Annotated in this window: 102 protein-coding genes, 16 tRNA genes and 1 riboswitch (1 of these 119 only partly in view); of the genes, 82 read left to right on the top strand and 36 right to left on the bottom strand. The window is 43.6% G+C overall.

The window, feature by feature from the left end:
* Nucleotides 1-415: the start of a ribonuclease E gene (rne, locus tag SPUTW3181_RS12805; RefSeq protein ID WP_011789733.1), read on the bottom strand. Its footprint begins 2,972 nt before the window's first position; the window shows 415 of its 3,387 coding nt (coding positions 1-415); its start codon is at nucleotides 413-415; its stop codon lies off the left edge, out of view.
* A 538-nt stretch (nucleotides 416-953) separates the two neighbouring features.
* On the opposite strand from rne, the gene rluC reads away from it, so the two are divergent.
* Both rluC and SPUTW3181_RS12795 read left to right on the top strand, forming a co-directional pair.
* On the top strand, nucleotides 954-1,916 hold the full coding sequence (gene rluC / locus SPUTW3181_RS12800; protein WP_041408405.1) for a 23S rRNA pseudouridine(955/2504/2580) synthase RluC: 963 nt from the start codon (nucleotides 954-956) through the stop codon (nucleotides 1,914-1,916).
* A gap of 22 nt (nucleotides 1,917-1,938) precedes the next feature.
* The gene (locus SPUTW3181_RS12795; RefSeq protein ID WP_011789731.1) at nucleotides 1,939-2,655 is read left to right on the top strand and encodes an HAD-IA family hydrolase; all 717 of its coding nucleotides are present in this window, start codon (nucleotides 1,939-1,941) and stop codon (nucleotides 2,653-2,655) included.
* Nucleotides 2,656-2,818: 163 nt separating this feature from the next.
* On the opposite strand, the gene SPUTW3181_RS12790 is transcribed toward SPUTW3181_RS12795, so the two are convergent.
* Nucleotides 2,819-3,403 carry a Maf family protein gene (locus SPUTW3181_RS12790; RefSeq protein ID WP_041408403.1) on the bottom strand — a complete coding sequence of 195 codons (585 nt, stop codon included), beginning with the start codon at nucleotides 3,401-3,403 and terminating at the stop codon, nucleotides 2,819-2,821.
* 262 nt (nucleotides 3,404-3,665) lie between these two features.
* On the opposite strand from SPUTW3181_RS12790, the gene yceD reads away from it, so the two are divergent.
* From yceD to SPUTW3181_RS12735, 11 genes are all read left to right on the top strand, one after another.
* The gene (yceD, locus tag SPUTW3181_RS12785; RefSeq protein ID WP_011789729.1) at nucleotides 3,666-4,190 is read left to right on the top strand and encodes a 23S rRNA accumulation protein YceD; all 525 of its coding nucleotides are present in this window, start codon (nucleotides 3,666-3,668) and stop codon (nucleotides 4,188-4,190) included.
* Nucleotides 4,191-4,207: 17 nt separating this feature from the next.
* Nucleotides 4,208-4,378, top strand: coding sequence for a 50S ribosomal protein L32 (rpmF, locus tag SPUTW3181_RS12780; RefSeq protein WP_006081226.1), 171 nt, complete (start codon nucleotides 4,208-4,210; stop codon nucleotides 4,376-4,378).
* A gap of 15 nt (nucleotides 4,379-4,393) precedes the next feature.
* Nucleotides 4,394-5,422, top strand: a complete 1,029-nt coding sequence (plsX, locus tag SPUTW3181_RS12775) for a phosphate acyltransferase PlsX (protein WP_011789728.1) — start codon at nucleotides 4,394-4,396, stop codon at nucleotides 5,420-5,422.
* Nucleotides 5,423-5,431: 9 nt separating this feature from the next.
* Nucleotides 5,432-6,391 (top strand): beta-ketoacyl-ACP synthase III, encoded by a 960-nt coding sequence (locus SPUTW3181_RS12770; RefSeq protein ID WP_011789727.1) that lies wholly within the window; start codon nucleotides 5,432-5,434, stop codon nucleotides 6,389-6,391.
* A gap of 87 nt (nucleotides 6,392-6,478) precedes the next feature.
* Complete coding sequence (fabD, locus tag SPUTW3181_RS12765; RefSeq protein ID WP_011789726.1) at nucleotides 6,479-7,405, top strand: ACP S-malonyltransferase; 927 nt, start codon at nucleotides 6,479-6,481, stop codon at nucleotides 7,403-7,405.
* Nucleotides 7,406-7,414: 9 nt separating this feature from the next.
* The gene (gene fabG, locus SPUTW3181_RS12760) at nucleotides 7,415-8,161 is read left to right on the top strand and encodes a 3-oxoacyl-ACP reductase FabG (RefSeq protein ID WP_011789725.1); all 747 of its coding nucleotides are present in this window, start codon (nucleotides 7,415-7,417) and stop codon (nucleotides 8,159-8,161) included.
* Between the two features lie 164 nt (nucleotides 8,162-8,325).
* Nucleotides 8,326-8,559: an acyl carrier protein gene (gene acpP / locus SPUTW3181_RS12755; protein WP_006081231.1), complete on the top strand. Its 234-nt coding sequence runs from the start codon at nucleotides 8,326-8,328 to the stop codon at nucleotides 8,557-8,559.
* Between the two features lie 225 nt (nucleotides 8,560-8,784).
* The gene (gene fabF / locus SPUTW3181_RS12750) at nucleotides 8,785-10,023 is read left to right on the top strand and encodes a beta-ketoacyl-ACP synthase II (protein WP_011789724.1); all 1,239 of its coding nucleotides are present in this window, start codon (nucleotides 8,785-8,787) and stop codon (nucleotides 10,021-10,023) included.
* A 163-nt stretch (nucleotides 10,024-10,186) separates the two neighbouring features.
* Nucleotides 10,187-10,555: a hypothetical protein gene (locus tag SPUTW3181_RS12745; protein WP_011789723.1), complete on the top strand. Its 369-nt coding sequence runs from the start codon at nucleotides 10,187-10,189 to the stop codon at nucleotides 10,553-10,555.
* Nucleotides 10,556-10,673: 118 nt separating this feature from the next.
* Nucleotides 10,674-11,153, top strand: a complete 480-nt coding sequence (locus SPUTW3181_RS12740; protein WP_011789722.1) for an acyl-CoA thioesterase — start codon at nucleotides 10,674-10,676, stop codon at nucleotides 11,151-11,153.
* A 307-nt stretch (nucleotides 11,154-11,460) separates the two neighbouring features.
* Nucleotides 11,461-12,336: an NAD(P)-dependent oxidoreductase gene (locus tag SPUTW3181_RS12735; protein WP_011789721.1), complete on the top strand. Its 876-nt coding sequence runs from the start codon at nucleotides 11,461-11,463 to the stop codon at nucleotides 12,334-12,336.
* 118 nt (nucleotides 12,337-12,454) lie between these two features.
* On the opposite strand, the gene SPUTW3181_RS12730 is transcribed toward SPUTW3181_RS12735, so the two are convergent.
* Nucleotides 12,455-13,303 (bottom strand): D-hexose-6-phosphate mutarotase, encoded by an 849-nt coding sequence (locus SPUTW3181_RS12730; protein WP_011789720.1) that lies wholly within the window; start codon nucleotides 13,301-13,303, stop codon nucleotides 12,455-12,457.
* Nucleotides 13,304-13,550: 247 nt separating this feature from the next.
* Here SPUTW3181_RS12730 and SPUTW3181_RS12725 point away from each other — a divergent pair, with 247 nt between their 5' ends.
* From SPUTW3181_RS12725 to SPUTW3181_RS12715, 3 genes are all read left to right on the top strand, one after another.
* Nucleotides 13,551-15,341, top strand: coding sequence for an acyl-CoA dehydrogenase C-terminal domain-containing protein (locus SPUTW3181_RS12725; RefSeq protein WP_011789719.1), 1,791 nt, complete (start codon nucleotides 13,551-13,553; stop codon nucleotides 15,339-15,341).
* A 309-nt stretch (nucleotides 15,342-15,650) separates the two neighbouring features.
* Complete coding sequence (locus tag SPUTW3181_RS12720) at nucleotides 15,651-17,864, top strand: TonB-dependent siderophore receptor (protein WP_011789718.1); 2,214 nt, start codon at nucleotides 15,651-15,653, stop codon at nucleotides 17,862-17,864.
* A 242-nt stretch (nucleotides 17,865-18,106) separates the two neighbouring features.
* A complete protein-coding gene (locus tag SPUTW3181_RS12715; RefSeq protein WP_011789717.1) occupies nucleotides 18,107-19,276 on the top strand; it encodes a patatin family protein in 1,170 nt (389 codons plus the stop codon).
* A gap of 192 nt (nucleotides 19,277-19,468) precedes the next feature.
* Here SPUTW3181_RS12715 and asnB read toward each other — a convergent pair whose 3' ends face one another.
* Both asnB and SPUTW3181_RS12705 read right to left on the bottom strand, forming a co-directional pair.
* Nucleotides 19,469-21,133, bottom strand: a complete 1,665-nt coding sequence (gene asnB / locus SPUTW3181_RS12710) for an asparagine synthase B (RefSeq protein WP_011789716.1) — start codon at nucleotides 21,131-21,133, stop codon at nucleotides 19,469-19,471.
* Nucleotides 21,134-21,715: 582 nt separating this feature from the next.
* On the bottom strand, nucleotides 21,716-23,389 hold the full coding sequence (locus SPUTW3181_RS12705) for a M28 family metallopeptidase (protein ID WP_011789715.1): 1,674 nt from the start codon (nucleotides 23,387-23,389) through the stop codon (nucleotides 21,716-21,718).
* Nucleotides 23,390-23,442: 53 nt separating this feature from the next.
* Here SPUTW3181_RS12705 and SPUTW3181_RS21865 point away from each other — a divergent pair, with 53 nt between their 5' ends.
* Complete coding sequence (locus tag SPUTW3181_RS21865) at nucleotides 23,443-23,592, top strand: hypothetical protein (RefSeq protein WP_157037392.1); 150 nt, start codon at nucleotides 23,443-23,445, stop codon at nucleotides 23,590-23,592.
* On the opposite strand, the gene SPUTW3181_RS12700 is transcribed toward SPUTW3181_RS21865, so the two are convergent.
* The 3 genes from SPUTW3181_RS12700 to purM form a co-directional block, all read right to left on the bottom strand.
* Nucleotides 23,589-24,335 (bottom strand): HAD-IIA family hydrolase, encoded by a 747-nt coding sequence (locus tag SPUTW3181_RS12700; protein WP_011789714.1) that lies wholly within the window; start codon nucleotides 24,333-24,335, stop codon nucleotides 23,589-23,591. The genes SPUTW3181_RS21865 and SPUTW3181_RS12700 overlap by 4 nt on opposite strands.
* A gap of 156 nt (nucleotides 24,336-24,491) precedes the next feature.
* Nucleotides 24,492-25,136, bottom strand: coding sequence for a phosphoribosylglycinamide formyltransferase (gene purN, locus SPUTW3181_RS12695; RefSeq protein ID WP_011789713.1), 645 nt, complete (start codon nucleotides 25,134-25,136; stop codon nucleotides 24,492-24,494).
* A complete protein-coding gene (gene purM / locus SPUTW3181_RS12690) occupies nucleotides 25,136-26,173 on the bottom strand; it encodes a phosphoribosylformylglycinamidine cyclo-ligase (protein WP_011789712.1) in 1,038 nt (345 codons plus the stop codon). Before purM ends, purN begins: the two co-directional genes overlap by 1 nt.
* A gap of 332 nt (nucleotides 26,174-26,505) precedes the next feature.
* Here purM and upp point away from each other — a divergent pair, with 332 nt between their 5' ends.
* Nucleotides 26,506-27,132, top strand: coding sequence for a uracil phosphoribosyltransferase (upp, locus tag SPUTW3181_RS12685; RefSeq protein WP_011789711.1), 627 nt, complete (start codon nucleotides 26,506-26,508; stop codon nucleotides 27,130-27,132).
* A gap of 125 nt (nucleotides 27,133-27,257) precedes the next feature.
* Here upp and SPUTW3181_RS12680 read toward each other — a convergent pair whose 3' ends face one another.
* Nucleotides 27,258-28,577, bottom strand: a complete 1,320-nt coding sequence (locus tag SPUTW3181_RS12680; protein ID WP_011789710.1) for a Na+/H+ antiporter family protein — start codon at nucleotides 28,575-28,577, stop codon at nucleotides 27,258-27,260.
* Nucleotides 28,578-28,963: 386 nt separating this feature from the next.
* Between SPUTW3181_RS12680 and SPUTW3181_RS12675 the strand changes: the two genes are divergently transcribed.
* Nucleotides 28,964-29,569, top strand: coding sequence for a peroxiredoxin C (locus SPUTW3181_RS12675; protein WP_011789709.1), 606 nt, complete (start codon nucleotides 28,964-28,966; stop codon nucleotides 29,567-29,569).
* Between the two features lie 82 nt (nucleotides 29,570-29,651).
* On the opposite strand, the gene rnt is transcribed toward SPUTW3181_RS12675, so the two are convergent.
* Nucleotides 29,652-30,323 carry a ribonuclease T gene (gene rnt / locus SPUTW3181_RS12670; protein WP_011789708.1) on the bottom strand — a complete coding sequence of 224 codons (672 nt, stop codon included), beginning with the start codon at nucleotides 30,321-30,323 and terminating at the stop codon, nucleotides 29,652-29,654.
* A gap of 142 nt (nucleotides 30,324-30,465) precedes the next feature.
* On the opposite strand from rnt, the gene motY reads away from it, so the two are divergent.
* The 15 genes from motY to SPUTW3181_RS12595 all read left to right on the top strand — a co-directional run bounded on the left by motY (nucleotide 30,466) and on the right by SPUTW3181_RS12595 (nucleotide 40,314).
* Complete coding sequence (gene motY / locus SPUTW3181_RS12665) at nucleotides 30,466-31,335, top strand: flagellar protein MotY (RefSeq protein WP_011789707.1); 870 nt, start codon at nucleotides 30,466-30,468, stop codon at nucleotides 31,333-31,335.
* Nucleotides 31,336-31,891: 556 nt separating this feature from the next.
* The gene (locus SPUTW3181_RS12660; protein ID WP_011789706.1) at nucleotides 31,892-34,081 is read left to right on the top strand and encodes a prolyl oligopeptidase family serine peptidase; all 2,190 of its coding nucleotides are present in this window, start codon (nucleotides 31,892-31,894) and stop codon (nucleotides 34,079-34,081) included.
* A gap of 169 nt (nucleotides 34,082-34,250) precedes the next feature.
* Nucleotides 34,251-34,652: a tol-pal system-associated acyl-CoA thioesterase gene (gene ybgC, locus SPUTW3181_RS12655; protein ID WP_011789705.1), complete on the top strand. Its 402-nt coding sequence runs from the start codon at nucleotides 34,251-34,253 to the stop codon at nucleotides 34,650-34,652.
* On the top strand, nucleotides 34,642-35,328 hold the full coding sequence (gene tolQ, locus SPUTW3181_RS12650; RefSeq protein ID WP_011789704.1) for a protein TolQ: 687 nt from the start codon (nucleotides 34,642-34,644) through the stop codon (nucleotides 35,326-35,328). Before ybgC ends, tolQ begins: the two co-directional genes overlap by 11 nt.
* Nucleotides 35,328-35,762 carry a protein TolR gene (gene tolR, locus SPUTW3181_RS12645; protein ID WP_011789703.1) on the top strand — a complete coding sequence of 145 codons (435 nt, stop codon included), beginning with the start codon at nucleotides 35,328-35,330 and terminating at the stop codon, nucleotides 35,760-35,762. The genes tolQ and tolR overlap by 1 nt, the downstream gene beginning before the upstream one ends.
* Nucleotides 35,763-36,752 (top strand): cell envelope integrity protein TolA, encoded by a 990-nt coding sequence (tolA, locus tag SPUTW3181_RS12640; RefSeq protein ID WP_011789702.1) that lies wholly within the window; start codon nucleotides 35,763-35,765, stop codon nucleotides 36,750-36,752. It begins immediately after the preceding gene.
* Nucleotides 36,753-36,761: 9 nt separating this feature from the next.
* The gene (gene tolB, locus SPUTW3181_RS12635; protein ID WP_011789701.1) at nucleotides 36,762-38,090 is read left to right on the top strand and encodes a Tol-Pal system beta propeller repeat protein TolB; all 1,329 of its coding nucleotides are present in this window, start codon (nucleotides 36,762-36,764) and stop codon (nucleotides 38,088-38,090) included.
* A gap of 46 nt (nucleotides 38,091-38,136) precedes the next feature.
* Complete coding sequence (gene pal / locus SPUTW3181_RS12630; RefSeq protein WP_011789700.1) at nucleotides 38,137-38,673, top strand: peptidoglycan-associated lipoprotein Pal; 537 nt, start codon at nucleotides 38,137-38,139, stop codon at nucleotides 38,671-38,673.
* 24 nt (nucleotides 38,674-38,697) lie between these two features.
* A complete protein-coding gene (gene ybgF, locus SPUTW3181_RS12625) occupies nucleotides 38,698-39,447 on the top strand; it encodes a tol-pal system protein YbgF (protein WP_011789699.1) in 750 nt (249 codons plus the stop codon).
* 142 nt (nucleotides 39,448-39,589) lie between these two features.
* Nucleotides 39,590-39,665 (top strand) — tRNA-Lys (locus SPUTW3181_RS12620).
* Between the two features lie 59 nt (nucleotides 39,666-39,724).
* Nucleotides 39,725-39,800, top strand: a tRNA-Lys gene (locus tag SPUTW3181_RS12615).
* A 38-nt stretch (nucleotides 39,801-39,838) separates the two neighbouring features.
* Nucleotides 39,839-39,914: transfer RNA gene (locus SPUTW3181_RS12610), tRNA-Lys, on the top strand.
* Nucleotides 39,915-39,972: 58 nt separating this feature from the next.
* Nucleotides 39,973-40,048 (top strand) — tRNA-Lys (locus SPUTW3181_RS12605).
* A 56-nt stretch (nucleotides 40,049-40,104) separates the two neighbouring features.
* Nucleotides 40,105-40,180 (top strand) — tRNA-Lys (locus tag SPUTW3181_RS12600).
* Nucleotides 40,181-40,238: 58 nt separating this feature from the next.
* Nucleotides 40,239-40,314, top strand: a tRNA-Lys gene (locus SPUTW3181_RS12595).
* A gap of 46 nt (nucleotides 40,315-40,360) precedes the next feature.
* Here SPUTW3181_RS12595 and SPUTW3181_RS12590 read toward each other — a convergent pair.
* Together SPUTW3181_RS12590 and SPUTW3181_RS12585 are read right to left on the bottom strand one after the other, a co-directional pair.
* The gene (locus tag SPUTW3181_RS12590) at nucleotides 40,361-41,116 is read right to left on the bottom strand and encodes a DUF2057 domain-containing protein (RefSeq protein ID WP_011789698.1); all 756 of its coding nucleotides are present in this window, start codon (nucleotides 41,114-41,116) and stop codon (nucleotides 40,361-40,363) included.
* A 203-nt stretch (nucleotides 41,117-41,319) separates the two neighbouring features.
* Nucleotides 41,320-43,386 carry a bifunctional 2',3'-cyclic-nucleotide 2'-phosphodiesterase/3'-nucleotidase gene (locus SPUTW3181_RS12585; protein WP_011789697.1) on the bottom strand — a complete coding sequence of 689 codons (2,067 nt, stop codon included), beginning with the start codon at nucleotides 43,384-43,386 and terminating at the stop codon, nucleotides 41,320-41,322.
* A gap of 707 nt (nucleotides 43,387-44,093) precedes the next feature.
* On the opposite strand from SPUTW3181_RS12585, the gene SPUTW3181_RS12580 reads away from it, so the two are divergent.
* From SPUTW3181_RS12580 to SPUTW3181_RS12555, 6 genes are all read left to right on the top strand, one after another.
* Nucleotides 44,094-46,238 carry a M3 family metallopeptidase gene (locus SPUTW3181_RS12580; protein ID WP_011789696.1) on the top strand — a complete coding sequence of 715 codons (2,145 nt, stop codon included), beginning with the start codon at nucleotides 44,094-44,096 and terminating at the stop codon, nucleotides 46,236-46,238.
* 218 nt (nucleotides 46,239-46,456) lie between these two features.
* Complete coding sequence (locus tag SPUTW3181_RS12575) at nucleotides 46,457-47,080, top strand: 2OG-Fe(II) oxygenase (protein WP_011789695.1); 624 nt, start codon at nucleotides 46,457-46,459, stop codon at nucleotides 47,078-47,080.
* Between the two features lie 353 nt (nucleotides 47,081-47,433).
* Nucleotides 47,434-48,036: a GNAT family N-acetyltransferase gene (locus SPUTW3181_RS12570; protein ID WP_011789694.1), complete on the top strand. Its 603-nt coding sequence runs from the start codon at nucleotides 47,434-47,436 to the stop codon at nucleotides 48,034-48,036.
* Between the two features lie 32 nt (nucleotides 48,037-48,068).
* Nucleotides 48,069-48,533, top strand: coding sequence for a GNAT family N-acetyltransferase (locus SPUTW3181_RS12565; RefSeq protein ID WP_011789693.1), 465 nt, complete (start codon nucleotides 48,069-48,071; stop codon nucleotides 48,531-48,533).
* A 37-nt stretch (nucleotides 48,534-48,570) separates the two neighbouring features.
* A complete protein-coding gene (locus SPUTW3181_RS12560; RefSeq protein WP_011789692.1) occupies nucleotides 48,571-48,966 on the top strand; it encodes a hypothetical protein in 396 nt (131 codons plus the stop codon).
* Between the two features lie 158 nt (nucleotides 48,967-49,124).
* Nucleotides 49,125-49,520 (top strand): hypothetical protein, encoded by a 396-nt coding sequence (locus SPUTW3181_RS12555; RefSeq protein ID WP_041408201.1) that lies wholly within the window; start codon nucleotides 49,125-49,127, stop codon nucleotides 49,518-49,520.
* 12 nt (nucleotides 49,521-49,532) lie between these two features.
* Here SPUTW3181_RS12555 and SPUTW3181_RS12550 read toward each other — a convergent pair whose 3' ends face one another.
* The gene (locus SPUTW3181_RS12550) at nucleotides 49,533-50,339 is read right to left on the bottom strand and encodes a substrate-binding periplasmic protein (RefSeq protein WP_011789690.1); all 807 of its coding nucleotides are present in this window, start codon (nucleotides 50,337-50,339) and stop codon (nucleotides 49,533-49,535) included.
* 136 nt (nucleotides 50,340-50,475) lie between these two features.
* Here SPUTW3181_RS12550 and SPUTW3181_RS12545 point away from each other — a divergent pair, with 136 nt between their 5' ends.
* The 4 genes from SPUTW3181_RS12545 (at nucleotide 50,476) to SPUTW3181_RS12530 (ending at nucleotide 56,348) form a co-directional block, all read left to right on the top strand.
* A complete protein-coding gene (locus tag SPUTW3181_RS12545) occupies nucleotides 50,476-51,567 on the top strand; it encodes a DUF2157 domain-containing protein (RefSeq protein ID WP_011789689.1) in 1,092 nt (363 codons plus the stop codon).
* On the top strand, nucleotides 51,554-52,717 hold the full coding sequence (locus SPUTW3181_RS12540) for a DUF4401 domain-containing protein (protein WP_011789688.1): 1,164 nt from the start codon (nucleotides 51,554-51,556) through the stop codon (nucleotides 52,715-52,717). Before SPUTW3181_RS12545 ends, SPUTW3181_RS12540 begins: the two co-directional genes overlap by 14 nt.
* Complete coding sequence (locus tag SPUTW3181_RS12535) at nucleotides 52,717-53,220, top strand: GDYXXLXY domain-containing protein (RefSeq protein WP_011789687.1); 504 nt, start codon at nucleotides 52,717-52,719, stop codon at nucleotides 53,218-53,220. The genes SPUTW3181_RS12540 and SPUTW3181_RS12535 overlap by 1 nt, the downstream gene beginning before the upstream one ends.
* A 293-nt stretch (nucleotides 53,221-53,513) precedes the next feature.
* On the top strand, nucleotides 53,514-56,348 hold the full coding sequence (locus SPUTW3181_RS12530) for an ExeM/NucH family extracellular endonuclease (RefSeq protein WP_011789686.1): 2,835 nt from the start codon (nucleotides 53,514-53,516) through the stop codon (nucleotides 56,346-56,348).
* A 255-nt stretch (nucleotides 56,349-56,603) separates the two neighbouring features.
* Here the strand turns inward: SPUTW3181_RS12530 and SPUTW3181_RS21995 are convergent, their stop codons facing one another.
* Complete coding sequence (locus tag SPUTW3181_RS21995) at nucleotides 56,604-56,759, bottom strand: hypothetical protein (protein ID WP_198133638.1); 156 nt, start codon at nucleotides 56,757-56,759, stop codon at nucleotides 56,604-56,606.
* 464 nt (nucleotides 56,760-57,223) lie between these two features.
* Here SPUTW3181_RS21995 and SPUTW3181_RS12525 point away from each other — a divergent pair, with 464 nt between their 5' ends.
* Both SPUTW3181_RS12525 and SPUTW3181_RS12520 read left to right on the top strand, forming a co-directional pair.
* Nucleotides 57,224-58,984, top strand: a complete 1,761-nt coding sequence (locus SPUTW3181_RS12525; RefSeq protein ID WP_011789685.1) for a retron Ec67 family RNA-directed DNA polymerase/endonuclease — start codon at nucleotides 57,224-57,226, stop codon at nucleotides 58,982-58,984.
* A gap of 1,005 nt (nucleotides 58,985-59,989) precedes the next feature.
* Nucleotides 59,990-60,382 (top strand): DUF6678 family protein, encoded by a 393-nt coding sequence (locus SPUTW3181_RS12520; protein WP_011789684.1) that lies wholly within the window; start codon nucleotides 59,990-59,992, stop codon nucleotides 60,380-60,382.
* A gap of 209 nt (nucleotides 60,383-60,591) precedes the next feature.
* Here the strand turns inward: SPUTW3181_RS12520 and atcC are convergent, their stop codons facing one another.
* The 8 genes from atcC to SPUTW3181_RS12480 form a co-directional block, all read right to left on the bottom strand.
* Nucleotides 60,592-61,488, bottom strand: a complete 897-nt coding sequence (gene atcC, locus SPUTW3181_RS12515; protein WP_011789683.1) for a cold adaptation protein AtcC — start codon at nucleotides 61,486-61,488, stop codon at nucleotides 60,592-60,594.
* Nucleotides 61,489-61,499: 11 nt separating this feature from the next.
* Nucleotides 61,500-62,258 carry a cold adaptation protein AtcB gene (gene atcB / locus SPUTW3181_RS12510; RefSeq protein WP_006086363.1) on the bottom strand — a complete coding sequence of 253 codons (759 nt, stop codon included), beginning with the start codon at nucleotides 62,256-62,258 and terminating at the stop codon, nucleotides 61,500-61,502.
* On the bottom strand, nucleotides 62,258-62,788 hold the full coding sequence (gene atcA / locus SPUTW3181_RS12505) for a cold adaptation protein AtcA (protein WP_011789682.1): 531 nt from the start codon (nucleotides 62,786-62,788) through the stop codon (nucleotides 62,258-62,260). The genes atcB and atcA overlap by 1 nt, the downstream gene beginning before the upstream one ends.
* Before the next feature lie 22 nt (nucleotides 62,789-62,810).
* Entirely contained in the window at nucleotides 62,811-63,095 is a 285-nt protein-coding gene (locus tag SPUTW3181_RS12500) for a J domain-containing protein (protein WP_006081330.1), read from the bottom strand.
* Nucleotides 63,096-63,517: 422 nt separating this feature from the next.
* Nucleotides 63,518-63,594 (bottom strand) — tRNA-Met (locus SPUTW3181_RS12495).
* 141 nt (nucleotides 63,595-63,735) lie between these two features.
* Nucleotides 63,736-63,812 (bottom strand) — tRNA-Met (locus SPUTW3181_RS12490).
* A 239-nt stretch (nucleotides 63,813-64,051) separates the two neighbouring features.
* A tRNA-Met gene (locus tag SPUTW3181_RS12485) sits at nucleotides 64,052-64,128 on the bottom strand.
* A gap of 41 nt (nucleotides 64,129-64,169) precedes the next feature.
* Nucleotides 64,170-64,246 (bottom strand) — tRNA-Met (locus SPUTW3181_RS12480).
* A gap of 257 nt (nucleotides 64,247-64,503) precedes the next feature.
* Here SPUTW3181_RS12480 and rlmKL point away from each other — a divergent pair.
* The 5 genes from rlmKL to rmf all read left to right on the top strand — a co-directional run bounded on the left by rlmKL (nucleotide 64,504) and on the right by rmf (nucleotide 71,037).
* The gene (gene rlmKL, locus SPUTW3181_RS12475; protein WP_011789681.1) at nucleotides 64,504-66,633 is read left to right on the top strand and encodes a bifunctional 23S rRNA (guanine(2069)-N(7))-methyltransferase RlmK/23S rRNA (guanine(2445)-N(2))-methyltransferase RlmL; all 2,130 of its coding nucleotides are present in this window, start codon (nucleotides 64,504-64,506) and stop codon (nucleotides 66,631-66,633) included.
* Nucleotides 66,626-66,886, top strand: coding sequence for a glutaredoxin family protein (locus SPUTW3181_RS12470; protein ID WP_011789680.1), 261 nt, complete (start codon nucleotides 66,626-66,628; stop codon nucleotides 66,884-66,886). Before rlmKL ends, SPUTW3181_RS12470 begins: the two co-directional genes overlap by 8 nt.
* A gap of 1 nt (nucleotide 66,887) precedes the next feature.
* Nucleotides 66,888-68,813 (top strand): ABC transporter ATP-binding protein, encoded by a 1,926-nt coding sequence (locus tag SPUTW3181_RS12465; protein ID WP_011789679.1) that lies wholly within the window; start codon nucleotides 66,888-66,890, stop codon nucleotides 68,811-68,813.
* A gap of 28 nt (nucleotides 68,814-68,841) precedes the next feature.
* The gene (locus tag SPUTW3181_RS12460) at nucleotides 68,842-70,674 is read left to right on the top strand and encodes a DUF3466 family protein (protein ID WP_011789678.1); all 1,833 of its coding nucleotides are present in this window, start codon (nucleotides 68,842-68,844) and stop codon (nucleotides 70,672-70,674) included.
* A 186-nt stretch (nucleotides 70,675-70,860) separates the two neighbouring features.
* Nucleotides 70,861-71,037 carry a ribosome modulation factor gene (gene rmf / locus SPUTW3181_RS12455; protein ID WP_006082074.1) on the top strand — a complete coding sequence of 59 codons (177 nt, stop codon included), beginning with the start codon at nucleotides 70,861-70,863 and terminating at the stop codon, nucleotides 71,035-71,037.
* A gap of 107 nt (nucleotides 71,038-71,144) precedes the next feature.
* On the opposite strand, the gene fabA is transcribed toward rmf, so the two are convergent.
* Together fabA and SPUTW3181_RS12445 are read right to left on the bottom strand one after the other, a co-directional pair.
* Nucleotides 71,145-71,660 (bottom strand): bifunctional 3-hydroxydecanoyl-ACP dehydratase/trans-2-decenoyl-ACP isomerase, encoded by a 516-nt coding sequence (gene fabA / locus SPUTW3181_RS12450; protein ID WP_011789677.1) that lies wholly within the window; start codon nucleotides 71,658-71,660, stop codon nucleotides 71,145-71,147.
* Nucleotides 71,661-71,734: 74 nt separating this feature from the next.
* Nucleotides 71,735-73,468, bottom strand: coding sequence for an AAA family ATPase (locus SPUTW3181_RS12445; RefSeq protein WP_011789676.1), 1,734 nt, complete (start codon nucleotides 73,466-73,468; stop codon nucleotides 71,735-71,737).
* Nucleotides 73,469-73,689: 221 nt separating this feature from the next.
* On the opposite strand from SPUTW3181_RS12445, the gene SPUTW3181_RS12440 reads away from it, so the two are divergent.
* The 9 genes from SPUTW3181_RS12440 (at nucleotide 73,690) to SPUTW3181_RS12400 (ending at nucleotide 78,530) form a co-directional block, all read left to right on the top strand.
* Nucleotides 73,690-73,780: transfer RNA gene (locus tag SPUTW3181_RS12440), tRNA-Ser, on the top strand.
* 344 nt (nucleotides 73,781-74,124) lie between these two features.
* A tRNA-Ser gene (locus SPUTW3181_RS12435) sits at nucleotides 74,125-74,215 on the top strand.
* A gap of 425 nt (nucleotides 74,216-74,640) precedes the next feature.
* Nucleotides 74,641-75,285 carry a UvrY/SirA/GacA family response regulator transcription factor gene (uvrY, locus tag SPUTW3181_RS12430; RefSeq protein ID WP_014610364.1) on the top strand — a complete coding sequence of 215 codons (645 nt, stop codon included), beginning with the start codon at nucleotides 74,641-74,643 and terminating at the stop codon, nucleotides 75,283-75,285.
* Between the two features lie 66 nt (nucleotides 75,286-75,351).
* Entirely contained in the window at nucleotides 75,352-77,181 is a 1,830-nt protein-coding gene (gene uvrC, locus SPUTW3181_RS12425) for an excinuclease ABC subunit UvrC (RefSeq protein ID WP_011789674.1), read from the top strand.
* A gap of 47 nt (nucleotides 77,182-77,228) precedes the next feature.
* Nucleotides 77,229-77,777: a CDP-diacylglycerol--glycerol-3-phosphate 3-phosphatidyltransferase gene (gene pgsA / locus SPUTW3181_RS12420; protein WP_011789673.1), complete on the top strand. Its 549-nt coding sequence runs from the start codon at nucleotides 77,229-77,231 to the stop codon at nucleotides 77,775-77,777.
* Nucleotides 77,778-77,988: 211 nt separating this feature from the next.
* Nucleotides 77,989-78,064: transfer RNA gene (locus tag SPUTW3181_RS12415), tRNA-Gly, on the top strand.
* Between the two features lie 53 nt (nucleotides 78,065-78,117).
* Nucleotides 78,118-78,191 (top strand) — tRNA-Cys (locus SPUTW3181_RS12410).
* A 50-nt stretch (nucleotides 78,192-78,241) separates the two neighbouring features.
* Nucleotides 78,242-78,328, top strand: a tRNA-Leu gene (locus SPUTW3181_RS12405).
* Between the two features lie 115 nt (nucleotides 78,329-78,443).
* Nucleotides 78,444-78,530: transfer RNA gene (locus SPUTW3181_RS12400), tRNA-Leu, on the top strand.
* A gap of 550 nt (nucleotides 78,531-79,080) precedes the next feature.
* Here the strand turns inward: SPUTW3181_RS12400 and SPUTW3181_RS12395 are convergent.
* The 4 genes from SPUTW3181_RS12395 to SPUTW3181_RS12380 all read right to left on the bottom strand — a co-directional run bounded on the left by SPUTW3181_RS12395 (nucleotide 79,081) and on the right by SPUTW3181_RS12380 (nucleotide 82,540).
* The gene (locus SPUTW3181_RS12395) at nucleotides 79,081-80,007 is read right to left on the bottom strand and encodes an ABC transporter ATP-binding protein (protein WP_011789672.1); all 927 of its coding nucleotides are present in this window, start codon (nucleotides 80,005-80,007) and stop codon (nucleotides 79,081-79,083) included.
* A complete protein-coding gene (locus SPUTW3181_RS12390) occupies nucleotides 80,004-80,834 on the bottom strand; it encodes an ABC transporter permease subunit (RefSeq protein WP_011789671.1) in 831 nt (276 codons plus the stop codon). Before SPUTW3181_RS12390 ends, SPUTW3181_RS12395 begins: the two co-directional genes overlap by 4 nt.
* A gap of 72 nt (nucleotides 80,835-80,906) precedes the next feature.
* On the bottom strand, nucleotides 80,907-81,572 hold the full coding sequence (locus tag SPUTW3181_RS12385; protein ID WP_011789670.1) for a YceH family protein: 666 nt from the start codon (nucleotides 81,570-81,572) through the stop codon (nucleotides 80,907-80,909).
* Between the two features lie 125 nt (nucleotides 81,573-81,697).
* Entirely contained in the window at nucleotides 81,698-82,540 is an 843-nt protein-coding gene (locus SPUTW3181_RS12380; RefSeq protein ID WP_011789669.1) for a S1 RNA-binding domain-containing protein, read from the bottom strand.
* Between the two features lie 547 nt (nucleotides 82,541-83,087).
* Between SPUTW3181_RS12380 and SPUTW3181_RS12375 the strand changes: the two genes are divergently transcribed.
* The 7 genes from SPUTW3181_RS12375 to SPUTW3181_RS12345 all read left to right on the top strand — a co-directional run bounded on the left by SPUTW3181_RS12375 (nucleotide 83,088) and on the right by SPUTW3181_RS12345 (nucleotide 89,361).
* Nucleotides 83,088-83,240: a hypothetical protein gene (locus SPUTW3181_RS12375; protein WP_014610370.1), complete on the top strand. Its 153-nt coding sequence runs from the start codon at nucleotides 83,088-83,090 to the stop codon at nucleotides 83,238-83,240.
* A 470-nt stretch (nucleotides 83,241-83,710) separates the two neighbouring features.
* A complete protein-coding gene (speA, locus tag SPUTW3181_RS12370) occupies nucleotides 83,711-85,624 on the top strand; it encodes a biosynthetic arginine decarboxylase (RefSeq protein ID WP_011789668.1) in 1,914 nt (637 codons plus the stop codon).
* Nucleotides 85,625-85,783: 159 nt separating this feature from the next.
* Entirely contained in the window at nucleotides 85,784-86,725 is a 942-nt protein-coding gene (locus SPUTW3181_RS12365; protein WP_041408402.1) for an adenosylmethionine decarboxylase, read from the top strand.
* A 188-nt stretch (nucleotides 86,726-86,913) separates the two neighbouring features.
* Nucleotides 86,914-87,552 (top strand): pyridoxamine 5'-phosphate oxidase, encoded by a 639-nt coding sequence (gene pdxH, locus SPUTW3181_RS12360; protein WP_011789666.1) that lies wholly within the window; start codon nucleotides 86,914-86,916, stop codon nucleotides 87,550-87,552.
* A gap of 129 nt (nucleotides 87,553-87,681) precedes the next feature.
* Nucleotides 87,682-88,134, top strand: a complete 453-nt coding sequence (locus SPUTW3181_RS12355) for a YaiI/YqxD family protein (RefSeq protein WP_014610373.1) — start codon at nucleotides 87,682-87,684, stop codon at nucleotides 88,132-88,134.
* Nucleotides 88,135-88,254: 120 nt separating this feature from the next.
* Nucleotides 88,255-88,830, top strand: coding sequence for a YceI family protein (locus tag SPUTW3181_RS12350; RefSeq protein WP_011789664.1), 576 nt, complete (start codon nucleotides 88,255-88,257; stop codon nucleotides 88,828-88,830).
* Between the two features lie 177 nt (nucleotides 88,831-89,007).
* Nucleotides 89,008-89,361, top strand: a complete 354-nt coding sequence (locus SPUTW3181_RS12345) for a DUF3802 family protein (protein WP_011789663.1) — start codon at nucleotides 89,008-89,010, stop codon at nucleotides 89,359-89,361.
* Nucleotides 89,362-89,457: 96 nt separating this feature from the next.
* On the opposite strand, the gene SPUTW3181_RS12340 is transcribed toward SPUTW3181_RS12345, so the two are convergent.
* Entirely contained in the window at nucleotides 89,458-91,236 is a 1,779-nt protein-coding gene (locus SPUTW3181_RS12340; protein ID WP_011789662.1) for a M61 family metallopeptidase, read from the bottom strand.
* A gap of 144 nt (nucleotides 91,237-91,380) precedes the next feature.
* Here SPUTW3181_RS12340 and hinT point away from each other — a divergent pair, with 144 nt between their 5' ends.
* The 3 genes from hinT (at nucleotide 91,381) to SPUTW3181_RS12320 (ending at nucleotide 93,270) form a co-directional block, all read left to right on the top strand.
* Nucleotides 91,381-91,737 (top strand): purine nucleoside phosphoramidase, encoded by a 357-nt coding sequence (hinT, locus tag SPUTW3181_RS12335; protein WP_011789661.1) that lies wholly within the window; start codon nucleotides 91,381-91,383, stop codon nucleotides 91,735-91,737.
* Nucleotides 91,734-92,741 carry a PaaI family thioesterase gene (locus SPUTW3181_RS22340; protein ID WP_011789660.1) on the top strand — a complete coding sequence of 336 codons (1,008 nt, stop codon included), beginning with the start codon at nucleotides 91,734-91,736 and terminating at the stop codon, nucleotides 92,739-92,741. Before hinT ends, SPUTW3181_RS22340 begins: the two co-directional genes overlap by 4 nt.
* A gap of 133 nt (nucleotides 92,742-92,874) precedes the next feature.
* The gene (locus SPUTW3181_RS12320; protein ID WP_011789659.1) at nucleotides 92,875-93,270 is read left to right on the top strand and encodes a YcfL family protein; all 396 of its coding nucleotides are present in this window, start codon (nucleotides 92,875-92,877) and stop codon (nucleotides 93,268-93,270) included.
* Nucleotides 93,271-93,307: 37 nt separating this feature from the next.
* On the opposite strand, the gene SPUTW3181_RS22150 is transcribed toward SPUTW3181_RS12320, so the two are convergent.
* Nucleotides 93,308-93,535 carry a hypothetical protein gene (locus SPUTW3181_RS22150; protein WP_011789658.1) on the bottom strand — a complete coding sequence of 76 codons (228 nt, stop codon included), beginning with the start codon at nucleotides 93,533-93,535 and terminating at the stop codon, nucleotides 93,308-93,310.
* A gap of 289 nt (nucleotides 93,536-93,824) precedes the next feature.
* Here SPUTW3181_RS22150 and deoD point away from each other — a divergent pair, with 289 nt between their 5' ends.
* Both deoD and tsgA read left to right on the top strand, forming a co-directional pair.
* The gene (gene deoD, locus SPUTW3181_RS12315; protein WP_011789657.1) at nucleotides 93,825-94,529 is read left to right on the top strand and encodes a purine-nucleoside phosphorylase; all 705 of its coding nucleotides are present in this window, start codon (nucleotides 93,825-93,827) and stop codon (nucleotides 94,527-94,529) included.
* 50 nt (nucleotides 94,530-94,579) lie between these two features.
* Nucleotides 94,580-95,734, top strand: a complete 1,155-nt coding sequence (gene tsgA / locus SPUTW3181_RS12310) for an MFS transporter TsgA (RefSeq protein WP_011789656.1) — start codon at nucleotides 94,580-94,582, stop codon at nucleotides 95,732-95,734.
* Between the two features lie 76 nt (nucleotides 95,735-95,810).
* Here the strand turns inward: tsgA and SPUTW3181_RS12305 are convergent, their stop codons facing one another.
* Nucleotides 95,811-96,491, bottom strand: coding sequence for a Crp/Fnr family transcriptional regulator (locus SPUTW3181_RS12305; protein WP_011789655.1), 681 nt, complete (start codon nucleotides 96,489-96,491; stop codon nucleotides 95,811-95,813).
* 222 nt (nucleotides 96,492-96,713) lie between these two features.
* Nucleotides 96,714-96,841: riboswitch (TPP riboswitch) on the top strand.
* A gap of 54 nt (nucleotides 96,842-96,895) precedes the next feature.
* On the opposite strand from SPUTW3181_RS12305, the gene SPUTW3181_RS12300 reads away from it, so the two are divergent.
* The 7 genes from SPUTW3181_RS12300 to SPUTW3181_RS12270 all read left to right on the top strand — a co-directional run bounded on the left by SPUTW3181_RS12300 (nucleotide 96,896) and on the right by SPUTW3181_RS12270 (nucleotide 103,672).
* Nucleotides 96,896-99,085: a TonB-dependent receptor gene (locus tag SPUTW3181_RS12300; RefSeq protein ID WP_011789654.1), complete on the top strand. Its 2,190-nt coding sequence runs from the start codon at nucleotides 96,896-96,898 to the stop codon at nucleotides 99,083-99,085.
* A gap of 102 nt (nucleotides 99,086-99,187) precedes the next feature.
* Nucleotides 99,188-99,448 carry a hypothetical protein gene (locus SPUTW3181_RS12295; protein ID WP_011789653.1) on the top strand — a complete coding sequence of 87 codons (261 nt, stop codon included), beginning with the start codon at nucleotides 99,188-99,190 and terminating at the stop codon, nucleotides 99,446-99,448.
* Between the two features lie 74 nt (nucleotides 99,449-99,522).
* A complete protein-coding gene (pnuC, locus tag SPUTW3181_RS12290) occupies nucleotides 99,523-100,179 on the top strand; it encodes a nicotinamide riboside transporter PnuC (protein ID WP_041408200.1) in 657 nt (218 codons plus the stop codon).
* Between the two features lie 30 nt (nucleotides 100,180-100,209).
* Nucleotides 100,210-101,313 carry a phosphotransferase gene (locus SPUTW3181_RS12285; RefSeq protein WP_011789651.1) on the top strand — a complete coding sequence of 368 codons (1,104 nt, stop codon included), beginning with the start codon at nucleotides 100,210-100,212 and terminating at the stop codon, nucleotides 101,311-101,313.
* A gap of 198 nt (nucleotides 101,314-101,511) precedes the next feature.
* Entirely contained in the window at nucleotides 101,512-102,393 is an 882-nt protein-coding gene (locus tag SPUTW3181_RS12280; RefSeq protein WP_011789650.1) for a DUF6279 family lipoprotein, read from the top strand.
* 196 nt (nucleotides 102,394-102,589) lie between these two features.
* The gene (locus tag SPUTW3181_RS12275; protein ID WP_011789649.1) at nucleotides 102,590-103,138 is read left to right on the top strand and encodes an NAD(P)H nitroreductase; all 549 of its coding nucleotides are present in this window, start codon (nucleotides 102,590-102,592) and stop codon (nucleotides 103,136-103,138) included.
* Nucleotides 103,139-103,159: 21 nt separating this feature from the next.
* Entirely contained in the window at nucleotides 103,160-103,672 is a 513-nt protein-coding gene (locus tag SPUTW3181_RS12270) for a GNAT family N-acetyltransferase (protein ID WP_011789648.1), read from the top strand.
* Between the two features lie 275 nt (nucleotides 103,673-103,947).
* Here SPUTW3181_RS12270 and ggt read toward each other — a convergent pair whose 3' ends face one another.
* Nucleotides 103,948-105,687, bottom strand: coding sequence for a gamma-glutamyltransferase (gene ggt, locus SPUTW3181_RS12265; RefSeq protein ID WP_011789647.1), 1,740 nt, complete (start codon nucleotides 105,685-105,687; stop codon nucleotides 103,948-103,950).
* 108 nt (nucleotides 105,688-105,795) lie between these two features.
* Between ggt and SPUTW3181_RS12260 the strand changes: the two genes are divergently transcribed.
* The gene (locus SPUTW3181_RS12260; RefSeq protein ID WP_011789646.1) at nucleotides 105,796-107,091 is read left to right on the top strand and encodes a GNAT family N-acetyltransferase; all 1,296 of its coding nucleotides are present in this window, start codon (nucleotides 105,796-105,798) and stop codon (nucleotides 107,089-107,091) included.
* A 74-nt stretch (nucleotides 107,092-107,165) separates the two neighbouring features.
* On the opposite strand, the gene SPUTW3181_RS12255 is transcribed toward SPUTW3181_RS12260, so the two are convergent.
* The 3 genes from SPUTW3181_RS12255 to SPUTW3181_RS12245 form a co-directional block, all read right to left on the bottom strand.
* Nucleotides 107,166-107,789 (bottom strand): LysE family translocator, encoded by a 624-nt coding sequence (locus SPUTW3181_RS12255; protein WP_011789645.1) that lies wholly within the window; start codon nucleotides 107,787-107,789, stop codon nucleotides 107,166-107,168.
* Between the two features lie 161 nt (nucleotides 107,790-107,950).
* Nucleotides 107,951-108,991 (bottom strand): 4-hydroxyphenylpyruvate dioxygenase, encoded by a 1,041-nt coding sequence (gene hppD, locus SPUTW3181_RS12250; RefSeq protein WP_011789644.1) that lies wholly within the window; start codon nucleotides 108,989-108,991, stop codon nucleotides 107,951-107,953.
* A gap of 76 nt (nucleotides 108,992-109,067) precedes the next feature.
* Entirely contained in the window at nucleotides 109,068-110,228 is a 1,161-nt protein-coding gene (locus SPUTW3181_RS12245; RefSeq protein WP_011789643.1) for a homogentisate 1,2-dioxygenase, read from the bottom strand.
* Nucleotides 110,229-110,420: 192 nt separating this feature from the next.
* Here SPUTW3181_RS12245 and SPUTW3181_RS12240 point away from each other — a divergent pair, with 192 nt between their 5' ends.
* Both SPUTW3181_RS12240 and SPUTW3181_RS12235 read left to right on the top strand, forming a co-directional pair.
* On the top strand, nucleotides 110,421-111,335 hold the full coding sequence (locus SPUTW3181_RS12240) for a LysR family transcriptional regulator (protein WP_011789642.1): 915 nt from the start codon (nucleotides 110,421-110,423) through the stop codon (nucleotides 111,333-111,335).
* A gap of 200 nt (nucleotides 111,336-111,535) precedes the next feature.
* A complete protein-coding gene (locus SPUTW3181_RS12235; protein ID WP_011789641.1) occupies nucleotides 111,536-112,330 on the top strand; it encodes a TIGR00266 family protein in 795 nt (264 codons plus the stop codon).
* 94 nt (nucleotides 112,331-112,424) lie between these two features.
* Here the strand turns inward: SPUTW3181_RS12235 and SPUTW3181_RS12230 are convergent, their stop codons facing one another.
* Complete coding sequence (locus SPUTW3181_RS12230) at nucleotides 112,425-115,280, bottom strand: TonB-dependent receptor plug domain-containing protein (RefSeq protein WP_011789640.1); 2,856 nt, start codon at nucleotides 115,278-115,280, stop codon at nucleotides 112,425-112,427.
* Between the last annotated feature and the right edge of the window lie 63 nt (nucleotides 115,281-115,343).

Here is a 115,343-nt window from a genome sequence, read left to right as displayed (position 1 = left end):
TGATGAATGTAGTTAAGGCTGCACCTTTATTACCACGTTCTTCTTTGTCAATTTGGACAATTACTTCTTGCCCTTCACTGACGACTTCTTTGATGTTGGGGCGGCCTTGGAAGGAATAACCCTTAGGGAAATACTCTCTGGCGATTTCTTTTAGTGGCAAAAAGCCGTGACGATCGGCGCCATAGTCGACGAAAGCGGCTTCTAAAGAGGGTTCTACGCGGGTAATTTTACCTTTGTAAATGTTTGATTTTTTTTGCTCATGACCAGGGCTTTCAATGTCTAGATCATACAGTTGTTGCCCATCAACAAGGGCAACACGCAACTCTTCTGATTGAGTTGCATTGATTAACATACGTTTCATGATGACGTCATTCTTCTTTAAATAGAGGTCATCAAACATCACGTTTCGCTGCATTACGGGCCTAGCAGTGGTCAACTGAGCCTCACGGCTAGTGGCTAGGCAAGGTGCGCATTACTGTTAGACGCAGTCGCTGCGTGTCGCATCCTATTTATGGCTTATTTTTTAATGATTACAAAAACAAGGAATTCGTTGTAAAACATCAACCAACCCCATAAATTCTTTAGTTTCGTTCCGGTAATGCCCAAGTCGAATCGGTTTGTCTGACGACAAGTTAAAATATTCTTCGAAATCTGGGAGGAAAGCATCTGAAAAAACCTATACAAACAAGGTGACTTTCTCGATTTAATCGTAAAAACGTATTTGTGGTATTTTTACTCAATATACGATTTGCAAATCAATGAGTTGCTATCGAGAAAATGTTTTTTTATTCGAGACACTTTCCGCTTGGGAAAGGGATCTTGTGAACACTTTATTCACTGCTTATCCCTAATCGCTGGTGAAATATAGCAATAATCAAAAAATTCAGCAATGGAAAGGCACAATTCTTATCAGTTGTTGTACAATGGCGACCGTTTTAGTCAGATGGCGCATTATGAATACAGTATCCACCCCACAGCAACAGGTTCAATTGATCACGATTGATGAAGATCATTTCGAACAGCGAATCGACAACTTTTTAATGACGGCTCTTAAGGGCGTACCTAAGAGCATGATCTACCGCATCGTCCGCAAGGGTGAGGTGCGGGTCAATAAGAAACGTATCAAACCTGAGTATAAGTTGCAGATGGGTGACATAGTGCGTATCCCGCCCGTCAGAGTGGCGGAGTCGGATAATCGTACCGCGCCTTCTGCCAACTTAAGCAAAGTCTCGCAACTTGAAGATCGTATTCTGCATGAAGATAATCATTTAATTGTGCTGAATAAACCTGCAGGTATTGCCGTGCATGGTGGTAGTGGTGTTGATTACGGTGTGATTGAAGCGCTGCGGTCGTTAAGACCACAGCAAAAGTTTTTAGAGCTAGTGCATCGTCTCGATAAAGATACTTCGGGTGTGTTGTTGGTGGCTAAAAAGCGTAGCGCGCTTAAACATTTGCATGATCAACTTAGATATAAAAAGATGCAGAAAGACTATTTGGCCTTAGTTAAAGGTGAATGGTCTGCTCAAGATAAAGTCGTTAAACAGCCTTTACTGAAGATTACGCTTAAGTCCGGTGAGCGCATAGTGCGTGTTAATGCGGAAGGTAAGCCTTCTGAAACGCGCTTTAAAATTATGCAGCGGTACCAAGGTTGTACTTTAGTGAAGGCGAGTCCTGTCACTGGACGTACTCATCAAATTCGGGTGCATTGCCAATTTGCCGGACATCCTATCGCCTGTGATGATAAATACAGTGAGCAAGGGTTTGATGACAGCATGCGTTCATTAGGTTTAACCCGACTCTTTTTACATGCCGCTGAATTGATGTTCATTCATCCAGAAAATGATGATGTGATGCGGATTTCAGCGCCTTTAGATGAAAATTTGTCGCAGTTACTCGATAAGTTAAAACGTGCGTAATCGACGGGGATAGGTTTCAAGGATGAAGATAAAGCAATACGATTTAGTGATTTTCGATTGGGATGGCACTCTGATGGATTCCATCGGTAAAATTATCACGTGTATTGAAAACATGGCTAAGGCATTACAGTTACCTATCCCAACTGAAAGTGACATTCGCGATATTATTGGTCTTTCTATGACAGAAGCGCTGCGAGTCCTGTTTCCTCGGGGGGACAATCTCAGCACTTCTTTAGCATCTTCTTTGTGTCCGCACGCTAAAAATGAGTTAAGCCAAGGCGAAGATGATGAATATCAGCAAATGCGCGCCGAGTTTAAAGCACAATATTTGCATTTAGATACCACGCCAACGCCACTCTTTGCACAAGCGCCCATTTTAATCGATGACCTACATACTCAAGGTTATCAATTAGCCGTTGCAACTGGTAAGGCCCGTGCGGGACTTGACCGCGTTTTTGAGCAAACAGGCTTAGGTCGATACTTTGTTGCGTCACGCTGCGCCGATGAAGTACGCAGCAAACCCCATCCTGAAATGATCTCAAGCTTACTTCAAGAGTTGAATATTGCACCGAACAGAGCTTTGATGGTGGGTGATTCATTGCTAGATTTGACTATGGCGGCCAATGCAGGGATTGATAGCGTTGGTGTCACCTATGGCGCCCACAGTGCCGAAAAGTTGCTGCGGGCAAAACCTATCGCCTTGATTGATTCACCAAAGCAATTACTGCAATACCTCTAAGACTGCTATTTAATGCTGAAGTGGCAATAAATGCCGCCGTGCATGAGACTTCCTTATGACCTTTATTTACGTCTCATCTTCTCGTCGATAAAACGACTCTGTAGCTCGGTATTTTTGATACGCGTCATCGATTCAATAAACAGGGCAAAGCCTTGACAAACGTCTAAGCGAGAACATCTACTCCTTGGGCTAACAGCATTTCCGTCAGTAATATCAGTGGTAAGCCAACTAAGGTATTGGGGTCACGGCCTTCGAGCTCTGTAAATAACGCTATGCCCAAACCTTCGCTCTTAAAACTGCCCGCGCAATAATAGGGCTCTTCTTTTTCGACGTAGGCTACAATTTGCGCATGACTAAGATGCCTAAAATGAACGGTAAAGGGTTCAACCTCGGCGGCCATCGCGCCAGTTTTGGCATTATAGAGTGCAAGACCGGTATAAAAAGTGATGGCTTTGCCTGAGGCTTGAGTGAGTTGTGCGACGGCGTTATCAAAATGATGGGGCTTACCGATAATCTTGTCATCAATGACAGCGACTTGATCGGAGCCAATAATCAGGCCATCAGGAAATTGTTCAGCCCCTGCGATGGCTTTCGCTTTGGCTAAGCGCAGAACTAAAGCGTGGGCCGTTTCATTGGTCTGCGCCGTTTCGTCAATATTAGGATTGCAGCATTCGAAGGGTAACCCGAGCTTTTGTAGTAAAGATTGTCGGTATACAGATGTTGAAGCTAAGATTAATTGGGTTGACATAAAGCTAATATCCGCAAAAGAGTAAGTCATATTGTGACCAATCTGTGCTAGGGAGTGCAAGAGTTTCGTATTTGGGCACTTCTTTTCAACGAAAGCGGTTATTTTAGATGGCTTATGCTTGTATGCCTCCACTAGCTTGGGTAGAATTTTGCTTCCGTTAATTTCGATGTTGGGGCTAGAGAAACGCTTAAGTCGCAAACTGGACTTAAGTTAGAAATTTTTCTTTGACTCTAGCGTTTTCAAACTATAATATGCGCGCCTTATGCAAACAGTAAAGATACCGGTTTCAATTGATCCATTTCGTGCTGCCTCAAGCCGCCTTACTTATAATGGGGTTGTGCCTGGGCAGTATTTGAAAAGATTAAATGAGTTATGTGCCGGCGACTGTTCCGATGTGGCAGTGTCGATTGAATGTGGCGTGGATTTACAGGGGATAGTCTACCTGAAAGGGAAGGCTGTGACGGAGCTCACTCTGATATGTCAACGTTGCATGACACTATTTACCACTGAGGTTACGGTCGAGTTTTGCTTCGGTCCATGCCGGACTAAGGCAGAAATCGATGAGCTCCCGGATGCGTATGACCCAATTGAGTGCAATGAAATTGGCGAAGTACGTCTGCATCAATTGATCGAAGATGAATTGATAGTCGCTATGCCGATAATTCCGCTGCATCAAGAAATTGATTGCACAATAGGATCTAAAGACATAGTTGTAGGCGAGATCGAACCCGCTCAAGAGGAGCGTCCAAATCCGTTTGCAGTGTTAGAAAAACTGAAGAGCAAGTAATCTAGGAGACAGGGCCAATGGCTGTACAACAGAACAAAAAATCTCGTTCAAAGCGCGGTATGCGCCGTTCACATGACGCACTGAGCACTGCTCAGCTGTCTGTAGACGCTACCAGCGGTGAAATCCATATGCGTCACAATGTGACTGCAGATGGTTTCTATCGCGGTAAAAAGGTAATCAACAAGTAATTTGTTGGCTTCCTAATGACGAGTCTGACGCTTGCGTTAGATGCGATGGGTGGTGATCATGGCCCCCACGTCACAGTGCCTGCAGCCTTGCGGGCACTACAATTACACTCTTTTCTTCAAATCATTTTAGTCGGTGATAAGACTGAAATTGATGTCTATTTACGTCAAGCAGATCCGCAGTTACTTTCTCGTATTGAAGTCATTCATACCGATGAAGTCGTGAGTATGTCGGATAGGCCTGTACACGCTTTACGTACGCGTAAAAATAGTTCGATGCGTTTGGCTATTGAGTTGGTCCGCGATGCACGTGCGTCAGCCTGTGTGAGTGCTGGCAATACCGGGGCTTTGATGGCTATGGCAAAAGTATTATTAAAAACGTTGCCCGGCATTGACCGTCCCGCATTAGTGAGCTGCTTACCCGCTGTGACTCAAAAACCGGTTTATTTGCTAGATCTTGGTGCAAATGTTTCCTGCGATTCTGAAACCTTATTTCAATTTGCCGTTATGGGTTCGGTTTTATGTGAAGCGGTTGATAAAAAATCGCGTCCAAAGGTTGCGTTGCTTAATGTCGGCGTTGAAGAAATTAAAGGTAACGATCAAGTTCAGCAAGCCGCACAGTTACTGCAGCATACTGAACAAATCAATTACACTGGTTTTATCGAAGGCGATGAAATCTATTCCGGTAACGTAGATGTCATCGTTTGTGATGGTTTTGTGGGAAATATCACGCTCAAAACTTCAGAAGGCATTGCCAAGTTATTGGTACATCAGTTAAAACGGGGATTAACCCAAGGTTTATTCGTGCGTTTCTTGGCTAAACTTATCGCTCCTCGCATTCAGGCGGTTCTTAGTCAGATGAACCCCGACCACTATAACGGTGCAAGTCTGTTAGGATTGCGCGGAATAGTTGTAAAAAGCCATGGAAATGCGGATGAAACTGCCTATTTACAAGCAATTAGTTTGGCAGTAACAGAAGCTCAACGTCGACTCCCTGAAATGATAAAAGATCGTTTAGAGTCGATTCTTTTAGATATAAATAACTGATCCCTCCTTATGCATACAAAAATTCTCGGAACTGGTAGCTATCTGCCAGTGCAGGTGCGTAGCAATCAAGATTTGGAAGAAATGGTGGAAACCACCGACCAATGGATTGTTGAACGTACTGGTATATCAGAGCGCCGCATTGCAGCGTTCGATGAAACCGTTTCAACTATGGGCTATCAAGCGGCATTAAAAGCGCTGGAAATGGCCGGCATAGAAGCATCAGATTTAGACATGATCGTTTGTGGTACCACCAGCGCGCCGAATGCTTTTCCTGCGGCGGCCTGTGAAATCCAAGCTATGCTTGGGGTACATACCATTCCTGCTTTCGATATTGCAGCAGCTTGTTCAGGCTTTGTTTATGCTTTATCTGTTGCCGATCAATTTGTAAAAACGGGCGCCGCTAAAAAAGTATTAGTGATCGGTGCTGACGTCTTGTCTCGTTTATGTGGGCCAGAAGATCGCACGACAATTATTCTTTTTGGGGATGGCGCGGGCGCTGCCGTTATTGGCGCATCTGAAACGCCAGGGATCATTTCGACTCATATTTACGCTGATGGGCGTCAAGGTGATTTGCTCAAATGTGCTTTCCCACCACGTAAAGGAGAAACTTCTGAAGCGGTTGGGTTTATGACCATGAAAGGCAATGATGTCTTTAAAGTGGCAGTGACTCAGTTGTCCCATGTCGTGACTGAGACTTTACGCATTAACAATATCGATAAGTCAGAAATTGATTGGTTAGTGCCACATCAGGCCAACTTCCGCATTATTAATGCTACCGCGAAAAAGCTCGATATGAGCTTGGATAAAGTCGTATTGACCTTAGCTAAACATGGTAATACTTCAGCCGCGTCAGTACCCATTGCATTAGATGAGGCCGTGCGTGATGGACGAATTCAACGTGGGCAATTATTGCTACTTGAAGCCTTCGGTGCGGGATTTGCGTGGGGCAGTGCACTAGTACGTTTCTAAGTTTTTCATCTAAGTGACATAGCATTAGCTTATGTTAGGTGTGTAGATTAATTTCAATAAATTAAGTTCGCCATAGGTAATTTGAATATGGAAAATGTCGCGTTTGTATTCCCAGGACAAGGCTCACAAGCCTTAGGTATGTTAGCCGAACTCGCTGAGTCACAACCTATTATAGGACAGACCTTTGCAGAGGCCAGTGATGTTCTAGGCTATGATTTATGGGCTTTGGTTCAGCAAGGTCCTGTTGAAGTCTTAAATGAAACGGATAAAACACAACCTGCGTTATTAGCCGCCAGTGTCGCTATTTGGCGGGCTTACGTGGCTTCAGGTAAACCCATGCCAGCCATGTTAGCGGGTCACAGCTTAGGTGAATATTCTGCGCTGGTATGTGCAGGTGTTATTGATTTTAAAGATGCGATTAAATTAGTTGAACTGCGTGGTCAACTAATGCAACAAGCGGTTCCAGCTGGAACCGGTGCTATGTATGCCATTATCGGTTTAGATAACGAAGGTATCGCTAATGCCTGCGCCGAAGCGGCTCAAGGTGAAGTGGTCAGCCCTGTTAATTTCAATAGCCCTGGCCAAGTGGTTATTGCAGGTCAAAAAGACGCAGTTGAGCGTGCAGCAGCGGCTTGTAAGGCCGCGGGCGCTAAAATGGCGGTGGCTTTACCTGTCAGCGTGCCATCACACTGCGCATTAATGAAACCTGCGGCAGATAAATTGGCCGTGGCATTAAACGATGTACCGTTTACTCCCCCAACGATTACTGTGATTAATAATGTTGATGTGGCGTCACCTACCTCTGCCGACGATATTAAAGATGCGTTAGTGCGTCAGTTATATTGTCCTGTTCGCTGGAGCGAAAGCGTTGAATTAATGGCCCAAAAAGGCATTACTCAATTGGTAGAATGTGGTCCTGGTAAAGTATTGACAGGATTAGCAAAACGAATTAATAAATCACTATCAGCCCAAGCGGTTAATGATGTAGCTTCATTAGCGGCATTAACTGAGTAAGGAGTTTGTATGAGTTTCAACCTGAATTTAACAGGCAAAGTGGCTTTGGTGACAGGTGCGAGCCGTGGTATTGGCCGTGCGATTGCCGAAACACTTGTGGAAGCGGGCGCAGTGGTTATTGGAACCGCAACCAGTGAGAAGGGCGCAGCGGCGATCCAAGAATATCTGGGTGACAAAGGTTTTGGTTTAGTGCTTAATGTCACAGATAGTGAATCTGTTACACATTTATTCGCCTCGATCAAAGAAAAAGCGGGTGATGTTGATATTCTAGTCAACAACGCGGGTATCACCCGTGATAATCTGCTGATGCGGATGAAAGATGATGAATGGCAGGATATTATCGACACTAACCTGACATCATTATTTAGACTATCAAAGCCTGTGATGCGTACCATGATGAAAAAGCGTTTTGGCCGTATCATCAATATCGGTTCAGTGGTAGGCACCATGGGTAATGCAGGTCAAGTTAACTACTCGGCAGCAAAGGCGGGTTTGATCGGATTTACAAAATCTCTTGCAAGAGAGGTTGCATCTCGTCAAATTACGGTTAATGCTATCGCTCCTGGATTTATCCAGACCGATATGACTGATGAGCTGACCGAAGATCAGCAAAAAGCTATCATGTCTCAGGTTCCGATGGAACGATTAGGGCAAGCGCAAGAAATTGCCAATGCTGTGCTCTTTTTAGCCTCGGATTCTGCTGCTTATATCACAGGTGAAACTTTACATGTGAATGGCGGAATGTACATGGTTTAAGGGCGGATGGCAGGGATACTGTCTCCAATTGAGTAGTGATCTGCATCAATTGGTTGTTAAATTTTGTGGTTAGACCACGAAAACTAAGCTTGCATTGTCAGCCAAATCTAATAAACTACTCGCAATCTTACGCAAGTGCGTAATTTGAATAGGAAAGAAAACTAATGAGCAACATCGAAGAACGTGTAAAGAAAATCATTGTAGAGCAACTGGGCGTTAAAGAAGAAGACGTTAAGCCAGCGGCATCTTTCGTTGACGATCTGGGTGCAGATTCTCTGGACACTGTTGAGTTGGTTATGGCTCTAGAAGAAGAGTTTGATACCGAGATCCCTGATGAAGAAGCTGAAAAGATCACTACTGTTCAAGCAGCGATCGACTACGTTTCTAAGAATCAGTAATTCTGAATTCTTGAAGACAGGCGGCATTTATTGCCGCCTGTTTTTGTTTTACCCCCGTCAAACTCTGCCCCTGTGCCATTCAATTGTCTCTGGATCGTGTTTTATATTGTTATCCACGAGATGTTGCCCGCAGATTGGCGACTTCTATGCAATAAATGGTCTAATCATAGAAAACCTTGTTTTAGCTATGAGAACTAACAAATTTAGTATTTAAAGGTGACTGCCGTGTCTAAACGTCGTGTAGTGGTAACCGGTTTGGGGTTAGTAACTCCAGTGGGCAATACTGTCGATACTACTTGGAAGGCTTTGCTTTCAGGTAAAAGTGGTATTGCACCTATAACCAAATTTGATGCCAGTGAATTTACCACTCGTTTCAGTGGTTCAGTAAAAGATTTTGATGTTGAGCAATACGTAACGAAAAAAGATGCCCGTAAGATGGACCTCTTTATTCAATACGGTATGGCGGCTGGCATCCAAGCAATCCAAGACTCAGGTCTGGATATGAGCAAAGAAAATCCTGGTCGTGTCGGCACTGCTATTGGTGCTGGTATGGGTGGTATGTGGTTGATTGAACAAGGTCACAGTGCATTGATGAATGGTGGCCCGCGTAAGGTTTCTCCTTTCTTCGTACCTAGCACCATTATCAATATGATTTCGGGCCACTTGTCGATCATGTTTGGCATGAAAGGGCCCAATTTTGCCGTGACGACTGCTTGTACTACGGGCGTACATAATATCGGTTTTGCGGCGCGCACCATTGCCTATGGCGATGCAGATGTGATGGTTGCAGGCGGTGCTGAGGATGTGACATCTCCTTTAGGCGTGGCAGGTTTTGGTGCTGCTAAAGCATTATCGACTCGCAATGATGATCCTACAGCCGCGAGTCGCCCATGGGATAAAGACCGTGATGGTTTTGTGATTGGTGATGGCGCTGGTGTGATGGTGATGGAGGAATACGAGCACGCTAAAGCGCGCGGTGCGACCATTTACGGCGAGTTAGTCGGTTTTGGTATGAGCGGTGATGCGTTCCATATGACTTCGCCACCAAGTGACGGCGCAGGCGCTGCGGCTGCTATGGTCAATGCTATTAATGACGCTAAGTTATCACTGGAGCAAATTGGTTATATCAATGCCCACGGTACGTCGACGCCAGCGGGTGATAAAGCCGAAGCTGCAGCGGTTAAGTCTGTATTTGGCGACCATGCGTATAACGTGCTGGTTAGCTCGACTAAATCGATGACGGGTCACTTATTAGGTGCCGCAGGATCGGTTGAAGCGATTTTCACCTTATTAGCATTGCGCGACCAAGCTGTACCGCCAACGATTAACTTGGATAATCCAGATGAAGGCTGTGACTTAGACTTTGTCGCCCATACTGCTCGTGATGTGAAGTTAGATTACGCTCTGTGTAATTCCTTCGGTTTTGGTGGTACGAACGGTTCATTATTATTTAAGAAAGTTTAAAGACCAATATCGCCCCAAAAATGCGCCCTATGGCGCATTTTTTGTGTACTGCGTTTATTATTAAATTATTGATATATTTATTATTAATCTTTGTTCATCTCCCTTGTTTAATCTTTTCTACTACAGATAATGGCAGCCTATTCAGTTTGTAATGGAGCATGTCATGTTAAATCCGGCGGTTATCCCGCTTGTCCCTATAATCGGTGCCTTAACTGCAAATTTGACCGAATTGATCCGTGGCGAGTCTAAGATCTGGCATCCAGAAATGGAAATTGGGATAAAGACCTTCACGTTTGCGATTACTGCCTATGTAGCCATTTGGTTTGCTTTACTGGTGACAGCGATATACTCCGGAGGGACTTCGGATATGTTGGCAGGGTTTGAGGTGTTAGGCTTTTTCCTGTTAGGTTTGGGGATTTATACGTTTGCTAAATGTTCTCGTTTTATCACGAGATCACTTCAGCTATGGATTTATCGTTTAGCTTTACCATGCCTATTAGTATGTTGCACACTCATTACTCACTTTGGCTAAATCGAATTCATTGACGAGGTCAATCGTAATAATTTTTACGCGATTAGCGATTTCTATCGTAAACTCAACTTATTGTGCGAAAACATTAGGCCGCTAAGGCTAAATAAGTTGAGGTAAAATGGCTGGTATCGAGAGACAAAGTACCCTGAGATTTTTGTCAGAGCCTGCGGATGTGAATTTTGGGGGTAAAGTTCACGGCGGCGCGGTGATGAAGTGGATCGATCTCGCGGCCTATGCCTGTGCCGCGGGTTGGAGTGGTAAATATTGTATTACTGCTTATGCGGGCGGTATTCGTTTTGTGCAACCCATTTTGGTGGGCAATATCGTTGAAGTCAGTGCAAAAGTGATTTATACGGGCAAGACTTCTATGCATATTGGTATCGATGTGCGGGCGGGCGATCCTAAAGTATCTGAGCGTCATCTCACCACTCACTGTATTGTGATCATGGTGGCGGTGGATGAAAACGGCCAACCTACGCCTGTACCTGAGTGGATACCAGAGACGGAACATGATATTCATCTGCGTGATTCAGCACTGCGCTTGATGGAAATGCGTAAAAAAATTGGCGCCGAAATGGAAGCCCATGTAGTGAAATAACCGTATAAATTGACTCAACCAAGGCGCTTATGGCGCCTTTGTTGTCTCTGCCGAAAAGTGCGTTTGCCACTTGGTTTGATTTCTCACTGACGCAATGCGGGATGAATGTTAAACTGCCGCCACTATTTTTACTGCCCATTCCCCTAAATTAACATCCTCAATTGGACCTATAGATTGAAACACTTACTGGCATTTTTTTAGTATTTGTTATTGAGGTTTTAGCGATAACATATTGGGCAAACGAAACAGAACCCGATTCTGCAATTTCTAATTTATTCACCCTGTTTATCTATCTGAGGATCACTTCATGGCAAAAGTCGCATTTATTGGTTTAGGCGTAATGGGTTACCCCATGGCAAGACACTTACTCAACAAGGGCCATGAGGTCACTGTTTATAATCGCACTTTTGCTAAGGCGCAAGCTTGGGTAGACACCTATGGCGGACGTTGCTGCCCAACGCCCAAAGAGGCTGCAATAGGTCAAGATATTGTGTTTACTTGCGTGGGCAATGATAACGACCTGCGTGAAGTGGTATTAGGGCATGATGGCGCTATTCACGGTATGGAAAAGGGCACAGTGCTGGTTGATCATACTACGGCTTCGGCAGATGTGGCCCGCGAGCTTGCCAAAGTCTTAGCCGAAAAGGGCATTGATTTCCTCGATGCGCCTGTGTCTGGCGGTCAAGCGGGCGCCGAAAATGGCGCCTTGACTGTGATGGTTGGTGGCGATGAAGCGGTATTTGAGCGTGTTAAACCCGTGATTGAAGCTTTTGCCCGCTGCGCCGAGCGTTTAGGTGACGTCGGTGCTGGCCAGTTAACTAAGATGGTGAATCAAATCTGTATCGCGGGCGTGGTACAAGGTTTAGCGGAAGCGCTGCAATTTGCCCGTAAAGCAGGGCTCGATGGCGAGAAAGTCATTGAAGTGATCAGCAAAGGCGCGGCGCAAAGCTGGCAAATGGAAAATCGCTACAAGACGATGTGGGGCCAAAGCTATGACTTTGGTTTTGCCGTCGATTGGATGCGTAAAGACTTAGGCATCGCTTTAGAAGAAGCGCGCCGCAACGGTTCACATTTGCCTTTAACCGCTTTGGTGGATCAATTCTATTCAGAAGTGCAGGGCATGGGCGGTAACCGTTGGGATACGTCTAGCTTGCTGGCACGCTTAGAAAAAACGGCTAAATAAGCCATCTTGTTTTAAGAGTCGTCTGTTATAAAAATGCTCAGTCCGCATTAGTATCGAACTGGGCATTTTTGTTTGTATCGTTTTTGACTAGGATATTAAGAACTTGGATATTAAATCGTTAGTCTTTCCAACGAATGTGGGTCACTAAACTGTGGGTTTCTCCTGGCGCGAGCACGACTTTATCTTCTAACACATTGGCCGCTTCTAGGCAGACCATGGTCAGATAATCCTCTGGATTAAATCGGCCAAGGCGTTGTGACTTTTCAATCCATGGATTCCATAATACCGCTGATTGGCTGTTTTCACGGCTGACTTCGATTATCCCCTGCGGCGTATGCAATAACTGCACAGGGCCGAGTTCGGTATAGACACGATCTGTCTCGCGATCAAACAGCACTTCATCCGTGGTTTGCGGATAAGGCCCCTCGGCAAATTCGATGTATTTTGAACCACTAAAACCGCTGGCCTTGAGTTGGTGGATATCCTCAATCGGGAAATAGCTGTGCAGCGCTTGGGTAAGCGTGACGGTTTCATCGTCTAAGTTGGTATTCACAAGGCTAATGCTTAGGGTATCGCCTAGGGTGAATAACATGCTGACCTCAGTGTTATGCGGCCAATAGATTTTATCTTGCTCACTGATTTTTAAGCTAAAACGTAAATCCACTAACTGATTACGCATTTCTACCGATTCCAGCGCCCAAATACGGGTTCGGGCGAAACCGTGTTGGGGAAAGTTCGCTTCACTACTCATGCCAAACCAAGGCCAGCATACGGGGACACCGCCACGGAGACCATTACCGGGTTGATAATCGTCAGCCGATGAAACCCACAGCAAAGGTGGTTTGCCTACGGGTTGAAAATAGTCGATTTGCGCGCCCTGCAAAAAAATTCTTGCCTGACATAACGCCGTATTCACTTCGACATAATCAAGCCCGTTAGCGTGCTTTTGAGTAGTGACTGAACCCATAGTAACAATATCCTTAACTCTGCTGCATATCAGAAAAACAGGCAGTTAGCTTACAAAGTTTTCCGCTATAACATAAGGCTTTGTTGCGATCAATTTACGGTTTTGCTGTTCGTTTGTGTAAACAAAAGTCACTGTCCTTGGGTTCTAGTGCTTCCTTTTTCAACAGATTTAGCTAAAGTGGTCAAAGCATCAAAGTGGTCAGATCACTTAAGTTGAGTTGTAGTCTAACAAGAAAAGGGAAGCGATTATGCCAGTCTATCAAGCGCCGCTGCGCGACTATCAATTTATCCTCGATGAGATGTTACATATTTATCAGCAAGATGCACTCAAGGGGTTCGATGAAATCGACCCAGATCTTGTCGATGCGATCCTGCAAGGTATGGCCGACTTTAGTACTGAAGTGATGTTACCGCTCAATAGTGTCGGCGATCTGCAGGGCTGTAAGTTGGTCGATGGTAAGGTGATTACGCCTGAGGGTTTTGATAATGCCTATCGGCAGTTTGTTGATAATGGCTGGCCGACGCTGACCTGCGATCCTGAATATGGCGGCCAAGGTTTACCCGAAGTGGTGGGGATTTTTGCCACTGAGATACAAACGGCAACCAATATGGCCTTTGCCATGTATCCCGGTTTGACCCATGGCGCCTATGCCGCCATACATGCCCACGGCAGTGACGCACTCAAGCAAAAATATTTAAGCAAATTAGTCAGCGGTGAATGGACGGGAACCATGAACTTGACTGAGTCCCACGCCGGTACTGACTTAGCCTTATTACGCACGAAAGCTGTGCCAGTATCTGAAGGTGTTTTTGCTATTACCGGCGAGAAAATTTTTATCTCCTCAGGCGATCATCAACTCACCGACAATATAGTGCACCTCGTATTAGCCCGTTTGCCGGATGCACCTGAAGGCGTGAAGGGCATATCTTTGTTCGCCGTGCCTAAAGTATTAGTGAATAACGATGGTAGTTTAGGCGCGCCGAACACTTTATATGCCAGTGGCCTTGAACATAAGATGGGCATTCACGGTAACTCAACTTGTGTGATGGTGTTTGAAGGTGCGCTGGGCGAGCTTGTCGGCGAGCCACACCAAGGACTGCGCGCCATGTTTACTATGATGAACCAAGCGCGTTTAGGGGTTGGTGTGCAAGGACTGGGCGTCTCTGAAATCGCCTATCAAAATGCGCTGGCCTATGCCAAAGACAGATTACAGAGCCGCGCTTTAAGCGGTGCCAAAGCCCCAGAAAAAGCCGCCGATCCGATTTTGGTTCACGGCGATGTGCGCCGCATGTTGTTGTCGCAAAAAGCCTTTAATGAAGGCGCAAGAGCCTTAGTTGGACAACAAGCTTTGTGGCTAGATGAAGCTGAGCGTCATACCGATCCCGTCAAAGCCAAAGTTGCTTCCCAATTAGCGGCACTGTTCACGCCAGTGGTGAAAGGTTTTATCACTAACCGTGGTTTTAATGCCTGTGTCGATGCACAGCAAGTGTTTGGCGGACATGGTTATATTCATGAGTGGGGTATGGAGCAATTTGTGCGTGATAGCCGTATTGCACTGATTTATGAAGGCACTAACGGCATTCAAGCGTTAGATTTAGTGGGGCGTAAGTTGCTTAGCGATCGCGGCGCGGCCATGCAGCAATGGTCGGCGTTAGTGACTGAGTTTATTAAGTTACATAGCACGAATGCGGCGATGCAACCCTATGTGAGCGGTTTAATGGATTGTGCGGGTGATTTGCAAAAGGCCAGTGGTTATTTAGCTGCACAAGCTGCGACCAATCCTGACATTATCGGCGCAGCATCTATGGCTTATCTGGAGTTGTTTGGGGTGACGGCGCTGGCGTGGATGTGGGCCAGAAGCGCCGCGGTGGCATTAGCTGCACTGGAGCTGGGCACTGAAGAAACCGCATTTTACCAAGCTAAATTGAAAACGGCCGATTTCTATATGGCTTACTGGGCGGTGCAAGGTCGCAGTCTGCGTAAGCAAATTGAGCAGGCGAGTGAGATGCTAACATCGCTTGATGAAAGTATTTTTTAACTTAGTTTCTTTAAACATTTTAAGAGCCAGCATTAGCATGCTGGCTTTTTTTATTGAGAGTTTTGCAGGTTGTTTTAGTGAGAATTATTGAGAATTTCACTGACTTTATATAGACAAAGAAATGGTCTATTCGTGTTGTGGTGAGAATGGCGTCGTTAAGGTCAACCTTATCTTTACAATTGCAACAAAACTCCGTGGATGTAAATTTAAATGAGAATTATTGTCATCTTTGCATCAGACTTTATAATGACGACCAATTTAATATGACAAGGGTAAACCGCAGGTTTGCTCAATATTTTGGGGTATCTTGTGAAATCTCGTTTCGCCTATTCATTAATCGCACTCGCTTTAGCTCAACACTCTTGGGTGTTTGCCACTGAAAAACCAATAAAAAATGACATCGAGCCTAGCTCGGATACGGTTCAGTCTGATGTTATTCCTGCTGCTGATGCTTCTGAACCTGACGCTAAGTTAGTGACGCCCGAACGTATTGCTGTCCATGGCCGCGCAATGCAAATGTACGTCGATAAAGAAACAACGATTGGTACTAAGACCGCGATTAATGTGATGGAATTGCCGCAGTCGGTGCAAGTGCTGACCGAGCAGTTAATCGTCGACCAAGCGGCGCGCAATATTACCGATTTATATCGCTCAATTGCGGGCGTGAGTGAGTTCAGTTATTCGGGCGTGACCTTTCGCGGTTTCCGCGACGATGCCAACGTCTTCTATGATGGGGTAAGGGGCGATCCCTATTCGGGGTTCTCAGTGCCACAACTCTTTAATGTGCAGCGGGTTGAAGTGCTAAAAGGTCCAGCATCCGCACTTTATGGTGGCGGTGAACCCGGTGGCATGATTAACTATGTCACTAAAAAACCAACCTTTGTCGAGAGCAAAGAACTGACATTAAGCACCGGCAGCGAGGATATGATCGGTGGCTCGCTGGATTTCACCGGCGGCCTAACCCAAAATCTCGCCTATCGTTTTGGCGCCTATTATCAGCAGGAAGATAGCTTTCGCAATAATGCCGATAGCCAAAATGCCGAAGTGGCGGGTGGGTTACTCTACGAAATCAGTGATGATACTAAGCTCACCACCACTTTCGATATCATTAAGCAGGACTTAGGCGGTAACCGACTTCGCGGTGTTCCCGTCGATGATGCGGGCAATTTCCTTGTCGCGCCTTCCTATAATGCCAATGAGAAGAGTGACTTCCAGAAGATGGATGCACTGGTGCTGCAAGCGATTCTCGATCATCAATTTACCGATAATTTCTCGGTCAAGACTCAGGTCCGCTATCTGAATAATGATTCGGATCAGCAATACCATGAATCGAGAGGTTGGGCGACCTTAGATGCCAATAAAAAGCCCATTATGGGTGATGGCACCATTAAGCGTGAATACCGAGTTCAAGCACGGGCTAATGATGAAATTAGTTTAACCAATGATTTTGTCTACGCATTCGATGCCTTAGGTTTTGAACATGAATTCCTGTTCGGCGGTGATTACCACTACGTCGAAACCGAATATCACTATAAATTGGCGACCTCTAACGAGGGTGTCGGTAACCTGAATATTTTTGACCTTAATTATGGTGAAACCAACCCAAGCACTTATAACCTAAAAGATAAAAATACCGATGGTATACGCGCTAATCGCTATGGCGTTTATGTGCAAGAACATCTGCACTTTAATGAACAGTGGTCATTGATCGCTGGGCTTCGTTTTAGTCAGTTTGATGAATATGATAAGGCGACGGGTTTTTCCTTCAGCGATAATGCGATAACACCAAGGGCAGGGCTTAATTATCGCCCAATCGATTCAATGTCCTTTTATTTGAATTACTCAGAGAGCTTTAATCCCACATCTTTAACCAATCAAGCTGAGAATATTGGGGATGGTTTCCTCGATCCTGAAACCGGTAATCAAATTGAGTTAGGGATGAAAAATGAATGGCTTGATGGCCAGTTTATGACCACGCTCGCTGTATATCGCATTGAAAAGCAAAATGTTGCCCAAGCTAACCCTTTAGATACTGGCGATGACGATGGTATTCCTGCAATGCTTAATTTTGGTGAAGTGCGCAGCGAAGGCATTGAATGGACGCTGGTGGGGGATTTAACCGATAACCTGACTGTCACGGCAAACTATGCCTATAACGAGACCGAAGTGATTAAAGGGGTGACTGATGACAGTTTAACCAATACCTTCGATAGTAAACATTTTGCCAATGCGCCGCGTCATCAAGCGGGGATATGGACCCGTTACGATATCAATACACTCAATTCGGCGATTGCCTTTGGTATGGATTACGTGGGTGAGCAGTTCAGCCTCGATGGCCAAACGGTGAAGCCCCATACGATTTTTGATATGAGCTGGACAACACAGTGGGATCAAACTCAAGTCCGTTTAAATCTTAAAAATATCTTCGATAAGGAATATGCCGTCAGTGGCTTTAGTGAGCGTAATGGTCATTTCCCCGGTGAGCCACGCAATATCACGCTTGAGCTGAGTCATAAGTTTTAATGTATTGATGTAAAAAGAGCTTGTTCGTTAAGGATGATGAACAAGCTTGAGCGAATGGGCCAATCTTGCGCGAATAATCACCCGTTGCTCTGCCTGTATTCGTGGCTTTTGCGCGGATTAATCCAGTGAGGCTTATCATCTTAATAGTGTTTATCTATTAAGGTGATAGCTTCTATCCGTTATCCTTTCTCGTTTAGCTTGTTTAGACTCGCCTTATATAAATTATTCGATAAGGTTTTCCTATGTACGCCGCCAGCCAGTTAACCACAATAGACGCTCAATCTAACGTTAGCCCACAGGTGGCCCTGATTGCAGAAGGTGGTGGTCAGCGCGGTATATTCACCGCAGGCGTGCTCGATGCTTGGCTCGATGGTGGATTCGATCCCTTCGATTTATTTATTGGCACGTCGGCAGGTTCGCAAAATTTAACCAGCTTTTTAGCTAGACAAAAGGGTTATGCCAAACGCTTGATCCGCGGTTTATCGCGCCATAAACGCTTCTATCGACTCGGTCGCGGGTTAGTCGGCGGCAATGTGGTCGATTTAGATTGGTATTTTGATCAGACGCGACAGGGGATGTTTAAATTAGATCTTAATGCGGCGACGGCCTCACTCGGTCATCGGCAGTTACTGATCACCACCACGAATGCCAGTGATCGCAAGGGTTATTTTTTAAGTCCAAGCAGTAAAAGTCAGTGGCGCGAATTGTTAAAAGCTTCTAGCGCATTACCATTTTTGTATAAACAAGGGGTGAAACTCACGCCTTGGCTGAGTGACAGCGCCTGTAATAGTGACAATGCCTGTAATAGCGACAAGGCTTCTAATAACGGCGCGGCTAATCATAACGCTTCTGATAACAGCGCCTCTGATCACGGTGCAGCATCAAGCGAAGGTATTGATAGTGATTTTTATCTCGATGGCGGCTTAGCTGCGCCTTTACCTGTGCGTGAGGCCTATCGTCGTGGTGCCCGCAAAATTGTGGTGATCCGCACTGTGAGCGAGGATTTTCAGGCGCAATCGGCTTGGGTCCATAAATTAAAATCGTGGATTTGTGTTTCTGGCTTTTGCCCGAAAACCATAGATTATTTAGTGCAACATGAACAAGCCTATCAGGATGAATTGGCGTTTATCGCTAATCCGCCAGAGGATGTGGAGATAGTGCAGATTTTTGCTACTGAAAATTTGCAGAGTAAATTGCTGGGCAGTACCGATACGGATTTACGCCATGATTATCATGCAGGGCTGAGTGCTGGAAAGCAGTTTTTAACCCAAGATCCGATGGCGTTGACGCAGAGGAATACTTATTTTCAAGCTCAAGTGCAAGCCAATGCGCATACTCAAACTCAAACTCATATTCAAGCTCGCTCTCAAGCTCACTCTCAAATCCAGCCACTCAGTGCGTTGTCGGCCTAGTTTGGGTTTGAGTTAAGCCACAATGTTGTGCGTGAGTAAGCAATAAAAGTAAAAAGTATCAAAATACAAAAGCCACCTTAGCGTGGCTTTTGTATTTGTTCGGTAAGTCTGTCGCACTAAGTGCACTTAGGTTGGGGGTCTGAATCAGTTAGTCAACCTAGTTTATGAATCGAGTCCATCAATGTTAGACCATTAATAACTTGCGGTATGCACTGAGCGTACTGCTCGGCCCGATGGGTCGATAATGCCGCGTAAGCTTTCGTCCCAAGCTAGTGCTTCTGGTGTTGAACAGGCGACGGATTTACCGCCTGGAACCGTTTCAGCAGCGCCGCTCAGTGGATAATGTTCCTCAAAGAAGCAGCGATAGAAGTACGCCTCTTTGGTTTCTGGCGTGTTATAGGGGAAGCGGAATTTCGCATTCGCCAGTTGCAAATCATCGACCTGCGCCGCCGCTTGTTCTTTCAAACCGTCAATCCAAGAGTAGCCCACGCCGTCACTGAATTGTTCCTTCTGACGCCACGCCACTTCTTTTGGCAATTTATGCTCAAAGGCTTTACGCAGAATGTGTTTCTCAATACGGCCATCCTTAGACATTTTCGCTTCAGGGTTGATACGCATTGCCACATCCATAAACTCTTTATCGAGGAAGGGCACGCGAGCTTCTAATCCCCAAGCGGCCATGGCTTTGTTGGCACGCAGACAATCGAACAGATGCAGTTTATCGAGTTTGCGCACTAATTCCTCGTGGAATGCCTGTGCGTTTGGCGCTTTATGGAAGTATAAATAGCCGCCAAATAACTCGTCAGCACCTTCGCCCGATAACACCATTTTAATGCCCATAGCTTTGATTTTACGCGCCATTAAATACATTGGCGTGGCAGCACGTATGGTGGTGACATCGTAGGTTTCTAAGTGATAGATCACTTCTTTAATCGCATCTAAGCCTTCTTGGAAGGTGAAATGGATCTCATGGTGAATCGTACCAATGGCATCGGCGACTTTTTTGGCGGCGATAAGATCGGGCGCACCTTTTAGACCGACGGCAAAGGAATGCAACTGTGGCCACCAAGCGTTGGTCTCACCATCATCTTCAATTCTGCGCTTAGCAAAGGTTTGGGTGATGGCGGAAATGATCGATGAATCTAAGCCGCCTGACAGCAACACACCATAGGGCACATCTGACATTAATTGACGTTTGACCGCCGCTTCTAATGCGTCACGCAATTCTTCTTGGCTGGCTGGATTATCTTTAACTGCATCATAGCTTTGCCAATCTCGGCTATAGTATTTAACGGCTTCACCATCCTTTGAATAAAAATATTGGCCAGGTTGGAATTCTTCTACGGTTTTACACACTGGCATCAAGGCTTTCATCTCTGAGGCAACATAGAAGTTACCCGCAGCGTCACGGCCTGTGTATAGTGGGATGATACCCATGTGATCGCGGCCGATAAGGTAACTATCTTGAGCTTTGTCATATAACACAAAGGCGAAGATACCGTTTAATTTATCTAGAAATTCAGTGCCGTATTCTTGATACAGCGCCAAGATCACTTCGCAGTCAGAGTTGGTTTGATAGCTGTACTTATCGCCTAACTGGGCTTTCAATTCTTTGTGGTTATAGATTTCGCCGTTGACCGCGAGGATCAAACTGCCATCTTCAGTCAGCAGCGGCTGGGCACCGTGTTCAATGTCAACAATCGCTAAACGCTCATGGGCAAGAATCGCTTTATCGCTGGCATAAATACCTGACCAGTCAGGGCCACGATGGCGCATAAGCTTAGACATTTCTAGCGCGACTTGGCGCAGTTGTTTGGCATCAGATTGGATATCTAAAATCGAAAAGATTGAACACATAGTACAACTCCCACACTGTCTGTCATTTGAGGATGTCTCAATTGAGGTTTAATGTGCCAGCTATTTAGCGTTTTGCCAAACACTATTTTTGATGATTTATCTATTTATTGGCGATTTTATTGATTTTGATGTTTGCGTTTAATGATTTTATTTGAGAATAATTCATTAGAATTGAGTTATTTTTGATTATTTGTTTTTATTTTTTGATTTGGCGCGGGGAGTTTTAGGGAATTCACAATGTGTTTTGAAAAAGTGTCGATGATAGAAAAACCGCTAAAAAAGACCTTAAACAATGAGCTGTCACGTTTAAGTGTTTTATTTTTAATCAATTAATGCGCCGAGTTTGACATCAAAAAATGGTATAAGCCTATTCATAATGATGTGGTGGGATAGGAATTTAGCGATAACGGCATTTTTTGTGTGCTGAAAACAAAAAGCACGTGAATGGTTCACGTGCTTGTAGGTCTTGTTTGGCGCTTTGGCTGGCGGAGGAGGCGCTTTATTTCGCAGGTGCGACTAGCGGGCGTTAATAAGAGACGACTAACTAAGTTGCCTCTCGTAAGAAGCCACAGACTTAGCCTGTTATTTTGCGTCTGTTACCAGTGTTGTTTTGGCTGGGCGCAGGTGATTAAATTCTGTGCCTTGATAATATCCCGGCCAATCTTTACTGTTGCCTAATGTGCGCGTGACTTGGTAGTAGATTTGCAAGTCTTGCAGCGCGCCACTTAAATCCCAATCTTCACGATATTCATCGCAGACATTGTGATAGCAGCCTTTCATTGTGGCTTGCATCTGGGTTTTATAGGCAGCCGTGGCCTCATCTATGGGATCGCTACCGCCGCCGGCAAAGACTGCGGGTACGCCCAGTTTGGCAAAGCTGAAATGATCTGAGCGGAAAAAACCGCCCGAAGCGGGATTTTTTTCACCCATGGGGATACGATTTTGTTGTTTAGCTGCATCGATAAGGTAGGTTTCTAACTCTGATTTACCTTTACCGACAATGGTAAAGTCTTTGGTTTTACCGTAGATATTGGTGCTGTCTAGGTTTAGCACTGCCACGGTTTTGTCGATCGGATAAAGTGGATTAGCGGCATAATAGCGCGAACCGAGTAAGCCCTGTTCTTCACCTGTGGTAGCAATAAAGGTGACCGATCGGGCTAAACCGTGGCCTTGTTTGACATTATCGACAAGTTGTCTGGCGATTTCTAAAATGCCTGCAATACCCGAGGCATTATCCATGGCGCCGTTATAAATTTGATCGCCTGTTTTCGTTTCATCTTTGCCTATGTGATCCCAATGGGCGGTAAAGAGGATTTGTTCATCGGCTTGTGTGTTGCCGGGAATTGTGGCGACCACATTGTAGCTATTCGCATATTCGGCTTTGTTTTTAAAAGCGATGTTGGCCGTTTGCTCAAGGGGTAAATTGATTGGGCTATCGGCGGCGCGCGCCATTAAATTAGGCAGTGATAAACCCGCTTTATCAAAAATTTGCGTCGCGGCATCTAAGGTGAGCCAGCCTTCGACTTGCACTCGACTATCTTGCTCGGCTTTACTTAGCACCAGATCTTGCTGTGGTCCAGTCCAACTATTCTCTATCACGGACCAAGGGTAAGAGGCGGGCTCGGTATCATGGATAATCAGTGCGCCAAGGGCGCCTTGGCGGCTCGCTTCCTCAAATTTGTAGCTCCAGCGGCCGTAATAGGTCATGGCTTTACCAGTAAATTTCCCTGAGTCAGGGCGAGCAAAGCCGGGATCGTTCACTAAGATCACCGCGATTTTGCCTTTCATATCGAGATCTTGGTAATCATTCCAACCATATTCAGGGGCGTTCACCCCATAGCCGACGAAGACTAATGGTGCGTTCTCAACACGAATACCACCGTTATCGTGGCGACTGTTGAGGACGATATCTTGTCGGTATTTAAAGGGTAACCCTGCCAGCGTGACTTGCTGCGCTTCATCTGCTGTATAGCTCACCATAGGCACAGGTTGTAAAAAGCTGCCTTGGTACGCGCCCTTGAGTCCCATCTCTGTAAAGGCTTTGGTCAAATAATCCAAGGTGAGTTTTTCACCGTGAGTGGTGGGCGCACGACCTTCAAATTCATCGGATGATAGGGCTTTAATATCATTTCTAAAACGTGCTTCATTCATTTGCACGGGTTTAAGTGCGGCACTGTTATTGGTATCAGGTTGTGCCGAATGAGGGCTACAGGCACTGAGCAAGGCTAGCGCGCATAACGGATACAGACGTCGCATAGGTTAATCCTACTGTTGTTTTTGTCGTGTTTTTTAAGGTGATATGACAGTTTATGATGAAGCAAGTGGTGGGAAGCTACAAGGCCGAACACTGTGCAAATATGTTACTTAATGTTGCTTTAGCCTCTGCAATATACCTTTGGGCTGGGTTTATTGCAGAGGTCGATAGTGCTAAGAGGCTCGGTTCATTGTCGAATGATTAAACAACGTCTATATCGCCCGCGCAGGCAAACACATGGTTTGGTCGGAAGGGCTCTTTATCAATATCTTCGAGCTTACTCACGCCGCTAGTGACCAGAATGGTCTCAAGCCCAGCTTGGAAGCCCGCCAAAATATCGGTGCGCATATTATCGCCTATGATCACAGTATCTTCCGAGTGGCCATCAATATGATTAAGCGCTGAGCGAATAATCCAGGCGCTCGGTTTGCCCACGTAGAAGGGTTTTTTACCGGTAATACGTTCGATGGGAGAGCATAGCGCGCCACATGCAGGACTAAATGCTGGGCCGTGAGTATCTGGATTGGTGGCAATAAAGCGCGCACCGCGAGCCACAAAACCTGCTGCCTTATGGATCATCTCCCAGTTATAGGAACGCGTTTCTCCAATAATGACAAAGTCGGGATTAATATCGGTAATGGTAAAGCCCGCTTTGTAGAGTTCATGGGTGAGGGCGCCTTCACCGATAACAAAGGCCTTGCTGCCTTCTTGGTGTTTTAAAAAGTCGGCGGTGGCCATCGCAGAGGTATAAAAACATTCTTCAGGAATATCCATACCGGCAGCACTTAAGCGGTTTTGCAGATCCTTACCCGTTTGTACTGGATAGTTGGTGAGAACGACTAATGGATTGCCTTGCGCTAAAATACGTTGGATAAATTTGTCGCTGCCGGGGATCAGTTTATTGTCGTGCAGTAGTACACCATCGATATCACAAATAATATTTTTCATCTAATAGTCTCTTGTCATGCCGAGCAAAATTCACTTTTTGTTGGGTTATCTAATGCCACATTGTCCTAAAAAACAATGCTTTTGTAGAAAATAGTTAAAAAAATAGAGACCCGCAGGTCTCTATTTTTGATTGATACGACTGACTGTCAAGTGGAACTAATCAGGCGCATAACCGCTTGGGCCGATAAGGTTGCCATCGAGATAGGCTTGGCCGTTTTGCATGTTAAGACGTTGCTGACTAAACCATTTCACCACGAGTGGATAAATCGCATGTTCTTGCTCATGTACGCGAGCGGCAAGCATGTCCGCCGTATCGTCTTCATAAACAGGGACTTTGGCCTGTAATATCACAGGGCCTGCATCCAGCTCAGGCGTGACAAAATGCACGCTAGCACCATGTTCGCTGTCGTTAGCGTCGATGGCGCGTTGATGAGTGTTTAAGCCAGTGTATTTGGGTAACAGCGAAGGATGGATGTTGATTATCCGGCCTAAATAACGATTGACGAGGTCATCGGTTAAGATCCGCATAAATCCCGCTAATACGATTAAATCGGGTTGATACTGTTCAATCACCGCGATTAAGCGTGCATCGTATTCAGAGCGAGATTCACCTTGATGCGCTATCACGCAGCTAGTATCAATTTCATTATAATGGGCGCGAACTAGGCCATAGGCATCGGGTTTATTACTGATCACTCCGACAACTTCGGCCTGCAGATTATCGTCACAACCGTCGATAATCGCTTGCAGGTTACTGCCATTTCCGGAAATTAAGACTACTACACGACAGCGCTGGGGCATTACAGGATCTCCACTTGCTCTTCATTGCCTTCTCGATGTGCAATAGCACCGATAAGCCATGCTTGTTCGCCTTCTGCTGCCAGTAATGCAAGTGCTGCATCCACTTTATCGGCAGGTAGCGCGACTATCATGCCGACGCCACAGTTGAAGGTACGATACATTTCGTACTGGGCAATATTGCCATTTTCCATTAACCAACTGAAAACAGCAGGCCATTGCCATGAGTCGCCTTGGATAACCGCTTTGCAATTATCTGGCAATACGCGGGGGATATTCTCCCAGAAGCCACCGCCAGTAATGTGCGCCATCGCATGGATATCAGATGCTTCAATCAGTTTGAGCAATGATTTTACGTAAATTTTGGTTGGCTCAAGGAGATGTTCAATTAGCGGTTTGCCATTGAGATCTTGCTGAGGGTCTGCTTGGCTTACTTCTAATACCTTACGGACTAAAGAGTAACCATTTGAATGAGGGCCGCTTGAGGCTAATGCAATAAGTGCATCACCCGCTGCCACTTTGCTACCGTCAATGATGTCGGCTTTTTCAACTACACCGACGCAGAAACCCGCTAGGTCGTAATCTTCACCTTCATACATGCCTGGCATTTCAGCGGTTTCACCGCCAATTAACGCACAACCAGATTGGAAACAACCTTCGCCGATGCCATTCACTACAGAGGTTGCAGTTTCAACATCGAGTTTGCCCGTTGCATAGTAATCGAGGAAAAACAGTGGCTCAGCGCCTTGAACGATAAGATCGTTCACACACATGGCAACTAAATCGATGCCGACAGTGTCATGTTTTTTATAGTCGATAGCTAAACGTAATTTAGTCCCAACACCGTCGGTGCCAGAAACTAAAACGGGTTGTTTGTATTTAGTGGGGATTTCACACAGAGCGCCAAAACCACCTAAGTTGCCCATAACTTCTGGACGACGGGTACGTTTTACGGCGGCTTTAATGTTACTTACCAGTGCATTACCTGCATCAATATCAACGCCGGCATCTTTATAGCTCAGTGGGGTAGGAGTGCTCACGGAGGGATCCTCTCGGGTACATCGTTATTGGATTTTATGCGGCGGTATTCTATCAGCTTGTGCTAGGGGTCGAAAGCCATGATTTGGATTTATCCCATTTGGTGAGATATTTTTGCTATCAACCACTGTGAATTTGCTGTTGATACTGTGTAATTGGTCACAAAAGAGTAAATAGGCGCGCGTATCTTAACCAGTGGAAACCTTTTCTTGGGAGATCGCTCACGATTAGACCGAATGGCAAAACTTTATGTTTTACCCAATAAACAAATCAACTAGAATCTGAAAAATTTGCCTCAAAAAATAATATCCGCGAACAAAAGTAGGAGAGAAAAATGAAAGTTGTCGAGGTTAAACATCCGTTAGTGCGTCACAAAATCGGCCTAATGCGCGAAGGTGACATTAGCACTAAGCGTTTCCGTGAACTGGCTGCTGAAGTGGGCAGTTTATTAACCTATGAAGCTACCGCAGATTTCGAAACCGAAACTGTTACGATTGAAGGCTGGAATGGTCCGGTTGAAGTCGATCAAATCAAAGGTAAAAAAGTCACTGTTGTACCTATTTTACGTGCGGGTTTGGGTATGATGGACGGTGTACTCGAACACATTCCAAGTGCGCGCATCTCTGTTGTGGGTATTTACCGTGATGAAGAGACCCTTGAGCCTGTGCCTTATTTTGAGAAGCTGGCGAGTGATATGAACGAGCGTATCGCCTTAGTTGTTGACCCAATGCTCGCTACCGGTGGTTCTATGATTGCGACCGTCGATTTATTGAAAAAGCGCGGTTGTACTTCAATTAAGGCCTTAGTGCTAGTGGCTGCGCCTGAAGGCATTAAAGCCTTAGAAGCAGCGCATCCTGATATCGAGTTATATACTGCGGCTATCGATAGATGCTTAAACGAGAAAGGTTATATCCTGCCAGGTCTTGGCGATGCAGGTGATAAAATTTTTGGTACTAAGTAATCGTCCTTTCAGCTTAGCATGACGATTCATATAGCCTGTTAATATTAGGGTGTTTGATCACAAAGGCCGAATCGCATTGCGATTCGGCCTTTCGTTTTGTGTTTACATTGACCCGTTGTTAACGGCTATAGCACCATAGCGGCAATCCAACCAAACACTAACAACGGAATATTGTAGTGAATAAAGGTTGGGATTACGCTATCACGTATATGATCGTGTTGGCCGTCGGCATTTAAACCTGCTGTGGGGCCCAAGGTGGAATCTGACGCAGGCGATCCCGCATCACCTAATGCTGCCGCTGTACCAACTAATGCAATCGTTGCCGCTACAGAAAAACCAAAACTTAATGCGAGAGGCACGTAAATAGTCGCAATAATAGGAATAGTCGAGAAGGATGAACCTATTCCCATCGTGATCAGCAAACCGACAACGAGCATCAAAAAAGCAGCAAGGGCTTTATTGTCACCAATCATCTCGCCAAGTGACGCAACAAGTGTACCGACTTCTCCCGTTTCTTTTACTACGGCAGCAAAGCCTGCGGCAGAAATCATAATAAAGCCGATGTTGGCCATCATGCGCACGCCTTGATTGAAGATATCTTGGTCGGCAACGTGTTTTAATGCACCTGAAAAACTGAAAATCATAAAACCGACTAAGGCACCGAAGATCATTGAGTCGGTTTCAAGTTGTACAAACAACGTCGCAAGAATTGCTAACGCAGCGATAACGATATTACGTTTATTAAGGCTTTCTTCTGGTGCCGCCATGACCGCTTTAGCATCTTCATATATCCGAGGTTTACGGTAACTGATAAATACAGCCGTCAGTAAGCCTACTACCATACCCGCAGCAGGGATTAACATGGCAGGAGGAATTTGATCCCGCACGGCGACTAAGCCATTACTGGTAAGGTTTGATAGCAAAATATCATTTAAAAAAATTCCCCCAAAACCAATTGGCAAAATCATATAGGTGGTGACAAGCCCAAACGTAAGCACACAAGCGACTAGACGACGGTCAATGTTCAGTTTGGACATCACATGTAATAGTGGCGGTACGAGGATTGGAATAAAAGCAATGTGGATTGGCAAAATATTTTGTGAGGCCATCGACATAGCAAGCAGCGACAATAGCAGTAACCAACGGACCCAATGAGTGTTTGTGGCATTAGGCTCTTTGCCTAAACTGCTGATAATAGATTTAGAGATAAGTGCCGTTAATCCTGAGTGCGATAGTGCGACGGCAAAGGCACCTAATAATGCATAACTGAGCGCAATTTGTGCGCCGCCACCTAAACCGGTATTAAAGGCGTCTATGGTTTGATGAAGATCCATACCGCCAATCAACCCTGCAACAAGGGCGCTAACGGTCAGAGCGATCACCACATTCACTCTAAACAAACTGAGTGCCAACATTAAACACACTGCAATTACGACTGCATTCATAGTCAATTTCTTAATTCTGTAAACCAAAGGGCGTATTTTTGACTGCAAAGGCTGTGTCTGTCCAGTTTGGCGAGAATTATTCTGCAAAATATCTGAGAATGTGATCCGCTTGGCGTTAGCGTGTTCATTGAATGTGGATGACGTTGGGTATGAGTTAAACAGATTGCTCTATCCTTAATCATTAAAATCGAATAGCCCTTGAAAAATGTGATATTGGTCTTAAATAGGTTGTAAGGCACGATGTACGACTTATAATGCCTAAAGATTTGATTGGTAAGTACACCCCTTAAGCATTTTCCACTTTGAAGCCTTTTGCGCCAATAAGAGGGGTTTTAGGGGGAGTGTCTTACTTTATAGTTAGTTCAACTCATAGATGGAGATATAAAATGAGCGTATTAGTAGGCCGTCCGGCTCCGGATTTCACTGCTGCGGCGGTATTAGGTTCTGGCGAAATCGTAGATAGCTTTAACTTAACGGCTGCAATTAAAGGTAAACCAGCAGTCGTATTTTTCTATCCACTTGACTTCACTTTCGTTTGCCCATCAGAGTTAATTGCCTTTGATCACCGCATGGAAGAGTTCACTAAACGTGGCGTAGAAGTGATCGGTGTGTCTATCGATTCTCAGTTCACTCACAATGCATGGCGTAATACTCCAGTTGAAAAGGGCGGCATTGGTCAAGTTAAATACACGCTAGTAGCTGACGTTAAACACGAAATCTGTAAAGCGTACGATGTTGAGCATCCTGATGCGGGCGTAGCGTTCCGTGGTTCATTCCTTATCGACAAAGAAGGCATGGTTCGTCATCAAGTGGTTAACGACCTGCCATTAGGCCGTAACGTCGATGAAATGTTACGTATGATCGATGCACTGCAATTCCACGAAGAGCACGGCGATGTTTGCCCAGCAGGTTGGGAAAAAGGCGACAAAGGTATGAACGCAAGCACTGAAGGTGTTGCTGCTTACCTGTCTGAAAACGCAAGCTCTCTGTAATCGAATAGAGCGAGTGAATAAAAAAGCTGCCAATTGGCAGCTTTTTGTTTTTATTGAATAAATCTAGCTTCAGTGATTGAGTTTATTCTTCTGTGTCACTTTCAGCATCTTGCGCACCTGCAGCCAGTAAAGGCCAACCGCCTAATTGTTTCCAGCGATTGACTATGTAGCAAAAGAGCTCCGCTGTGCGTTCAGTATCATATAACGCTGAGTGGGCTTCTTTATTGTCAAAGGGAATACCTGCCATCATACATGCTTTCGCTAAAACCGTATGACCAATAGCAAGTCCTGCGAGTGTAGCGGTATCGAAGGTGGCAAAAGGATGAAATGGTGAGCGTTTTAAGTCACAACGCTCAATCGCTTTACTGACAAAACCATGATCAAAAGCGGCATTATGGGCCACAATAATACAGCGATGACAATCAGCAGCTTTTTGTGCCTTTTTGACAGCTTTAAAAATGTCTAAAAATGCCTCTTTTTCGCTGACAGCGCCACGTAATGGATTGTTAGGATCTATCCCATTAAAAGCGAGTGCTGCAGGTTCTAAATTGGCGCCTTCAAATGGTTCTATATGGAAGTGCAAGGTTTTATCAATGCCTAGCATGCCCTCATCATCCATTTTCAGCAGGGTGACGGCTATTTCCAGCAACGCATCCGTTTGAGAGTTGAAGCCCGCCGTTTCGACATCAATGACTACCGGAAAGTAGCCTCGAAATCGGTGTTTCAATTTGTTCGCGTCGCAAATGTCGCTCATTAAGATACCCAATAAAATTCACAGGGCGCTATTATGCTAAATGCACTTGGGTGTGTCATGCTTGATTGGTGGTTTTATAAGCTAAAGGAACTAAATAGTTTGCCGATAAAGCCATGTAACCGATTAATCATGAGTAAAGGCTATGTGGCGAAAACTGATATTAGTATCAATTTTATGCGTTCCTGCAACTGCAACGGCAGAGTTGCGCCATTATGTGGCCTCGTTAAATAATTCCCAATGGCGGGTTACTGAGAATTCTCCTATCGTTTGTCGTCTTGAGCATGATATTCCATCCTATGGTAAAGCTATTTTTACCAGTGAGGCGGGTAAACAACTGAATCTTAACTTCACGTTAGATATGTGGCTTAAACCGGACCAAGTGACTCAAGCACAGTTAATTAGTCGTTCACCCCAATGGCGTCCTGGTGTGGTATCTAAAGAAATCACTTCTTTACGCTATCAAAAATATTTTAACGGTGAAGTGCCTAAGCGTGCAGCTTGGTCAATGTTAGACGAACTAAGCCGTGGCATGCAGCCCACATTTTATTATGCGGATTGGTATAACGAATCGACTAAAATTGCAGTTGGGTTATCCTCGGCTAATTTTGGCCGTAAATATGCCGAGTTTAAGGCTTGTCTTGCTCACTTATTACCTTATAGTTTTGAGGATATAGCGTTCACCGTACTTAATTACAATGAAGGCGGGACTGACTTAACGCGTTTTTCTAAGCAACAGCTAACACGGGTGCAGGAATATCTGGCCTATGATCCTAATGTTGAACTGGTGCTGGTGGATGCCTATACCGATAGTTATGGTGGCCGTTCGGTTAACCAAAGAGTGTCAGATAACCGCGCTGAGTCGGTGAAAGAGTTTTTCCTATCCAGTGGCATCCCTCAAGATCGTATTTTAACGGTTGGTCATGGTGAGCGGCGTCATGTAGCTTCAAATGAAGATATAGATGAAAGGGCCCGTAATCGCCGAGTCGTGATCAGGATAAGTAAACCAATGTAGTCAGCAAGACATTTTGTATGGGAATGTGTTATTAATGCCAAGTATTATGCTTGGCATTACTATTTTACACGGGATAAAAAAAAGCCCACTTAATCTAAGTGGGCCGCAAAATAATGCATTTGCAATCAACAAATTGAAGGAAGGAAGTCAAGCATAAGAACCAGGGATGAAACTGACATGTTGGGAACACATCAGCTTAAAAGTTCTTGTTTTCAATATCTGAAGACAGATACTTCCTGAAAACAAGGCTATTCTAGTGCTTGGCATTACACAAAACAAACGAGAAAAATTGCCTGTATACATTAGCAAATCTAATGGACTATTAAGTGATCTAGCTCACTTAAGTCACTATTTACCTTCATTAATAACTTATCAATCAGTTTAAGTGCATAAAAATACATTTCAATCAGCTTATCTTTGTTACCACTTTATTAAATCCATTAACGGTCTTAAAAAAAGCGTAATGAGATTACGGGATTGCCATGGAGATTTTAGCTTGTATAGTACTTGCTGAAAAAGGCGTTAAGCCCGAAACCACAAGAAGGACGATAATGAGATGGCAGTAAGATTTCACCTTGCAAAGCAAGGTTTGCTAGTCGCCACACTAGGACTGGCGCTTGGTGCTTGCCAAAGTGGCAATACTCCTGAACAACATTCAGTTGAGGTGCAACAAGCGAGTAGCAATAAGTTTGTTTATCCTGAAACGGATAAAGACGATTTAGTTGAAACTATTCATGGTATTTCGGTGGCGGATCCTTATCGTCATCTTGAAGCAAACACGCCAGAAACAGAAAAATGGGTAAAAACACAACAAGCTTTTGGTCAAGAATATTTAGCCAAAATACCCAATAAACAAGCTGTTGTTGAACGTATTACTGAGTTATGGAATTACGAGAAGGTTTCAGCCCCCTTTGAGCATGGTGAAAATCAATTCTACTACCGCAATGATGGTTTACAGGCTCAATCTGTCTTGTATGTAAAAGGCCGTGATGGTGTTGAAAAACCAATACTTGATCCAAATAAACTTTCAACAAACGGCACTGTTGCACTATCAGGGGTCTCTGTTAGCAATGATGGTAAAATTTTAGCTTATGGGGTGTCTAATTCAGGTTCTGATTGGCAACAGTGGCAGTTTATCAACGTAGCTACAGGTAAAAAGCTATCGGACGAATTAAAGTGGATTAAATTTTCTAACGCAGTTTGGGATAAAGAAAACCAAGGGGTGTTTTATGCTCGCTATGATGCCCCCGCTGGTGGTGATTTATTAGCCGATGTCAACTTTAATCAAAAAGTGTATTACCACACATTAGGTACTGATCAACGTCAGGATTTATTGATTTACGAACGCCCTCAAAATAAAGATTGGGGCTTTAAAATTGATGTTTCGGAACAAGGTGAATATTTATTATTATCTATTTCACAAGGTACAGATAAACGCAATCGCTTCTTCTATAAATCGCTGTTTGAGCCTAAATCTCAAGTAGTGGAATTGATCCTCAATTTAGAGGCTGAATATGAGTTTTTAGGTAATGATGGTTCGGTGTTTTATTTTAAAACCGATTTAGATGCTCCTAACGGTAAAGTGATTGCGATTGATACCCGTAATAGCGATAAATCCCAATGGCAAACGATTATTCCTGAGTCAAAGGATCCAATTAATAATGTTGCCATTATTAATGACCATTTAGTGGTGAGTTATTTACACGATGTATTAGGTCAATTATCGATTTACAGCATGGGTGGTCAGAAGCGTCAAGATGTCGCGTTACCAGGTCTTGGTAATGTGACAGGGCCTTTTGGCAAAGCCAGTAAAGACTATTTTTACTATGTATTTAACAGCTATATTCAACCCGAAACCACCTATAAGTTTGACTTTAAAACTGGCGGATCAACCGTTATTGCCAAACCCAAAGTCTCGTTTAATCCTGATAACTATATTTCTGAGCAAGTTTTTTATACCAGCAAAGACGGCACACGAGTGCCTATGATGCTTTCTTATAAGAAAGGCTTAGTGAAAAACGGTCAAAACCCAACATTACTTTATGCCTATGGTGGTTTTGCTATTTCGATGACCCCGCGTTTTAGTCCAGCCAATATTGCTTGGTTAGATATGGGCGGTATTTATGCTGTACCCAGTTTACGTGGCGGTGCCGAATATGGAGAAAGTTGGCATCAAGCAGGGATGTTTGATAAAAAGCAAAATGTGTTTGATGATTATTTTGCCGCAGCCGAATACTTGATTAATGAGAAATATACAAATACATCTAAACTTGGTGCCTATGGTCGCAGTAACGGTGGCCTATTGATGGGGGCTGCAGTAACACAACGCCCAGAACTGTTCGCTGCAGTATTACCTGCTGTAGGTGTTTTAGATATGTTGCGTTTCCATAAATTCACTATTGGTTGGGCTTGGACAAGTGAATATGGTAGTGCTGATAATGCGGAGCAATTTCCTGCATTATTGGCTTATTCGCCATACCACAATGTTAAAGCACAGTCTTATCCTGCCACTATGGTGATGACAGCCGATCATGATGATCGTGTTGTACCCTTACACAGTTTCAAGTTTGCAGCCATGCTGCAAGACAAACAGCAGGGAGACAAACCTGTGATCATGCGAATTGAGTCCAATGCGGGCCACGGAGCAGGTAAACCAACGGCAATGAAGATAGATGAGTTTGCCGATATTTATAGCTTCCTGTGGCAAAGTTTTGGTTTGAAGCTGCCACAAACTATCGCAAAATAACTAACAATGTTAATAAAATGGGGTCATTTGACCCCATTGTGTTTTACAATTGCTCCGATTCATCTGAAACCCGCGCTATTCCTATCTATATCTTCATAGGGTCATTCACAAGTCTTGTTTCCCTAGGTATAGTAGCGTCAATTTTTCAACCAAAACTTGCTTTCATTAAATGACGTTTCATTGGCCTATATCAGTCTATTACGAAGACACCGACGCTGGCGGCGTTGTCTATCATTCGAACTATCTCAACTTTTTTGAGCGTGCGAGAACCGAGTGGTTAAAAGCCCTTGGTGTAAGTCAGACTGCACTGTTGGCTGACGACACAGCATTTGTCGTTAAGCGTGCTGAACTCGATTTTCGAAAAGCTGCACGTTTTGAACAGAACCTTATTGTAGAAACTAAGGTCATAGAGTTGAAAAAGGCCTCGTTGGTATTTCATCAACGCTTGGTTGATCATCAGGGTGAATGTTATTGTGAAGGCACAGTGCTGGTTGTTTGTGTCGCGCTTTCACGAATGCGTCCCCGAGCAATTCCCTTAAATATTGTGCAGGAGTTTGACAGTGCAAGCTGATATGTCGATTGTTGGGTTATTTTTACAAGCCAGTTTATTAGTGAAATTTGTGATGTTCACTTTACTTGCCTTGTCAGTGATGTCTTGGACGGTGATTTTACAACGCCGTAGCCTATTATCATCAGCAAAAGGTAAATCGGCAAAATTTGAAGATAAATTTTGGTCGGGCGTAGATTTAAACCGCCTGTATAAAGAGTTATCTGCTCGTCCCGATAATACTGGCTTAGAGTCATTATTCGTGACTGGTTTTAAAGAGTATTCACGTTTAAATAAATTAAATAGCAAGGTGCCAGATGCTGTGATGGACGGTACGTCCCGTGCCATGCGTGTGACGCTTTCTCGCGAAATGGAAAAGTTAGAAGCTAACTTACCGTTATTAGCGACTATTGGTTCAACGAGTCCCTATATCGGTTTATTTGGTACTGTGTGGGGGATTATGAATTCTTTTATTGCCATTGGTTCTATGGAAAACGCCACATTAGCGATGGTCGCTCCAGGTATTGCTGAGGCATTGATTGCAACGGCGATGGGTCTATTTGCGGCAATTCCAGCGGTTATTGCTTACAACCGTTTCTCGACTCAAGTGGATAAATTGGAAATGGCCTACGCAAACTTTATGGAAGAATTCTCCAGTATTTTGCATCGCCAAGCGTACAGCGAGAAGGAAGGGGTATAATGCAACCAGCTTATCAGCGTAAACGTCGTCGCCCCGTTGCTGAAATTAACGTGGTGCCTTATATCGACGTCATGCTAGTGCTGTTAATTATTTTTATGGTAACAGCACCCATAGTGACTCAAGGCGTTAAAGTTGAGCTGCCTCAAGGGGCGGCGGAAGTGTTACCCAATGATAGTAAGCCACCTATTGTTGCCTCCATTGATGGCGACGGTGATTACTTCCTCAATAAAGGTGGTTCGAACAATGAAGAAATGGATTTGGAAGAACTTGCTACAGCTGTAGCGGCCATTATGGTGACAGAGCCTGAACGCCCAGTCGTGGTCAAGGCCGATAGAAATATTCCTTACGATAAAGTGATTCAGTTGATGGTGACCTTACAAGGTGCAGGCGTACCCTCAGTCGGTTTGATGACGGATTCACCCAAGGAGAAATAGGTGGCGGATAATTCAAATGTTGCATTACCTCTGTCAATTTCAGCAGGTATTCATATTGGTGTGATAATTATTTTAGCGATTGGCGTTGACTTCACCCATAAACCTGAACCCGTGCAACAAGTTAGCGCCCCTGCGGTAAAAGCTGTTATGGTTGATCAGCAGAAAGTCGCTAATCAGGTTGAAAAGATTAAGCAAGAAAAACGTGAAGCTGAACGGCGTGAACAAGAACGCCAAGCTGAGCTTGAACGCAAAGCGCAAGAGGCAAAGCAAGCACGTGAACGTGAACAAGCACAGCTTAAAAAGTTGGAGCAAGAACGTAAACTGCAAGAGATTGAAACCCAAAAGGCTAACGAAGCTGCCAAAGTTGCACAGGTGAAACAGCAACAGGAAAAGGAAAAGGCACAGAAAGCCGAAGCCGACCGTAAGCTGAAAGAGCAAGAGCGTAAAGTGGCTGAAGAAGCGGCCCAAAAAGCAGCGGAAAAGCGTAAAGCAGAAGAAGCCGCTGCGGCGAAGGCCGAAACTGAGCGTAAGCAAAAAGAAGAGGCCGAACGCAAAAAGAAAGAAGAAGCTGATCGTAAACTGAAGGAAGAAGCTGAACGTAAACGTAAAGCTGATGCAGAAGCCAAGGCTCGAGCACAGCAAGAGCAGGAAATGGCCGATGCGTTAGCCGCAGAGCAGGCGGCGTTGTCGCAAACGATGAATAAGCAGATGCAGAGCGAGGTCGGTAAATATACCGCCATGATCAAGTCGACTATTCAACGCAATCTGGTTGTTGATGAGTCAATGCGAGGAAAGAGTTGTAAAGTGTCTGTGCGTTTAGCTAACGATGGATTTGTGATCAGTAGCCAAACAGATGGCGGCGATGCAAATGTTTGTCGGGCGACTAAAGCGGCGATTTTGAAGGCGGGTAAACTGCCTGTCTCTCCGGATCCTGCGGTTTATAACTTGATGAAAGAAATTAACTTAATCGTTGAACCAACGTTTAATTAAAGGAGTCCCATGAAAATTTTGGCCAAATGGTTAGCATTGGCAGTACTGCTATGCACCACCCCCACAAAAGCGGCATTGGATATTGTGATCACTGAAGGTATTGATGCTGCTCGTCCTATCGCGGTCATGCCTTTTGTATGGCAAGGTACTGGCGCACCACCTCAAGCCATCGCTGATGTTGTTATGTCAGATCTTGTGCGTAGTGGCACTTTTAAACCATTAGACGAGTTAGGGTTACCTCAGCGTAATATTGGCGCTGTGGCGCAATTTCAAGCGAGTGCTTGGGGGAGTGTGGGCGCAGAGGCTTTGGTTTTAGGCTCAGTTAAGCCCTATGGCACTGATCAATATCTTGTTAGTTTTGATCTAATTGATCTTGTTAAAGCGCAAAACCAAAGTTTAAAAGGGGCTGTCAGTCCAACTGAGTTTTTAATGGACAGTCGCCAAACCGTCATTTCAGCGGCACAATTTCGCCAATATGGGCATAGGATCAGCGATATTGTATATGAGAAATTGACGGGTATCCGCGGAGCATTTTTAACGCGTATCTCTTACGTAGTTGTAAACCATACGCAAAAAGCACCCTATCAGTTGATGATTGCTGATTATGACGGCTTTAACGAGCAAATGTTATTACGTTCACCAGAACCTTTGATGTCACCGACATGGTCTCCTGATGGACGTCGTTTGGCGTATGTGAGTTTTGAAAACAAGAAAGCCGAAATTTTTGTACAAGATCTGTATACCCAAGTACGTACTAAGGTGAGCAGCTTTCCTGGTATTAATGGTGCTCCAGCATTTTCACCCGATGGAAAATCCTTAGCTGTAACTTTATCTAAGGATGGTCAACCTGAAATATACGTGATTGATATTGCAACAAAGGCCATTAAACGCATTACAAACCATTATGCAATTGATACAGAACCCTCTTGGTATCCTGATGGAAAATCTCTGTTGTTTACCTCTGAGCGTGGTGGTAAACCCCAGTTATATCGCGTAGATTTAGCTTCTGGCAAGGTGACTCGTGAAACCTTTGAAGGTGAATGGAACCTCGGTGGATCTATTACTCCCGATGGGCGTAGTATGATCTTTGTTAATCGAACAAATGGTAAATTTAACATTGCGCGTATGGATCTCAATACGCGTTTTATGCAGGTGCTGACTTCGACACGTTTGGATGAGTCTCCAAGCGTGGCACCTAATGGTACTATGGTGATTTATGGTACTACGCACCAAGGCAAACAAGTTTTAGCTGCCGTTTCAACGGACGGACGCTTTAAAGCAAGGTTACCGGTAGGTCAGGGTGAGGTGAAATCACCTTCTTGGTCTCCGTTTCTCTAATGTATTATACTGATTTATTAACATTTAATTTTATAAGGAACACGTAATGGATCTGAACAAGTTGTTAAAAGCTATGTTGGTAGCACTTCCAATTATGGCTATTAGTGCATGTAGCTCAACTTCTGAATCAGAAACTGATGCAATGGGCTCAACAAACGGTTCTGGTAGCGGACTGAATGGTGGTGGCGTTCAAACCGGTGGTATTGGCGGTATGCTGTCACCAGAAGAGCAACAACGTCAGCAATTGGAAGAGTTAAGAAGAGAGCACATCATTTACTTCGACTTCGACCGTAGTGAAGTTCAAACTGAATTCGCCGCTATATTAGAAGCCCATGGCACTTATCTGGTAGAGCACCCAAGTGTACGTGTACTGATTGAAGGCCATGCGGATGAGCGTGGCACTCCAGAGTACAACATTGCACTAGGTGAGCGTCGTGCTAAAGCGGTTGCTAAATACTTACAAGGTATGGGCGTACAACCTAGCCAAATGAGTGTTGTCAGCTATGGCGAAGAAAAACCTCTTGATTTTTCTCGCACTGATGAAGGTTTTGGCAAAAACCGTCGTGCAGTTTTAGTTTACTAAGATTGAATTACGGAGAGTAACACCATGAAACGTGCCGTCTTAATTACGGCAATGTTCCTTGGCGCGGGTGCTGCAGTAGCAGCACCTGCACCTGTGGAAGATATTGCTGGTGGTTCAGGTGATGACAGACTCGCTCGTTTAGAGCGCATCGTTAAATCAAGACAACAAAGCGAGCTAGAAATGCAGCGTCGTCTGGATACGTTGCAGCAGGAAGTTCTCGAATTACGTGGTTTAACCGAACAACAGAATTATCAAATAGAACAGATGCAACAGCGTCAACGTCAACTTTATGATGATGTAGCGAATTTATCCTCAAAAGCTTCTGCCGCTCCAGCCGCTTCTGCTGCAACATCGACACCTTCTGTTGCTACAGCCAATGCCGCCGCAAGTAGCTTAAGTGAAACCGCAAGTTATGAAAGCGCCGTTAACTTAGTTTTGAAAGAACGTAAGTATGACGATGCTATTCCTGCATTTAGAGCTTTTATTAAACAGTATCCAGATTCAGTGTATGCAGCCAATGCTAACTACTGGCTGGGGCAATTATTATTTAATAAGAGTGAGTTTGCTGAAGCTAAGCAAGCCTTTAATACTGTCGTTGTGCGTTTTAGCGATTCAAATAAACGTGGTGATAGTTTAGTCAAACTTGGCATGATCGCAGAGAAAACAGGCGATAAAGCGGGTGCCACTCAGTATTACCAACAAGTCGTGAAAGACTACGCAAACAGCGCCGCTGCACGTATTGCCCAGCAGCAATTGGCTGCCATTAAAGTGTAATTAACTAAAAAACATACTCTTAGTCTGTTTTTCATGCAAACGACAAAAAAATGGGAATTTGCGCTTGCATGGGAAGATGAAAAAGGTATTATAGGCGCCCTCAGAGCGGCGAGGTCGTTCGGGGCGCAAAATACCAGTAAATGGGTCGTTAGCTCAGTCGGTAGAGCAGTTGGCTTTTAACCAATTGGTCGAAGGTTCGAATCCTTCACGACCCACCACTTACTCTATTAAATAGAATAAGTTAGTGGTTTTTAGTGGGATAGTTGTGACAGCATATGGGTCGTTAGCTCAGTCGGTAGAGCAGTTGGCTTTTAACCAATTGGTCGAAGGTTCGAATCCTTCACGACCCACCACTTTACTGAAAGTGTATAAATCAGTGCAATATTCAGATGGGTCGTTAGCTCAGTCGGTAGAGCAGTTGGCTTTTAACCAATTGGTCGAAGGTTCGAATCCTTCACGACCCACCACTTATTTTTAGATGATTAATCATAAAATAAGTGAGCCGTTTTATCGTAATATCCAGATGGGTCGTTAGCTCAGTCGGTAGAGCAGTTGGCTTTTAACCAATTGGTCGAAGGTTCGAATCCTTCACGACCCACCACTTATTTTTGGTTATTAATAACAAAATAGGTGAGTAATATACCGCAATATCCAGATGGGTCGTTAGCTCAGTCGGTAGAGCAGTTGGCTTTTAACCAATTGGTCGAAGGTTCGAATCCTTCACGACCCACCACTTATTTTTAGATGATTAATCATAAAATAAGTGAACCATTTTATCGCCATATCCAGATGGGTCGTTAGCTCAGTCGGTAGAGCAGTTGGCTTTTAACCAATTGGTCGAAGGTTCGAATCCTTCACGACCCACCACTAATAAATCTCCTTAGTTTCGAACTCATATGTTAAATGAATCGAATCACCTTTGATTGATTTTTGCTTTGAAGCTAGCTTTAGTGTCTTCATTGGCCTGTTTATACCAGTAATCCAGCATTTGACTAATTTCCGCTTGACTAGGTGTGGTGGCAGAAGTTGTTTGCGAAGACTGATCGTTGGATGTTGAAATTGTTGATTCAATCGCGATCAAGCTTGTAGATTTAACCGCGGGGGCTTGATGCACTGGTGGCTGGTTTGCTGAAATTGCTGTTGTCGATGATACCGCTATTGCGTTGTTTGGTATTGTTGTCGCGCCATTCATTGTGATATTTAATGAAGCAGGTTGATTGCTAAGGTTGTACTGCAATATTTCGTGTTCGAAATCCCGTCCCAGTTGAATACCATGCTTAACTAATATATCGCTGGTAAAACTCACGGCTTCATCTTGAGCATTTAATAGCGCCAGCTTGGGTGACTCATCAAATTTTTTTGCATCTCTGGCTGAGTTGATGGCGGGAAGTCTCAGTGTGAGTATCTGTGTTGATGCATCAAAACGGACAATAAGCACATCAGACTGATAGCGTACCGTCTCAGCTTGTTGTCGATATTGCACGCTATAGCGAAAGGCAATTTGATTAATACCATCGGCTAAAATGAGAGAGTCACTCTTTACTGCGGGCCTACCATTGACCGTTAACACTTCAGCATTTTTAGGCAGGTTCAAAGTAATCTCGGCGGTTGCTGGCTGCACAGTGGTTAGTATTAGCGCCGTAGTACATAGGATTGATTGATACTTCATACACTTTCTCTGTTATTGCGAGTCGGTTGCTAAATAATAGGGCAGTTATTTTGCGAAAGCAGGGTTAATTCTAGTGTGGATCAAGATCAGATAAATAGCGATAAACCATTTATAGGAGCCGTCCATTAAGGTTGGTTTTGTCATTGAGAGTAAAAAAGGCTCACGAGGAGCCTTTTTGAGCATGATATTTCGGGATTGAACGCTTATTTGGTTAGGTTGATGCTATAAACGGCGAAACCCAGTTCATCCTTGCTGATCTTCTTCATTTCACGTTGCTTGTTAGCTTCGATAAAGGCTGCGGCTTTGTCACTGTCTTGGGTTTCGAAGCGAACATCTAAGGTGACGTTAGTGCTGATGGTTTTGAAATCCCAGTTGTAATCGGCACTTGGATTTACCATAGCTTCGTATTTGCCAGTGGTTTCGTTGTACTGAGATTGCGCTGTGATATAGGCCGCTAACGCTTCACGGTTAGTGTCAGGTAGTTCAAGCACCACATGGTCGCTACCCGTACCTGCAAACTTACCGCCAAAGGCACGGTAGTTATTTGAGGCGACAATAAACGCTTTCGCGGCAAATTCTTCACCTGTGATGACTTTGCCGTTTTCGTCTTTATAGCTTAAATCAACGATACGGTTTGCGTTGGCATTAACGACGGCGCAATCGCGGTCAAACTTGCTCGGTTGAGTTACATCTATCTTGTACGTTAAGCCATCGAGTACGTCGAAGTTATAGGTTGGATGACCATCCCAGTTAATTAAACTTTGTGGTGTGGTTTTTGTTGGATCGATTTGATTGAATTGGTTCGCTGAGCACTCGAGCCAATCTTTTAACTCTGCACCTGTCGCTTTGACTGCCACCATAGTATTGGGATATAGGTACAGATCGGCGGCGTTTTTAAAGGTCAGTGGGCCTTTATCAACTTGCACAAATTGATCGGCATCGCTGGTTGTACCGTGGCGACCACCCGCTTTAAAAGGAGCTGAGGCCGATAGCACTGGCAGATCTTTTAATTCCGGAGGTAATTTTGCTTTCACGTTAGCGATTTGTGCATCGGACACGATTTGTACCGTTGGATCGTCCTGCACTAAGGTCAGGAAGCTGTACATGTCCGCTGCGGCAACGCCGATAGGTTCATCCACAAAAGCGAGGGTGCCTTGGTGTTCTGCTGCGACTGCATCTCTAATTGCAGGATCTTGGCTAACTAACTCTTCCTTAGTTGTACCATTATAGATAGGGCGAGCTTGCGTTTTGGCACTAAGGACATGCCATTTACCATCTTTACGCTCAAGTTTAAAGTCAACCACTCCCAAGTTATCACCCCAACGTCCTGGCATAACTGCAGGTATGCCGTTCAGTAAGCCTTTAGTGACATCGGTATTAGGTAAGTCAGCATACTTAGCATCTGGGAAGATGGAATGGCTGTGACCAAAGAGAATCGCATCTATGCCGTTTACATAGGTCAAAGCATAAGTGGCGTTTTCAGCCATAGGATCGCCAGGATTTTCAGTTGATCCAATACCAGAATGAGGGATGGCGATAATAAGATCGGCACCTTTTGCTTTCATCTCGGGGACATATTTTTTCGCGGTTTCAATAATATCTTCGACCGTGACTTTACCCGTCAGATTTTGTTTATCCCACAATAGAATTTGCGGTGGCACAAAACCAATATAACCAATGTTAATGGTTTGATTATTACCTTCACTGTCGATAATATTTTTTTGTTTGATGAGATAAGGGGTGAATAAATGCTCACCTTTTTTAACCTCATTCCAGCAACCATTATCGTCGGCGCAATAAACGTTTGAGTTGATATAAGGGAAATCTGCACCACTAATGGATTTATTTAAGAAATCTAAACCATAGTTAAATTCATGGTTACCGATATTACCGACTTCATAATCTAATAGGTTCATGGCTTTATAGGCTGGATGAATATCACCCATTTGCAGGCCAACTTTAGCCATATAATCGCCCATTGGGCTGCCTTGTAGCAGATCGCCATTATCAACGAGTACACTGTTTTTGGCTTCACTGCGTGCAGCGTGAATTAAGCTTGCAGTGCGAGCTAGACCGATAGTTGGATCATTTTTACCACTGTAGTAATTGAAATCCATGATATTTGTGTGCAAATCTGTGGTTTCTAGCACCCGTAAATCTGCTTGAACGACACGGTCATCAGGTTGAATAATCGTGTCATCATCTGAGCCACAGGCACTCACGCCAAGGGCGGCAGTGATCATCACTGCAAGTATTTTCTTATTTAACATAGTTATCTCTATTTATATTTATTTGACCCCAATGCATGCTCCGTAAAGGAGCATGCTCATCATCCTGTTAATTCAGCGTAATTTAACTGTTAGGTTAATTTGTTGCCAAGTTAACGAGTGAGAACTATAAAGACATTTGATGATCTGAATGTGACATTAATCGGATAAAAGCTGTTTCAAATTGTGACTCAAGGTTTGCTTGTCTAAATAGCGAGCCGTTTAATCTGTTTATTTGTTACATTAATGTTTAAATAATTACAGTAAACAGTTTGTTAAGAATAGTTAATATTTGTTATTGGAATGGCATTTTATTTGCTCAGCCCCTTGTCTATGTCGGGAATATTTGACTTAAAACTTCAGTAGAATTTTTTTAAATAATTCTTTTACATCAAATTTTAGCCAATGTTGACCACTTATGTTCGCATGCCTCTTAGCTTGATTGAGGTGAGTTAGGTTTAGCGTAGCGTTGGCACCGGCATATTTAGACGGGTAATACACATAAAGTGATACAAATTAGCTGTGCTCTGGGCGGGTAAAACTTGGCTGAAATGCGCGTAACTTGTTAAGGTAGTTCATCGAAATTGACGTACGAAGCTACACAAGTTCGTTAAAACAGACTGTTGTAAACCGAAAGCCAAAATCCATTTGCGCGCACCTTTCATCTTAAAAATACAATCGAAAGGGCAGCAACATCCAAGGGAGTTAATATGCGTAAGTCCGTTATTACTACAGCCGTAGCTGCAGCTTTATTACTGGGGGCTTGTTCAGACCAGTCCACCGTAAACCATGATAAAGCACCCAATGCCGTTGCGACTCAACCCGCCGCCAAAGTTGAAGCAACTCATGTGCTGCTGAGCAAGAGTCCACTGCAGGATCAAGCGCCGCAATTTAATCTTATTCAGTCTGCAGATTATGCTCCGGCCTTCGAGCAGGGTATTAAAGCTCACGATGCAGAAATCGCTGCGATTGTGAATAACAAACAAGCGGCCAGTTTTGACAATACGATTCTCGCGATGGAAACTTCGGGTGAATTGTTAACGCGCGTATCGCGAACATTCTTTAATCTCGCAGGGTTGATTTCTGATGATACCTTTCAGAAAACTGAAGCGGATCTTGCGCCTAAGCTAGCTGCCCACCGAGATAATATTTACCTCGATCCGACGTTATTCGCCCGTGTTGAAACCGTTTATCAACAAAAGAGCAGTTTGAATGCGGAAGATCAGCGTTTAGTTGAATATTACTATGAGCAGTTTGTCCGCGCTGGCGCTAAGTTGTCAGCCGAAGATAAAGCGAAGATGCGCGACTATAATGCAGAGCTTGCCACTTTAGCGACAGACTTTTCACAAAACAGCTTAAAATCATTTAAAGATGATGTGATTATCGTGACCGATAAAGCCCAGTTAGCGGGTTTATCCGACAGCGAAATTGCCACTTTAGCCGCAGCCGCCAAAGCTGCGGGTAAAGAGGGCTACTTGATTACCTTAGTCAACACGACACGTCAGCCTGTGCTTTCAAGTTTGAGTCATCGTGAGCTGCGCCAAAGAGTATGGGAAGCTTCGGCTCACAGATCTGTGATAACGAATGGCCCGTTAATTGTGAAAATGGCGCAAATTCGCGCTAAAAAAGCCAACTTACTGGGGTTCGATACGTGGGCAGCTTATGCCGTTGCCGATCAAATGGCGAAAACTCCTACCGCGGTGTATGAAATTCTCGATGATTTAGCGCCAAAAGCCTTAGCACGCGCCAAAGTGGAAGCGGCTGATATTCAGGCTGAAATCAAAAAGGCGGGCGGTGATTTTGAGTTGCAACCTTGGGATTGGGCTTACTACGCCGACAAGGTACGTAAAGAGAAATACTCCCTTGATGAAAGCAGCATCAAGCCTTATTTCGAGTTTAATACTGTACTGAAAGACGGGCTGTTTTTCGCTATGCATAAACTGTATGGCATTAGCTTAAAAGCGCGCACTGATTTACCTGTGTGGCATCCCGACGTATTAGCCTTTGAAGTCTTTGATAAAGATAACAGTTCTATTGGTTTATTCTACCTAGACCCATATGCCCGTGAAGGCAAAGGCGGTGGCGCGTGGATGGATGAGTTCGTGACTCAAAGCGGCTTGCTCGGCACTAAACCTGTTGTCTATAACGCGCTTAATATTCCAAAGCCTGCCGATGGGCCAACATTAATGACCTTCGATGAAGTAACGACCATGTTCCATGAAATGGGCCACGGGATCCACGGTTTATTCTCACAGGTGAAATACCCCAGTGTGGCAGGTACATCAACCGCGCGTGACTTTGTGGAGTTCCCGTCACAGGTTAACGAAGATTGGAATATTGACCCCGTTGTGATTGCGAACTATGCGAAACACTACCAGACAGGGGAGCCTATTCCAAAGGCGTTGCTTGATAAAATCTTAGCAGCAAATAAGTTTGGCCAAGGTTTTGATACTGTTGAATATCTGTCAGCGGCCTTATTAGATATGGAATGGCACTCTATCAGTGCTGATACTCAAATTACCGATGTAGAGCAGTTTGAACATCAAGTCTTAGCTAAACATGGTCTTGATTTTGCGCCAATTCCACCACGCTATAAATCGAGTTATTTTAGTCATGCTTTTGCAGGTGGGTATTCTGCTGGATATTATGCTTATCTTTGGACGGAAGTATTTGCTGCCGATGCTTTTGCTTACATGGGTGAACATGGAGGGCTAAATCAGGACAATGGTGATAAATTCCGTAATACCGTTTTATCTAAAGGTAATAGTGAAGATTTAATGCAAAACTATATTCAGTTTACAGGTCAAAAGCCGACAACGGATGCCTTATTAAAACGCCGTGGTTTAGTGAATTAAGTTTGATCTGCAGTAACAAAAGGCTTGATGGGTAACCTATCAGGCCTTTTTTTGTTTTATTGTATTTCCTAGGTCTTTACTCTAGAATCCTGCCAGATTTGACTGTGGGATATGTTCTATATCTCGTATCGACGCCCCTCGAAAATCAGGCTCAACCCTCCCTTCTTTGAGCCCTTGAGTACAGCAAAAGCGTAGCTTCTTTTTTGGATGTAGCATAAATGGTTTCGCAATTGAGTGAAGCAGTGCTGGATGTGATCGCTGACGCCTTGGTAAATAAAGGCTATATACTTTTAACGGACTTAGTTCCTCATAATATTAGCCAAGTTTTATTAGATAAAATTCAAGCTACAGATTTATATGAGTTGAAAGCGGCCTCAATAGGCCGCGGTGTGGAACAACAATTAAACCCAGATATTCGCCGCGATAGGATCCAGTGGCTAGATGAGCAGAATAAGCCAGATATCTTGTATCTTGACTTGATGACACAGTTAAAAAACGGTTTAAATCGTCGCTTATTTATGGGGTTATTTGATTATGAAAGTCATTATGCGGTATATCAGCCAGGGGCATTCTATAAAAAGCATGTTGATGCCTTAAAAGGTAGCCAAAATCGTATCTTAACCACAGTGTTTTTTTTGAATCCTAACTGGAAAGAAGCCGATTGTGGTGAATTGATTATTTATGATGAAGAGGATAATGAATTAGAACGAATCCCCCCAAAAATGGGGCATTTTGTGATTTTTCTCAGTGAACGCTTTCCCCATGAGGTCACTCAAACTCGAGCACAGCGTAATAGTATTGCTGGCTGGTTTAGGGTGAGTAATAGCATCCATGGCTTTTGATATTACGCTGGTTAAAAATGACACGCTTGTGCCATTTTTAACTTGATTTATCAGCTAACACTTAGTTTACAGGCGTTAATCACGCGTCGTCTTTCATTTGAGTCAATAGCGATATTTAACGCCTCTTTTTTATGAACAGATCCTTATCTAACGAGTAACATCTCATCTCGAAACTTATTCACCGTTTTTCGTCTAGCAACCACAATGTTACCCGAGTGAAATTGAAGGCCTCTTTTAACGTATTGATCAAAATAGCGCTGAAAATAGGGTGTTTTTTTATTATCGTTTAATGTTAGGCTAGATAAAAATGTGCGCAAGAGCACACTTTTAAATCATCTAACGGAGGCGATACAGTGGGCTGTGGAGATAACTTAGGTTGTTTAAGTGGTGAGCATGTAGTACTTGAGCCTTTGTCCTTGTCCCATGTGGCGGCATTGAGTTTGGCTGTAGCGGATGGAGAACTGTGGCATTTGTGGTATACCAACGTACCAGAACCGAGCGAAATGAAAGCCTATGTTACACAAGCTATTGAGGATGCGCAGCGGGGTGAGAGTTTTCCTTTTGCTGTTCGCGATAGGGTATCAGGTGAGATTGTGGGTTGTACGCGAATTTGCCACTGGGAGAGTGAACATCGTCACCTTGAAATTGGGTACACTTGGTATGCAAAACGAGCTCAACGTACAGGCATTAATACTGAATCCAAACTGCTGCTGTTAACCTTTGCTTTTGAGTCCTTAGATGCCATCGCAGTTGAATTTCGTACGCACTGGCATAATCAGGCATCACGCCAAGCTATTGCTAGGCTAGGAGCCAAACAAGATGGAGTCCTGCGCAATAATAGAATTCTTAAGGATGGCACTATTCGCGATACTGTTGTTTATTCGATTATTGATACTGAATGGCCAACGGTTAAATCTGGCCTGCAATTTCGATTGAAACAGAAACCTATAATCTGATCGTTTATATAAAGCAAAGTTAGGAAATATAAATGGCGAGCATTATTACTCAAGCAGATGTGACTGATAGCCATGACGTTGCCGTGTTATTTAATGAGTATCGGCAGTTCTATGGATGTGATGATAACTTTGTGGCAGCACAGCAGTTTATCCATGCGCGATTATTCGAACGCTCGTCCGTGGTGTTTATTGCGCGGGATCACCAAGGTTTGGGCCTTGGCTTTGTGCAGCTATATCCTTGCTTTTCATCGCTGCGATTAGCCCCGATTTTAATCTTGAATGATGTTTTTGTGACTCAACATGCTCGTTGTGTCGGCATTGGTCGGGCTTTAGTCCAGCGTGCAGCCCGTTACGCGAAGGAGCAAAATATCAGTTATTTGATCTTAGAGACTCAAAGGGATAATCGCCGTGCTCAAGGCTTGTATGAGGCATTAGGCTTTGTTCGAAACCAAGATTTTTTTACCTACGAGCTTGAGATTCATTCTGGGCTTAGGTAGGTTTATTCGTTATTGCTAATAAAAAGGGAATACAACCATGTTAAAAGCGTTAGTCATAGGTGGCTTAGCCTTAAGTGCGAGCTCTGCGGTATTGGCAGGTGAAGCAGAGAAGGCTTTTAGTAATGAGGTCATCGAATGTGCCGCTTATTATCAGATAAGTTCAGAAGCGATAGCGGCAATGAATGCTCCGCAAATGCAGGCCGTGGGTGAGAGGTTAAAGAACTCGAAAGTTGAAGCAGAGGATCTTGCCAAGCAATATCGCCCAGAAGCGGAAGTGATCCAAGCTATTGCCGATGCCAAAGCGCGCCAAATTCAAAGTCTTGGAGGGTCAAGTAACTTAGGTGCTTTGATGGGCAAATATAAAGATGGATGCCAAACCATACTGGCTGAGCCACAAAAACGGTTAGATTATTGGATTATGGCAACGATGTAGTGTCGCCGTTAACCTATAAATATCAAAAAGGAGCCAAATGGCTCCTTTTTGATATTTAACTGGCTAGCACAGTTAATTTTTTGGGGGTGAAACGGAGTTATGCTTTAGGCGGTCTTAGTTTGCAGCTTACAATCTTTTTGAATTAACTGAGAATAGTGATGATGTTAATACTCTTGGCTGCAATGGTGTTGAGTACAGGACTTTGCATATACCACTTAAATCAAGGAAAGCGAGTGTTATTAGCACCGCTGTTCATTGCAAATGTGAGTGAGCAGACAAAGCGAATGTTGCTAGGGGTATTTTATTTTCAAACAATTTTTTTCTTGATATCAACAGCGACTTTTCTTGTTTGTGCCGTTGCACTCATCCCCCAGATGTATGCTTTTAGCTTATTGTTATTTATTGGACTTAACTACAGTATTTTTGCAATTTGGCAGCTTTATATAGCAAGCTTAAGTCCACCCAACAGTGGACTTATGTTGAGTCTCCAAGCTCTGGTGTTTCTACTCATTGGTATTTTGTCTATGTTGGAGCCCTTAATGGCAATGATGTGATAGGAAAGCACATTAATCTGACGTGGTGAGTGTGATGTCATAATTTTGTGCTAATTCTGCCAACTTCCCGTTATCAGTCAGTAATTGTAACCAATGGGATAGCTTTGTCGCTTCGAGTACTGAGTTCGGCTTCAATAGAATGTTATGGGTATAGTGTTGATCCCATTTCTCAGATATGAGTAATAGTGGTTGTTCTTGGGGATTGAGCTTGAGATAGTGATTGAGGTAAGAATAAGTTACAGGTGCAACATCAGCGCGTTTGCGTAAAATACTCTCGATCGAAGCTTTATTATTGTTTACGTATATAATATTGAACTGTTTTTCAAGGTGCTCAGGATTTGTTTCTAATTGTGCGAAGCGATAGTGGTAGCCTTTAACTAAGGCGATCGATTTATTGGTCAGAGTGCTAAAAAACAACTGATTTCTCGCTTTACTCTTTAGGGCAATAAAAGCTTCACCATCGGTGATGTGTAAAGGAATAAATTGGGTCTCGATTTGTTGCCAACCCCAATTAGGGTTCTCAAACATCATCATATCGAATCGTCCTACTGAATAGGCTTTATATCTATGCTCTATGCTGGTAGAGACAAATTCAAATCTAACATCCTGTTGTACTTGATTGAGCGCATTAATAATATCGAGGGTTAGGCCAGTATAGCGCCCATCCTGTTGAAGATTAACATAAGGGGCAAATTGATACCCTCCTACGCGTATTTGGGGGATGGGATCGACTTGCTGCCCTTGGGCAAATACCATAGAGCTTAAACTGGTAAAGAGGATGAAGCATAAAAGTGGGTAGCTACTGCCTTGTAAGTGCATAGGTTCTCCTGTTATTCACCACGGCCTTAGCTTACCTGTGGTTGTTACAAGTTAATACAATTAATTGCAGCACTTACGTATTGTTAATGCGTATTTTTGTGCTGCTAAGTTTTATGATGATTAGGGAGATCTCACGTTGAGTAATTTATCATCTCAGGTATGTGAGTGGCTTGAACAGGGATATATCACTAAAGAGCAGGCAAATCGCCTATATTGCGCTCTTTCGCCGCGACCAAGTGCAGCGAGCTGGAAAACCCTTTTCAGCACAATACTATTATGGTTGGGGACGTTTAGTTTTGTCAGTGGAGTGATATTTTTCTTTGCCTACAATTGGCAATCCCTTGGCCGTTTTGCAAAATTTGCCCTAATAGAAGTGGCAATATTGCTGACCATTTCCCTGTTTGTTTGGTTATATTATCGCGCCGCTTGTCGAGTATCAGCTGCTTATCCATATAAGTCTTCCCTCTTGGGGGTAACAACTGCCAATGCCATGCTGTTCGGAGCCAGTATTTTAGTGGGAGGACTATTGGCACTCGTTGGACAAACCTATCAAACAGGCGCCGATCCTTGGCAATTATTCGCCTTGTGGGCAATTGTTATTTTACCTTTTGCTTGGGTCGCAAGATTTGATGCTTTATGGTTATTGATCGTCGGGTTATTGAATCTTAGTTTAGGGTTGTTTTTTGATACTTTTTCCCATTTTTGGGGAGACTTTTGGGATGAGCAAGCATTGCTATTCACCTTTGTCATCTTCAATTTAGTTATCTATTACACCTTTGTTTTTTTAGACCCAAAAGCGACAGGAAGCTGGCATGTTCCCCTTGTAGAGTATGCCTGTTCGATGTTTGCTATGGGATGTTTTACTTGGTTAATCACTTGGCTGATTTTTGATGATGTGAGTGAACATCATGGCTTTTACACTGGGGTTATGTGCGGCTATTTTGCCCATCTTGTTATTGGTTTCTTTATTTTCCGCTATCGATTACCACGTATATATCCTTTAGCTTTAGGTGGTTTTAGTTTGATTGCCGTGGTCGGTGCATTATGGGTAAAACTAATGTTTGAGGATAATGAGCCTATAGGTGGCTTCTTATTTATTGGCCTTTATATCATTTTAGCCAGTACTGGTTTAAGCCTATGGTTGAGAAAACTAAACCGACTTTTTAATACACAACCAGCCCAGTTACTAAACCAAGCCATTATGGGAGAAGCCCATGGACAAAAATAAGGGCTTAATGGAAGAATCAGTGGCAACTACACCATTGGATAAGTGTGTTGTACCAAGTGATATGCCATGTGAGTCACCTTTGGCAACATTGTGGCAAGCCTTGTATGCAGAGGGTAACGTCGGCTCGCCTCAAATGCCTGAAAGCCACGATGTGCCATGGTATATCGCTGCGATGCAAGCCTTTGCAGCTTGGATTGCAGCATGGTTTTTATTGGGGTTTATGGCATCGCTTTTGGATGCGATTTTTGAACGAGTCGATGGATATTTTGCCTTATTTATTGGGTTAATCTATTTGGGTATTGGCGTTGGTTTATATTTTTTACCACGAAAACAAACTTTTATTCATCAATTTGCCTTTGCTGCGAGCTTGAGTGGGATCTTGGGTATTGCTTGGGGATTATTCGATTTACTTGGCGATGACTTTAGCTTTGCTTGGTATAGCAGCATGGCAATTATTCTTCTGTGTCTATGGGGATTGATTACCCATGGGTTAGCTCAGTTTGTGTTTGCTTTTTGCTTAAGTTGGTGTGTTGTTGGCATTATGGCTAAATTACATCTACTTAACTTGAGTCAGAGTATTTTTGCCTTACTTATCAGTTTAGTTGTTTTAAATATCCATCAATTAGGCCGCCACTATCGGCGAGCACGTATGCTCTTATACGGTTTTGCATTTACTCTTCTGAATATTCAATTAATTCATGTCTTTAGTATGGATAATATATTTGAAGCCTTGTTTACTCCTTGGCAGCAGATGCCGTGGCTTTCTTTGACACATGTGCTGATTATTTTTTCTATTTGCAGTTTTTTATTGATATCTATTTTTCGTGAACGTCAACAATCACTCGTTTCGCTTAGCGCATTTGCATGTGTTATCGGGTTAGTTTTCGTCAGTGGCCTGTCCTTGCCAATGCAGGGTGTATCCACGGCTATTCTGCTAATGTTACTCGGTCACTATGCTAATGAATTTTGGCTTAAATGGATGGGTATTGCATCGGCAGTATTATTTGTGGGTGGCTACTACTATTCCTTGGAAACGACGTTAATGCTTAAGTCTTGGTATTTGATGGGATTAGGTTTATTGCTACTGGTAACAAAGTTAGTGATGTGGCGGCTATTTCCTGTAAATGTGCATGCTAAGGAGACTATGTGATGGGAAAACTGTCGGCTTCACATAAATGGGCGCTGGGCATCGTACTTTTCACGACAATGGTAATTCTTGCTGGTGTAAATTGGCGTATTTTCAAGTTTGAACAGATCCTTAATCACGGGCAAGTGGTGCGTTTTGCATTAGCGCCGGTCGATCCGCGTTCATTAATGCAGGGGGATTATATGGCGCTTGAATATGCCATCGCGCGTGATGTGCGTAGTGCTTTGGCACCGCAACAAACCCAAGGCCAGTTACTATTGGCATTAGATGAGCAAAAGGTTGCGCGGTTTGTGGATTTTTATACTGATCAAGCATTAGGCAAAGATCAGCTTCGGGTGCAATTTCGTGTCCGTGGGAATCAAATTAAGCTCGCATCGAACAGCTTTTTCTTTGAAGAAGGCCAAGCCGATCATTTTAGTGCAGCTAAATACGGTGAGTTTCGGGTGAACTTGCAGGGTGAGTTACTGCTGGTTAGTTTGCTCGATGAGAAGTTGCAGCCCTTATAGCCCAGTATCAGGATGATCATCATCCATTTGTTTTGCTTTATTATCTTTGTTTATCTTTGGCCGTACTGTGTATCGGGCGGCCTGTATTCCCCGTACTGCTTTCTTCCTAGCCCAGAACGCTAAATCGTATGAGTTATATCCATCTTAAGTTGCAACTTTTATGCAGCCAATTTGTAACATTGCTCACCTATAGTATCGTCAGTTTGTGAAGTACTGCGTCTGGAAGTATTTAAGCGCATCAATTAAATCGTCATTCAATAGCCAATACTAAAACGATACATTTAGGGGTCTCAATGTTTAACACGAAAACTTTGCTGGCGTTAGCCATCAGCAGCGTCTGTGGGCTTGCCCATGGCGCGGATAATTTAATCATTTCTGAATACGTCGAAGGCAGTGGCAACAATAAAGCCATCGAACTGTATAACCCAACTACAGACGTTATTGATTTAAGCCAATACCAATTGCGTTTCTATTTCAATGGCAGCACCAATGTCGGTACGACTATTGCGCTCACTGGCTCATTAGCAGCGGGAGCGACTTATGTGGTTGCCGATAATGACGCGTCTGCCGATATTCTTGCGGTGACAAATCAACAGAGTACAGCAAGTTTTTTTAATGGTGATGATGCCATTGTTCTGACATATCAAAATCAAGTGATTGATAGCTTAGGTCAAGTGGGCGTTGATCCGGGAGCAGAGTGGGGCAGTGGTTTGCTTTCCACCCAAGACAATACCCTGCGTCGTAATCCTAATTTATTGATTGCAGATACCATTATTGATGATGAGGTGAACTTTAGTACTTGGCTGGGCTTTGCTAAGGATGATATCTCGGATCTTGGTAAATTCAGCGCAGGCACGCCAACCGATCCAGTCGACCCTCCACCAAGTTCTTTAGTGTGCGGTGAAGATGCCACGGCGATTCATACGCTTCAAGGCGCTGGAGCTGTAAGCCCGCTTAATGGCCAAACCTTAGTGGTTGAGGCGGTTGTTGTCAGTAATCAAGAAGCCGGTCTTAAAGGCATTTTCATGCAAATGGCTGATCATGAAGTCGATAACGACCCACTGACCTCGGAAGGTGTGTTTGTGTATACGGGGAATGCACCAACCGCGTATGTGGCGGGCGATCGTATTCGTTTAAAAGCAAAAGTCACCGAATATCAAGGTTTAACGGAATTAACGACCGTCTCTGAGCACAAGTTATGTGCCACAGGTCAAGCACTACCAACGGCTGCGGTAGTGACTTTACCCGTTAACAGCAGTGATGATTTCGAACCTTTTGAGGGGATGCGTGTTCGTTTTAGCCAAGATTTAGTGGTGAACGAAGTCTATAACCTCGGTCGTTATGGTGAAATTTCATTAGGCAGTCAGCGTCACTTTATTGGTACGCAGGTCGCTGCACCGGGCGCAGATGCGCTGGCGGTGAGCGCAGCCAACCAACGGGACAGTATTTTATTGGATGATGGTTTAACGGTGCAGAATCCCGACCCTGTGCAATTCCCCGCCCCTGGGCTTAGCGCATCAAACACAGTGCGTGTGGGCGATAGCGTCACATCGCTCACAGGTGTGATGCACTATGGCTTTAATTTGTATCGCATTATGCCAACGGAAACGGTGAGCTTTGTGGCGGAAAATCCACGCCCTGTTGCGCCCACATTGGTTGATGGCGGCAATTTAAAAGTCGCTAGTTTTAACGTGCTTAACTACTTCAATGGCGACGGCCAAGGCGCTGGTTTCCCAACCGCGCGTGGTGCCAATACCTTAAGCGAGTTTGAGCGGCAAAAGGCCAAGATTGTCAGTGCCATGGTGGGCATTAGTGCCGATGTATTCGGCTTGATGGAAATCGAAAACGATGGCTTTGGCGCTAATTCAGCTATTGCTGATTTAGTCGCAGGTTTAAATGCCGCAGTGGGTGAGGCGCGTTATGCGTATATCGCGCCAACAGGCATAAATGCAATTGGCACCGATGCCATCACTGTCGGCTTGATTTATCGTCGTGATAAAGTCACACCGAAGGGTGCTGCGCGCATTCTTTCCAGTGCCAATTCACCCTTAGATGATAATCAACAACCCCTGTTTAACGATACCAGAAACCGTCCAATGTTGACGCAAGCCTTTAGTGTGAATGGCAGTGATGAGGGGGTGGTTGTCGCGGTGAATCACCTTAAATCTAAGGGCAGTGAGTGTGCGGGCGATCCTGATCTTAACGACGGTCAAGGCAACTGTAATAGCACTCGTACCCGTGCGGCGACTGCTGTTGGTCAATGGTTAGGCGAGCAATATCCAGAGCAAGGCGTGCTGCTGATTGGTGATTTGAACGCCTATGCGAAGGAAGATCCATTAACAGCCTTGGCTAATGCGGGCTTTAGTGAACTGTTTGCTGAGCTTAGAAAACCCAATCCATACACTTATGTGTTCTCCGCCGAATCGGGTCAGTTAGACCATGCTTTAGCAAACGCCGAGTTACTGGATAAAGTGGTGGATGTAACACAGTGGCATATTAATACCGATGAACCACGCGTATTGGATTACAACGAAGAGTTTAAGACGCCCGCTCAAATCCAAGATTTATACTCAACCGATGCTTATCGCTCATCGGATCACGATCCTGTGGTGATTTCACTCCTGCTTGAAGCGGAAAAAGTGGCGCCAGTTGCCAGTTTCACTCAAGTGGTGAATGGTGCGACTGTGCAACTGACATCCACTTCCAGCGACAGTGATGGACACATTGTTTCTGCGGAGTGGAACTTGGGTGATAATACTGTGGCAGTAGGGAATGTTGTCACTCACAGTTACCGCCAAAGCGGTGAGTATCAGGTTACACTCACTGTGACGGATAATGATGGTCTCACCCATAGCATCTCCCAAAAGGTGACAGTGGTTGTTGAAAATGTGAAAAAACCGCCAGTCGCGCAAATTCAGCGTATTAATTTATGGTTAGTCGATATGTTTATTTCGACGAGCTACGATACCGATGGTGTGATCAAACAACATAAATGGACGTTTGATAATGGCACCCGCGCTAACGGTCAAGTGGTATTGCGCCTTGCCCGTCGTGGACAACACACAGTTGAACTGACCGTTAAAGATAACGACAAGTTAACCGATACCACGACACTGACTTACCGTTAAGTCAGTCCTTTTATTCCGCTGATTTTAAGTGACTCAAAGCCCGCCGCCGCGGGCTTTTGTTTTTGCCCAAAAGCAAGATAAAGTTGTTGTCAGTTGTGACGCATCAATTCTCATTGTTTCCCCAGTGACTCGCCGCCTCTTTATTTAACAAGAAGTATCCCTGAGAGTTCTAATAAAATATCCATGTTTTAGAAGGTCACTGGTACAACAATGCCAATCCTCACTAACCCTATCGCTGTTCGATTAGCTGAAAAGCTAATGCCCAAAGCAAGATAACTTTGTCGTCAGTTGTGCTGTATTCATTGTCATTGTTTCCCCTGTGACTCGCCATAAACTCGTCCCTGAGGGCCCGACGACGGCATCCATGCCGCCAACGGTCACAGTTGCAACAATGCCAATCTTAACTAACACTTCTGCTGTTCGTTTAGCTAAAAAGATATTGCCCCTTTACGTGTCAGCAGAGTAACTTCTGACTAATTCGGAGGTTCCAGTTTGACCAAATTATCATAATGCAACAGAGTGCCTATATCACTCAGGCTTCACTCTCTGCAACACTTAGAAAATAGCTTAGCGACATAGAATGGCATGTCTTCATAACTTTACGTCCAATGGGTAGGAAAGTGGAGGAAAGGCAGAAATAGGTGTTTACTAACAGTCCTCACTATTTTATTTCTTTTAAAAATTATCCATTTATTGTAATGTTTTGTATTAGCTCACATGCAGATTTGTTGGTTGCGTTTCGCAACCTGTGACAACATGGTCCAAGTGACTCGCCTTCTCGGATCGCTTCATATGCTTTCCTGAATGACTCGCCCGCGGCGCGTAAGAGTGCATGTGAGCTACTTTTCTCTGTTGAAGTATAATTAGGGGGAAATTTGATTCATAGAAGAAACTATTTACTGCTTAAACAGGCTAAAACTAAACCTGAGTTAGCGTTAATATTAGGCGTTCCAGCCGCTTTCCTTACTAATACTTTGTATAAGCCAGGTGTTAATTCGCACGTAAATTCGCACTATCATCAATTCGATATTACTAAAAAATCTGGTGGTGTCAGGACTATCAGTGCACCCTCAGATGAATTAAAAGATCTACAACGTAGGTTGTCAGATTTGCTATTGGATTGCAAAGCGGTAATTCAGTTTGATAAAAAAATTGAATGCACTCTTTCACATGGGTTTGAGCGGGAAAAATCCATCATTACTAATGCACGTATACATCGTGGGAAAAAGAATGTATTAAATTTAGATTTGGCAGATTTTTTTGGTAGTTTCAATTTTGGTAGAGTTAGAGGATATTTCATTGCCAATAAAGATTTCAAATTGAATCCTCATATTGCAACAGTTATAGCTCAGATAGCCTGCTATAAAGACACATTGCCACAAGGTAGTCCATGTTCTCCAGTAATAGCAAATCTCATAACTAACAGTCTTGATATAAAGTTATCAAAATTAGCCAAAAAAAATGGCTGTTCTTATACCAGATATGCTGATGACATTACATTTTCAACTAGGAAAAAATGCTTTCCGATAGCGATAGTTAAAAACGTTGAAAGTTTAACTTTAGGTTCAAAACTATTAGGTGAAATAAAGCGGGCAGGTTTTTCAATAAACACATCAAAAACTAGATTACAGTTTAAAGATTCTAGGCAGGAAGCAACAGGCTTAGTCGTAAACAAAAAAGTAAGTGTTAAATCAGAATATTGGCGCTTAACAAGAGCTATGGCTCACACTCTATTTAAAACAGGAAAATTTCAAATTACTGATCAAGATGGCTCCGTTAAAGATGGTAATATATCGGAGTTAGAAGGCCGGCTAAACTTTATAGATGCGGTTGATTTTTATAATAATTTAGAAAAAAAGAAGCATCCTGAGCCCAAATTTGAACCAAAAGCCCATACTGGCATTAACAAATTCCGTGGAGTCTTGAACTCAAGAGAAAAGGTTTACGGAAGATTTTTGCAATATAAACTCTTTTTTGCAAACGAATTCCCAACAATTTTAACTGAAGGTAAAACTGACAATGTCTACTTAAAAAGTGCGTTAAATCGACTCCAAAATTTGTACCCAAATTTAGTTACACCCAAATCAGCAAACATAAAATATTCGCCAAAACTTAAATTTCCTGATTTAAATCGGAAAACTATGTATTTTCTCGATATTGGAGATGGTGCAACACCATTTACTCGGTTTGTCCAACGGTATGCGGATGATTTAAAACACTTTGAAAACAAAAAAGCTCAAAATCCAGTTATTCTAGTGCTCGATAATGATTCTGGCCCTAAAGATTTATTAAATCACTTAGTAAACAAAGTTAAATCATGCCCTAATGATATAGCTACATTAAAAAATAGTGGCTTTATTCACTTATTTCATAATCTATACCTTATTTTAACACCTCTTAATGTAGGAGGGAAAGACTCAGCAATGGAGGATCTATTTGATACAGCAACTCTTGGTAGAACTCTCAATGGAAAGACTTTTTCAACTGCTAAAGATTTTGATGAAACCAAACATTACGGTAAACATCTTTTTTCCACAAAGGTTATACGATCAGATAAAGAAAACATTAATTTTAACAAGTTTAAATACATCTTCGATGAGATTGAAAAAGTAAAAAATCATTTTTCAAATATTTAGTTATTGAAAAAACGAATAATAGGACTTCCACATATTTTTATGTGTCATTATTTTTCTGCGATTCTGATAAGGATAAAGATACTTTGGCTGGACAGATGCAAAAATTTGTAATAACTTTTAAAATCAGGTCTTTAGACATCTCAAAGCGGAATGAAAAGCTATTCCTTTGATCACAAATGGTAATGGTTTTTGTGATGATATATCTCATAATCAAAGGCACTGATACATAATCGGGGGGGCCGTAGATACCTAAGCTCCGGCCCGAAGAAAAAGACGCTATTTTTAACCAACTATTTTTTGCCTTTACCTTCTTGAGGCGTTACCCCATAGAAATATTAATCCGAAACCAACTTGTTAGTGTAAAAAACTAGCTCGCTTTTGTCCCAAAGCGTGCTGCGTAACGCTTTTAAATCTACAGATTACGCGAATGCTCGAAAGGTGTGCCATGGTGATTGGCGAGACGACTGTCCGCCCCATGGACGGGGCGGTCGAGCATCCAAGGACGGACTTGCTGCGAGTCGACGAGCTAATGCCATGGCAAGCCTGTGCGAGTGGATACCCGTAAACGCTAAACTTCTAACAACTGAAATTACTGCTCTCCAAACATTTCTGTCCAAAAGCGTGCGGCGTATCGCTTTAAATATATAGGTTATGCTAGTGCGCAAAAAGGCGTGTCATGGTGACTCGCGTGACGACCATCCCCCCTACGGACGGGCATTCTAGGATGGACTGGAACAACATACATGCTTAACTGCCAGTTCGCCCTCCATGGCTCTCGTTCATAAACTTAGAATCCCTTGGCTTCTATTCACCCTGTCGACGAGCAAATACGATGGCAAGCCGATATAAGTAGGTCAAACCAATAAGCGCTCCACGGTTTAAAATGGATGGACTAATTTATTGCCCATCATTTTATCTGTCATTTTAATTAGTTTTTATTGGTAAAATATGTCTATTAAAGCTATATCATTTAGTTTTTCACTTAGTCGCTTGAGACACTAAAAAATGAATTCTGAAGTTTTGAAGTATGTAAACGAGCATCAGCTTTCGTCTGTAATGAATAAAACAAAGTGGTGCGAGCTTGAAAAGGCATTAAATGGATCTGAAGATTTTATTCCCTATGTGCGATACAAATTGATTTATGATGAAAATCCTAATGCAGGTTTTACTGCCGTGTGGTGGCACGAGTTACTTGAAATAGCAGAAACCATTGAGTGGTTAGAAGTTGATCCATTCAAAAGAGAATGGCTAGGCCGATTAGTGGCGGATCGAGTGACGGACTTTTCTGATGTTATAAGCGCACAATTAGCCCAATATTCAATTCCTTATTCGATAGAAAATGGCATGTTTAGAATTTGGGGTTATCTGAGGAGGGATGAATCTCCAGAATTTATCTAACTGAAGAGTTATATCTCTGTAAGTCACTTATTTTAAAGCTAAAACTACTAAATACTGAGACCTAAATACTGATTGTTGGGATTGGGCATAGAGACAAAAGACATTAAAAAAGTGCTTTATTTTTCAATAAAGCACTCATTTTTAAGCGACTCAAGCACTCGTTGACCTACTGAACACAGTACTGATTAAGGTACTGATTAAGGTACTGATTAAAGTACTATGTAGAGTGGCCATCCAAGGAGGCCGACAAGACCTTCCTTGTGTTCGAATCTTTCTAAGCGTTCGGGTGAAGCATCGCTGAGTAAGAGTTCGCGGTAGCTTTTCGCAAAGTGCAGGGTACGCAGTAGGGCGGGGGCAAAGTTTTTGCCGAGATCTTTACTGATGGTTTCAGCGAGTTCTGCGGGTAATTCTGCTAACGCTTTCTGGGTTTCCAATTCGATATGCTCACGGGTAAACCATTCCTCTTTTAAGGTGATTTTGCCGATACGCTTTTTCAAATCCTGTCTGACTTTGGCGCCATCAAACAACAATCGATACAGTACCGCTTCGGCTAATACACTCTCTAGATTGAGAAAATCTAGCGGATCATAGCTCGATTGCGCGTAAAACTGTGCCAATAGGGCCGCAATTGACTGTTGGCGTTGGTGTTCAAGCAGGGCATCTTGATAGGCTTCATAGCCTAACCATTCTTCCGCATCGGGCGGGCTAGACACTTGTTCAAGCAAGAACTTGTCGACATCACCGTACAATGACTTGTCGTTGATGAGTTTATGCTTGCTGACAGTGCTGAGCATGCTCCAGCCTTTTTGGAAGCATTTGACTACGCCATCGGCGGTGATCAACAGGCGTATCGCCTGCTGCGGGTTTTGGTTTGATAATTCCATCAAACCAAGGCTCACCACACCAATGACATCGTGCGCCGCTTGTTCGAGCAGGTGCATTTTGTACTTGTTGTAAAACTTATCGGCCAGTTTGAGGCTCATCAAAATGGCTTTGGATTTGATTTGTGACAGCTGTTCACCGCTCAGCGTTTCGTCTGCTTGGCCTTGGATCAATACCTTGCTCAGGTAGGGTCCTTGATCTACATCACGCAGTACCAGTTGCATCAAATAATTCCTTAATCCAAAAAGCTAAACATATCATCGACTTCAGCGTATTCATCCGTCACTTGGTTTTTCTCTTTGGCTTGAATAACCAGCTCGTTGACAAACTTGCTGATGATCATTTCCCAACCTGAGCTTTCGTTACGCAGCAGACTCTTAATGGCTTTTTCAACATCGGGCGCGAGCTCGTGGATCAAGGCCATTAGACTGCGTGGATCGTCTATGCTAAGGCTGTGTGCATCTTCACTGGCGACGCGGCTGTCGTAGCCGATGGTTTCAGTGTCTTCTTCGTCATCGTAGAGATCTGTATAGCCGTCTTCATCTTCATGTTTTTCGCCTAACATCATTTCGATGAAAGGGATCGACAGGTAGAAGAGGCCCGCAGGATCTTCGGCGATACATTCTAAAATCGCAGTTTGCTTTTCTTCGCTATCTTGGATGCGAATTAAATAGGTCAAAAAATCAAAGGTATGCTGAATAAGTTCTTCGGCATTGTTTTTGATTTTTTCTTCCCAGTACAAAGGTTGCTGACAGACGATGTCGCGAATTTGTTCTGGGGTCATGAGTTCAGACATGATCGAAGGACAAGAGATATCATGGTGACTGTTGATTTGGGTCAGCGTGACGATATCCATGTGCTCGATGACTTCGACTAATTGCTCGTCGCTCATGGTATTTGCAATGATTTCAAAGCGTTTGCTCGCTTGTTTTGGCTCTACGTCCGCCAACTCTTTAATTTCGGCGACGGTAATCTCAATGAGACTAGTGTTCATTAGCGGTCCTCATCATCGTAGTGATCGTAGTAGCCATCTTCCTCTTCGCCTTCATCATCGTCGTCGTTATCTGAGGTGCCAACATAATCGTTGTCATCATCTTCATCGTCGTCGTGATGTTTTGCTGCTGGTGTTGCTTTACCTTGAGTTTCGAGTAAATACAGTACGGCGCAGCTTTCAATCAGTAAGGTTTCCGAGTAACCACGCACGGCTAACACTAAAGGTAAATCGGCATTGTTAAAGCCAATCGTGACTTTAAACTCATCCCACTCGGGTTGAGTTGCCGTGTTTATCCAATGTGCCCACTTGAGTTTGGCTTCGGCGGGAAACTTAATTCGACCGTAAAGCGCGACAGGCAGGTACTCAGGCACAGTATCGAGCATCTTAGGATCGGCTTCTAACACCTTTTTGATTTGGCTAGTAAATTGCTCTAGCGCTTTAGGTGTATCGGGATCGTCGTAGGACTCGATATTGTCGTAGGCATTATTTTTTAGCTCATTAATGCGTGAGATATTCAGTTTTTTGACCATTTGACACTACTCTAGAAAACGCTCAAGGATAAAATTGATCCCACAGCTCGCGCATGGCGCTAGCGGGATCGGTCACTATGACGTTATTGAAATCTTTGATAAACGCATTACGTCGCTTAGGATCGGACAACACATCATAAGCATTTTTAACGCGTTCAAGTTGTACGGCGGCTTGCTGCTTTTCCTCTTCCGAGGCGCCTAACAACTTGTCGGGATGATATTTGTTTGACAGCCGTCGATAGGCTTTTTTAATGTCGTCTTCTTTGGCACTGGGTTTTATACCAAGCACGCTAAAGTGGTTAATCATACTTGTACCTGCAGGCGATGGGGCTGATATCGCGAGATAAAAAGGGTTTGACTCTGATTATCTTTAAATTCGTGGAATTATGATTAGTCAGCCGTGGATGATAGCAGAAATCCCCTCGGGGCAGCAAACACGCAAGTCGCTATTTGCAGCTCTAGCTTAACTTATAAAACACTGATGTTGATCGTGCGAATTTGCGAGCCACAATAGGGAGTATATAGCATTTAGTATTGGCTGATGTATTGGTTAGATCTTTGTTATATCTTAGTTTTGCGGGATTTTGATACAAAAAAACCAGCATTAAGCTGGCCTGATCATTAGATAATTGGTTGCGGGAGCTGGATTTGAACCAACGACCTTCGCCCGTTGTTTATAAAGAGTTGAGCCCGATAAGCTGTTTCTATCGATAAACTAATACACTAAATTGGTTGCGGGAGCCGGATTTGAACCGACGACCTTCGGGTTATGAGCCCGACGAGCTACCATGCTGCTCCATCCCGCGTCCGATATCTATCTGTATTACTGTACTACTTTGGTTTAAATTGGTTGCGGAAGCCGGATTTGAGCCGACAACCTTCGCTCGTTGTTTATAAAGAAGTTGAGCCCGATAAGCTGTTTCTATTGATAAACTAATACTCTAAATTGGTTGCGGGAGCTGGATTTGAACCAACGACCTTCGGGTTATGAGCCCGACGAGCTACCATGCTGCTCCATCCCGCGTCCGATATCTATCTGTATTACTGTACTATTTTGCTTTAAATTGGTTGCGGGAGCCGGATTTGAACCGACGACCTTCGCCCGTTGTTTATAAAGAGTTGAGCCCGATAAGCTGTTTCTATTGATAAACTAATACGCTAAATTGGTTGCGGGAGCCGGATTTGAACCGACTACCTTCGCCCGTTGTTTATAAAGAGTTGAGCCCGATAAGCTGTTTCTATTGATAAACTAATACACTAAATTGGTTGCGGGAGCCGGATTTGAACCGACGACCTTCGGGTTATGAGCCCGACGAGCTACCATGCTGCTCCATCCCGCGTCCGATATCTATCTGTATTACTGTACTATTTTGCTTTAAATTGGTTGCGGGAGCCGGATTTGAACCGACGACCTTCGGGTTATGAGCCCGACGAGCTACCATGCTGCTCCATCCCGCGTCCGTCTTCAAAGCGGGGCAGACTATAACGGCAGCGAGTAGTCATTGCAAGGACGAATCCTAAAAAAGAGGATGAATGCTCAAATATAGAGCGTAGTGCGGGGATTTTACGCAGTATGAGTCGGGGCTCGCTATTATAGGGCGCTAAAAGCTGACTAACTGACTGACTAAATCTGACTTCGGTTAATAACTGTTTATCTTTTATGTATTCGAGCAGGTATAATGTCGCTTTGATTTTGACTGCGTATTGATTATCCCATGCTTAATTTTTTTGCCGCTGCCCCTAAGGGCTTTGAATATAGCTTAGCCCAAGAACTGACAGAATTTGGTGCCACAGAGATTAAGGAGAGTGTTGCTGGTGTGTATTTCACCGCACCTTTAACCTTAGCTTACCGGATTACGTTATGGACACGTTTAGCCAGCCGTATTGTGTTGGTCATTTATAAAGGCAGCTGTGAGTCGGCAGAGCAACTCTACAATGCTGCCTATTGTATTGATTGGCCAGCACATTTCTCTAATAGAAACACTTTTAGTATCGATTTTCATGGTACGGGTGGCTTTATTAATAACACCCAGTTCGGCGCGCTTAAAATTAAAGATGCCATAGTCGACAGGTTCCGTGACGATGGTGACGAACGTCCCAATGTGTCGCGCACTGATGCGGACTTTAAAGTCGATGCGCATTTTCGTAATGGTGTGATTACGATTGCAATGAACTTCTCTGGACCATCATTGCATCAACGGGGATATCGCTCAACCACAGGCGAAGCCCCTTTAAAAGAAAACCTTGCCGCGAATATGTTAGTGCGAAGTGGCTGGCAAGCCGCGCCTACGACTTTACTTGATCCTTTTTGTGGTAGCGGCACAGTGCTGATTGAAGCGGCGTTAATGGCGGCGGATATTGCTCCAGGACTACAACGTAATCGTTTTGGCTTTGAACATTGGCGTCGTCACGATAAAGCTGTGTGGCAAGATATTGTCGCTGAAGCCAAGGCGCGTGCTTCATTGGGGGTTAAACGCTGTGAGATTAAATTTTACGGATCTGATATCGATTCTCGCTTAGTTGCGCTTGCAAAGCGTAATGCAGAAAATGCGGGAGTGCTTGAGCTTATTGAGTTTAAGGTTGCTAATGCCCTTAATATCGAGCCGCCAGCAGCAGAGGGTTATCTTATCACCAACCCACCCTATGGGGAGCGTTTGGGGAATGTGTCCGAACTTTTGCAACTTTATTACCAACTTGGCGATAAATTTAAAAAAGAATTCGGCGGTTGGAAAGTCGCCATGCTTTGTAGTGATATCGAGCTAATCTCATCACTTAAGCTTAAAGCGGATAAACAGATGAAGATGTTTAATGGCGCATTAGAGTGTGCCTTTAACCTCTATACTCTGCATGCCAACAGTACTCGCCGTGACACGCCTGTTTTGCCTGAAGGAGTGGACATTGCCGATATCGCGCCCGCCTTTGCCAACCGTATTAAGAAAAATGCTAAGCAACTAGAAAAGTGGGCTCAAAAAGAAGGCATAGATAGTTATCGTATTTACGATGCCGATATTCCCGAATACAACGTGGCCGTTGATAAATATTTAGATTATGTAATTGTGCAGGAATATATGGCACCTGCGACCATTCCTGAGGCGGTAACTAAGCGTCGATTAAGCGATGTGTTATTGGCATTACCCGCAGCGATTGGGATTAATCCTAATAAAATCATCATGAAAACCCGCGAACGTCAGAAGGGCACTAGCCAGTATCAAAAGTTAGATGAGCGTAAATTAGAGCTTATCACTACTGAATATGGCGCTAAGTTTAAGCTGAATTTAACCGGTTATTTAGATACGGGGTTATTCCTTGATCACCGTTTAACGCGTCGTCTGGTTGGTCAAAAAGCTAAGGGACGGCGAGTATTGAACCTGTTTTCTTATACGGGTTCAGCATCTGTGCATGCGGCGCTCGGTGGTGCTAAGTCGGTTACAACGGTAGATATGTCAAATACCTATATTGCTTGGGCGAAGGATAACTTTGCCCTCAATGGGCTGCAAGGCAAGCAATATGAATTCGTGCAAGCGGATTGTTTACAGTGGATCCGTGATTGTAATGAACAATTTGATTTGATTTTTATTGATCCGCCGACATTCTCTAACTCAAAACGGATGGAAGATTCATTCGATGTGCAGCGGGATCATGTCAATTTACTTAGCGCTTTAGTGAAGTTATTAAGTCCTACTGGCGAGTTAGTTTTCTCCAACAATAAACGTAAGTTTAAGATGGACATAGAAACACTGACTAAGATGAACATCACGGTTAAGAACATTGACGACATCACGCTGCCAATGGATTACAAACGTAATCCTCATATTCACAATACTTGGTTAATTACCCATGCCTGAACGTGAGGCTGAGCTTTCAGCTGAATTACATCGGGACTATATGCTATATCACACGGAGGGATGCCATCTGTGTGAATTGGCAGTTGTGCTATTAAAAGATGCTGGTATAGCGTTTCAAACCATCGATATTTGTGATGATGAAATACTCGCGGAGCGTTATGGGGTGTCGATCCCTGTGCTAAAAGCCGTGGACGACAGATGTTTATTTTGGCCATTTGACGCAACGCAATTACAAAAGTTTATAGGAGCTTAGTTTGAGTCTGGTTCGTATCAATAATGGCTCTTTAGCCTATGGTTACACACCGCTGCTGCAGAATGCGGATTTTACCATTGAACGCGGTGAGCGCGTGTGTATAGTGGGGCGAAATGGTGCTGGCAAGTCGAGCTTGCTGAAGATTCTATCCGGTGATGTATTGCTGGATGAAGGTGAGTTTAACATTGATGGTAATGTTTCTGTCAACCGTTTACAGCAAGATCCACCTAAGGCAGAGCAAGGTACGGTTTATGCCTACATTGCGGCAGGTCTTAAGGAAGTGGGTGAAGCGCTTGAGCGTTATCATCAATTATCCCACGATGTGGCCCATGTCTCACCTGAACTGATGGATCGCATGCTAAATGAGATGCAAGGTCTGCAGGAAACCTTAGATCACTACAACGGCTGGCAGTTAGATTCACGTATTCAGCAAAATTGTGAATTACTCGGTCTCGATCCTGATAAATCCTTAAGTGAGTTGTCTGGTGGTTGGCAGCGTAAAGTGGCGCTGGCTCGTGCGCTTGTGAGTGAGCCCGATCTATTGTTGCTTGATGAGCCAACCAACCACTTAGATATTGATACCATCGAATGGCTAGAAAAATTTCTACTTGATTATCAAGGCGCTATCGTCTTTATCAGCCACGATAGGGGCTTTATTGCCCGTATGGCGACGCGCATTGTGGATTTAGATCGTGGTGTCATCACGTCATGGCCGGGCAACTATCAAGCTTACCTTGATGGTAAGCAGGAATGGTTGCGGGTTGAGGCTGATAAAAATGCCTTGTTTGACAAGCGTCTAGCCGATGAAGAAGTGTGGATCCGTCAAGGTGTTAAAGCTAGACGTACCCGTAATGAAGGACGTGTACGCGCACTTAAAGCGCTTCGCCAAGAGCGTAGCGAGCGTTTGAATCGTCAAGGTAACGCTAAAATGGCGGTGTCTGATACAGAGCGTTCAGGCAAGTTAGTCTTTGATGTAAAAGAGTTAAATTATAATTTGCCGGATAAAAATCTGGTGAAAAACTTTAACACTACTGTGATCCGAGGCGATCGCATTGCACTTATTGGGCCGAACGGTTGTGGTAAATCCACACTAATTAAGTTGCTGATTGAAAAGTTGCAACCTCAGTCTGGTGAAGTCAAAGTCGGCACTAAGCTAGAAATTGCCTATTTTGATCAATACCGTGAAGCCTTAGATCCTGAACAAACAGTTGAAGATAACGTCGGTGAAGGTAAAAAAACCATCACAATCAATGGGCAAGACCGCCATATTTTAAGTTATTTGCAGGATTTTTTGTTTTCTCCAATGCGAGCAAGAACACCTGTTAAAGCCTTATCGGGTGGTGAGAAAAACCGTTTATTACTCGCAAAGTTATTGATCCGTCCTGCAAACTTAATCATTCTCGACGAACCTACAAACGATCTTGATATTGAGACCCTAGAATTGCTAGAGTCGCTGCTGACTGAATATCAAGGCACTCTATTGCTAGTGAGCCACGATAGAGCGTTTATTGACAACACAGTGACGAGCAGCTGGTGGTATGCAGGTAATGGCCACTGGAGCGAATATGTGGGTGGTTATCAGGATGCGGTCGATCAGGGAGCTAAGTTTTATTCTGAGGAACCTAGTTCACAAAAGACGGTCGAAGCTCCTGCAGTACCAATCAAAGCTGCTGACGTTAAGGTGGCAGAAGTTGCCAAAGTTGCGAAAAAACTGTCGTATAAGTTACAGCGTGAGTTAGAGTCATTGCCTAGTCTGATGGAACAGTTGGAGGAAGACATCCTCGCACTGCAAACCACGATTGGTAACCCCGATTTCTATAGTCAGGCGCAAGATAAAGTCAATCAGGTATTAAGCCAGTTGGCGGATAAAGAAAAACAATTGGAAGTTTGCTTCGAGCGATGGGAAGAGCTTGAGTCATTGAAGTAAGCCAATAATAAAAATGGGAATAGAATTAATGAAGTCAAAGTTGGATAAAGCCCTGTCCTTGGTTGCCTTAGGTGTCCTTGGTGTATTGAACAGTGCCCATGCTGCACCTGTCTATGAAATTGTAAATATTGATAATTATGATCTACTAGGTACGCTTGAAGGCACTCGTAACGGGTATGCGTTAGGTGTGAATGCTAATGATGAATTAGTCGGTATTTCAAAGGGTAAGAAAAAACTCAACACTACCGATGTGGACGGTGGAGTGATTGATGTTGAAGATGGTATCGCACCAGAGGAAACCATCACTTATTCCATCACTACAGCAATAGTTGCCAACAACTTTGCCTTTATAGCTAAGGAAAACGACGATACATCTAATCCTTGGTTACCCACTTTTGATAGTATAAATGGCACAACTCCACCGCGTGATACTACTGTGACTAATTCAGTTGATACCTTTTATTATGGTATTAGCGATTCGGGTATCAAAGTAGGCAGCATGACCGCTCCTGAGAAAAAGGTTGAGAATACTGCAACTACCGATGCTACTGATGATTATTGGTATTACCGCGACTATGAATCCCGTGGCGTGGCTAAATCCAGTGATGCTGAAATACCGCTTCTTCCCCCTTATACCCAATACGTTAAGGATGATGAAACGGTTGAGTTGGGGGGGTGGTCGGCGGCAACGGCTATCAACAACAATAACCTCGTAGCGGGTTATGCGAGTACTGATATCAGTAAATATGGTAGCGATCGCGTGACTCACTGTTTAAGCACAGATAATACCTTGCCATTGGATGTATGTGTTCAACGTGAGCAATATCCCAACTCATCTGGAACTCGCAATATTCAATATCAAACACGTGCCTATGTGTGGAAAATTGAGGATGATAACACTGCGACAGGTACGGTTTTACCCCTTGGATTTACGCCCGCGAGTGATGACACCTTAACTTATACCGCGCAGGCGCTCGGTTTAAATGATAATGATGTTATTGTCGGTCGTTCCCATGTATATCGTAATGGAAATAGTAAGTCCCTAGCGCAAGATGCGGCTTATTGGATTAAGGATGCCGAAGGTAACTATCAATATCATTGGATCCCGATGTCAAACTCAGTTGCCAGCTCTATTGCCTATGATATCAATGATAATGGTATTGTTGTTGGTAGCTACCGCAGCTATATCCAAGGTTATTTGCGTGATAAGTTCTTCTATTTTGATATTAATACGCCGGATGTCAGCCCTGTGACGCCAAATGATTTTGCCTCTAAGCCAACGGATTTATCGAGTAAGCCTAAAGATATTAATAATAATGGCCAAGTAGTTGGTTATATTGAAACCACCTATGATAAAGAAAAACCACGTCCGAAGGCGGGCTTCTTATATGAGAAGTCAACGGGTGAGTTTAGTAATCTTAATAAGTTGCTGACATGTGAATCTAAAGGATTTGAAAAAGACGGTAGTGGTAACTGGAATCGCCATAAAGTCGCAGTTCAAGATGGTTCAGGTAAGACACTAACATACAATACCGATATCCTTGTGGTTGAAGCGTCCAGTATTAACGAAGAGGGCACTATTGTAGGTACGGCTTTTGTTCGTAAACCTTCATACCAGTTTGATAGCAGCGGTAATGTTGTGGTTGGCGAGAATGGATTACCGTTATTCGAATTAAGTGGTAGTGGAGAGCCTGTTACCGCTTATATTCCGCGTATGGTCGTGCTTAAGCCTATAGCCAATGGTGAAGCTTGTCCAATAGATGATAGTACGGATACGGGCAACTATGAACGTAAGGGAGCCGCGTCTTTAGCTTGGCTTTTTGCGTTACCATTGATTTGGTTCCGTCGCCGCGTTCGCTAGTTTTAAGCTTAAATTCAGATTAATAAAATCGAGGCTAAATGTCTCGATTTTTTTTAACTAGGATCTCAATAGTTTAAAAAATAGTCGATATAATGAGCGATTTTTTGATTGATCTTGGGGACAAAAAGCACTATTTCTATGGGTGAAGCTTTTGCTTCTATTTCACGTAGAACAGAGGACGCTTGCATGAAAAGACAAAAACGAGATCGTTTAGACAGAGCTTTTTCAAAAGGATTCCAAGCTGGTGTTGGTGGGCGCTCTAAGGAGCTCTGTCCTTATGCAAATCTTGATTCGCGATCGCAGTGGTTAGGCGGTTGGCGTGAAGGTGTGGATGGCCGAGTTAATGGGCTATTTAATAAATAACTGAGTTTAGCTCGTTAATTAAATAGCCCAGAACAAACGAAGTAATGCAGCACATTGCCCTCAGATGAGGGCATTTTTGTATCTATAAAAAATGTAGCAAAAGATAATTAGAAGGTTGATGTATCACTAAATACACCGACTTTGAGATCGGTTGCGCTGTAGATTTGACGACCATCAACTTCAAGAATTGCATCGGCAATTCCCATGACGAGTTTTCGGTGGATTGTGCGTTTGATATTCAGTTTATAGGTAACCTTTTTCGCACCGGGTAGCACTTGACCAGTAAACTTCACTTCACCAACGCCCAGTGCACGACCTTTACCTTCAGCACCTTCCCAGCCTAAATAGAACCCTACTAATTGCCACATGGCATCAAGGCCTAAACAACCAGGCATAACGGGATCGCTAATAAAATGACAGTCAAAAAACCATAATTCTGGATTAATATCGAGTTCAGCGACAATTTCACCTTTTCCAAACTCGCCACCATTATCATTGATAGTGACGATTCTATCGATCATCAGCATATTATCAACAGGAAGGCGAGGGGAGTTTGGACCAAATAATTTCCCATGGCCACAGGCGATGAGTTCTTCTTTATTGAAACTGTTTGCTTTATTCATTATTTTACTACTCCAGCAATAAGAACCGCCAAGATTAGCGAACACGTGTAAGCTAAACAACTCCGATCAGCTAATTAACGACGAAATAATCCCAATTTTGCGAGTAACCTCGTCATTATGCCAATTTCCTCTTCTCCATTACCCGCAAGCTTATCCAGTCTTTCTTGCACTAAACCATACAAAGAATCATGTGGGAAATCATTATCTTCGTCGGCAACACCCGCGGGCATTTGCATCAGTAGTTCAACGGCTTCATCCATATGCTCAATAGCATAGATATGGAATAAGCCTTTGCCTACAGCTGTTATCACTTTTGGGTCGAGGTTAAGTTGTAAAATATTCGATCTAGGCATAATCACGCCTTGCTCACCCGTTAAGCCTCGCCGTTCACATAAATTAAAAAAGCCTTCAATTTTTTCGTTAATGCCACCAATAGCTTGTACATTACCGAATTGATCGAGTGCTCCAGTGATGGCTAAAGATTGAATAATGGGCTGCTCTGCAATCGCCGACATAAGGCAGCAATATTCCGCTAGCGACGCACTATCACCATCGATTTCTTGGTATGATTGCTCAAATACAATATTGGCATTGAGGTGTAATGGTGCATCTCTACCGAAGATGCGGTATAAGCAGGCCGATAGGATCATCATCCCTTTGGCATGAATATTCCCACCAAGTTCAGATTTTCTTTCAATATCTGCAACCTCACCATCCCCATAGTGTACCGATGCGGTGATGCGTGCGGGTTCACCATAACTATAATCAATCGCATCAATCACGGTTAGGCCGTTTATCTGTCCTACCATAGCCCCTGTTGTTGGCAGATTTATGAAATTGTCATCAAAACTCTGACCTGAAAATTCTTCGGAGCTGTTATGACGATAATTAGCTTGGGACAGGGCATATTCAATGTCGCTAGCATTGATGCTAGGTTTGCCACGGTAGGCTTTAGCTTGTGCCATCAACTGAGCAAAATCGAGCATAGATAAACTTAGACGACGTTGATGTTCTGTTAAGCGTGCGCTGTAACGAAATAGTGGCGCCAGACTTGACTGTTCTAATGTTACATCGACACTTTGCGCTACAGTTTGTAACCATGCTGCGTATTGTGATTCTTTATAGCGCATTAGGTCTATTTCACTGGCGAGTTCTGCTAAGAGGGTAAAATGACGCTGAAATTGCCAATCCTCAGAGCGCACTTGACTATAAATCATCCCTGCGCCCACTAGCACTATTTTACAATTTAATGGTACTGGGCTTAAGGTACTGCTAATTTGATACTCTTTTTGTGTGAGGATTTGCATGACTAAATCCCACAAGTTCTCACGTTTCCACAATGATTCTGCGCAAATAAACAGATAATGACATTGTGCGAGCGCACCTGCTTGGTATTTACTGCTATTACCCGATTGCACCATTCTTCCGAGTAAATCGACTCGTCGAATATTGCCGCTTAAATAACGATAAAGGACATTCTTTTCTGCAATGCAACCTTGGTTGTCTAATGGTTGCTCGTGTTGCCATTGAAATTGTATCGCTTCATCTACAGGCCGAGTTGCAACAAGATAAGCCGTGGATATAGGAGTCAAGGTATCCATCAGCGCACGTATCATTAAATGGCGATCAATACCGGGAAAATCGGCAAGATAGAGTTGTTGTTCTGCTATGGCATTGTGCAGTTTAAACGCATCTACAGCACGCTCTTGCCCTAAGAGTAAGGCGCTTAAATTGGCAGCCGACTGAGATAGGGAGGGGAGGCTAAATTCAGGTGCGAGTGAAGAAGTCGATATCAAGAGTGAATTCATATAAGCATTTACCGTGAAAAGTTACGCCGATTTTACCATACCAAGACAACAAATCTCTCACTGTATAGGTATTTTTGCGCGTGTTTATCTTTTTATTGATTAAAATCTACTGGGCATTCGTTGGAAAAACGATCTAGCTGAACATAAGATGAGCATTTGACACAATAATAAAAAATTGAGGTTTACAATGTGTTGGGATACTTATATTATTTGCGGCGTTCGGAGGGGTGGCAGAGTGGTTTAATGCACCGGTCTTGAAAACCGGCGTGGGTTTATAGCCCACCCAGGGTTCAAATCCCTGCTCCTCCGCCATATTTCACGGAAAAGGCTATCAGCAATGATAGCCTTTTTTGTTTATATCATTTGAACCCAGGTTCCTTATTTGAAACGCAGTTCCTCCGCCATATTAAGTCAAAACGCCGCTAAGCAATTCGCGGCGTTTTGCATTTGTACGGCTTGAACTCTTGGTTTCCTGATTTGGGATGCAGCTTCTTCACAACAAAATGTAACTGACAAAAAGAGGCGTATGGTTGTTTTAAGTATGCCGATTATTTGGTTCATTTTTAGTGGGTTGGACATGAAATCGTCAATCAACTCATTTAGCAATAAATTTAAGTTTACAGCGACATAAGAGATCGCTATTATCTCGCTCGTTCGGAGGGGTGGCAGAGTGGTTTAATGCACCGGTCTTGAAAACCGGCGTGGGTTTATAGCCCACCCAGGGTTCAAATCCCTGCTCCTCCGCCATATTAAGACAAAACGCCGCTAAGCAATTAGCGGCGTTTTGCATTTATACAGCTTGAACCCTTGGTTCCTGATTCGAAGCGCTGCTCCTCCACCATATTCTACAAAAAGGCCATTAGCAATGATGGTCTTTTTTGTTTGTTGAAACTCTGAGCCTAGAATTTAGTCGCTTGATAAGATGGACCATTTATTCATTGAAACTATAGCTTGACGTGTACGCTGGGTATTATTGCTTCGTTTTTAAAGGTATTTTATTGGTATATCATTCTGTGACGTTTCTTTAAATATCATCTAGTTAACAATATTCATTTTGTGCTTTGCGAAACGGGGTTGTTGGGCTAAATTAGCCATATAAACTCGTTATTCGTTTACTTTATGGTTTTCTTTAGTGGATGGATAGGGCAGTAAAATCGAAAAGGTGGATTAAGTTGATATCGATATATTTAGTTGACGATCATGAGCTTGTAAGAACTGGGATCCGCCGCATCTTGGAGGATGAACGTGGGATTAAAGTGATAGGTGAAGCCCCTGATGGTGAAACCGCGGTACAATGGTCTCGCCAAAATGAAGCTGATGTCATCTTAATGGATATGAATATGCCTGGGATGGGGGGCCTGGAAGCCACTCGTAAAATTTTACGTTATCAACCCCATGCAAAAATTATTGTGTTAACTGTTCACACGGAAGATCCGTTCCCAAGTAAAGTGATGCAGGCGGGAGCTTCGGGGTATCTCACAAAAGGGGCTACACCACCTGAAGTATTACAAGCGATACGTCAGGTTTCCCGTGGGCAGCGTTATTTATCCCCCGAAATTGCCCAGCAAATGGCGCTGAGTCAATTTAACCCCGCTGATGAAAATCCATTTAAGGCCTTGTCTGAGCGTGAATTGCAGATCATGTTAATGATCACTAATGGTGAGAAGGTGAATGATATTTCTGAGCAGCTCAACCTCAGTCCTAAAACGGTTAACAGCTATCGCTACCGTCTATTCGCTAAGCTTGGGATCAGTGGTGATGTCGAACTGACACGTTTAGCCATTCGTTACAAAATGCTGGATGCGGGTCATTTTTAATTCAAAGGTATGTTCGTTTTTGATGTTGATATCTTGTCTGCCTATTGAAAGTTATGGGTGTGAATAATGTCGAGTGTTTTTAACGCCCAAAGTTTTTTACGCACGGTTTCATCTTCTGCCGGGGTTTATCGCATGTATGACGTCAAGGGTGACGTCATCTATGTGGGAAAAGCCAAGGATCTTAAAAAACGGCTTTCGTCGTATTTTCGTAAAAATTTAGACAATGTTAAGACTCAAGCCTTAGTCTCGCATATTCACCATATTGATGTGACACTGACCCACAGTGAAACCGATGCCTTGTTGCTTGAAAATGATTACATCAAGCAATACATGCCTAAATACAATGTGTTGTTGCGTGATGATAAATCTTACCCTTACATTTTATTAAGCCAACACGAACACCCAAGGCTTGCCTATCATCGTGGCCCACAGCGTGAAAAAGGCCATTATTTTGGCCCTTACCCCAATGGCGGCGCGGTACGTGAAAGCCTGCATTTAATGCAGAAACTCTTTCCTATTCGTCAATGTGACGACCTTTATTACAAATCCCGTTCACGGCCCTGTTTGCAGTATCAGCTTTCCCGCTGTAGTGCGCCTTGCGTGGGAAAAGTCAGCAATGCCGACTACGACGAACAAGTGAAACTTGCTAGCTTATTTTTAAAAGGCAAAGATCAGCAAGTGATCAGCACGTTAGTGGCTAAGATGGAGCAGGCGGCGCAGCAGCAGGAATATGAACAGGCGGCACGCTTTCGTGATCAAATTATGGCGCTGCGTAAGGTCGCTGAGCAGCAGGAAGTATCGAACAATAAAGGCGATATGGATGTGATTGGTGTGCACTATGCGTCGGGTATCGCCTGTTTCCATTTGTTATTTATCCGCGAGGGTAAAATCTTTGGTAGTCGCAGTTATTATCCTTCTGTGCCGGCCCAGACGGATATGGATGAAGTGCTGCGATCCTTTATTCTGCAGTTTTACTTAAATGCCGATATACAGCGCACTATTCCAAAGGAAGTGGTTATCAGCCACAACTTTGAAGAGTTGCACGAGCTGGAGGCCGCGGTATCCATTGCACTGAATAAAAAGTTTTCGATAAAGACCAATGTGCGTGCCGATAGGGCGAGTTTTTTACGCTTGGCTGTGACCAATGCCACCAATGCTGTCATCACGCGTTTATCCCATAAGAACACGGTCGAGCAGCGTTTTGTATTATTAGAAGAAATTTTAGAATTGAGTACACCTATATACCGTATGGAATGTTTTGATATCAGTCATACTATGGGAGAAAGTACCGTTGCCTCCTGTGTGGTATTTAACCGTGAAGGGCCACATAAAGGAGAATATCGTCGCTATAATATCGAAGGTATTACGCCTGGTGATGATTATGCTGCGATGAAACAAGCCATCACTCGCCGTTTTGATAAGATTGAAGCAGGCGGTAAAATCCCTGATATTCTGTTTATCGATGGTGGCTTAGGGCAATTACGCATTGCTCAGAAAATTGTAGATGAAAAATTTGTCCATCTCGATAAAGCGCCGCAATTGATTGGAGTGGCTAAAGGGGAGGGGCGTAAGCCGGGGCTAGAAACATTAATTTTAGGGGATACAGAAACGAGTTTTTCCCTTGAAGGTGATTCACCTGCATTACATCTGATTCAGCATATTCGTGATGAATCCCATCGATTTGCGATTACAGGACATCGCAATCGTCGTCAGAAAACGCGCAATACCTCGACGTTGGAATCTATTCCTGGTATTGGTCCTAAACGTCGTAAAGCACTCTTACAGCATCTTGGTGGGTTACAGGAGGTGAAGGGGGCGAGTGTAGCCGAATTAGTTAAAGTGCCTGGGATCAGTATAGAAATGGCACAAACCATTCATGATGCATTGCGAGGGTGATAAAATTAAGGCAAGATTGGCGCTGCTTTTGACTAACTGGTTTGATCATGCCGTTTAACTTACCTATAGCATTAACCCTTTTCAGGCTTTTTTTACTGCCTATCTTTGTCGTGTTGTTTTACTTACCCTATAGCTGGACGCCTTTCGTCGCAGCCTTCATCTTCTGGTTGGCGGCGTTAACGGATGCATTAGATGGTTATGCGGCACGTAAATTAAAGCAATTGACTCGCTTTGGTGCTTTTCTCGATCCTGTTGCTGACAAGCTTATGGTGATTACCGCACTTGTTTTATTAGTGGATCAATATGCTAATGTTTGGCTCACTTTACCTGCACTCTTTATGATTGGCCGTGAAATTGTGATTTCAGCCTTAAGAGAATGGATGGCTGAAATTGGTAAACGTGGCACAGTTGCTGTGTCTTGGATTGGCAAATATAAAACTGCCGCTCAGATGGTGGCGATAATAGGATTGATTTGGCAATACAATCCATTGATGACCAATGCTGCATTTGTGTTGCTGTATATTGCGGCTGTATTAACTTTCTGGTCAATGATGAGTTACATTTTAGCCGCTTGGAAAGATCTCACTGCCGAGTAGTGCAATAAAAAATCAAACAGATTATTTAGTGTGCAAGCAGTAAGTTATCGTTAAAACAGCGGTTGACACTGAGTGTCAAAAAGGTAGAATGCCTCCCCGTAGACAAAGGATGGCGTGAAAACAAAGTCTTAACCCTACAAAAAGAATTAAAGGCAGTTTTAACTCAAAAATTAAAGCATAAAATGCTTATTTTAGTGGGTTAAAAGCAAAAGCGACATTAGCTCAGTTGGTAGAGCGATACCTTGCCAAGGTATAGGTCATCGGTTCGAACCCGATATGTCGCTCCAAATTCTAAAAGTCTAATTTTGCTTAAGCTGAGTTGGTCTTTAGCTAGAATAATGGCGCGATGGCAGAATGGCTATGCTGCGGATTGCAAATCCGTCGATCTCGGTTCGACTCCGGGTCGCGCCTCCATGTATATACAATATTAATGACACGATTCCCGTTGTTAATATGAAGAGTTTGCCCGAGTGGTGGAATCGGTAGACACAAGGGATTTAAAATCCCTCGCTGGTAACAGCGTGCCAGTTCAAGTCTGGCCTCGGGTACCATTATTATAATGGTGACAGCTCAAATTGAGCTGAAGCGTTAAACTTCGTTACCTTGTGAAAGAGCGAAGCAAAGAGTTAACAATATCAAAAGCAAAGCTTGCGATATACAGAGTTTGCCCGAGTGGTGGAATCGGTAGACACAAGGGATTTAAAATCCCTCGCTGGTAACAGCGTGCCAGTTCAAGTCTGGCCTCGGGTACCATTATTCTTAGTGAATAGTAAAAAAGCCTCGACATTAGTCGGGGCTTTTTTGCATTCTGGCGATTAATGAATTTTTCATTGGCCAGATTTGACTGACACGCTAGGCGTGCCACTTTCAATACAAGCGCAGTCTGGCCTCGGGTACCATTATTCTTAGTGAATAGTAAATAAGCCTCGACATTAGTCGGGGCTTTTTTGCATTCTGGCGATTAATGAATTTTTCATTGGCTAGATTTGACTGACACGCTAGGCGTGCCACTTTCAATACAAGCGCAGTCTGGCCTCGGGTACCATTATTCTGCGTGAATAGTAAATAAGCCTCGACATTAGTCGGGGCTTTTTTGCATTCTGGCGATTAATGAATTTTTCATTGGCTAGATTTGACTGACACGCTAGGCGTGCCATTTTCAATACAAGCGCAGTCTGGCCTCGGGTACCATTATTCTGCGTGAATAGCATCAAACCTCAACAATAGCTGAGGCTTTTTTGCAATTAGCATTTTTAGCATCTGACGCTATATCGACAAGTGCTAAATCAGCATTTATGTGAATTTAGGAGAACAGCGTTTCTTCTAGGGTTCGACCTCTTAGAAGCATTTTATATTGCCATTGATGGGAGTCTAAAAGTGAAAGTAATGCGATTTCAACATCATAATGAGTCGGGAAATTTTCCTCTTTATACTTATCTTTATTGTCTAGCTGAATAATAAACACATTAGTTTGCTTAGAACTGATATTGATCACACCACTGAGTTTCGCTATTTCCTGTAGTAATTTTTCACTGTCACAGCTTTGCATCGTTAATGTGAGATAGTCACTATCGGTGGAGGCGCGCATTGAGACAGATTGACTTAATTCACCTTTGTCGAGATACAACACTTGATCGCAAAGTTTTTCTAATTCATCAAGATTATGGGAACTGATCATAAAGGTTGTCGTAGTTGACAGTGCTTTTACCAGTTCTCGCACTTTTTTAGCATTAGCGGGATCGAGTCCTGCCGTCGGTTCATCCAGTAGCACTAGTTGCGGTGAGCCAATCAAGGCTTGGGCAATGGCGACACGTTTACTCATGCCATGGCTTAGGCTAGGAGGCTTTTGCTGAGCCACTTCAGCCAAATCTACTAAGGTCAGTACTCGTAATGCTTCTTTCGCTGCAACATGAGCATTCATCCCCTGTAAACGGGCGAAAAAAGCCAATTGACTTGCAATAGTGAGGTTGGGATCGAGTGCAGCATCCTGAGGTAATGCTGCTATTTTACCTAAGAGTTTGGGACTATTGGGGGCTTCACCCAGCAAGGTTATTGTGCCAGCGCTTGGGGATAAATAGCCGCATAGTAAACTAAATAGCGTGGTTTTACCTGCACCATTAGGGCCAACAAGGGCAATGGGGGCGCCCGCTTCAAGGTTAAAGCTGACATCATTTAAGGCTTGTTTGCTTCCGTAGGATTTAGATAAGCCTTGGCATTGGATCAGACTCATAGCGAACTCCGTTGCATGTAAATGCGGCAAAGCAATAGGGCTGCCATAGTTTGTAATAATGGAATGGGTGTAAAAGCCAGACTATTGAAACCATTAGTATTGAGCATATCTGAGAGTTGTGCGCCAGGTAGCAACCATTGGAGCTCGGCAAAAACACTGGACTGATTACTTAATAATAGAATGGTCAGTGATACCAGAGTCCATAAAATGGTTGCCAACACCATAGCTTGACGGGCTGTTCTGGCATATAAAGACAATAAGGTCATCACGGCGGTGAAAGGTAAAATCACGATAATGAGATTGAGCCCCACTAAGGCTCCAGAGCTTAAGGCTTCTAATATCAAATGACTATCTCGGCTGAGCGCAAGTGCGATAGTCGCAATGATGGTCAGCAGGATAAGTAAGCCTTGGATCAGGATTTGACCGAGGAAACGTCCCAAGAGCAGACTATCACGGCTGGTACGTATACTTAAAAATCGTAAGGTGCCACGGGTTTTATCCGACGAAAACTGATCCGCAGCGATAAGAATGCTAAACATAGGAAATAAATAGAGAGCAAAACACCAAAATACCGCCATTTCAGCCACTGGCCATTCGAACAAGACATTAAGGGTATTTACGCCAAAAAGACTATCAACTAAGTCTTTGATATTGGGCTGCAGTAACATCGCTGAAGCGCCTTGAATGGGGTAGAGCAATAGAACACCCCAGACGAGTGCGAAGGCAATTATTGCGATGATCCCTCGGGTATTAAAGAGAAATTTACGCAATTCAAAGGTAGCGATAATCAGCATATTTTTAAATGTGCTTGGCGGATGATTTGTCATTAACAGTCTCTATCATTGCATGGGTTGGTATGACCCATGCTGGTACCATATAGTGAGGCTTATGCTGTTAGCCTAGGTTAACGATGCAATGAGCTCATCGAATTTTTGTGTAAGTGTGGCGACTTGCTGTTCTAGCTCAGTGACTCTTGCAACCAATGCTCCATGTTCGACTAATGCTGCGACAGGAGCAGTATGGAGTTTATCTGTGTGATCACTGGTTGTTACCACATTAGCTGACGTCTCAGAAAACAATTCCACATAGCGACTTTCACGTCGCCCAGGTTCCCTTGGTAGTTGCTTTAAGATTGGTTTAGTGCGGCTGATTAGTTGCTTAATGCAATCTTCAACTTCGATCACATCTTTAAATTCGTGGAGTCTATTGCTTCTGGTGCGTAATTCCCCCGGTGTTTGTGGACCACGTAGCAACAATAAACAGACGATGGCAACCGCGGCGGGTGACAATTGTAATTCGCTAAATTCGGTATTGCAGAATCGATGCTTATATTTGACTACGCGACTGCCAAATCCCGATTGCTCGCTGATGAGACGCTTTTTAGTTAGGGAGTCAAGGGCATCTTGCACTTGAGCTTCGCTTAAGTCCAACACGGGTTCACGGCTGGTTTTTTGATTACAGGCTAAGGTCAATGCGTTTAGCGAGAGTGGATATTGCTCGGGAGTGGTGATTTCTTTTTCCAGCAGGCATCCGATGACTCTGGCTTCGTGTAACGTGAGTTCCATATAAGCTCCAAAGAAAAAAGCATGGCTTTGTTTATAACAGAGCCATGCTTAATATCCTAGTTCTTGTCAGTAAAACGCTGTCTTAGTGGCGGTAAACTGTACAACTTAGTAAACAATCATGTTGATTATTCTGCCGTTTCAGTTAAACGCAGCCCGTCATTATCGATACTCAGTTGGCCATTTTTGAATAGGCCTCCAATGGCTTTTTTAAAGGCTTTTTTGCTCATACCGAGTTGATCATAAATGATTTCTGCATCGGTTTTATCGGTTAAGGCTAAAAAACCTCCCGCTTGTTTGAGTTTAATCAAAATGATATGGGCATGTTTATCGAGTTCTTGTTTATTGCCCTGTTGCAGTACCAGATCGATTTTGCCGTCGCGGCGCACTTGTTTAATATAGCCTTTGACTCGCTGACCAAAACGCAGTTTTTGGAACACTTCGTTTTCGTAAATCACACCCCAATGAGCATGATTAATAATGGCTTTGTAGCCTAAATCTGTGGTGCCACCGATATATAAATCGACCTGTTGTCCAGCGGTGTAGTCTGGCTCAGTTTTATCAAGAAACTTATCAATTTTAGAGGAGGCAACAATCCGTTCATCGGCACGATTTGCATGCACATAAACCAAATAAGAACGACCTTCTTCGATAGGCTTATGTTGCTCACCGAAGGGCAGTAATAGGTCTTTATCTAAGCCCCAGTCTAAAAAGGCACCATAGGGACCCGTTGCAACGGCTTTTAAATAAGCAAATTCCCCCACCTGTGCCAATGGACGGCGCGTGGTGGCAATCACGATATCTTCAGAATCGAGATACAGAAACACGTCAAGCAGATCACCGACTTGGCAGTCTTTCGGGGTGACTTTGTTTGGCAGCAGTACTTGCCCTAATTCGTGGGCGTTTAAATACACGCCAAAGCTGACTTGTTTTACAACCTCAAGTTTGCAGGTTTTACCTATCTGTACCATGGATTTCTCTGTGCATATGGATATTGTTCGGCGACGATTATAACTGTTTTAGTATTGAAACTGCAGTTTTATTGCCAACGGAAGGGTGATGGGGAAAGAACGGCCAGTATGGGCTAAAACAAAGGTGTAATGGGATTTGTACATTCTCCATTTTGGACTTTCGTTTTTTGTACCTCAAAGCACTCAACTTATATTGAATCGCAGAGTGTGCCAATGGTGTTGATTTTCTTAGTGAGCCTATTAAAAAATATTGAACAGCATTAATTGGTTTTCATATCTTAAGTTGCTTATTTTAAAGTATAAAAAATATTGATGATAATAATATTTGTTACCGAGGTGTATGTTATATTTTAACGCAAAATAATTAATGAGATTCTTGCTTGCATTCTGTGACATTGCGCGGTTTAATTGCGCCGTTTAGCGAGTTAGCTCGTTACATACATGACAAATATTACGTGAGTAGTAAAGGTTTTATGGTTCACTGGTCATTAACCGTGTAACAAATAATATATAGTTGTTACATGGGGTTAAGAGGGTTTTTTAGCTAATGCACAAGCATCCATTTTTTTCGCTTTGCCTAAAAGCGTCACAATGCCAGCGCGCCATTGTCGTACCTTATGATGATACTGGCCTTAAACATCTCACGTTAATTCGCATCAATTCTGGCCGCGAAGAAGCCAACAGTCCCCTGTTATCATAATCTTGCCTCTTTTTAGGTGGTCATTGCTCAATGCTTTACCGCTTAATATGTAAAATTGATCCTTAATGTTATTTATATTTGCGTTGTAAACACTCTTTGTAGAGCGACTTCGGCCGTGTAGGCCAAAGCTTTTGAAGGCGTGATCTGCTCGCTTGTTTTGACTTATTGGGCATTTTCTCCCAAAAGGCGCAAAATGGTCACACTAGGGGAAGGCTGTCGGGTTGGTTAGATGCGTTTGCATCAGAGATGTCCCTGAGCAGAATAATATTAGAGCGGCATGTTATTGCGGCTTTAGTGAAAATAGCAGCAATGTCACTTAAATTTACGTGACTTTGCTGCATCAGTAAAAGGTGAAGTCACCTTTAGTGTATGTCAGGTAAGGTATCCCTTTGCCTGGGTTTGTCGAACGGGCGGTCTTGCAAAATGCAGCGGCCGTTTAACCCATTTTTTAATAGACGGGCTAAATAAAAATGAATGATTGGTCTATTGATGATGCTCGTGCTGGGTACAATGTTACTCACTGGAGCCAAGGTTTTTATGGGATTAGCGATCAAGGTGAGGTGACAGTGTCGCCGGATCCTAAAAATCCTGAATACAAGATTGGCTTAAATGAGCTAGCCAAAGACATGGTTAAAGCGGGGGTCGCTTTACCTGTACTAGTTCGTTTTCCGCAGATCCTGCACCACAGAGTGAACAGTTTGTGCCAAGCATTCGACCAAGCGATACAGAAGTATGAGTATCAGGCGGACTATTTGTTGGTTTACCCGATTAAAGTTAACCAACAACAAACTGTGGTGGAAGAGATCCTAGCGAGTCAGGCATCAAAAGAAGTTCCGCAACTGGGTTTAGAAGCGGGCAGTAAGCCTGAATTGATGGCTGTGCTCGCGATGGCACAAAAAGCCAGTTCAGTGATTGTTTGTAATGGTTATAAAGATAACGAATATATTCGCTTAGCACTGATTGGTGAAAAGTTAGGCCACAAGGTCTATATCGTTTTAGAGAAACTGTCTGAGCTTAAGATGGTATTAGCTGAATCTAAACGTCTGGGCGTGACACCGCGTTTAGGTCTACGTGCGCGTTTAGCGTTCCAAGGCAAAGGCAAGTGGCAGGCGAGTGGCGGTGAAAAGTCGAAATTTGGTTTATCTGCAGCGCAAATTTTAACCGTGGTTGACCAGTTGAAACAAAACGATATGCTGGATTCGTTGCAATTGCTGCATTTCCATTTAGGTTCGCAAATTGCCAATATTCGTGATATTCGCCAAGGTGTAAGCGAAGCGGGTCGTTTCTACTGTGAATTACGTGAGTTGGGAGCAAGCGTTAATTGCTTCGACGTGGGTGGTGGTTTAGCGGTAGATTACGATGGTACTCGCAGCCAAAGTAATAATTCAATGAATTATGGCCTCACCGAATACGCCAACAATATCGTTAATGTATTGACTGATATCTGTAATGAATATGCGCAGCCTATGCCACGTATTATTTCAGAGTCTGGACGTTATTTAACGGCACATCACGCCGTATTGATCACGGATGTGATCGGTACAGAGGCTTACCAACCTGAAAATATTCAACCGCCAGCGGAAGAGTCCCCCCAGTTATTGCACAACATGTGGCATTCATGGTCTGAGATCAGCGGCCGTGCTGATCAACGCGCTTTGATTGAGATTTATCATGATAGCCAAAGTGACTTACAAGAAGCGCAGTCACTGTTTGCTTTAGGTCAGTTAAGTTTGGCTGAACGTGCGTGGGCTGAGCAGGCCAATCTACGTGTTTGTCATGAAGTTCAAGGGTTGTTGAGCACTAAAAACCGTTATCACAGACCGATTATTGACGAACTCAATGAAAAGTTGGCTGATAAGTTCTTCGTAAACTTCTCGCTATTCCAGTCATTACCAGATGCTTGGGGTATTGATCAAGTGTTCCCTGTATTGCCGCTTTCGGGATTAGATAAAGCGCCAGAGCGCCGCGCTGTGATGCTGGATATTACCTGTGACTCTGACGGTATTGTTGATCAATATGTCGATGGTCAAGGGATTGAAACCACGCTACCAGTACCAGCATGGAGCGCTGAAAGTCCATATTTGATTGGTTTCTTCCTTGTGGGAGCTTATCAAGAAATTTTGGGTGATATGCACAATCTTTTTGGTGATACCAACTCCGCGGTAGTTCGGATTGAAGAGAATGGTGTCACGAATATTGAATCTGTGCTAGCGGGTGATACGGTTGCTGACGTATTGCGTTACGTTAACTTAGATGCAGTGGCCTTTATGCGCACTTACGAAGAGTTAGTGAATTTACATATTGAAGAAGATGAACGCGCACAAATTTTAGAAGAACTGCAAGTTGGCCTTAAAGGTTACACTTATTTAGAAGATTTTTCTTAATTTTTAATGTGTTAAATTAAATCAGCCTAGGGTGACTTAGGCTGATTTTTGTTTTTATAAGGGAAAGATTTTCGCTTTTATTGCAGTCTGAGTCGTGTAAAATCCCGTTGTTCTAGGATTAAGTAAAGGATGAGTGACGATCATGAGGTCAAAGAGTTGATGTTTTTCGAAGGTTCAGAAAAAAAGCTCGAGATTATCGTGACCCCAGTTGCGGCTAATTTACGCCAATTGGATTTATCTTTTTGGTCATCCTTAGTGCGATGCGCCAATGCGGATATCCTTTCTACGCTGAAAAGTGAACACTGTGATGCTTATTTACTCAGTGAATCTAGCCTGTTTGTTTGGGATGATAGAATTTTAATTTTAACCTGTGGTAACAGCATGTTAGTCAATGCTGCTTGCTATTTTATTGACAAGTTAATGGTCAATAATATCGCATTAGTCAGCTACCAGCGCAAAAATGAATACCATTCCCACTTGCAAAACAGCACCTTTGCCGATGATATTGTTCAATTGCGTCGACTCATCTCTGGCAAGGCGTTTCGTATCGGACATTTAGACTCACATCACCATTATTTTTTCTGCTCAGAAGGGCGCTATCATGCCCAATCGGACGATAATACCTTAGAGTTGCTCATGTACCATATTCGGGGCGAGTTTGCCGACTATCTTAACGGTGAGGTACAAACCAAATCCGAGATTTGTGCGTGGCTTGAATTGGATAGATTATTTCCTGAATTCACCTTTGATGCTCATTTATTTGAGCCATATGGCTTTTCAATGAATGGACTTTGGGGGAAGTATTACATTACGTTGCATATTACGCCCCAGGCTGGACAAGCGTATGGCTGCTCCTATGTGAGTTTTGAAACTAATCTTGATTTGTCACTATATCCCTACGCTGTGCTCGAGCATTTGTTAAGCGTGTTTTCCCCTGTGAGTTGGGATGTGATTGGGTTTAACCATCCTATCGAGACACAAGTATTTCCTGCACATTTATGCTTAGGGAGTTGTTCATTAACGACCGAGCAAGGTTATAACATTCGTTTTAACCACTATCAGCAGTGTCAGATTGAAGTACTGATCCCTGAAGTCATGTAAATTATTGGTATTTGTCTTTTTGGAGAATACCATGGATTTTTTGTTGATATTTTTATCTTTTGTTGCCATTGAGAAAGGCTAAGATTTTTTATTTTGCGTGGTAAACTCATCCCATTGATGCGATAGCTTTTTGCTGTAATAAAAGTGATTGCCATGATTAGACTGCCCGTTTGCTTAAGGAATTCCCCATGACAGATCTCAGTGATATCCGCCGCGAGTATGCTAAAGGCGGCTTAAGACGTGCCGACTTACCGCAAAACCCGATGGACTTGTTTGCACTGTGGATGACACAGGCGAGGGATGCTGAGCTTAGCGATCCCACTGCAATGTGTGTGGCAACTGTGGATGAACAAGGTCAACCTTTTCAAAGGATTGTGTTACTTAAGCGTTTTGATGACACAGGTTTTGTGTTTTTCACTAACTTAGGCAGCCGTAAGGCACAGCAGATCGCAGCCAATAATAAAGTCAGTTTACATTTCCCTTGGCATCCTTTGGAGCGCCAAGTCTCGGTGCTTGGCGAAGCTCAGGCCCTTTCTACTACTGAAGTACTTAAATACTTTATGACTCGGCCTAAAGACAGCCAAATTGCCGCATGGGTATCGCAGCAATCGAGTAAACTCAGTGCTAGACAAGTGCTTGAGGGCAAATTTTTCGAAATGAAGGCTAAGTTCGCTAAGGGGGATGTGCCCTTGCCTAGTTTTTGGGGGGGATATCTTGTCAGACCCAAGAGTATCGAATTTTGGCAGGGAGGAGAGCACAGATTGCATGATCGTTTTATTTATACTCGCGATAATACTCAGTGGATTATCGATCGTTTAGCCCCATAATCGGGTGTGAAATCTTGTTTCAGATATTTGATGTGACGAAATAGTCGAATCGCGGAGCCACTCTAGGTTGAGTGATTATGATTAAGTCGCCATTGTTTAAGTCGTTATTATTGATTGAGTATCCAAGTATTGAGTGATTATAAAATTTGGGTTGATGCCGACGCTTGCCCTAATCCTATCAAAGAAATACTCTTTCGGGCGGCAGAGCGAAAAGCCTTACCCCTTGTGCTAGTCGCAAATCAGATGATCCGTGTACCACCATCGCCTTATATCAGCCAAATTCGAGTGGGGGCGGGGTTTGACGTAGCGGATCAATATATTGTCGATCATGTTAAGCCTACGCATTTAGTGATCACGGCGGATATTCCTTTGGCCGCCTTAGTGATTGAAAAGGGCGCTTTGGCACTCAATCCCCGTGGTGAGTTGTACACCATCGATAACATAAAACAAAAATTAACGATGCGGGACTTCATGGAAGACTTGAGAGGTTCTGGCGTGCACACTGGTGGTCCAGATTCGTTCTCACAAGCGGATAAACAGGCTTTTGCCAACAGTTTAGATAAATGGTTAGTGCGAGTTTGAGTCATTGTTTACTGGTCGCTAATAGAGAAAAAGAGTATCTTTGGTGATCATAAATGGATGTAAATCACGATTAATTTGCTTGAATATAGCGTTTAAACTGACTCTTTGAGGGCTGATGCAATGAACAAATGGATTGGAATTTCGGCATTGTTAACCATGGTGAGCTTTAGCTGTGCGGCACACTGGCAAGTCATGGAGCAAGATTCACGAGTCAGTTTTATCTCATTAAAAAAAGGTGATATAGGTGAGATACATCACTTTAAGCAACTCAAAGGTACGCTAAAAGATAATGGGCAATTTGAGTTAGTGATTCCGCTTACGAGTGTCTCGACAGGTATTGAAGTCCGTGATGAACGCATGCAAAATTTATTGTTTGAAGTGTCCTTATATCCAGAGCTTAAACTCACTTCGCAGGTAGATAGCAAAATGCTAAAGGATTTAGCGGCGGGGGAAACTAGCGTCACAGATATCGAGGGTAAAATTGCTTTTCATGGTAAAGAGCAAACTAAAACATTCTCGGTAATGTTGACCAAAATCTCCGATAATAAACTGATGGTTAGCAGCTTTCAGCCGATAATAATCAATGCTAATGAATTTGGGTTAGGCGCTGGTGTTGAAAAATTGCGGGATATTGCAGGGTTGTCTAGTATTAGCCAAGCCGTTCCTGTGTCTTTTGTACTAACCTTAACGCAGTAACATCAATAAGATTGGCGTAGATCAATATGTCTGCTGTGAGACTTAAGCTAAGGTGTGGTAGCAGCTGACATTGATGAATAAAAGCAATAGGTTGAGTTTTGAACGTGTTAGTATTTTGACTAATATTATTAATTTAGGTTGTATTGACCTTAAGTTCATGAGTGTTAAGGGTAAAAAATGGTCACTGATAAAGATGGTTACATGCATTTGATCCAGTATTTGACTGAGCATCTTGGCATATTTGAACTACCTGATACTCAATGTGTTTCCGATGACACTGTGATGGAGTTATTTGAAGAGCAGTTGTCAGCTCAAATCATTATGGTTTGTGGCCAACATCCTTCGTTATCTTTTACTGAGCGAAATACCATTATTCGTGAAGTGGATGCCATAGTATACGATCTAGAGGAAATCCTTGCTTCGGTTGCTAATCATAAAGCAACGCCTTCTCAGACCTTATTTGTGACAGAATTCTCTGGATTGATTAAGAATTTATTCGATCAAGAAATTGCCAAGCTGCCTAATCGCTAAGCGATATAGCAAAAGTATAAAAACAACGCACAATACCTGAACATCAACATAAGCAGATAAATAATGACCTTATTTATCTGCTTTATAACGATGAATTTATGGCTTATTTTCAACGCCAAGCCAAGCGGCTAATTTCGTGTCATCAATAATCGATAGTGCGACGGTATCCTTTGGTGCTGGTGTGATGGTCAACTCCCCCATCATTAATTCATCCCGTCTAAACCAATGTAACGGTAAGGTTTGTCCAAGTGGATACTGTTGCAACTGTGCCTCAAATTGCCCTGTGACTTGAAGATTGTCCGCGGCAATTAATACATCTCCTGCGCTTAAACCTGCAAGATGGGCAGGGCTGCCTTGGGTAACAGTCACTATTTTTAAACCGATTGGTGCGGCTTGGGTTTTAGCACCAAAGGCTATTTCATAACCTTTGGCCTTGACCCCGCCTACATCTTGCGCGCCTTGGCTGGCCCGAAGGGTAAGTTCGACGCCAAATTTAGCAAGTAAAGGAGCCAATGGAATGTCGTCGGTGTTATCTAAATAGGCGAACAGGTCGTGACAATCACGCCCGAGTAAGCGCTCAACAATCTTTTGATGGCAATCATCTGTGGTACCACGGTTTTGCAGCGCATATTCTTGCCATAGAATTGTCATCACATCATCGAGAGTGTGCTTGCCTTGCGTCTCGCTTCTTAAGGTTAAATCGAGATACAAAGCAAACAGTGCGCCTTTAGTGTAATAGCTGATGATGGCGTTTTGTGCATTTTCATCCTGTTTATAAAACTTAGTCCACGCATTAAAGCTTGAATCTTTAATACTTTGCTTAAAACGCCCTGGACTACGGTAAACGCGGGTGAAGGTTTCACTCAGCATATCTAAATAGCTTTGTTTATCGACAAGTCCTGCTCTGTAGGTCAGAAAATCATCGTAATAAGAGGTTATCCCTTCATAGGCCCACAGTTGCGATGTGTAGGTTTCTGTTTCGAGTCGATAAGGGCGGAAGCACTCTGGTTTAATACGTTTCACATTCCAGCTGTGAAAATACTCGTGGCTACATAAAGATAAATAGGTGCGATAGTCATTATTGATGGGCGCATCGATTGAAAGGGGTAAATCTTTGCGAGAACACATTAATGCAGTAGACGCTCTGTGCTCTAAACCGCCAAAACCATTGTCTAATACTGTGGTCATAAACAAATAACGTTTGAAGGGTGCGGGTGTGCCAAAGAGGTTAATTTGGTACTCACAAATGGCCTTTAAGTCTTGGCAAAGTCTTGGCATACAAGCGCGATGGCGGCCATTGAGTACGATATCGTGCCGCACGCCACAGGCATCGAAACTCCCTAGGGTAAATAATCCCATCTCTACGGGATGATCGATCAGTTCATCATAATTTTCGGCACTGAATTGACCAAAATCAAAGTCATCACCACTGGTGCGGCTCATGCTGGTCGCGACGCGCCAGTCACCTAACGCTAATTCTGTGGGAGGCAACAGAGCGACAGTGTGAGTTTGATCTTCAAAACCGTGTGCCGATAAAAAAACGCTACTGCCATTAAAGAAACCGTGGGTCATGTCCAAATGTGCGGTGCGCACCGATAAATCCCAAGCATACACTTGATAAGTCAGAATAATTTCGTTGCTATTATGGTCAACCGACCAGGTTTGCTTATCTAATTGGGTGAGTTTAAGTGCTTGGCCGTTTGCATCCTGAGCCTTGAGTTCAATGATATTTTTGGCGAAGTCTCGCACCATATAACTGCCGGGCAGCCAAGCGGGTAGGCTGAATATTTGCACTGCGTTGGGCTTAGATACCGTCATAGTGACCGCAAATAAATGGGCTTTCGGATCAACGGGGATTATTTGGTAATGGATCATATTTATCCTGCAAAACCTGAGTGTTTTAATGGTGGTCATGCTGCCAAAAATGCCTGCAACAGGCAAATGAAAAGCAAAATATCTGCAGACACAAAGTGTTAAATTGCTAGTATACTATGCCAACTAACCCAAGGAGGACGCCCCATGGCCGAAGAAACCATTTTCAGTAAAATTATTCGTCGTGAAATTCCAGCGGATATTCTATATCAAGATGAATTGGTTACCGCTTTTAGAGATATTTCCCCTAAGGCGCCAACCCATATTTTGATTGTGCCAAATCATTTAATTCCAACGGCGAACGAGATGAAAGCCTCTGATGAGCCGGCACTGGGTCGGATGATGACGGTTGCTGCAAAATTAGCCGCTGAGGCTGGCATTGCGAAGGATGGTTATCGTCTGATTATGAACTGTAACAAGCATGGTGGACAGGAAGTGTACCATATTCATATTCACCTCGTGGGCGGAGAACCACTGGGTCCCATGTTGAGCCAAGGTCAATGAAGGTTAATCCCGAGTTTTTTCCGCTGACCCAAATGGCGCAGCGGTTTGTGGAACAATTAGCCCAGTGTCGTCGCCTCGGTTTAGCTGTACTGGAGGCGAGCGAGCATCATGTGTTGATTGAATTGCCTTACAGCACTGAATTAATTGGTTATCCAGATACTGGCGTTATCCATGGAGGGGTGATCACGACCTTAATGGATACCGCTTGCGGCAGTGCAGTTGTGAGTGCTATTTATCAAAAATATCAATCACTAGAGATTTCACCCACCCTCGATTTACGGGTGGATTATATGAAGCCAGCGCAGCCTAATAAACCTGTGTTTGGCTTCGCTGAATGCTATAAGTTGTCTTCTAATATTGCCTTTACCCGCGCAATTGCTTATCAAGACAGTATCGATGATCCCATCGCCCATGCGGTAGGTTCTTTTATGCGGATCAGCCCTGAAATGGTCGGAGATGCATTTAGACAAGCACTTATGGGGGAGACAGTATCTGCGCTAGGTGGGAGTGGTGAGCAAAATCATTCTGCGTTAGCAGAAAGTGTTACTCAAAACCCCCAAGTAAAAGCGCCTATCGATGTCCAAGGCATCGTTAAACGCGCGACCGAGCTTAATGATTTTGGCCATTTACTTGAGCATGTTCCTTATGCCAAATTCATTGGTATGAAGGTTGAGCGTTTTGGTGATGAACTGATTTTTAAACTGCCCGCCAAAGCCGATAATATCGGTAATCCTGTGTTACCTGCCATTCATGGCGGCGTGATTGCAGGCTTTATGGAAATGTCGGCAATAGTGCAATTAATGGTATTTATGCAAACCGCCAAAGTACCTAAAGTTGTTGATTTTTCAATCGACTATTTGCGTGCTGGCCTGCACAAGGATAGCTTTGCTGAATGCCGAATTACCCGTCAGGGTCGACGAGTTGCCAACGTGAATATTGATTGTTGGCAAACTAATCGTAAACAACTTATTGCCACTGCTCGGGCACATTTTTTGATAGATTAAGTGATAGTATTCACCGCTGGGCGACTCATTACCAAATGATTAAGCATGAGTTCAGCTTCTGTCGATGAGTATTACTGCCAGTCAAAGTGGGCCATCTTTGCCCAATACTTTATCGCTAGATAGGGAGAACAACATGAAACATATCTACACAGGGTTAATCATGGCTGCAGCGCTTACGCTTGGCGCTTGTGCCTCAAATACGGCGGGTATTTCGGTAAGCTCACAAGGTGAGACTCGTGTTGATAGTAGCAGTTTTGCTCGTAAAATTGCGATCGAAAATATTGATGCGCGCCGTGTAGGTGATTTAATTCAAGGCTCTGCATTGATTGTGAGTAAAACTTCTAGCGATATGCGCGTGCAGTATAAATTCACTTGGTACGATGCCAGCGGCTTTACTATTGAAGATGAGGCAACAAGCTGGAAATCGGTGAAATTGCACGGTAAACAGCAATTGCAGGTGTCGGCTGTGGCGCCGAACGCCCAAGTGGTGAAATTTGACGTTTATGTGCGCGAGACCTATTCAAATTAGATTGGTGCTTGCTTTTGTAGAGTCTGTATCGGGTTTTCTACATTTTAGAAATAAAATATATTTTAAAAAGACTTACTCTTTTTGGCGTAAGTCTTTTTATTTGTATCAAATACAATGTGTTAATACCAATCGTATTAAATATCTGTTCATTCAGCGGGAGTTCAACGCGCTTTAGACAAGGCGAAGGCTTGAAGGCATAGTGGTGCTCTGTCAAAAGCCTTAAACGCAGTATAAAGCGTGTTGAAACCCGCCCTTCGGGAGCCACACAGGCATCCCACTCCCGTGTTGCGTTGACTTAAAAGGGAATGACCATTTCTGCTTCAATGCGCCTTGGATTGAGATGCCTGTGAGGCTCTGAACTGATTAGATATTTAATGTGATTGGTATAAGTCATGGTTTGTTATTAAGTTTTATGATGCTGAGTGTAAACGTTGCGATAAATCATCCACTTTTAACAAAAAAGGGGGACAGCAAGAGAAGATCCGGACTTTAGTCCTAAAAATATTTCGCGGTTGAGCACTACTATCTGCATATTACCACATGAGGATAGACCTATGACGGCTCATATTAATGCGCAACCTACTGATTTTTCTGAAACTGTAATTATGCCGGGCGATCCGCTGCGGGCTAAATATATTGCTGAAACCTATCTTACTGATGCCGTAGAAGTCACTAATGTTCGCAATATGCTGGGTTACACAGGTTATTACCAGGGGCAACGCATTTCGGTGATGGGACATGGTATGGGCATTTCATCTATGGTGCTCTATGGCCATGAGTTGATTAATTTTTTCGGCGTTAAACGTATTATTCGTATCGGCAGTTTAGGGGCGACCCAACAGCATGTTCAAATGCGCGATGTGATTTTAGCTCAAGCCGCTGGCACCGACTCTCCCACTAACGCTAAACGCAGCAGTGGCTACCAAATGGCGACCTCGGCGACTTTTTCTTTACTGCATAAAGCCTATACCAAAGCCAATGAAAAAGGCATTAGCGTGAAAGTTGGCAACGTGTTTAGTGGCGATCTTTATTATGATCCCGACGAAGATATGATCCCTGCGCTCGAGCGTTTCGGAGTGTTGGGTATTGATATGGAAGTGGCAGGACTTTATGGCTTGGCACACCAACAGGGAATTGAATCCTTAGCTATTCTGACGGTATCGGACCACTGTTTAACGGGTGAAGAAACAACGGCGCAAGAGCGTCAATTATCTTTCAATAATATGATCGAACTCGCCTTAGAAACCGCGCTTAATTAGGGTTAACGCTATCCTTTGTATCCTTAGCATTTCACCGATGGAATGACAAAATGAATAATAAAATCACCTTAACTGCAATTAGTTTTCTCGCTAATTTTATAATGGCGGGCTTTGCCACTCAATTTGGGATGCTGATTGAGCCTATTGCAGATAAATTTTCAGCAAACGTGAATGACGTTGCTTCCATATTCTCCTTGCTTAATGGTGGCGCATTGGCGGGTACTATTGCTGCCTTTTTCTTTATTGAAAAATTAGGCATCAAGCGAATTACCATAATTAGTTACAGTCTAGTGGCAGTGTGTGCTGTGGCATTACATCTCACCCATTCTCTACAAGTTGTGATGGTAGCCATGACCTTAATTGGTTTTTGCGGCGGTATGGGGTTATGTATTGCCGGTACGATAGTGGTATCGGTGTGGCAAGAGAAATTACAAAGCACCATGCTAGTCGTACAAGATGCCACGTTTAATATTGCGGGGGTTATTTTCCCTTTAATCACAACTTACGCACTCACAAGTTCATTGTCATGGAGTTACAGTTACTTAGCTGTAGGTCTCGTGGCGTTGGGAACCGTGATTATTACCTTATTTACTAATTTTTCGTTATGTGAGCAATCATCGACTACTGAAGATAAGCAACAATCGGAATGGAATTTTGGCATTATTAGCGGCGGTGTGGGCTTATTTTTAGGCATGTTGGCGCTGTATACATTTTTAACGTGGGCTCCCTTATTCGTTAAGCAAAAATTTGATATTCCATTTGAAGACGCGGGCAATATTATTACTCAATATTGGTCAGCAGCACTGATTGGGGCATTAATTTCGACGCTGATTGTGACGCGGGTAAAAATTCACCATTTTTTAGTCGCAATTATCGGCCTTGCTATGATCATCACCTTTATGATTGTGACGACCGATAAGCTTAATTGGGTAGGTTATTTAACCTACGGTTATGGCTTTGTTTGCGCAGCCCTATATAACGCGTTTATTGCTTATGGCGTGTCCTTTGTTAAAAAAGCCAGTAGTAAAAATGTGTCCTATATTCTGATCAGTGGCAGTACTGGGGCCATGTTTAGTCCCGCCATTAGCTCATTCTTTGAGCGCATAATCGGATTACAAACTGTGATGTATGTTATTCCACTGCTTTATGTTGCGATATTTATTATGTTGATTGTTTCAGGTCGAATGAAGCCTGCAGCGGCCTAAGATCCATTTGCTAAGTTAATTTATTTGGTCCACTTTCGCGAATGAATAACCTCGAGAGTGGGCTTTTTTAATTTTGCTATATCGCAGCTTCAACGAATTGTTTAAGGGCATTGAGATCTTTAATCCTAATCCCTTCTTTGTTGCGTTCAATCAGGCCACGTTCCTCAAGTAGCTGTAGCGCACGTCGATAGACCCGATCTGTTGTACCAAATCGCTCCGCCTCTAAATAGCGTTTACTAAAGCCATCGACGGGTAAATCATTTAAATATTCATGGTAAATATCATATGCCACGTTATAGCTGATGGGATAAAGCAGTCGCCGGGTAAAAATATCGACGGTGTCTTGGTAGTCAATAGCAATGGCACTGGCGAAAAATAACGCAAGCTGCGGATGTTGCCCAAGGGAGCACTGCAGTTTTTCGGCGCTAATGATCATGATTTCTAAGGGTTCATTGGCAATAATATCCAACTGACAGTGATACTGAGTAAAAAACTCCATCTCACCAAAAAGTTGTGAATCACAATCGATAGTCCCTAATTGAAAACATCGACCATTTCTGGCGGTATGGCCAAGTGATACGCGCCCTTGTTTTACCAATACCAGTGAGGCCATGGTTTCACCTTGTGTCATTAGATGAGCGCCTTTTTTAAGCATTTTAACTTCGCTGATACAGCTTAGTATCACCGCTTCAATAAGGGGATAGTCTTGCTCCCATCGCTGGCTATAACGTCCTTTGGCTAACGGTTTTAGCTGCATTGAGTATGATCCTCTTATCCTGTTCAAAATCGCGGTCTTCTATAACATTATCGTGAGAAGTGGTCAAATGAGCTAAAGGATTTGAGCTGCGACGGTGGGCATTTTTGCCCTGACGTTTAGCATAAGACTTTTAACATTGTGCTGAAAGACAAGGTTTTAGTGACATTTAAGGATATCGCAGGCACAAGTGTGTCTACTTTATTATTTTCGTCATGTATACTAAGCGCCGCCAAGGGGTGTTTGCAGCGAGTTCACTTTAACTCTAGTGACTGCAAACTGAGATGTCATCAGACGAACCCTTAGAACCTGATCCGGCTAATACCGGCGTAGGAATGGGCCAATCAACAGCACACTTCTGAATCGCTTATTCGTTGCCGGATCTCAAACATTATATTTGAGGTCCTATGTTTAACAGTAAAAATCACATTTCTAGCACATCCTTGAAGCGAGCACCGTTGGCATTAGCCATTGCCGCCGCGCTCAGCACCTCTGCATTTGCACAAACCGATGCTATCGATAAACCCGATCCGAACACTGAGATGGAAATCATGGTGGTGACGGCGGATTTTCGCAGTGCCAGTTTAGAAAAAATGCCTTCAAGCATAACCGTTATCGATGCCCAGCAAATTCAAGATGAAAGCGCACAGCACTTTGAAGATGTGCTTAATTCCATCGCTAACGTTAATTGGTCAGGTGGCAGCTCGCGGCCGAAATATTTTCAGATCCGCGGCGTGGGTGAGCAAGAGCAATATCAAGGCGCACCTAACTCATCGGTAGGCTATATTGTTGATGATATTGACTTATCTGGTATCGGCATGGTGTCGAGTATGTATGATCTACAACAAGTCGAAGTGCTGCGTGGGCCACAGGGGACACGCTACGGCGCCAATGCCTTAGCGGGATTAATTTACTTAAAAAGTAATGATCCAACCGATGTGTTTGAGCATGGTGCAGAGGTGTCTTTAGGCAATGACGATCTGCAAACCTTTAGCGGTTTTAGCTCTGGACCATTAACGGATTCTGGTAAGTTGCTGTACCGTGTGGCGCTACAGCAACATCAGCAAAACGGTTATCGCGATAATCTGTATTTAGGACGTGATGACACCAATGGCCGTGATGAATTTACGGGTCGCGCTAAATTACGCTGGTATGCAACCGATGATTTGCAACTGGATTTAACCCTGCTACATGCCAATTTTGATAATGGTTATGATGTGTGGAGTTTAACCAATTCACCAACACAGACGACCTCGGATCAGCCTGGCGTTGATAGCCAGCGCACCACTGGTGTGGGTTTTAAAGCGACTTACTCAGGTGCAGAGCAGTTTGAGCTGACATCACTTACCTCATTTGCCAATACCGATCATCATTATAGTTACGATGGCGATTGGGCCAATTCTGAGTATTGGGCATCTAAACAATGTGAAGAGGGCGGTAATGTATCCCCTTGTCAGTACGATTACTTTTGGGACAAAACGGGTCAGCGTAAAACTTTATCCCAAGAGTTTCGTTTAAGCTCGACGGATCAAGGCCGTATTTTTGCAGGCTCAACCGATTGGTTAATTGGGGTCTATGGGATGAACCTCAAAGAAGATAACCAATTGGATTCTGAATATAATTCTTGGCCGGATGAGGTATTAGACTCAGAGTACGAAGCGACGAACTATGCGCTGTTTGGTCAGATCGATACGGATCTGGGCTCTGATTATACCTTATCTGTGGGGCTACGTTTGGAGCGGCGTAATAGCCATTACTCGGATACTAATAACGACAATTTCGATCCGAGTGAAACCATGTGGGGCGGCCATATTGCACTCAGTAAAGTGCTGAGTGAGTCTCATAATGTTTACGCCCGTGTGGCGCGGGGTTACAAGGCGGGCGGATTTAATATGACCTTACCAGTCGAACTCAATGATAAAAAAGAGTTTGATCCCGAAACCTTATACAACTACGAAATCGGTTTAAAATCCCATTGGTTTGAAGGGATTATCGACACCAATTTTGCGCTGTTCTATATGGATAGACAGGATCAGCAAGTGGCAGCTTCGCAGCAAGATCCCAACAAGCCACAACGGTTTATCCTCTACACTGAAAATGCGGGTAGCTCAAACAACTACGGTGCCGAGCTGGACGTGACTTGGTACGCCACCGATAATCTCCAGTTTTATTCAAGCTTTGGTTGGTTAGAGACCGCTTACGGTAATTACCAATATCAAGATAAGTACGGTACTGATGTGGATTTAACTGACCGCGATCTAGCCCATTCCCCCCACTTTACCTACAGCCTTGGCGGGACTTATCGTGCTAACTCAGGTTGGTTTGCCAACTTGAATATGAGTGGCAAGAGCGAGTTTTATTACTCAGACAGTAACGACTCCCGCTCTGAACCATATACTGTTGTGAATGCGCGGCTTGGTTATGAGGCGAGTGCTTGGTCGGCTTATTTATGGGGCCGTAATTTATTTGATGAAGAATATGGCGTTCGTGGTTTCTATTTTGGTAACGAGCCCGATAATGGCTGGGCAGAAAAACAATATATTCGCTATGGCGATCCGCGCCAGATTGGTGTGACCTTTAACGTCAAGTTTATGTAGTACCCAAGCTAGCCGCGCTGTGGAGTGATACTTGAGGTTCCAAGTTATATCGCTTCACGGTGCGGCTATTTTTACGATAAGCATTTGAAATAAGGATTGAAGATGAAATTAACCGCAGAAATGAGCATGTATCCCTTCAATGAAAACTACCTCGATCCGATCAAGTGGTTTATTGGTCGCCTGGACAGCTATCCCAATATTGAACGCGTGACCAATGCGATGGCAACTCAGGTATGTGGCGACTATTTAGATGTGATGACCATGCTGGCGACCGAGATGCAAGCCGCCCATGAGAAATGGGGCAAAGCCGTATTTGTCTGTAAGTTTATCGGCGGTGAGCTTAATCTCGCCCACAGTGAGTAATGCAATATTATCTTTGCTAGCACCTAGCATTGATAATTTGTGCCTTTTCGTCCAGTAACAGCGAGAACAACACATTGACAGATTTATGGTTAACCTTGCTCGAGAATATGAATATAGCCTTCAGTGAAGTCCATGTGATGACGGCATGGGAAGCCTTGGCCGTATTGCTGGCGATGGCCTATTTGCTTTTGGCAATGAAGGCAAGCGTTTGGTGCTGGGCGGCAGCGTTTACCAGCACAGCCATTTACACTGTGTTGTTTTGGAAGGTCTCCTTGCTGATGGAGTCTATACTCAATGTCTATTATATGGCGATGGCACTTTACGGTTATTGGCTCTGGACTCAAGGTGGAGATAAACAGCAAGGCGTTAAAGTGACCACTTGGTCATTGAAAAAACACTTAATATTAATTGTCACCACTGGGGGTATTTCGCTTTTAGTCGGTCATGGTATGGCGACTTATACCCAAGCTGCATTTCCGTATTTAGATGCCGCGACAACGTGTTTTGCCGTGATGACCACCTATTTAGTCGCTCAAAAAGTATTAGAAAACTGGCTTTATTGGGTGGTTATCGATCTCGTTTCTATTTATCTCTATCTTAGCAAGGGGTTGATGCTGACATCCTTGTTATTTGTCCTATATGTGGGGATGGCTGTGGTGGGGTATTTCCTGTGGCGTGCAGCGTTAGCTAACGATAATCGTCAAGATAACACCTTGAGTTTGCTTCGCTAATTTTACTCTATTATTTAAAGGTCGGCAGGAATGTCATCCACACCTAAGGCAGTTAATCTAACCTGCTCAAGTTTAGTTGTCGCACCAGTATCGACTGAGTTATATAAAACACTATTCCCCATTTTGGAAGCCGCGGGGCTTGATACCGTGCTCAGTATTACCGAGCTTTCAGGGGGACTCAGTAATCATAATTATAAAATTATCACGCCAAAAGCGAGTTATGTGCTTAGGGTAAATGCAAACGCCACTGATATTTTTTGTATTCGGGAGCAGGAGCATTTTTATTGGCAGCAATTGGCAAAGGCTAAGGTTGCCCCGCAACTTTTTTGGGTGAGTGATGATGAGCGGTATTACTTAAGTGAGTTTATTGCCTCTGATGGGATTCAAGATGACCCCATTTCAGAACCGGCAACGCTATTTTGGCGGGATCTTGAAAAACCACTGTGCGCGCGTGATTTTTTGCAGAATGCTAAGCGCGATAATACTCAAAGCACAACAATACCGCACTATGGGCAAGCGCATATTTTATTACTGGAATTATTGCTCAAGTTACGCGATCTTCCTGCGGGTCCTTATGCTATCAGTGTGACTGAGCAATGGCAGGAATATCATCAGCAAATGATAAACTATGCAACACTGCCTACCGCCACGGAAACGGCCATAATTCATCATCGACAGTTAGATAGCGCATGGCATGGGCGAGTTACTAAACTTGTTGGCATACAAGCTGATATCCAACGATGGGCTGATAAACTTGCCGCCTGTTTAGTTGCGCCGCAGTTTTGCCATCGGGATCTGAATCCCCATAATCTGTTACTGCAAAATAACCATCTATTTTGTATTGATTTTGAGTATGCCACTGCCTCACATCCACTTTGTGAACTTGCGGTTGTATTAGCCACCCACGCGTTAACCCCCAAACAGCAACATTTTTTGTTGGATGAATACTTAAAGGATCATCCTTATTTAACGATGGATGCCGCATTGGCAGTACCCGCTGCGATTGAACTCTATTGGGTATTTGCGTGCTATTGGGCGCTATTGATGGCGGCGCAGCAAACTGAGTCAAATCGCCGTACAGAATATATTGCTTGGTTTGATTTTTTCTGGCCGATGATTTCGCACGAGGTTTAATTAATCGGTTATACCCATGTCCATAGGATCCATATTTTGCACTGACTAAATACTCGCCTATTATCGTGTATTAAATCAGTAGTCATAAAATAAACGTATTTCTTACTACGTTTACTTATAAAAACAATGCTATAAAACAAGCAACTTTATATCAGTTACCGCGTCTTAAAGAGACACTTCTAGGATGGATAATTCAGCATGAAAAAAAGCGTGATGCTACTCGTGTGTCTTTTAGGCTTAAGCGCCTGTTCCACTAAATTCAGTTATCGTTTCCTCGACTGGGCCATCGGCTGGGAGCAGGAGGATTATGTCACCTTAGATAAAACACAGCAGAAGGCATTTGATACGCTGGTTGAAAAAATGGTCTTTTGGCACCAATCCAAAGAGTTAGCTCATTATGTAGTGCAATTAAAAGAAGTTGAAAATTTAATTAAAACCAATGAGTTAACGCCATTGCTGTGGGCTGGACATGTGGATATAGCCAAGCGCCATTGGTTTAGGGTGTTTGAGTTCGCGATGCCAGAATTGCTACCTATCATCATGTCTTTGACCGATAGTCAGGTAAAACAAATTCTCACAAAGCTACGGGAAGATGAGCAAGCGCTAGTCAAAGAGTTTGCAGGTAAAAGCCCTGAACAATTACAAAAAGATGCCGACAAGCGTTTACAAAAGCAGTTTGAAGATTGGCTGGGCAGCGTAAGTGCAGAGCAAAAATCACTTATCCACCAATATAACCAACAGCGTTTATCCACTTTAGATATGTGGCTTGAATACCGGCATGAATGGTTGCGTCAGTTTGAGGTTGCGCTTGGGCAACGTGCCGATAAAGTGCTTTTAACAGAACGTTTGACCTTATTAATGACCCAACCAGATGAACTTAAGTCTGAGCAACATAAAGCATTTTTACGTCAGAATACAGAAGCCTTTGGCACTTTATTGCTCGCGATGAACGGTAGCTTATCTGCCAAGCAATCGAAACATTTCTATAAAAAGCTCGGGAAGTTAATTCAAGATTTGACGGAGCTAAATCAAGAGGCGCTTGAAAAAGAATTCAAATCAATGAAAGCGTTATCGACTTGATAGTATCTATTTCATTAGCGGAATTTTTAGTGAAGCACGCTTATGTTACTCGTATCAGACATGGCTCAATTTGAGCCGTTATTTGGATGGCTGGCAGCAATAGGTTAAATCTCACTTTTGTGGTGGGATTTTTTATGTCTCTTTATCCACAATTTGTTATGCTTGAGCCCAATTTATATCGAATTAGGATAATAACTTGGACGCTATCGAACTCTTACTTACCCGTCAGTCAACTCCGCGATTAACCGCTCCAGCTCCTGATGCGAATCAATTAAAGATCATCTTAGATGCTGCCATTCGCGTGCCAGATCATGGTGCCCTAGCACCATGGGAATTTATTATCGCCACAGGCGATGGGCTTAATACCTTAGCCGATATTTTTGTTAATGCAGCAAAAGCCAATGGTGCCGATGAGGATTTTGTCAATAAAGCCAAGGGTATGCCAATGCGATCGCCTATGGTGATTACCGTGGTAGCTAAAACGCAGGATCATCCTAAAGTGCCAGTGCTAGAGCAGCAAATTGCAGCGGGCTGCGCGACCATGGCAATGCAGCAAGCGGCGTTTGCCTTGGGGCTCGGCGCGGTGTGGCGCACTGGCGATTTTGCCTTTGATGCGAATGTGAATGCGGCATTAGGTCTAACAGAACAAGATCAAATTGTCGGTTTTTTATATGTTGGCACGCCAGCCGTCGTTGCACCTAAAAAGCCACAGAAGGATGGTCATCAATACGCCCGTTATTTATAAAATCTTGAGTGGAGAAATCCTATGCAAATTGCCCATACCCCTAGATTAATACTAAGGCATTTGGTGCCAGAGGATGCTTCTTTCATCCTAGTGTTACTTAATAGCCAAGGTTTTATCGATCATATTGGGGATAAGGGCGTTCGCACACTGAGTGATGCTAAGGGTTATATTACCAATGGCCCGATGAAAAGCTATGCAGAGCAGGGTTTTGGTTTATATGCAGCGGTACTTGCAGATAATGGTTTTCCAATTGGGATCTGTGGGTTAATTAAAAGACCCACACTTGATAATGTGGATTTAGGCTATGCCTTTTTGCCGCAATATTGGGGTAAAGGCTATGCCTTTGAAGCGGCAAAGGCGTCACTTGAGGTTGGCAAAGAGCTTGGAATTGAGCCTATTGTCGCCATCGTTAGCCCACATAATCAAGCATCAAAGGCGCTGTTAAACAAATTAGGCATGACATTTGAGACTCAGTTACAACTTACCCCTGAAGACTCGCCAGTCGAGCTATTTAGTAGTTGTAATGGCAGGTAAATATATGATTAGTGGCGCTAGGGCAATTTCTCAATAATTCATTCTTTCAATAACTGAGAATAAACAGGGAGTGTTGCTCCCTGTTTATTCTATTGCAGCGATAATTTTTTGATAATGGATTAATCCACGAATGCTTAATATCGGCTTTTTTACTGTGGAAGTGTCTATACATCAGCATAGGGTCATCGCTGCTGTCTTTTGAATGGATCTGTTCATTTAAGGGTTAACAGATCCATCTTTCGATCTATTCTCTATACTATTCATTTTGTTAGCAATTAATAGCCAACTGCTTCACTACCTGAATGACGCGGATCTGAAGCGCCAAAAATACCTTGTTCGGTCACCATAATGGATTGAGTACTGCCCATCGCCGATTGCACTGTTACTTTATGGCCTTTGGCTTCGAGCAGGGAAATGGTATCGCGATTGACGCTAGACTCAACTCGTAATTCATCGGGTTGCCATTGATGATGTACCCGCGCCGCATAACTTGCCTCGGCAATGTTTAGACCATGGTCAATGACATTCATAATGATTTGCAATGTTGTGGTGATAATACGTGAGCCGCCAGGACTACCTGTGATAAGGAAGGCTTTACCATCTTTCATCACAATCGTTGGGCTCATTGAACTCAGTGGCCGCTTGTTACCTTCGACCGCATTGGCATCACCACCTACTAAACCATAGCCATTGGGTACACCAGGTTTGGCTGAGAAATCATCCATTTCATTATTGAGCAAAATGCCTGTGCCTTTGGCCACTAAACCTGAACCATAACTGAAGTTTAAGGTGTAAGTGTTTGATACCGCATTGCCCCATTTATCCACCACTGAGAAGTGAGTTGTTTGATCGCTTTCATAGGGAGCCAGTTTACCCGGTTTAATTTCACTGCTTGGGGTTGTCTTATTTATCGCAATCTTGCTGGCGATTTTTTGGGCATAGTCAGCGTTTGTTAACGCGTTAACTGGCACTTTATAAAAGTCAGGATCGCCTAAGTATTCACTACGATCGCTATAGGCGTATTTCATCGTTTCAGCCATTAGATGAATGGTTTGTGCTGTATTATGGCCAAGTTTATCAATGGGGAATTGTTGCAACACATTGAGCATTTGGATGATATGCACGCCGCCAGAGGAGGGGGGGGGCATGGATACCACCTGATAACCACGGTATTCTCCACGAACAGGCTCACGTTCTACGACTTTATAATGTTTAAGGTCGTCTAAGGTCATAATGCCGCCAGCATCTTGCACAGCATTGACAATCTTAACGGCGGTTTCCCCTTCATAAAATCCTTTAGTGCCTTTTTCAGCGATAAGGCGTAGTGAATGGGCGAGTTCGGGCTGTTTAAGAATATCACCCACCAGATAATCGCTGCCGTCGTTTTTATAAAATATCGCCGCAGTGGTTGGCCATTGCGCCATACGACGTTTCAGTCCTGCAAGGGATTGGGCAAGATCTGGTGTTACACTGAATCCTTCCTGCGCCATTTTAATCGCGGGGGCGGTAACTTGTGCGAGTGACATGGTTCCATACTTTTCAAGGGCTAAACTCATGCCCATAACGGTTCCTGGTACTCCCACGGCTAACCCATGTTCGCGGCTTAACTTTTGGACTGCGTCACCATTTTCGTCAAGGAAAATATCTTTTTTGGCTTTAGATGGCGCCATTTCACGGTAATCGATAGCAATGGTTTTGTTTTCTTTGGCAAGATGCACCAGCATAAAACCACCACCACCAATATTACCAGCGCGTGGTAAGGTAACTGCCAAACTGAAGGCTACAGCAACGGCGGCATCAACTGCATTACCGCCTTGTTTTAGGATCTCAACGCCAGTACGACTGGCGAGTGTTTCTTGGCTGGCGACCATGCCATGTTTGGCCCATACGGGCTGTGCCGTTGCCATTTGGCTGAAAATAGGCGCTTCATCTGCGTAGAGGCTTGGAGAGGATAACAAGGGCAAAGCCATCGCGACGATGAGAAAAAGAGGTCTAAAAGTTCTTGCGGAACGCATACTTAATCCTGAATTTATTTTCATTATGACTATGCAATGTGCCGAGAATTAGGCTTAATTGCAACCTCGTATACTTGTTCACATCACTAAAGGACGATAATTTACCCAATGAAACCGCTTATCTTGGCCTTTGCGAACTCAATATCGGATATTTCAACACAAGCATGGAATACCGTAATGGGGACAGTAAATCCCTTTTGTCGCCACGAGTTTCTCTTAGCGTTAGAGCAAAGCCGCTCAGCCTGTGTTGCAACGGGTTGGATACCAAGACATTTATGTGTGTTTGATGCGGGCGATACCTTAAATGATGTCGCTTTTAAGGATAAAGGCTTATCACCGTTAACGGAAGGTGCACTGATAAGCGGGCAAACTGCGCAGCATTTTAATCGGTTATCCCTTATCGCCGTTATGCCCTTATACCAAAAGTCTCACTCCTACGGCGAATATGTGTTTGATTGGACGTGGGCAGAAGCCTATGCGCGCCATGGGCTCGATTATTATCCTAAATGGGTGAATGCGATTCCCTTTACGCCAGTACAAGGGCCCCGCATAGGTATTACGCCTGAATTGGAAAATATTGAGCAAAAACGCATTGGCGAATTAATGCTGAGGGCATTGGATCAACGGTTGATGCATGGGACGGGAGAAATTCAAATTTCCTCATGGCACAGTCTGTTTGTTGCGCCAGCGCAAATGCCTTTGTTTGGGGCTTCATCTACACAGCTAGTTAAACGCTTAGGCACACAGTTCCATTGGTACAACCGTGATTATCGGAATTTCGATGATTTTCTATCACGCTTTAGCTCACGTAAGCGTAAAAACATCCTGAAGGAACGGGCACAATTACAGCCTTTTGGGCTCAAGTTTGAATTTGTCGAAGGTGAGCGGGTAACTGAATTGCAATGGCAGACTTTTATCCAATGTTATCAATTAACTTATCTTAAGCGTTCCGGTCACCGCGGTTATTTAACGCCCACATTTTTCCATCAACTTGGACAGCTGTTAGCCGCTCAAATTCTACTGTTAGTGGTGAAAGATGCAAAGGGCGAGATGATAGCGGGTGCCTTATATTTTAAAGGGAAGAACCCCCAAGATCAGAAGTGCCTTTATGGCCGCTATTGGGGCACAACGGTTGAGCTTGATGGTTTACACTTTGAAGCTTGTTATTATCAAGGGATTCAATACTGTATTGAACATGAGTTTCAAGTGTTTGATGCGGGCGCGCAGGGAGAACATAAGGTGCTGCGTGGCTTTGAACCCGTAGTAATGTACTCCTACCATAACATCGCCCATTTGGGATTTAAGGCGGCGATTGCCGACTTTGTTGAGCAAGAAACACTGCAAATGCAGCAATATATGGCGCAGATGCAGGATGTGTTGCCCTACAAAAAAGAGCCTTCATAAAGACCGAGTTAACGGGATTTTATTGGGCTCATTTTAGGACGAGCGAGTTACATTTAAGTAGTTAGTTCAAACCGCTAGCTCATGGCTAACCAAATTCCTACGCCTATCATTAGGCTGCCTGCAATCCGGTTTAACCAGCGAATATTATCACCACGACTTAAGAAAAGTCGGAGGGTCTTACCGCCGCTGGCATAGGCGAGCATTGAGGTAAATTCGGTCACCATAATAATGCTCAGCAAGGCGAGGAGTTGTGGTGCAACTTCGCGCTCGGCATTGATAAAAGGCGGCAGTAGCGACACCATAAATGCCCAACCCTTAGGGTTCGCTATAGCGGTAATAAAACCTTGGGAGATCAAGGTAAAACTGCTGGCTCTGGGGTTGGTGTCATCATCGCTTAATATGGCCATCTTACCGCGGGCGCGCCACATTTGTACGCCGATATAGCCTAAATAAATGCCGCCAACCCACTTAAAGATTTGAAATACTTCGGGGTAGTTGAGCATGATACTGGCAACCCCCATCACGGCGGCGGTGGCGACTAATGCTACGCCAATGAGTTCACCTAACATCATCCATAACGTGCGGCGCACACCTATGCTCATACCTAGCGTCATGGCGAGTGTCATGCACATGCCCGGCGTGATAGAAACAAAGAAAAAAGTCGGGATAAACACAGCGAGTAAGGCAAAATCAGGCATCGTTGGTCAGTCTTAAGTCAACATTAAAAGGCCGATAGTGTAATGAAAATGCTTAGCATAGCCAATGGGCTTGTTTAAACCGCTTCATCAAATGGATTTTTGCTATGCGTAAAAACAGAAACGGTACGCAGTGCGTACCGTTCTTATGGATGGGATGATATTTATAGAACGCCGCGGCGCATTTGGTCCCGTTCAATTGATTCAAACAGGGCAGTAAAGTTGCCTTCACCAAAACCTAAGTTATTCTTACGTTGGATGATTTCAATGAAAATCGGTCCAAACAGGTTTTTAGTAAATATCTGCAGTAAATAGCCTGTATCATCACCATCCACCAGAATTTGGTGATGTTTAATGCGCTCACGATTCTCAGTGACTTGTGGCACTTTATCGAAAATAGTGTCGTAGTATTCAGGAATGATGTCTAGGCATTGGATTGAGCTGCCTTCCATCGCATCTAAGGATTTAACGATATCGCGGCTTCTAAAGGCTAAATGCTGCACACCTGGGCCATTGTATTCCTTCAGATATTCATCGATTTGGTTTTTATCGTTGCCTTTACCTTCGTTAATCGGGATACAGAAGCTGCCATCGGGTGAGCGCAGGGCGTAGGACACTAGCGCGGTTTGTACGCCGCTGATGTCAAAGTAACGCACCTCAGTAAAACCAAAAATGTTTTTATAGAAGTTAGCCCAATGTTCCATTGTGCCTTTGTAGACGTTGTTGGTTAAGTGATCGACCTCGATAAAGCCTTTCTCTTGAGTGATAATTTGCTCATCTAAATCTTCAAAATCAGTGGCATAGATATTGTTATCTGCACCGAAGGTGTCGATGAAATAAATTAAGCTGTCGCCAATGCCGTAAATCGCAGGATAAGGCAGATCTTTATTGGCATCATCGGCGGGTTTTGCACCACGTTCAACGGCAACACGATAGGCAAAGCCGGCATCTTCTACACGCCAGCCCATAGAACAAATGGCTGGGCCGTGGGATTTAGCAAACTTAGCTGAGAAACCTTCGCGCTCAGTGTTGAGCAGAAAATTAATATCATTCTGTTTGTAGTACAGGATGTCTTTGTGCTTGGTTTTTTTCAGCAGTGAAAAACCAAAGTCGATAAAGACTTTGTGCATAAAATCGGTATCAGGGCTGGCGAATTCCGTGAATTCGATACCTAATAAGCCCAGTGGATTGAGTTCGCTTGCCATGATGTTTTCCTCGTTATTTTAGTGCAACACGCCGTCACTCTAATGACTCCCGCATGGGAGTGCTGGTGGCTTGGGGCTAGTCTTCTAGCCAAGAGCGGTTGTAGTCTTTGCTCATGCAATTTTGTACATGTTCGGTTAATTTCAGTGGGGCGAACGTGTCCACCATCACTGCATATTCATAGGTTTCTTTTTTGCCAATCGAGGCTTCAGTGCGACCCGGTTGTGGTCCGTGGGCCACGCCTTTTTGATGTAAGGTCATATAACCCGCTTCAATGCCCGTACGGCTCATAAAGTCGCCATCGACGTAATACAAGACTTCGTCGCTATCTATATTGTTGTGGTAATAAGGCGCGGGAATCGATTTTGGGTGGAAATCGTAGGGGCGTGGCACGAAGTTACAAATCACAAAGTTATGGGCGGTAAAGACTAAGTGATCAGAAGGGGGGAGATGTATTTTGCCTACCTTGGGTGCGTATTCTGTGATGTTGAATGCCCAAGGGTAAACGCAGCCATCCCAACCCACTAAATCAAAGGGATGCCATTCAAGTGTGGTGAGTTGGTACTTATCGCCAAACTTACACACTAAGGGGAAGGCGCCGCGCTCAACCACAGCCTCTTGCAGTGTAGGCACGCGCAAATCGCGCTCGCAATAGGGTGCCGATTCTAACAGCTGACCATACTCGTTACGAAAATGCTTAGGCACTTCCACCATAGAGAATGACTCTATGACGAAAAGTCGCACATTGCTGTAATCGTTGAATTTAAGTTGATAAGTCGTGCCGCGAGGGATCACGAGATAGTCCCATTTTTGGACCTTAATCGTGCCGTACTCGCTGTAGAGTGTGCCTTCGCCTTCGTGGACAAAAACCACTTCATCGGCATAGGCGTTACGGTAAAATTCGTCGGTATCGGCGGTGACTTTGGCGGTATAGAGAGCTAAATCATTGTTATAAAATATTTTGTTACGGCCGCTGAAAAAATTACCTTCACGGTCGGCATCGCGGGAATCGAGTTTATAGTTTTGGACCAGCGAGTCTTCCCAATTGGCACCGTGGCTCAAGCTGTAGGACGCCACTTCCAACGCTTTGGTGGGCATGTTGTGGTGATATTTATTGGAATAAATATTGGAAAAGCCATGGGTTGAGAACAACTCTTCACGGTAAAGCTCACCGTTTTCCTTTTCAAATGCGATATGGCGCTTATGGGGGATCTGCCCCTGTTTTACATAAAATGGCATGGCTAAAGAGGTCCTTGTTTGATCAGTGTTGTATATCGTTATTGTTATGTGATCTTGTTATCAATTTAGTTGCTTGGATCAACAAAAAAAAGAATAATAAATCCGTTGTCTTAATCTAAAAATTAGATGGTATTCTAATCTTTACGAATCGTAGTGTTTCCGTGACATTCTCATTAGAGCCAAGGAGTGACCATGCGCATCGATATTGATGCTTTTAATGTGCTGCAAGTGCTGGTGGAAGAGGGCAGTTTTGCCAAGGCGGCGGAGCGGTTACACAAGGCGCAATCGGCGGTGAGTTATCAAGTTAAAAAGTTGGAAGAGCACTTAGGTGTACCGCTTTTTAGCCGTGAACAATATCGCGCTGAGCTGACGCAAGAGGGCCGTGTGATTTTAGCCGAGGGGCAAAGATTACTACAACACCTTGCTAACATTGAACATCTTGCCAGTCGTTTTAGCGAAGGTTGGGAGCCAAAGCTAGAGCTCGTGATAGACGGTGCCTTACCGATGGAACCAATTATGACGGCTTTAAAACGCATGGCTGAACATCAGATCCCCACTAAAATTCAGCTTAATATGGAATTTTTAGGTGGCGTACAACACAGATTCGAACGTGATAATGCCGACTTGATGTTAGTGAAAGATTATCGCACTGGCCCCTATTATCATCCGCAGCCTCTGCCAGCCATCACTAGCATATTAGTGGCAAGTGCTTCGCATCCTTTAGCTGTTATTCGTAAAATTAGTTTGTCTGAGCTGCAGCAGCATGTGGAATTGACTATCGAAGACTCTTCACCCAATAAAAGTTATCGTGATGAACTACAATTTGGCGGCGATAAAGTGTTTTACCTTTCAGGTTTCATCATGAAAAAGAACGCCTTGTTAAAAGGCTTAGGTTTTGGCTGGTTGCCGGACTTTTTAGCGCAAGAAGAACTGGCTAAGGGTGAGTTAGTTGAAATCGACTTTGTCGGTGGCAGTCGTTTTACGTTTATCCCGCAACTTGTCTCGACCTTAGAACGTCCATTAGGCCGAGCGGGACAACTCTTTACTAAATTGATTTTAGAGGAGTTTGCTAAAGCAGAGCAGTTTAATGGCGTCGGTTTGGGATGATAAATCGCCGTTTATGATGTTGTGAAATAACGCCCTACATAAAATAATCGCATTTTGACATTTTATGTCATACATTAAGGTTTATTTTCAAAGTGGCTTATTTTCAAAGTGAAATTGGGGGCACGATATCAACAAAGTTGTCCATCGAGTTCAATATAAAGCGCAATAACAAGGAACTGACAGTTAATAAGGGGAACAGTATGTCTAGACGTTGTCACGAAGTGGATTATGAAATTATCGGCCACAGTATGCAGTTGGTTGAAGTAGAACTCGATCCAAATGAAACTGTGATTGCTGAAGCGGGGGCGATGAACTACCTAGAGCAAGATATTCGTTTTGAAGCCAAAATGGGTGATGGATCTGAACCCGAATCCGGCTTTTTTGGCAAGCTGATGGGGGCGGGTAAAAGGGTGCTAACGGGTGAGAGCATTTTTATGACTCACTTTACCAACCAAGGCAACCAAAAGCGCAAAGTCGCTTTTGCCGCTCCTTATCCTGGCACTATCCTTGCGATTGATTTAGCCGAATATGGTGGTGAGCTTATCTGTCAGAAGGACAGTTTTTTAGCGGCGGCTTTAGGCACACGTGTGACAATGAAATTTAATCGCCGTTTAGGCACAGGCTTTTTCGGTGGTGAAGGGTTTATTTTGCAAAGCCTACAAGGTGATGGCATGACCTTTATACACGCAGGTGGCACCTTAGTGAAAAAAGAACTAAAAGGTGAAACCTTAAGAGTCGACACTGGTTGCCTCGTCGGTTTTACACCAGGGATTGATTACGATATCGAGCGCGCAGGCTCATTAAAGTCTATGGTCTTTGGCGGTGAAGGCTTATTTTTAGCAACCTTAAAAGGTCACGGAACGGTTTGGCTGCAAAGCTTACCATTCTCACGTATGGCTGATCGTATTATCGCCCATGCCCCATCGGCAGGAGGAAGTGATCGTGGTGAAGGCTCTGTGCTTGGTGGTCTTGGTCGTATGATTGATGGACGTTGATTAAATATTACTTTCAATGTGTTATTAAATAAAAAAAGTGACATATCGAAATTGATGATATGTCACTTTAAATGGGAGACCTTAATTTACCTAGTTAAAACGTATAGTTAACCCCTATCGTGATACGTTGTCCGAGAATGTCATAGTAAGCACCTTGGTTATATACACCAGGCTGACGTGGTGGTGTCTCGTCAAACATATTGAGTATGCCAGCACGAACTTGTAATGCATCAGTGATGTTGTAGCGACTGGTTAAATCAAACGTAATATATGATGGGATATCATTATAGTTATTTTGATTGGGTGACCAGTCATTACTTAAAACGGTGCTACTGCGATAGTTTGCAGTTAGGACTGCAGAGAAATCTCCGTAGGTGTAATCCGTTGTAAAGCGATGACGCCAACGTGGCCGCTCTTGCTCACCAGTTTCTTTAATTTCATCTTCTGCAAAACCTGTCGAATTAAAGGAACGTTCTTCTAGATAGGTGCTGAATAGACGGAAGCCCCAATCACCAAAGCTACTTTCAAACTTATAGTTAGCTTCAATATCGACACCAGAGGTAATACTGGTCGCAGAGTTAACTGGCTTTTCATAGTAATTGGTGAGCTCATGTGTATCTGGATCTCGCTCAAGCAATGGACAGAATGGATTGTCTAGGGTGCTGGATTGGTAGCAGTACTTTACAACATCAGGGCCCGTAAAACTGTTGATGACATTTTCCATATCAAATTTCCAGTAATCAACAGTAAAACTCAGGTTCTCGATAAAGTTAGGGGTATAGACAAAACCGATAGTGATATCATTAGCAACTTCGTTTTTTAAGTCCTCATTGCCGACTATAAATCCTGGACGAGTCGAACCATACCACTCTTGAGATGGTTCGAAATCGGTAGGAATGCCTTGTGCCGCACAGTTTGCCAAGACATTGTCTAGATATTCAGGATTTATTTGGTTGCGGTAGCTAGAAGCGCAATAATCCTTTATAGATCTGAATGTTTGTCCTGGTGGGCTATACAAGTCACCTATATTGGGAGCTCTAACAGATTTCGAACGGTTTAATCTGATCCTCAAATCGTCGAAGACAGCCCAGTTTAAGCCTACTTTCCAAGCAGTATCAGAACCAGATGTCGAGTAATCCATATAACGGAAAGCTGTTTCCAGTGTTAAATCTTGTACTAATGTAATGTCACTTAGTAATGGAATTGACAATTCTGCAGAAGCTTCCGTTACATCAAATTCACCTTTAAGGGGCTGAGATTGGTTGTTGAACAGTAAGCCCTCTCGCATAGCTGGATCTGGTAAAGTGTCTGCCTGCTCTTTTCTATACTCGAGAGAGAATGCACTCGATACAAAACCTGCTGGCAATTCAAATAGATCACCACTTACGGATGCCCCGAGAGCTGATTGAGTGATAGATGAGCGTCGAATTGCGTCAGTACTTACCCAATCATAGGCGTTTTTATCGTAGATTCCGCGCCCAAATATATTGAGTGGAAGGCATCCATTATTTCGAGCACTTTCACTACGACAGACTACTTCCCCTTTATCATTTTTTATTGTATCAACAGCGTCATAGAAGCGTTGCTCGAACATTTCACCGTACCATTCTGTATCAGCTTGAACATGTCCAACAGTGGCATAGGTGTCATAAGACCAATTTTCAGAAAGTGCTCCCTCAAAGCCTAGTGCTATACGGGCTGTCGTTCGTTCTTGACTATATTTTCGATTACCAAAGTCCGATGCAAGGTATCCTAGAGAAATACCATCTCCTGGTTCTGCTTTGCCTGCATTAACAAGCCTAGCTTCTTCAGCAGCGATCAGTGCTGCAGCTTCAGGGGAGAGAAACCCATTATCATCATGCACTTTAAAACTTAGGAAAGCTGGAGAGCTTTCGCCATAGGCATCTGTTTTACTAAGCGTCGCCTCCATTGTCATTTTATGATCATCATTAATGTCGTAGTTCATTACAGAGAAAAAGTTAATACGATCTAATGGCGTTTTGATAAAAGAGTTTTCTGCGAAGTTATAACCTTCTCCACCAAGATAATCGACACGACCAGACGTTAATGGCGGTAGAGGTTGGCCTAACTCCATCGGTCTTACATTGCCGTTTTCATCAAATGAATAACGGGTACCATTCGAAACAAATGTTCCAGTCTTACTGTAGGAAGCTAATACTTGTTGACCATGTCCCCACACTATTGATTGAGGATCATCAGGACCTGTTGCATTGGGATTACGTACAACGATAGGTGCATCGCGTAGAAATTTTCTATCCATAAAGGATAATTGTTCCTGACGAGCCCAACTTAGGTTAGTCACAAAGTTAGCTTTACCTATTTCAGAGCCAAATGTTATTGAGGCATATTTTTCTTCACCACCATCCTCGGTTGGTTGTGTTGTTGAAACATCAACCGAAATGCCATCAAAGCTTTTCTTTGTAATGATGTTCACAACACCTGCGATGGCATCAGAGCCATATACTGCAGAAGCACCACCAGTTGTGATTTCAATACGCTCAACCATGGCAGTTGGTATGTTGTTAAGATCAACAGCCCCAGAACCAGGGGCTCCAGCAACAAATCGACGACCGTTTACAAGTACGAGTGTACGATCAGAGCCAAGACCTCTTAAATCTGTGTTATTTAATCCGCTTGCAAATACAGTATTATTTGTTGTTTCTGGTGATAATCCAACTAATGTATTAGGCATTTTGTGTAGTAAATCTGCAACGTTCACAACACCAGCATCAATTAATCCATCACCAGAGATAACTGTCACTGGTGTTGGTGCAAGTTCTCCAATACGTTTAATTTTTGAACCCGTTACTTCAATACGCTCAAATATTTCCGTTTGTTCTTCTGAATAAACGAATGTTGAAGTTGTTAGGCTGGCCGCAGCAAATATACCGTAGCGAACCGCTTTTGCTGTTAAGGATAAAGAGTTCATATATCTCTCCTTGATATTTATAATTGGTTAAATTTATAGGTTTAATTTAGATTGAATTTAACA

This window comes from Shewanella sp. W3-18-1, from assembly GCF_000015185.1.
Taxonomy (GTDB): Bacteria; Pseudomonadota; Gammaproteobacteria; order Enterobacterales; family Shewanellaceae; genus Shewanella; species Shewanella putrefaciens.
This window is presented reverse-complemented; position numbering and strand designations above follow the sequence as displayed.

What these genes read in the sequence shown, in the direction of transcription:
- deoD (WP_011789657.1), top strand. Translation starts at nt 93,825, where the DNA reads ATGACGGCTCATATTAATGCGCAACCTACTGATTTTTCTGAAACTGTA.
- SPUTW3181_RS12590 (WP_011789698.1), bottom strand. Translation starts at nt 41,116, where the DNA reads ATGAAGTATCAATCAATCCTATGTACTACGGCGCTAATACTAACCACT.
- SPUTW3181_RS12300 (WP_011789654.1), top strand. Translation starts at nt 96,896, where the DNA reads ATGTTTAACAGTAAAAATCACATTTCTAGCACATCCTTGAAGCGAGCA.
- SPUTW3181_RS12725 (WP_011789719.1), top strand. Translation starts at nt 13,551, where the DNA reads ATGCCAGTCTATCAAGCGCCGCTGCGCGACTATCAATTTATCCTCGAT.
- SPUTW3181_RS12380 (WP_011789669.1), bottom strand. Translation starts at nt 82,540, where the DNA reads ATGGTACAGATAGGTAAAACCTGCAAACTTGAGGTTGTAAAACAAGTC.
- purN (WP_011789713.1), bottom strand. Translation starts at nt 25,136, where the DNA reads ATGCCCCAGCGCTGTCGTGTAGTAGTCTTAATTTCCGGAAATGGCAGT.
- rlmKL (WP_011789681.1), top strand. Translation starts at nt 64,504, where the DNA reads ATGCTTAATTTTTTTGCCGCTGCCCCTAAGGGCTTTGAATATAGCTTA.
- SPUTW3181_RS12240 (WP_011789642.1), top strand. Translation starts at nt 110,421, where the DNA reads ATGCGCATCGATATTGATGCTTTTAATGTGCTGCAAGTGCTGGTGGAA.
- SPUTW3181_RS12285 (WP_011789651.1), top strand. Translation starts at nt 100,210, where the DNA reads ATGTCATCCACACCTAAGGCAGTTAATCTAACCTGCTCAAGTTTAGTT.
- SPUTW3181_RS12270 (WP_011789648.1), top strand. Translation starts at nt 103,160, where the DNA reads ATGCAAATTGCCCATACCCCTAGATTAATACTAAGGCATTTGGTGCCA.
- SPUTW3181_RS12535 (WP_011789687.1), top strand. Translation starts at nt 52,717, where the DNA reads ATGGGAAAACTGTCGGCTTCACATAAATGGGCGCTGGGCATCGTACTT.
- rnt (WP_011789708.1), bottom strand. Translation starts at nt 30,323, where the DNA reads ATGAGCGACATTTGCGACGCGAACAAATTGAAACACCGATTTCGAGGC.
- motY (WP_011789707.1), top strand. Translation starts at nt 30,466, where the DNA reads ATGTGGCGAAAACTGATATTAGTATCAATTTTATGCGTTCCTGCAACT.
- SPUTW3181_RS12385 (WP_011789670.1), bottom strand. Translation starts at nt 81,572, where the DNA reads ATGGAACTCACGTTACACGAAGCCAGAGTCATCGGATGCCTGCTGGAA.
- SPUTW3181_RS12260 (WP_011789646.1), top strand. Translation starts at nt 105,796, where the DNA reads ATGAAACCGCTTATCTTGGCCTTTGCGAACTCAATATCGGATATTTCA.
- tsgA (WP_011789656.1), top strand. Translation starts at nt 94,580, where the DNA reads ATGAATAATAAAATCACCTTAACTGCAATTAGTTTTCTCGCTAATTTT.
- SPUTW3181_RS12230 (WP_011789640.1), bottom strand. Translation starts at nt 115,280, where the DNA reads ATGAACTCTTTATCCTTAACAGCAAAAGCGGTTCGCTACGGTATATTT.
- SPUTW3181_RS12470 (WP_011789680.1), top strand. Translation starts at nt 66,626, where the DNA reads ATGCCTGAACGTGAGGCTGAGCTTTCAGCTGAATTACATCGGGACTAT.
- tolB (WP_011789701.1), top strand. Translation starts at nt 36,762, where the DNA reads ATGAAAATTTTGGCCAAATGGTTAGCATTGGCAGTACTGCTATGCACC.
- plsX (WP_011789728.1), top strand. Translation starts at nt 4,394, where the DNA reads ATGACGAGTCTGACGCTTGCGTTAGATGCGATGGGTGGTGATCATGGC.
- SPUTW3181_RS12305 (WP_011789655.1), bottom strand. Translation starts at nt 96,491, where the DNA reads ATGCAGCTAAAACCGTTAGCCAAAGGACGTTATAGCCAGCGATGGGAG.
- SPUTW3181_RS12715 (WP_011789717.1), top strand. Translation starts at nt 18,107, where the DNA reads ATGTACGCCGCCAGCCAGTTAACCACAATAGACGCTCAATCTAACGTT.
- SPUTW3181_RS12520 (WP_011789684.1), top strand. Translation starts at nt 59,990, where the DNA reads ATGAATTCTGAAGTTTTGAAGTATGTAAACGAGCATCAGCTTTCGTCT.
- upp (WP_011789711.1), top strand. Translation starts at nt 26,506, where the DNA reads ATGAAAGTTGTCGAGGTTAAACATCCGTTAGTGCGTCACAAAATCGGC.
- SPUTW3181_RS12460 (WP_011789678.1), top strand. Translation starts at nt 68,842, where the DNA reads ATGAAGTCAAAGTTGGATAAAGCCCTGTCCTTGGTTGCCTTAGGTGTC.
- SPUTW3181_RS12745 (WP_011789723.1), top strand. Translation starts at nt 10,187, where the DNA reads ATGTTAAATCCGGCGGTTATCCCGCTTGTCCCTATAATCGGTGCCTTA.
- SPUTW3181_RS12705 (WP_011789715.1), bottom strand. Translation starts at nt 23,389, where the DNA reads ATGCGACGTCTGTATCCGTTATGCGCGCTAGCCTTGCTCAGTGCCTGT.
- uvrC (WP_011789674.1), top strand. Translation starts at nt 75,352, where the DNA reads ATGTCGAGTGTTTTTAACGCCCAAAGTTTTTTACGCACGGTTTCATCT.
- SPUTW3181_RS12530 (WP_011789686.1), top strand. Translation starts at nt 53,514, where the DNA reads ATGTTTAACACGAAAACTTTGCTGGCGTTAGCCATCAGCAGCGTCTGT.
- SPUTW3181_RS12345 (WP_011789663.1), top strand. Translation starts at nt 89,008, where the DNA reads ATGGTCACTGATAAAGATGGTTACATGCATTTGATCCAGTATTTGACT.
- SPUTW3181_RS12795 (WP_011789731.1), top strand. Translation starts at nt 1,939, where the DNA reads ATGAAGATAAAGCAATACGATTTAGTGATTTTCGATTGGGATGGCACT.
- SPUTW3181_RS12500 (WP_006081330.1), bottom strand. Translation starts at nt 63,095, where the DNA reads ATGATTAACCACTTTAGCGTGCTTGGTATAAAACCCAGTGCCAAAGAA.
- SPUTW3181_RS12675 (WP_011789709.1), top strand. Translation starts at nt 28,964, where the DNA reads ATGAGCGTATTAGTAGGCCGTCCGGCTCCGGATTTCACTGCTGCGGCG.
- pdxH (WP_011789666.1), top strand. Translation starts at nt 86,914, where the DNA reads ATGACAGATCTCAGTGATATCCGCCGCGAGTATGCTAAAGGCGGCTTA.
- SPUTW3181_RS12580 (WP_011789696.1), top strand. Translation starts at nt 44,094, where the DNA reads ATGCGTAAGTCCGTTATTACTACAGCCGTAGCTGCAGCTTTATTACTG.
- SPUTW3181_RS12255 (WP_011789645.1), bottom strand. Translation starts at nt 107,789, where the DNA reads ATGCCTGATTTTGCCTTACTCGCTGTGTTTATCCCGACTTTTTTCTTT.
- asnB (WP_011789716.1), bottom strand. Translation starts at nt 21,133, where the DNA reads ATGTGTTCAATCTTTTCGATTTTAGATATCCAATCTGATGCCAAACAA.
- SPUTW3181_RS12560 (WP_011789692.1), top strand. Translation starts at nt 48,571, where the DNA reads ATGTTAAAAGCGTTAGTCATAGGTGGCTTAGCCTTAAGTGCGAGCTCT.
- SPUTW3181_RS21865 (WP_157037392.1), top strand. Translation starts at nt 23,443, where the DNA reads ATGATGAAGCAAGTGGTGGGAAGCTACAAGGCCGAACACTGTGCAAAT.
- pgsA (WP_011789673.1), top strand. Translation starts at nt 77,229, where the DNA reads ATGCCGTTTAACTTACCTATAGCATTAACCCTTTTCAGGCTTTTTTTA.
- SPUTW3181_RS22340 (WP_011789660.1), top strand. Translation starts at nt 91,734, where the DNA reads ATGAAGGTTAATCCCGAGTTTTTTCCGCTGACCCAAATGGCGCAGCGG.
- SPUTW3181_RS12735 (WP_011789721.1), top strand. Translation starts at nt 11,461, where the DNA reads ATGGCAAAAGTCGCATTTATTGGTTTAGGCGTAATGGGTTACCCCATG.
- SPUTW3181_RS12320 (WP_011789659.1), top strand. Translation starts at nt 92,875, where the DNA reads ATGAAACATATCTACACAGGGTTAATCATGGCTGCAGCGCTTACGCTT.
- SPUTW3181_RS12445 (WP_011789676.1), bottom strand. Translation starts at nt 73,468, where the DNA reads ATGAATTCACTCTTGATATCGACTTCTTCACTCGCACCTGAATTTAGC.
- SPUTW3181_RS12340 (WP_011789662.1), bottom strand. Translation starts at nt 91,236, where the DNA reads ATGATCCATTACCAAATAATCCCCGTTGATCCGAAAGCCCATTTATTT.
- rmf (WP_006082074.1), top strand. Translation starts at nt 70,861, where the DNA reads ATGAAAAGACAAAAACGAGATCGTTTAGACAGAGCTTTTTCAAAAGGA.
- SPUTW3181_RS12700 (WP_011789714.1), bottom strand. Translation starts at nt 24,335, where the DNA reads ATGAAAAATATTATTTGTGATATCGATGGTGTACTACTGCACGACAAT.
- rluC (WP_041408405.1), top strand. Translation starts at nt 954, where the DNA reads ATGAATACAGTATCCACCCCACAGCAACAGGTTCAATTGATCACGATT.
- SPUTW3181_RS12585 (WP_011789697.1), bottom strand. Translation starts at nt 43,386, where the DNA reads ATGTTAAATAAGAAAATACTTGCAGTGATGATCACTGCCGCCCTTGGC.
- fabA (WP_011789677.1), bottom strand. Translation starts at nt 71,660, where the DNA reads ATGAATAAAGCAAACAGTTTCAATAAAGAAGAACTCATCGCCTGTGGC.
- atcA (WP_011789682.1), bottom strand. Translation starts at nt 62,788, where the DNA reads ATGGTCAAAAAACTGAATATCTCACGCATTAATGAGCTAAAAAATAAT.
- SPUTW3181_RS12680 (WP_011789710.1), bottom strand. Translation starts at nt 28,577, where the DNA reads ATGAATGCAGTCGTAATTGCAGTGTGTTTAATGTTGGCACTCAGTTTG.
- SPUTW3181_RS12550 (WP_011789690.1), bottom strand. Translation starts at nt 50,339, where the DNA reads ATGCACTTACAAGGCAGTAGCTACCCACTTTTATGCTTCATCCTCTTT.
- SPUTW3181_RS12390 (WP_011789671.1), bottom strand. Translation starts at nt 80,834, where the DNA reads ATGACAAATCATCCGCCAAGCACATTTAAAAATATGCTGATTATCGCT.
- hinT (WP_011789661.1), top strand. Translation starts at nt 91,381, where the DNA reads ATGGCCGAAGAAACCATTTTCAGTAAAATTATTCGTCGTGAAATTCCA.
- SPUTW3181_RS12740 (WP_011789722.1), top strand. Translation starts at nt 10,674, where the DNA reads ATGGCTGGTATCGAGAGACAAAGTACCCTGAGATTTTTGTCAGAGCCT.
- SPUTW3181_RS12245 (WP_011789643.1), bottom strand. Translation starts at nt 110,228, where the DNA reads ATGCCATTTTATGTAAAACAGGGGCAGATCCCCCATAAGCGCCATATC.
- speA (WP_011789668.1), top strand. Translation starts at nt 83,711, where the DNA reads ATGAATGATTGGTCTATTGATGATGCTCGTGCTGGGTACAATGTTACT.
- SPUTW3181_RS12235 (WP_011789641.1), top strand. Translation starts at nt 111,536, where the DNA reads ATGTCTAGACGTTGTCACGAAGTGGATTATGAAATTATCGGCCACAGT.
- SPUTW3181_RS12770 (WP_011789727.1), top strand. Translation starts at nt 5,432, where the DNA reads ATGCATACAAAAATTCTCGGAACTGGTAGCTATCTGCCAGTGCAGGTG.
- SPUTW3181_RS12350 (WP_011789664.1), top strand. Translation starts at nt 88,255, where the DNA reads ATGAACAAATGGATTGGAATTTCGGCATTGTTAACCATGGTGAGCTTT.
- yceD (WP_011789729.1), top strand. Translation starts at nt 3,666, where the DNA reads ATGCAAACAGTAAAGATACCGGTTTCAATTGATCCATTTCGTGCTGCC.
- SPUTW3181_RS12555 (WP_041408201.1), top strand. Translation starts at nt 49,125, where the DNA reads ATGATGTTAATACTCTTGGCTGCAATGGTGTTGAGTACAGGACTTTGC.
- ybgC (WP_011789705.1), top strand. Translation starts at nt 34,251, where the DNA reads ATGACGTTTCATTGGCCTATATCAGTCTATTACGAAGACACCGACGCT.
- fabD (WP_011789726.1), top strand. Translation starts at nt 6,479, where the DNA reads ATGGAAAATGTCGCGTTTGTATTCCCAGGACAAGGCTCACAAGCCTTA.
- SPUTW3181_RS12790 (WP_041408403.1), bottom strand. Translation starts at nt 3,403, where the DNA reads ATGTCAACCCAATTAATCTTAGCTTCAACATCTGTATACCGACAATCT.
- SPUTW3181_RS12540 (WP_011789688.1), top strand. Translation starts at nt 51,554, where the DNA reads ATGGACAAAAATAAGGGCTTAATGGAAGAATCAGTGGCAACTACACCA.
- atcB (WP_006086363.1), bottom strand. Translation starts at nt 62,258, where the DNA reads ATGAACACTAGTCTCATTGAGATTACCGTCGCCGAAATTAAAGAGTTG.
- SPUTW3181_RS12365 (WP_041408402.1), top strand. Translation starts at nt 85,784, where the DNA reads ATGTTTTTCGAAGGTTCAGAAAAAAAGCTCGAGATTATCGTGACCCCA.
- SPUTW3181_RS12295 (WP_011789653.1), top strand. Translation starts at nt 99,188, where the DNA reads ATGAAATTAACCGCAGAAATGAGCATGTATCCCTTCAATGAAAACTAC.
- atcC (WP_011789683.1), bottom strand. Translation starts at nt 61,488, where the DNA reads ATGCAACTGGTACTGCGTGATGTAGATCAAGGACCCTACCTGAGCAAG.
- SPUTW3181_RS12575 (WP_011789695.1), top strand. Translation starts at nt 46,457, where the DNA reads ATGGTTTCGCAATTGAGTGAAGCAGTGCTGGATGTGATCGCTGACGCC.
- SPUTW3181_RS12375 (WP_014610370.1), top strand. Translation starts at nt 83,088, where the DNA reads ATGCACAAGCATCCATTTTTTTCGCTTTGCCTAAAAGCGTCACAATGC.
- fabG (WP_011789725.1), top strand. Translation starts at nt 7,415, where the DNA reads ATGAGTTTCAACCTGAATTTAACAGGCAAAGTGGCTTTGGTGACAGGT.
- acpP (WP_006081231.1), top strand. Translation starts at nt 8,326, where the DNA reads ATGAGCAACATCGAAGAACGTGTAAAGAAAATCATTGTAGAGCAACTG.
- SPUTW3181_RS12565 (WP_011789693.1), top strand. Translation starts at nt 48,069, where the DNA reads ATGGCGAGCATTATTACTCAAGCAGATGTGACTGATAGCCATGACGTT.
- rpmF (WP_006081226.1), top strand. Translation starts at nt 4,208, where the DNA reads ATGGCTGTACAACAGAACAAAAAATCTCGTTCAAAGCGCGGTATGCGC.
- hppD (WP_011789644.1), bottom strand. Translation starts at nt 108,991, where the DNA reads ATGGCAAGCGAACTCAATCCACTGGGCTTATTAGGTATCGAATTCACG.
- pal (WP_011789700.1), top strand. Translation starts at nt 38,137, where the DNA reads ATGGATCTGAACAAGTTGTTAAAAGCTATGTTGGTAGCACTTCCAATT.
- SPUTW3181_RS12660 (WP_011789706.1), top strand. Translation starts at nt 31,892, where the DNA reads ATGGCAGTAAGATTTCACCTTGCAAAGCAAGGTTTGCTAGTCGCCACA.
- SPUTW3181_RS12730 (WP_011789720.1), bottom strand. Translation starts at nt 13,303, where the DNA reads ATGGGTTCAGTCACTACTCAAAAGCACGCTAACGGGCTTGATTATGTC.
- tolR (WP_011789703.1), top strand. Translation starts at nt 35,328, where the DNA reads ATGCAACCAGCTTATCAGCGTAAACGTCGTCGCCCCGTTGCTGAAATT.
- SPUTW3181_RS12280 (WP_011789650.1), top strand. Translation starts at nt 101,512, where the DNA reads ATGAAAAAAAGCGTGATGCTACTCGTGTGTCTTTTAGGCTTAAGCGCC.
- ggt (WP_011789647.1), bottom strand. Translation starts at nt 105,687, where the DNA reads ATGCGTTCCGCAAGAACTTTTAGACCTCTTTTTCTCATCGTCGCGATG.
- SPUTW3181_RS12395 (WP_011789672.1), bottom strand. Translation starts at nt 80,007, where the DNA reads ATGAGTCTGATCCAATGCCAAGGCTTATCTAAATCCTACGGAAGCAAA.
- ybgF (WP_011789699.1), top strand. Translation starts at nt 38,698, where the DNA reads ATGAAACGTGCCGTCTTAATTACGGCAATGTTCCTTGGCGCGGGTGCT.